115 protein-coding genes and 1 pseudogene (2 of these 116 running past the window's edge) are annotated in these 111,241 nt (G+C 75.3%); 66 read left to right on the plus strand and 50 right to left on the minus strand.

Going from position 1 to position 111,241, the window contains the following annotated elements; genetic code table 11:
* Window positions 1-51, minus strand: the 5' end (the start) of a protein-coding gene (lexA, locus tag ACQPX6_RS11155) for a transcriptional repressor LexA (RefSeq protein WP_433787362.1). The gene continues 729 nt to the left of window position 1, outside the view; the window shows 51 of its 780 coding nt (coding positions 1-51); its start codon is at window positions 49-51; its stop codon lies off the left edge, out of view.
* Between the two features lie 219 nt (window positions 52-270).
* Here lexA and ACQPX6_RS11160 point away from each other — a divergent pair, with 219 nt between their 5' ends.
* The 3 genes from ACQPX6_RS11160 to ACQPX6_RS11170 all read left to right on the plus strand — a co-directional run bounded on the left by ACQPX6_RS11160 (window position 271) and on the right by ACQPX6_RS11170 (window position 4,954).
* On the plus strand, window positions 271-870 hold the full coding sequence (locus ACQPX6_RS11160; RefSeq protein WP_433787363.1) for a LysM peptidoglycan-binding domain-containing protein: 600 nt from the start codon (window positions 271-273) through the stop codon (window positions 868-870).
* Window positions 871-1,504: 634 nt separating this feature from the next.
* Complete coding sequence (gene nrdR / locus ACQPX6_RS11165; RefSeq protein ID WP_433787364.1) at window positions 1,505-2,014, plus strand: transcriptional regulator NrdR; 510 nt, start codon at window positions 1,505-1,507, stop codon at window positions 2,012-2,014.
* 84 nt (window positions 2,015-2,098) lie between these two features.
* Window positions 2,099-4,954 carry a vitamin B12-dependent ribonucleotide reductase gene (locus ACQPX6_RS11170; RefSeq protein WP_433787365.1) on the plus strand — a complete coding sequence of 952 codons (2,856 nt, stop codon included), beginning with the start codon at window positions 2,099-2,101 and terminating at the stop codon, window positions 4,952-4,954.
* 85 nt (window positions 4,955-5,039) lie between these two features.
* Here ACQPX6_RS11170 and ACQPX6_RS11175 read toward each other — a convergent pair whose 3' ends face one another.
* Window positions 5,040-5,831, minus strand: a complete 792-nt coding sequence (locus tag ACQPX6_RS11175; RefSeq protein ID WP_433787366.1) for an endonuclease/exonuclease/phosphatase family protein — start codon at window positions 5,829-5,831, stop codon at window positions 5,040-5,042.
* A 53-nt stretch (window positions 5,832-5,884) separates the two neighbouring features.
* On the opposite strand from ACQPX6_RS11175, the gene ACQPX6_RS11180 reads away from it, so the two are divergent.
* The 7 genes from ACQPX6_RS11180 to ACQPX6_RS11210 all read left to right on the plus strand — a co-directional run bounded on the left by ACQPX6_RS11180 (window position 5,885) and on the right by ACQPX6_RS11210 (window position 13,332).
* Window positions 5,885-6,490 (plus strand): nucleotidyltransferase, encoded by a 606-nt coding sequence (locus ACQPX6_RS11180; protein WP_433787367.1) that lies wholly within the window; start codon window positions 5,885-5,887, stop codon window positions 6,488-6,490.
* 20 nt (window positions 6,491-6,510) lie between these two features.
* Window positions 6,511-7,242 (plus strand): HipA family kinase, encoded by a 732-nt coding sequence (locus ACQPX6_RS11185; protein ID WP_433787368.1) that lies wholly within the window; start codon window positions 6,511-6,513, stop codon window positions 7,240-7,242.
* Window positions 7,239-7,634 carry a DUF3037 domain-containing protein gene (locus ACQPX6_RS11190; protein ID WP_433787369.1) on the plus strand — a complete coding sequence of 132 codons (396 nt, stop codon included), beginning with the start codon at window positions 7,239-7,241 and terminating at the stop codon, window positions 7,632-7,634. The genes ACQPX6_RS11185 and ACQPX6_RS11190 overlap by 4 nt, the downstream gene beginning before the upstream one ends.
* 113 nt (window positions 7,635-7,747) lie before the next feature.
* Complete coding sequence (gene ppsA / locus ACQPX6_RS11195; RefSeq protein WP_433787370.1) at window positions 7,748-10,132, plus strand: phosphoenolpyruvate synthase; 2,385 nt, start codon at window positions 7,748-7,750, stop codon at window positions 10,130-10,132.
* 155 nt (window positions 10,133-10,287) lie between these two features.
* Window positions 10,288-11,184 (plus strand): esterase-like activity of phytase family protein, encoded by an 897-nt coding sequence (locus tag ACQPX6_RS11200; RefSeq protein WP_433787371.1) that lies wholly within the window; start codon window positions 10,288-10,290, stop codon window positions 11,182-11,184.
* A gap of 52 nt (window positions 11,185-11,236) precedes the next feature.
* Window positions 11,237-12,139, plus strand: coding sequence for a patatin-like phospholipase family protein (locus tag ACQPX6_RS11205; RefSeq protein WP_433787372.1), 903 nt, complete (start codon window positions 11,237-11,239; stop codon window positions 12,137-12,139).
* Window positions 12,136-13,332 carry a CynX/NimT family MFS transporter gene (locus ACQPX6_RS11210; RefSeq protein WP_433787373.1) on the plus strand — a complete coding sequence of 399 codons (1,197 nt, stop codon included), beginning with the start codon at window positions 12,136-12,138 and terminating at the stop codon, window positions 13,330-13,332. The genes ACQPX6_RS11205 and ACQPX6_RS11210 overlap by 4 nt, the downstream gene beginning before the upstream one ends.
* On the opposite strand, the gene ACQPX6_RS11215 is transcribed toward ACQPX6_RS11210, so the two are convergent.
* On the minus strand, window positions 13,289-14,059 hold the full coding sequence (locus tag ACQPX6_RS11215; protein WP_433787374.1) for a TetR/AcrR family transcriptional regulator C-terminal domain-containing protein: 771 nt from the start codon (window positions 14,057-14,059) through the stop codon (window positions 13,289-13,291). The genes ACQPX6_RS11210 and ACQPX6_RS11215 overlap by 44 nt on opposite strands.
* 66 nt (window positions 14,060-14,125) lie before the next feature.
* Here ACQPX6_RS11215 and ACQPX6_RS11220 point away from each other — a divergent pair, with 66 nt between their 5' ends.
* Window positions 14,126-14,503 carry a VOC family protein gene (locus ACQPX6_RS11220; protein WP_433787375.1) on the plus strand — a complete coding sequence of 126 codons (378 nt, stop codon included), beginning with the start codon at window positions 14,126-14,128 and terminating at the stop codon, window positions 14,501-14,503.
* Window positions 14,504-14,523: 20 nt separating this feature from the next.
* Entirely contained in the window at window positions 14,524-15,012 is a 489-nt protein-coding gene (locus ACQPX6_RS11225; RefSeq protein WP_433787376.1) for a GNAT family N-acetyltransferase, read from the plus strand.
* A gap of 27 nt (window positions 15,013-15,039) precedes the next feature.
* Here the strand turns inward: ACQPX6_RS11225 and ACQPX6_RS11230 are convergent, their stop codons facing one another.
* The 6 genes from ACQPX6_RS11230 to ACQPX6_RS11255 all read right to left on the minus strand — a co-directional run bounded on the left by ACQPX6_RS11230 (window position 15,040) and on the right by ACQPX6_RS11255 (window position 21,365).
* Window positions 15,040-16,215: a serine/threonine-protein kinase gene (locus ACQPX6_RS11230; protein ID WP_433787377.1), complete on the minus strand. Its 1,176-nt coding sequence runs from the start codon at window positions 16,213-16,215 to the stop codon at window positions 15,040-15,042.
* A gap of 87 nt (window positions 16,216-16,302) precedes the next feature.
* A complete protein-coding gene (locus ACQPX6_RS11235) occupies window positions 16,303-18,357 on the minus strand; it encodes a prolyl oligopeptidase family serine peptidase (protein ID WP_433787378.1) in 2,055 nt (684 codons plus the stop codon).
* 2 nt (window positions 18,358-18,359) lie between these two features.
* The gene (locus tag ACQPX6_RS11240; RefSeq protein WP_433788247.1) at window positions 18,360-19,238 is read right to left on the minus strand and encodes an alpha/beta fold hydrolase; all 879 of its coding nucleotides are present in this window, start codon (window positions 19,236-19,238) and stop codon (window positions 18,360-18,362) included.
* A gap of 241 nt (window positions 19,239-19,479) precedes the next feature.
* Window positions 19,480-20,259, minus strand: a complete 780-nt coding sequence (locus ACQPX6_RS11245; RefSeq protein WP_433787379.1) for a PadR family transcriptional regulator — start codon at window positions 20,257-20,259, stop codon at window positions 19,480-19,482.
* A gap of 90 nt (window positions 20,260-20,349) precedes the next feature.
* Entirely contained in the window at window positions 20,350-20,607 is a 258-nt protein-coding gene (locus ACQPX6_RS11250; protein ID WP_433787380.1) for a DUF6295 family protein, read from the minus strand.
* A 2-nt stretch (window positions 20,608-20,609) separates the two neighbouring features.
* A complete protein-coding gene (locus tag ACQPX6_RS11255) occupies window positions 20,610-21,365 on the minus strand; it encodes a dienelactone hydrolase family protein (protein ID WP_433787381.1) in 756 nt (251 codons plus the stop codon).
* Between the two features lie 206 nt (window positions 21,366-21,571).
* Here ACQPX6_RS11255 and ACQPX6_RS11260 point away from each other — a divergent pair, with 206 nt between their 5' ends.
* Complete coding sequence (locus tag ACQPX6_RS11260) at window positions 21,572-22,720, plus strand: hypothetical protein (RefSeq protein ID WP_433787382.1); 1,149 nt, start codon at window positions 21,572-21,574, stop codon at window positions 22,718-22,720.
* A gap of 87 nt (window positions 22,721-22,807) precedes the next feature.
* Here the strand turns inward: ACQPX6_RS11260 and ACQPX6_RS11265 are convergent, their stop codons facing one another.
* Window positions 22,808-23,962, minus strand: a complete 1,155-nt coding sequence (locus ACQPX6_RS11265; RefSeq protein ID WP_433787383.1) for an aminotransferase class V-fold PLP-dependent enzyme — start codon at window positions 23,960-23,962, stop codon at window positions 22,808-22,810.
* Window positions 23,940-25,400 (minus strand): Si-specific NAD(P)(+) transhydrogenase, encoded by a 1,461-nt coding sequence (gene sthA / locus ACQPX6_RS11270; RefSeq protein ID WP_433787384.1) that lies wholly within the window; start codon window positions 25,398-25,400, stop codon window positions 23,940-23,942. Before sthA ends, ACQPX6_RS11265 begins: the two co-directional genes overlap by 23 nt.
* A 126-nt stretch (window positions 25,401-25,526) precedes the next feature.
* Here sthA and ACQPX6_RS11275 point away from each other — a divergent pair, with 126 nt between their 5' ends.
* Complete coding sequence (locus tag ACQPX6_RS11275; protein ID WP_433787385.1) at window positions 25,527-26,600, plus strand: DUF4192 domain-containing protein; 1,074 nt, start codon at window positions 25,527-25,529, stop codon at window positions 26,598-26,600.
* Window positions 26,601-26,609: 9 nt separating this feature from the next.
* Here ACQPX6_RS11275 and galE read toward each other — a convergent pair whose 3' ends face one another.
* Together galE and ACQPX6_RS11285 are read right to left on the minus strand one after the other, a co-directional pair.
* Window positions 26,610-27,626 (minus strand): UDP-glucose 4-epimerase GalE, encoded by a 1,017-nt coding sequence (gene galE, locus ACQPX6_RS11280; RefSeq protein WP_433787386.1) that lies wholly within the window; start codon window positions 27,624-27,626, stop codon window positions 26,610-26,612.
* Window positions 27,627-27,654: 28 nt separating this feature from the next.
* On the minus strand, window positions 27,655-28,383 hold the full coding sequence (locus ACQPX6_RS11285; RefSeq protein ID WP_433788248.1) for a metal-dependent transcriptional regulator: 729 nt from the start codon (window positions 28,381-28,383) through the stop codon (window positions 27,655-27,657).
* Window positions 28,384-28,467: 84 nt separating this feature from the next.
* Here ACQPX6_RS11285 and ACQPX6_RS11290 point away from each other — a divergent pair, with 84 nt between their 5' ends.
* From ACQPX6_RS11290 to ACQPX6_RS11305, 4 genes are all read left to right on the plus strand, one after another.
* Complete coding sequence (locus ACQPX6_RS11290) at window positions 28,468-29,415, plus strand: sulfurtransferase (RefSeq protein WP_433787387.1); 948 nt, start codon at window positions 28,468-28,470, stop codon at window positions 29,413-29,415.
* Window positions 29,412-30,611, plus strand: coding sequence for an acetoin utilization protein AcuC (locus tag ACQPX6_RS11295; protein ID WP_433787388.1), 1,200 nt, complete (start codon window positions 29,412-29,414; stop codon window positions 30,609-30,611). The genes ACQPX6_RS11290 and ACQPX6_RS11295 overlap by 4 nt, the downstream gene beginning before the upstream one ends.
* A gap of 19 nt (window positions 30,612-30,630) precedes the next feature.
* Entirely contained in the window at window positions 30,631-33,324 is a 2,694-nt protein-coding gene (locus ACQPX6_RS11300) for a GNAT family N-acetyltransferase (protein ID WP_433787389.1), read from the plus strand.
* Window positions 33,325-33,462: 138 nt separating this feature from the next.
* Complete coding sequence (locus ACQPX6_RS11305; RefSeq protein WP_433787390.1) at window positions 33,463-33,999, plus strand: hypothetical protein; 537 nt, start codon at window positions 33,463-33,465, stop codon at window positions 33,997-33,999.
* A gap of 280 nt (window positions 34,000-34,279) precedes the next feature.
* Here the strand turns inward: ACQPX6_RS11305 and ACQPX6_RS11310 are convergent, their stop codons facing one another.
* The 3 genes from ACQPX6_RS11310 to ACQPX6_RS11320 all read right to left on the minus strand — a co-directional run bounded on the left by ACQPX6_RS11310 (window position 34,280) and on the right by ACQPX6_RS11320 (window position 37,365).
* Window positions 34,280-35,263, minus strand: coding sequence for a sigma-70 family RNA polymerase sigma factor (locus ACQPX6_RS11310; protein ID WP_433787391.1), 984 nt, complete (start codon window positions 35,261-35,263; stop codon window positions 34,280-34,282).
* A 157-nt stretch (window positions 35,264-35,420) separates the two neighbouring features.
* On the minus strand, window positions 35,421-35,846 hold the full coding sequence (gene dtd / locus ACQPX6_RS11315) for a D-aminoacyl-tRNA deacylase (RefSeq protein ID WP_433787392.1): 426 nt from the start codon (window positions 35,844-35,846) through the stop codon (window positions 35,421-35,423).
* Between the two features lie 46 nt (window positions 35,847-35,892).
* A complete protein-coding gene (locus ACQPX6_RS11320; protein ID WP_433787393.1) occupies window positions 35,893-37,365 on the minus strand; it encodes a DUF7059 domain-containing protein in 1,473 nt (490 codons plus the stop codon).
* 261 nt (window positions 37,366-37,626) lie between these two features.
* Between ACQPX6_RS11320 and acs the strand changes: the two genes are divergently transcribed.
* Window positions 37,627-39,573, plus strand: a complete 1,947-nt coding sequence (acs, locus tag ACQPX6_RS11325; protein WP_433787394.1) for an acetate--CoA ligase — start codon at window positions 37,627-37,629, stop codon at window positions 39,571-39,573.
* Between the two features lie 84 nt (window positions 39,574-39,657).
* Here the strand turns inward: acs and ACQPX6_RS11330 are convergent, their stop codons facing one another.
* On the minus strand, window positions 39,658-40,515 hold the full coding sequence (locus ACQPX6_RS11330) for a lysophospholipid acyltransferase family protein (protein ID WP_433787395.1): 858 nt from the start codon (window positions 40,513-40,515) through the stop codon (window positions 39,658-39,660).
* A gap of 12 nt (window positions 40,516-40,527) precedes the next feature.
* Window positions 40,528-41,199, minus strand: coding sequence for a M50 family metallopeptidase (locus ACQPX6_RS11335; RefSeq protein WP_433787396.1), 672 nt, complete (start codon window positions 41,197-41,199; stop codon window positions 40,528-40,530).
* A 161-nt stretch (window positions 41,200-41,360) separates the two neighbouring features.
* Here ACQPX6_RS11335 and ACQPX6_RS11340 point away from each other — a divergent pair, with 161 nt between their 5' ends.
* Together ACQPX6_RS11340 and ACQPX6_RS11345 are read left to right on the plus strand one after the other, a co-directional pair.
* Complete coding sequence (locus ACQPX6_RS11340) at window positions 41,361-42,698, plus strand: class I SAM-dependent methyltransferase (protein WP_433787397.1); 1,338 nt, start codon at window positions 41,361-41,363, stop codon at window positions 42,696-42,698.
* The gene (locus ACQPX6_RS11345) at window positions 42,695-43,525 is read left to right on the plus strand and encodes a DUF1295 domain-containing protein (RefSeq protein WP_433787398.1); all 831 of its coding nucleotides are present in this window, start codon (window positions 42,695-42,697) and stop codon (window positions 43,523-43,525) included. The genes ACQPX6_RS11340 and ACQPX6_RS11345 overlap by 4 nt, the downstream gene beginning before the upstream one ends.
* A 23-nt stretch (window positions 43,526-43,548) precedes the next feature.
* Here the strand turns inward: ACQPX6_RS11345 and ACQPX6_RS11350 are convergent, their stop codons facing one another.
* Complete coding sequence (locus ACQPX6_RS11350; RefSeq protein WP_433787399.1) at window positions 43,549-44,010, minus strand: peroxiredoxin; 462 nt, start codon at window positions 44,008-44,010, stop codon at window positions 43,549-43,551.
* Between the two features lie 107 nt (window positions 44,011-44,117).
* On the opposite strand from ACQPX6_RS11350, the gene ACQPX6_RS11355 reads away from it, so the two are divergent.
* The 9 genes from ACQPX6_RS11355 (at window position 44,118) to ACQPX6_RS11395 (ending at window position 50,036) form a co-directional block, all read left to right on the plus strand.
* Entirely contained in the window at window positions 44,118-44,561 is a 444-nt protein-coding gene (locus tag ACQPX6_RS11355; RefSeq protein ID WP_433787400.1) for a helix-turn-helix domain-containing protein, read from the plus strand.
* A gap of 10 nt (window positions 44,562-44,571) precedes the next feature.
* Complete coding sequence (locus ACQPX6_RS11360; protein ID WP_433787401.1) at window positions 44,572-45,003, plus strand: VOC family protein; 432 nt, start codon at window positions 44,572-44,574, stop codon at window positions 45,001-45,003.
* A complete protein-coding gene (locus ACQPX6_RS11365) occupies window positions 45,000-45,590 on the plus strand; it encodes a maleylpyruvate isomerase family mycothiol-dependent enzyme (RefSeq protein ID WP_433787402.1) in 591 nt (196 codons plus the stop codon). The genes ACQPX6_RS11360 and ACQPX6_RS11365 overlap by 4 nt, the downstream gene beginning before the upstream one ends.
* A 28-nt stretch (window positions 45,591-45,618) precedes the next feature.
* Complete coding sequence (locus ACQPX6_RS11370) at window positions 45,619-46,323, plus strand: alpha/beta fold hydrolase (RefSeq protein ID WP_433787403.1); 705 nt, start codon at window positions 45,619-45,621, stop codon at window positions 46,321-46,323.
* Between the two features lie 22 nt (window positions 46,324-46,345).
* On the plus strand, window positions 46,346-47,605 hold the full coding sequence (locus ACQPX6_RS11375) for an NAD(P)/FAD-dependent oxidoreductase (RefSeq protein ID WP_433787404.1): 1,260 nt from the start codon (window positions 46,346-46,348) through the stop codon (window positions 47,603-47,605).
* Window positions 47,599-48,306: a DUF1365 domain-containing protein gene (locus ACQPX6_RS11380; protein ID WP_433787405.1), complete on the plus strand. Its 708-nt coding sequence runs from the start codon at window positions 47,599-47,601 to the stop codon at window positions 48,304-48,306. The genes ACQPX6_RS11375 and ACQPX6_RS11380 overlap by 7 nt, the downstream gene beginning before the upstream one ends.
* 68 nt (window positions 48,307-48,374) lie before the next feature.
* A complete protein-coding gene (locus ACQPX6_RS11385; protein WP_433787406.1) occupies window positions 48,375-48,902 on the plus strand; it encodes a GNAT family N-acetyltransferase in 528 nt (175 codons plus the stop codon).
* Between the two features lie 5 nt (window positions 48,903-48,907).
* Window positions 48,908-49,486, plus strand: coding sequence for an HhH-GPD-type base excision DNA repair protein (locus ACQPX6_RS11390; protein WP_433787407.1), 579 nt, complete (start codon window positions 48,908-48,910; stop codon window positions 49,484-49,486).
* Window positions 49,487-49,577: 91 nt separating this feature from the next.
* Complete coding sequence (locus tag ACQPX6_RS11395; RefSeq protein ID WP_433787408.1) at window positions 49,578-50,036, plus strand: DUF3099 domain-containing protein; 459 nt, start codon at window positions 49,578-49,580, stop codon at window positions 50,034-50,036.
* Window positions 50,037-50,048: 12 nt separating this feature from the next.
* Here the strand turns inward: ACQPX6_RS11395 and ACQPX6_RS11400 are convergent, their stop codons facing one another.
* Both ACQPX6_RS11400 and ACQPX6_RS11405 read right to left on the minus strand, forming a co-directional pair.
* Complete coding sequence (locus ACQPX6_RS11400; protein ID WP_433787409.1) at window positions 50,049-51,575, minus strand: DUF1996 domain-containing protein; 1,527 nt, start codon at window positions 51,573-51,575, stop codon at window positions 50,049-50,051.
* Window positions 51,576-51,613: 38 nt separating this feature from the next.
* Window positions 51,614-53,014, minus strand: a complete 1,401-nt coding sequence (locus ACQPX6_RS11405; RefSeq protein ID WP_433787410.1) for a hypothetical protein — start codon at window positions 53,012-53,014, stop codon at window positions 51,614-51,616.
* Window positions 53,015-53,148: 134 nt separating this feature from the next.
* Between ACQPX6_RS11405 and ACQPX6_RS11410 the strand changes: the two genes are divergently transcribed.
* Window positions 53,149-53,400 carry a DUF3039 domain-containing protein gene (locus ACQPX6_RS11410; protein WP_433787411.1) on the plus strand — a complete coding sequence of 84 codons (252 nt, stop codon included), beginning with the start codon at window positions 53,149-53,151 and terminating at the stop codon, window positions 53,398-53,400.
* A 50-nt stretch (window positions 53,401-53,450) separates the two neighbouring features.
* Window positions 53,451-55,232, plus strand: a complete 1,782-nt coding sequence (locus ACQPX6_RS11415; protein ID WP_433787412.1) for a DEAD/DEAH box helicase — start codon at window positions 53,451-53,453, stop codon at window positions 55,230-55,232.
* 393 nt (window positions 55,233-55,625) lie between these two features.
* Here the strand turns inward: ACQPX6_RS11415 and ACQPX6_RS11420 are convergent, their stop codons facing one another.
* On the minus strand, window positions 55,626-55,820 hold the full coding sequence (locus tag ACQPX6_RS11420; protein ID WP_433787413.1) for a DUF7455 domain-containing protein: 195 nt from the start codon (window positions 55,818-55,820) through the stop codon (window positions 55,626-55,628).
* A 296-nt stretch (window positions 55,821-56,116) separates the two neighbouring features.
* On the opposite strand from ACQPX6_RS11420, the gene ACQPX6_RS11425 reads away from it, so the two are divergent.
* Window positions 56,117-57,481, plus strand: coding sequence for a glutamine synthetase (locus tag ACQPX6_RS11425; RefSeq protein WP_433787414.1), 1,365 nt, complete (start codon window positions 56,117-56,119; stop codon window positions 57,479-57,481).
* 1 nt (window position 57,482) lies between these two features.
* On the opposite strand, the gene ACQPX6_RS11430 is transcribed toward ACQPX6_RS11425, so the two are convergent.
* The 6 genes from ACQPX6_RS11430 to ACQPX6_RS11455 all read right to left on the minus strand — a co-directional run bounded on the left by ACQPX6_RS11430 (window position 57,483) and on the right by ACQPX6_RS11455 (window position 61,339).
* Entirely contained in the window at window positions 57,483-58,262 is a 780-nt protein-coding gene (locus ACQPX6_RS11430) for an inositol monophosphatase family protein (protein ID WP_433787415.1), read from the minus strand.
* A gap of 41 nt (window positions 58,263-58,303) precedes the next feature.
* Window positions 58,304-58,600: a hypothetical protein gene (locus tag ACQPX6_RS11435; protein ID WP_433787416.1), complete on the minus strand. Its 297-nt coding sequence runs from the start codon at window positions 58,598-58,600 to the stop codon at window positions 58,304-58,306.
* A 36-nt stretch (window positions 58,601-58,636) separates the two neighbouring features.
* Window positions 58,637-59,008: a gas vesicle protein GvpJ gene (gene gvpJ / locus ACQPX6_RS11440; RefSeq protein ID WP_433787417.1), complete on the minus strand. Its 372-nt coding sequence runs from the start codon at window positions 59,006-59,008 to the stop codon at window positions 58,637-58,639.
* Between the two features lie 9 nt (window positions 59,009-59,017).
* On the minus strand, window positions 59,018-59,431 hold the full coding sequence (locus ACQPX6_RS11445) for a hypothetical protein (protein WP_433787418.1): 414 nt from the start codon (window positions 59,429-59,431) through the stop codon (window positions 59,018-59,020).
* Window positions 59,401-59,742 (minus strand): hypothetical protein, encoded by a 342-nt coding sequence (locus tag ACQPX6_RS11450; RefSeq protein ID WP_433787419.1) that lies wholly within the window; start codon window positions 59,740-59,742, stop codon window positions 59,401-59,403. The genes ACQPX6_RS11445 and ACQPX6_RS11450 overlap by 31 nt, the downstream gene beginning before the upstream one ends.
* Before the next feature lie 199 nt (window positions 59,743-59,941).
* On the minus strand, window positions 59,942-61,339 hold the full coding sequence (locus tag ACQPX6_RS11455; RefSeq protein ID WP_433787420.1) for an RNA polymerase sigma factor: 1,398 nt from the start codon (window positions 61,337-61,339) through the stop codon (window positions 59,942-59,944).
* 238 nt (window positions 61,340-61,577) lie between these two features.
* Here ACQPX6_RS11455 and ACQPX6_RS11460 point away from each other — a divergent pair, with 238 nt between their 5' ends.
* Window positions 61,578-62,402 carry an inositol monophosphatase family protein gene (locus ACQPX6_RS11460; RefSeq protein WP_433787421.1) on the plus strand — a complete coding sequence of 275 codons (825 nt, stop codon included), beginning with the start codon at window positions 61,578-61,580 and terminating at the stop codon, window positions 62,400-62,402.
* On the opposite strand, the gene cei is transcribed toward ACQPX6_RS11460, so the two are convergent.
* Complete coding sequence (cei, locus tag ACQPX6_RS11465) at window positions 62,399-63,067, minus strand: envelope integrity protein Cei (RefSeq protein WP_433787422.1); 669 nt, start codon at window positions 63,065-63,067, stop codon at window positions 62,399-62,401. The two genes, ACQPX6_RS11460 and cei, sit on opposite strands and share 4 nt — an antisense overlap.
* Before the next feature lie 270 nt (window positions 63,068-63,337).
* Between cei and ACQPX6_RS11470 the strand changes: the two genes are divergently transcribed.
* The gene (locus ACQPX6_RS11470) at window positions 63,338-63,640 is read left to right on the plus strand and encodes a DUF4193 domain-containing protein (protein ID WP_116706156.1); all 303 of its coding nucleotides are present in this window, start codon (window positions 63,338-63,340) and stop codon (window positions 63,638-63,640) included.
* 87 nt (window positions 63,641-63,727) lie between these two features.
* Here ACQPX6_RS11470 and ACQPX6_RS11475 read toward each other — a convergent pair whose 3' ends face one another.
* Window positions 63,728-64,150 carry a DUF3093 domain-containing protein gene (locus tag ACQPX6_RS11475; RefSeq protein WP_433787423.1) on the minus strand — a complete coding sequence of 141 codons (423 nt, stop codon included), beginning with the start codon at window positions 64,148-64,150 and terminating at the stop codon, window positions 63,728-63,730.
* Between the two features lie 76 nt (window positions 64,151-64,226).
* On the opposite strand from ACQPX6_RS11475, the gene dut reads away from it, so the two are divergent.
* The 4 genes from dut to ACQPX6_RS11495 all read left to right on the plus strand — a co-directional run bounded on the left by dut (window position 64,227) and on the right by ACQPX6_RS11495 (window position 66,945).
* Window positions 64,227-64,763 (plus strand): dUTP diphosphatase, encoded by a 537-nt coding sequence (gene dut, locus ACQPX6_RS11480; RefSeq protein WP_433787424.1) that lies wholly within the window; start codon window positions 64,227-64,229, stop codon window positions 64,761-64,763.
* The gene (locus ACQPX6_RS11485; protein ID WP_433787425.1) at window positions 64,760-65,491 is read left to right on the plus strand and encodes a DUF3710 domain-containing protein; all 732 of its coding nucleotides are present in this window, start codon (window positions 64,760-64,762) and stop codon (window positions 65,489-65,491) included. The genes dut and ACQPX6_RS11485 overlap by 4 nt, the downstream gene beginning before the upstream one ends.
* Before the next feature lie 112 nt (window positions 65,492-65,603).
* Window positions 65,604-65,978, plus strand: a complete 375-nt coding sequence (locus tag ACQPX6_RS11490) for an OB-fold nucleic acid binding domain-containing protein (RefSeq protein ID WP_433787426.1) — start codon at window positions 65,604-65,606, stop codon at window positions 65,976-65,978.
* 49 nt (window positions 65,979-66,027) lie between these two features.
* A complete protein-coding gene (locus ACQPX6_RS11495) occupies window positions 66,028-66,945 on the plus strand; it encodes a DUF3159 domain-containing protein (RefSeq protein WP_433787427.1) in 918 nt (305 codons plus the stop codon).
* A gap of 3 nt (window positions 66,946-66,948) precedes the next feature.
* Here ACQPX6_RS11495 and ACQPX6_RS11500 read toward each other — a convergent pair whose 3' ends face one another.
* Together ACQPX6_RS11500 and ACQPX6_RS11505 are read right to left on the minus strand one after the other, a co-directional pair.
* The gene (locus ACQPX6_RS11500; RefSeq protein ID WP_433787428.1) at window positions 66,949-67,614 is read right to left on the minus strand and encodes a potassium channel family protein; all 666 of its coding nucleotides are present in this window, start codon (window positions 67,612-67,614) and stop codon (window positions 66,949-66,951) included.
* 5 nt (window positions 67,615-67,619) lie between these two features.
* On the minus strand, window positions 67,620-68,282 hold the full coding sequence (locus ACQPX6_RS11505; RefSeq protein ID WP_433787429.1) for a potassium channel family protein: 663 nt from the start codon (window positions 68,280-68,282) through the stop codon (window positions 67,620-67,622).
* A gap of 95 nt (window positions 68,283-68,377) precedes the next feature.
* Here ACQPX6_RS11505 and ACQPX6_RS11510 point away from each other — a divergent pair, with 95 nt between their 5' ends.
* The 8 genes from ACQPX6_RS11510 to ACQPX6_RS11545 all read left to right on the plus strand — a co-directional run bounded on the left by ACQPX6_RS11510 (window position 68,378) and on the right by ACQPX6_RS11545 (window position 78,822).
* Window positions 68,378-70,471 carry an APC family permease gene (locus tag ACQPX6_RS11510; protein WP_433787430.1) on the plus strand — a complete coding sequence of 698 codons (2,094 nt, stop codon included), beginning with the start codon at window positions 68,378-68,380 and terminating at the stop codon, window positions 70,469-70,471.
* On the plus strand, window positions 70,468-71,673 hold the full coding sequence (locus ACQPX6_RS11515; protein WP_433787431.1) for a class I SAM-dependent RNA methyltransferase: 1,206 nt from the start codon (window positions 70,468-70,470) through the stop codon (window positions 71,671-71,673). The genes ACQPX6_RS11510 and ACQPX6_RS11515 overlap by 4 nt, the downstream gene beginning before the upstream one ends.
* A gap of 44 nt (window positions 71,674-71,717) precedes the next feature.
* Window positions 71,718-72,899, plus strand: a complete 1,182-nt coding sequence (locus tag ACQPX6_RS11520) for an amidohydrolase family protein (RefSeq protein WP_433787432.1) — start codon at window positions 71,718-71,720, stop codon at window positions 72,897-72,899.
* A complete protein-coding gene (locus ACQPX6_RS11525; RefSeq protein ID WP_433787433.1) occupies window positions 72,896-74,209 on the plus strand; it encodes a M20 metallopeptidase family protein in 1,314 nt (437 codons plus the stop codon). The genes ACQPX6_RS11520 and ACQPX6_RS11525 overlap by 4 nt, the downstream gene beginning before the upstream one ends.
* Window positions 74,206-74,790 (plus strand): class I SAM-dependent methyltransferase, encoded by a 585-nt coding sequence (locus ACQPX6_RS11530; protein WP_433787434.1) that lies wholly within the window; start codon window positions 74,206-74,208, stop codon window positions 74,788-74,790. The genes ACQPX6_RS11525 and ACQPX6_RS11530 overlap by 4 nt, the downstream gene beginning before the upstream one ends.
* A 76-nt stretch (window positions 74,791-74,866) precedes the next feature.
* Window positions 74,867-76,864 carry a 1-deoxy-D-xylulose-5-phosphate synthase gene (dxs, locus tag ACQPX6_RS11535; RefSeq protein ID WP_433787435.1) on the plus strand — a complete coding sequence of 666 codons (1,998 nt, stop codon included), beginning with the start codon at window positions 74,867-74,869 and terminating at the stop codon, window positions 76,862-76,864.
* Window positions 76,865-76,919: 55 nt separating this feature from the next.
* Window positions 76,920-77,591: a response regulator transcription factor gene (locus ACQPX6_RS11540; RefSeq protein ID WP_433787436.1), complete on the plus strand. Its 672-nt coding sequence runs from the start codon at window positions 76,920-76,922 to the stop codon at window positions 77,589-77,591.
* 52 nt (window positions 77,592-77,643) lie between these two features.
* Complete coding sequence (locus tag ACQPX6_RS11545) at window positions 77,644-78,822, plus strand: sensor histidine kinase (RefSeq protein ID WP_433787437.1); 1,179 nt, start codon at window positions 77,644-77,646, stop codon at window positions 78,820-78,822.
* Here ACQPX6_RS11545 and ACQPX6_RS11550 read toward each other — a convergent pair.
* From ACQPX6_RS11550 to ACQPX6_RS11560, 3 genes are all read right to left on the minus strand, one after another.
* Window positions 78,795-80,093 (minus strand): HRDC domain-containing protein, encoded by a 1,299-nt coding sequence (locus ACQPX6_RS11550; RefSeq protein WP_433788249.1) that lies wholly within the window; start codon window positions 80,091-80,093, stop codon window positions 78,795-78,797. The two genes, ACQPX6_RS11545 and ACQPX6_RS11550, sit on opposite strands and share 28 nt — an antisense overlap.
* 178 nt (window positions 80,094-80,271) lie before the next feature.
* The gene (locus ACQPX6_RS11555; protein WP_433787438.1) at window positions 80,272-80,967 is read right to left on the minus strand and encodes a response regulator; all 696 of its coding nucleotides are present in this window, start codon (window positions 80,965-80,967) and stop codon (window positions 80,272-80,274) included.
* A 458-nt stretch (window positions 80,968-81,425) separates the two neighbouring features.
* On the minus strand, window positions 81,426-82,031 hold the full coding sequence (locus ACQPX6_RS11560; RefSeq protein ID WP_433787439.1) for a DUF3000 domain-containing protein: 606 nt from the start codon (window positions 82,029-82,031) through the stop codon (window positions 81,426-81,428).
* A gap of 144 nt (window positions 82,032-82,175) precedes the next feature.
* Here ACQPX6_RS11560 and hemE point away from each other — a divergent pair, with 144 nt between their 5' ends.
* Genes hemE through ACQPX6_RS11585 form a run of 5 tightly spaced genes read left to right on the plus strand, consistent with a single transcriptional unit; the run spans window position 82,176 to window position 87,164 of the window.
* On the plus strand, window positions 82,176-83,258 hold the full coding sequence (hemE, locus tag ACQPX6_RS11565) for a uroporphyrinogen decarboxylase (RefSeq protein ID WP_433787440.1): 1,083 nt from the start codon (window positions 82,176-82,178) through the stop codon (window positions 83,256-83,258).
* The gene (gene hemG / locus ACQPX6_RS11570; RefSeq protein WP_433787441.1) at window positions 83,255-84,709 is read left to right on the plus strand and encodes a protoporphyrinogen oxidase; all 1,455 of its coding nucleotides are present in this window, start codon (window positions 83,255-83,257) and stop codon (window positions 84,707-84,709) included. The genes hemE and hemG overlap by 4 nt, the downstream gene beginning before the upstream one ends.
* 22 nt (window positions 84,710-84,731) lie before the next feature.
* Window positions 84,732-86,084, plus strand: a complete 1,353-nt coding sequence (locus ACQPX6_RS11575) for a DUF2252 domain-containing protein (RefSeq protein ID WP_433787442.1) — start codon at window positions 84,732-84,734, stop codon at window positions 86,082-86,084.
* Between the two features lie 29 nt (window positions 86,085-86,113).
* On the plus strand, window positions 86,114-86,806 hold the full coding sequence (gene hemQ / locus ACQPX6_RS11580; RefSeq protein ID WP_433787443.1) for a hydrogen peroxide-dependent heme synthase: 693 nt from the start codon (window positions 86,114-86,116) through the stop codon (window positions 86,804-86,806).
* Window positions 86,807-86,849: 43 nt separating this feature from the next.
* A complete protein-coding gene (locus tag ACQPX6_RS11585; protein ID WP_433787444.1) occupies window positions 86,850-87,164 on the plus strand; it encodes a hypothetical protein in 315 nt (104 codons plus the stop codon).
* Here ACQPX6_RS11585 and ACQPX6_RS11590 read toward each other — a convergent pair.
* From ACQPX6_RS11590 to ACQPX6_RS11600, 3 genes are all read right to left on the minus strand, one after another.
* Window positions 87,154-87,570: a PH domain-containing protein gene (locus ACQPX6_RS11590; protein ID WP_433787445.1), complete on the minus strand. Its 417-nt coding sequence runs from the start codon at window positions 87,568-87,570 to the stop codon at window positions 87,154-87,156. The genes ACQPX6_RS11585 and ACQPX6_RS11590 overlap by 11 nt on opposite strands.
* Before the next feature lie 175 nt (window positions 87,571-87,745).
* Entirely contained in the window at window positions 87,746-88,171 is a 426-nt protein-coding gene (gene msrB / locus ACQPX6_RS11595) for a peptide-methionine (R)-S-oxide reductase MsrB (RefSeq protein ID WP_433787446.1), read from the minus strand.
* A gap of 53 nt (window positions 88,172-88,224) precedes the next feature.
* Window positions 88,225-88,551 (minus strand): hypothetical protein, encoded by a 327-nt coding sequence (locus ACQPX6_RS11600; RefSeq protein WP_433787447.1) that lies wholly within the window; start codon window positions 88,549-88,551, stop codon window positions 88,225-88,227.
* Between the two features lie 49 nt (window positions 88,552-88,600).
* On the opposite strand from ACQPX6_RS11600, the gene ACQPX6_RS11605 reads away from it, so the two are divergent.
* Together ACQPX6_RS11605 and ligD are read left to right on the plus strand one after the other, a co-directional pair.
* Window positions 88,601-89,086, plus strand: a complete 486-nt coding sequence (locus tag ACQPX6_RS11605) for a MarR family winged helix-turn-helix transcriptional regulator (RefSeq protein WP_433787448.1) — start codon at window positions 88,601-88,603, stop codon at window positions 89,084-89,086.
* Between the two features lie 13 nt (window positions 89,087-89,099).
* Window positions 89,100-90,134: a non-homologous end-joining DNA ligase gene (gene ligD / locus ACQPX6_RS11610; RefSeq protein WP_433787449.1), complete on the plus strand. Its 1,035-nt coding sequence runs from the start codon at window positions 89,100-89,102 to the stop codon at window positions 90,132-90,134.
* 21 nt (window positions 90,135-90,155) lie between these two features.
* Here ligD and ACQPX6_RS11615 read toward each other — a convergent pair whose 3' ends face one another.
* A complete protein-coding gene (locus ACQPX6_RS11615) occupies window positions 90,156-91,643 on the minus strand; it encodes an amidase (RefSeq protein ID WP_433787450.1) in 1,488 nt (495 codons plus the stop codon).
* Between the two features lie 118 nt (window positions 91,644-91,761).
* Here ACQPX6_RS11615 and ACQPX6_RS11620 point away from each other — a divergent pair, with 118 nt between their 5' ends.
* From ACQPX6_RS11620 to ACQPX6_RS11630, 3 genes are read left to right on the plus strand one after another with little or no spacing between them, the layout of a single operon-like run.
* A complete protein-coding gene (locus ACQPX6_RS11620) occupies window positions 91,762-92,751 on the plus strand; it encodes a zinc-binding dehydrogenase (protein ID WP_433787451.1) in 990 nt (329 codons plus the stop codon).
* Window positions 92,752-92,763: 12 nt separating this feature from the next.
* Complete coding sequence (locus ACQPX6_RS11625; protein WP_433787452.1) at window positions 92,764-93,729, plus strand: RNA polymerase subunit sigma-70; 966 nt, start codon at window positions 92,764-92,766, stop codon at window positions 93,727-93,729.
* A gap of 57 nt (window positions 93,730-93,786) precedes the next feature.
* The gene (locus ACQPX6_RS11630) at window positions 93,787-95,394 is read left to right on the plus strand and encodes a fatty acyl-CoA synthetase (RefSeq protein WP_433787453.1); all 1,608 of its coding nucleotides are present in this window, start codon (window positions 93,787-93,789) and stop codon (window positions 95,392-95,394) included.
* Here the strand turns inward: ACQPX6_RS11630 and ACQPX6_RS11635 are convergent.
* From ACQPX6_RS11635 to ACQPX6_RS11650, 4 genes are all read right to left on the minus strand, one after another.
* Window positions 95,369-96,100 (minus strand): hypothetical protein, encoded by a 732-nt coding sequence (locus ACQPX6_RS11635; protein ID WP_433787454.1) that lies wholly within the window; start codon window positions 96,098-96,100, stop codon window positions 95,369-95,371. The genes ACQPX6_RS11630 and ACQPX6_RS11635 overlap by 26 nt on opposite strands.
* Before the next feature lie 11 nt (window positions 96,101-96,111).
* Window positions 96,112-96,468 carry a Rieske (2Fe-2S) protein gene (locus ACQPX6_RS11640; RefSeq protein ID WP_433787455.1) on the minus strand — a complete coding sequence of 119 codons (357 nt, stop codon included), beginning with the start codon at window positions 96,466-96,468 and terminating at the stop codon, window positions 96,112-96,114.
* Window positions 96,469-96,481: 13 nt separating this feature from the next.
* Window positions 96,482-97,408, minus strand: a complete 927-nt coding sequence (locus tag ACQPX6_RS11645) for a Rieske 2Fe-2S domain-containing protein (RefSeq protein ID WP_433787456.1) — start codon at window positions 97,406-97,408, stop codon at window positions 96,482-96,484.
* A 94-nt stretch (window positions 97,409-97,502) separates the two neighbouring features.
* Window positions 97,503-98,210 (minus strand): AfsR/SARP family transcriptional regulator, encoded by a 708-nt coding sequence (locus tag ACQPX6_RS11650; protein WP_433787457.1) that lies wholly within the window; start codon window positions 98,208-98,210, stop codon window positions 97,503-97,505.
* Between the two features lie 369 nt (window positions 98,211-98,579).
* On the opposite strand from ACQPX6_RS11650, the gene ACQPX6_RS11655 reads away from it, so the two are divergent.
* The 5 genes from ACQPX6_RS11655 (at window position 98,580) to ACQPX6_RS11675 (ending at window position 102,770) form a co-directional block, all read left to right on the plus strand.
* Window positions 98,580-99,527 (plus strand): manganese catalase family protein, encoded by a 948-nt coding sequence (locus ACQPX6_RS11655; RefSeq protein WP_433787458.1) that lies wholly within the window; start codon window positions 98,580-98,582, stop codon window positions 99,525-99,527.
* Between the two features lie 106 nt (window positions 99,528-99,633).
* Window positions 99,634-100,914, plus strand: a complete 1,281-nt coding sequence (locus ACQPX6_RS11660; RefSeq protein WP_433787459.1) for an Nramp family divalent metal transporter — start codon at window positions 99,634-99,636, stop codon at window positions 100,912-100,914.
* Window positions 100,911-101,168, plus strand: a complete 258-nt coding sequence (locus ACQPX6_RS11665) for a hypothetical protein (protein ID WP_433787460.1) — start codon at window positions 100,911-100,913, stop codon at window positions 101,166-101,168. The genes ACQPX6_RS11660 and ACQPX6_RS11665 overlap by 4 nt, the downstream gene beginning before the upstream one ends.
* Window positions 101,169-101,215: 47 nt before the next feature.
* Entirely contained in the window at window positions 101,216-101,608 is a 393-nt protein-coding gene (locus ACQPX6_RS11670) for a PASTA domain-containing protein (protein WP_433787461.1), read from the plus strand.
* A 49-nt stretch (window positions 101,609-101,657) separates the two neighbouring features.
* Window positions 101,658-102,770, plus strand: coding sequence for a serine hydrolase domain-containing protein (locus ACQPX6_RS11675; RefSeq protein ID WP_433788250.1), 1,113 nt, complete (start codon window positions 101,658-101,660; stop codon window positions 102,768-102,770).
* Between the two features lie 9 nt (window positions 102,771-102,779).
* Here the strand turns inward: ACQPX6_RS11675 and ACQPX6_RS11680 are convergent, their stop codons facing one another.
* The 3 genes and pseudogenes from ACQPX6_RS11680 to ACQPX6_RS11690 form a co-directional block, all read right to left on the minus strand.
* On the minus strand, window positions 102,780-103,580 hold the full coding sequence (locus ACQPX6_RS11680) for a hypothetical protein (RefSeq protein WP_433787462.1): 801 nt from the start codon (window positions 103,578-103,580) through the stop codon (window positions 102,780-102,782).
* A 352-nt stretch (window positions 103,581-103,932) separates the two neighbouring features.
* Window positions 103,933-103,986, minus strand: a pseudogene (locus ACQPX6_RS11685) (hypothetical protein); the annotation flags it as partial.
* Window positions 103,987-104,166: 180 nt separating this feature from the next.
* Entirely contained in the window at window positions 104,167-104,931 is a 765-nt protein-coding gene (locus ACQPX6_RS11690; RefSeq protein ID WP_433787463.1) for a DUF427 domain-containing protein, read from the minus strand.
* A 247-nt stretch (window positions 104,932-105,178) separates the two neighbouring features.
* Between ACQPX6_RS11690 and ACQPX6_RS11695 the strand changes: the two genes are divergently transcribed.
* Complete coding sequence (locus ACQPX6_RS11695; RefSeq protein ID WP_433787464.1) at window positions 105,179-105,760, plus strand: RNA polymerase sigma factor; 582 nt, start codon at window positions 105,179-105,181, stop codon at window positions 105,758-105,760.
* A complete protein-coding gene (locus ACQPX6_RS11700) occupies window positions 105,757-106,371 on the plus strand; it encodes a hypothetical protein (protein ID WP_433787465.1) in 615 nt (204 codons plus the stop codon). Before ACQPX6_RS11695 ends, ACQPX6_RS11700 begins: the two co-directional genes overlap by 4 nt.
* A gap of 10 nt (window positions 106,372-106,381) precedes the next feature.
* Here the strand turns inward: ACQPX6_RS11700 and ACQPX6_RS11705 are convergent, their stop codons facing one another.
* Entirely contained in the window at window positions 106,382-108,259 is a 1,878-nt protein-coding gene (locus ACQPX6_RS11705; RefSeq protein ID WP_433787466.1) for a DUF222 domain-containing protein, read from the minus strand.
* A gap of 117 nt (window positions 108,260-108,376) precedes the next feature.
* Between ACQPX6_RS11705 and ACQPX6_RS11710 the strand changes: the two genes are divergently transcribed.
* Both ACQPX6_RS11710 and ACQPX6_RS11715 read left to right on the plus strand, forming a co-directional pair.
* The gene (locus ACQPX6_RS11710; protein ID WP_433787467.1) at window positions 108,377-108,685 is read left to right on the plus strand and encodes a hypothetical protein; all 309 of its coding nucleotides are present in this window, start codon (window positions 108,377-108,379) and stop codon (window positions 108,683-108,685) included.
* 39 nt (window positions 108,686-108,724) lie between these two features.
* A complete protein-coding gene (locus ACQPX6_RS11715; protein WP_433787468.1) occupies window positions 108,725-109,327 on the plus strand; it encodes a TetR/AcrR family transcriptional regulator in 603 nt (200 codons plus the stop codon).
* Window position 109,328: 1 nt separating this feature from the next.
* Here the strand turns inward: ACQPX6_RS11715 and ACQPX6_RS11720 are convergent, their stop codons facing one another.
* The 3 genes from ACQPX6_RS11720 to ACQPX6_RS11730 form a co-directional block, all read right to left on the minus strand.
* The gene (locus ACQPX6_RS11720) at window positions 109,329-109,751 is read right to left on the minus strand and encodes an ATP-binding protein (protein WP_433787469.1); all 423 of its coding nucleotides are present in this window, start codon (window positions 109,749-109,751) and stop codon (window positions 109,329-109,331) included.
* Window positions 109,752-109,991: 240 nt separating this feature from the next.
* A complete protein-coding gene (locus ACQPX6_RS11725; RefSeq protein ID WP_433787470.1) occupies window positions 109,992-111,221 on the minus strand; it encodes an acyl-CoA dehydrogenase family protein in 1,230 nt (409 codons plus the stop codon).
* Window positions 111,218-111,241: the final stretch of an SDR family NAD(P)-dependent oxidoreductase gene (locus tag ACQPX6_RS11730; protein ID WP_433787471.1), read on the minus strand. The gene runs 936 nt beyond the window's last position; the window shows 24 of its 960 coding nt (coding positions 937-960); its start codon lies beyond the right edge, outside the window; its stop codon occupies window positions 111,218-111,220. Before ACQPX6_RS11730 ends, ACQPX6_RS11725 begins: the two co-directional genes overlap by 4 nt.

A 111,241-nucleotide genomic window follows, 5' to 3' on the forward strand; every position in this document is an offset into this window, starting at 1 on the left:
CGGAGCCCCGGGATCCGCGGGGCCTCGGGGGCCCTGGGGCGTGCGTGCCATGACCGTGTCCTTCCGACGTCGTGTCCTCGGTGTCCCGGCGCGCGCCGGGACATGCCCGCCCGTGAGCGGGGGTCTTGCGGCGAAGCTAGCGCCGAGGACCGACGGGATCAAACACGTGTTCGAACGACACGCCGGTCGATTCGTCGACGTTGTCGGGGGTCGATGCTAGACATCGCACACGCGTTCGATCGAACGCGTGTGCGACGCGAGGAGGTCGACATGGGCGTGGGGACGACCGGTCAGGGTCACTGCGACGTCGAGGGCATCGGCGAGGTCGAGGACGTCGCGGTGCCGCGCGGGGGCGGGTCTGCCGGACGGGGCCTGCGGACGCGACCCGCGGGGACGCGGCCGACCCGGCCGGCCGACGTGTGGGGGCCGGTGCGCCCGGCCGGACGCCGTAGCCCGGCGGCCCTGCCCGCCGTGCGCCCGCGGGTGGCCGGCGGCGGTCTGGGCCGCGGTGCGGGTGGCGCTGCCGTGCGCCCGGTCGCGGTGCCCGCCGCCGTGCTGCGCCGGCGCCGGGTCGTCGCGGGCGCGGTGCTCGGCGTCCTGCTGGGGGTCCTGCTCGGGGTGCTCATCGCCCTCGCGTCCCCGGCGGGCGGCGCGGACGGAAGCTCCGCACCGGTCCCGGCCGGCACCAGCGTCGCGGTCGTGGGGGCGGGCGAGTCGCTCTCCGACGTCGCGGTCCGCGTCGCCCCGGGCGCCGACGCCGACGCGGTCGTCGTGCGCATCCGGGAGCTCAACGGCCTCGAGGGCGCGGGCGCCTCGGCCGTCGCGGCCGGTCGCCCCCTCGTCGTCCCGGCCCCGGCGGCGGCGGGGTGAGGCGGGTCGAGCCCGATCGGCCCGGGGCCGGGCGGTCGCCGGAGCTCGCCGACCCGGTGACGATCCGCCGCACCTCGCGGTCCTCGTCACCGGATCCGTGATCTCCGACGTCCGCCCGGCGTCGCCACGCGTCGCTGCGCCCTCTGGGAGCGAAGGACGCCTCGACTGCGTGCCACGCACCCCGGGGCGCCTTCGCCCCCCGCGCCTCGCCCGTCCGCCCGCCGCTCGCCCCGTCCGCGGGCCGTCCGCCCCGCCGTGCCACCCACTCGGGCACCGTCCGCCCCGCTGTCCCCGTCGCCCGGCCGCTGACCCGGACGCGGCGGCCGCTCGGCGCCCCGCCCCGCGACCCCCGGCTGTGGAGTTGCATCGCGTGTCGCCGCGTCGCTAGCGTCCACCCCAACATCTTGTGGTTACATGGATGTAGTTAGTCCACAGCTTGTGCACACGGTGGGCGGTTCCTCCACAGGTTCCTCCACCGGACGACGGCGGTGATCCACCGCCGGAGGCCTCCGATCCACGGATCCGGGCCCGCGATCCCCAGGTCCGTCCCCAGTGGGCGGCCCGGAAGCGGGCCGCGGGCCCGGGGGTGGGGACAACTCCGGCGGGGTCCACCGCGAGGGAGGAGGTGGTCGGCGTGCGGTGTCCGTTCTGCCGGTGCGCCGACTCCCGCGTCGTCGACTCGCGCGAGGCCGACGAGGGGCAGGCCATCCGGCGACGCCGGTCCTGCTCGTCGTGCGGGAAGCGCTTCACCACGGTCGAGGAGCCGGTGCTCGCCGTGGTCAAGCGCAGCGGGGTCACCGAGCCGTTCAGCCGCGACAAGGTCGTGCGCGGCGTGGCGCGGGCCTGCCAGGGACGTCCGGTCGACACCGACGCCCTGGCGCAGCTCGCCCACCGGGTCGAGGAGAGCGTCCGCTCCGGCGGCACCGCCGAGGTGCCCAGCCAGGAGGTCGGGATGGCGATCCTCGGTCCGCTGCGCGAGCTCGACGAGGTGGCGTACCTGCGGTTCGCCAGCGTCTACCGCAACTTCTCGTCGGTGGCCGACTTCGAGGCCGAGATCGCCGACCTGCGCACGACGCGGGCCGACGCTGTCGGGGGTCGGGGCGAGGATGCGGGAGGCACCACCGGAGCAGGGGCCGTGGACTAGCGGTCGGGGAAGCATCGTGGCGGGTCGGAGCGTGGGGAAGCGTCGCCGCACCGTCACGGAACGACGAACAGAGGGATGACACCGATGACGGAGACCGTCGGCACCACGTCCGAGGAGTCGGGCTCCGCCGCGTCGCGGCGAGGCCTGACCATCGAGCGTGTCCACACCACCGCGGGGGTCCACCCCTACGACGAGGTCGTGTGGGAACGCCGTGACGTGGTGATGACGAACTGGCGCGACGGCTCGGTCAACTTCGAGCAGCGTGGCGTCGAGTTCCCGCAGTCGTGGTCGCTCAACGCCGTCAACATCGTCACCAGCAAGTACTTCCGCGGCGCGCTGGGCACCGACGCCCGCGAGTCGAGCTTGCGCCAGCTGATCGACCGGGTGGTGGGCACCTACACCGAGGCGGGCAGCCGGCACGGCTACTTCGCCACCCCCGGCGACGCCGAGGTGTTCTCCCACGAGCTCACCTGGATGCTGTTGCACCAGTACTTCAGCTTCAACTCGCCGGTGTGGTTCAACGTCGGCACGAGCTCGCCGCAGCAGGTCAGCGCCTGCTTCATCCTGTCGGTCGACGACACGATGGAGTCGATCCTCAACTGGTACCGCGAGGAGGGGCTGATCTTCAAGGGCGGCTCCGGCGCCGGCCTCAACCTCTCGCGCATCCGCTCGTCGAAGGAGCTGCTCTCCTCGGGCGGCACGGCGTCGGGCCCGGTGTCGTTCATGCGCGGCGCCGACGCCTCCGCCGGCACCATCAAGTCCGGCGGCGCCACGCGCCGGGCGGCCAAGATGGTCGTCCTCGACGTCGACCACCCCGACGTCGCCGCCTTCGTCGCCACCAAGCGCGACGAGGAGCGCAAGATTCGCGTGCTGCGCGACGCCGGGTTCGACATGGACCTCGGCGGGTCGGACATCACGTCGGTGCAGTACCAGAACGCCAACAACTCGGTCCGGGTCTCCGACGAGTTCATGCGCGCGGTGCAGTCGGGCGCCGAGTTCGGGCTGCGCTCGCGCACCACCGGCGAGGTCATCGACACCGTCGACGCCAAGTCGCTGTTCCGCGAGATGGCCGAGGCCGCCTGGGAGTGCGCCGACCCGGGCCTGCAGTACGACGACACCATCAACGACTGGCACACCTCGCCCGAGTCGGGGCGCATCACCGCGTCCAACCCGTGCTCGGAGTACCTGCACCTGGACAACTCGAGCTGCAACCTCGCGTCGCTGAACCTCATGAAGTTCCTCGACGACGACGGCGGCTTCCGCGTCGACGACTTCGTGCGCTCGGTCGAGCTCGTCATCACGGCGATGGACATCTCGATCTGCTTCGCCGACTTCCCCACCGAGGCCATCGGCGACACCACGCGCGCCTTCCGCCAGCTGGGCATCGGCTACGCCAACCTCGGCGCGCTGCTCATGGCCACCGGCCACGCGTACGACTCCGAGGGCGGCCGGGCGCTCGCCGCGTCGATCACCTCGCTGATGACGGGCGCCGCCTACCGGCGCTCCGCGGAGCTCGCCGGCGCCGTCGGCCCGTACGAGGGCTACGCCCGCAACGCGGACGCGCACCGCCGGGTCATGCGCAAGCACGCGGCCGGCAACGACGCGATCCGCACGCTGCACCGGGAGGACGCCCGCATCCGCGACGCCGCCACCCAGGAGTGGCAGCGCGGGCTCGAGATCGGCGGGCGCGACGGCTGGCGCAACGCCCAGGCCAGCGTCCTCGCCCCCACCGGCACCATCGGCTTCATGATGGACTGCGACACCACGGGGGTGGAGCCGGACTTCTCGCTGGTCAAGTTCAAGAAGCTGGTCGGCGGCGGCTCGATGCAGATCGTCAACCAGACCGTCCCGCGGGCCCTCGACGCGCTCGGCTACCCGGCCGAGACCAACGAGGCCATCGTCGAGTACATCGCCGAGCACGGCCACGTCGTCGACGCGCCGGGTCTGCGCCCCGAGCACTACGAGGTGTTCGACTGCGCGATGGGCCAGCGCTCGATCGCGCCGATGGGCCACGTGCGGATGATGGCCGCGGTGCAGCCGTTCATCTCCGGCGCCATCTCCAAGACGGTCAACATGCCCGAGCAGGCGACGGTGGCCGACATCCAGGAGATCTACTTCGAGTCCTGGAAGCTGGGGCTCAAGGCGCTCGCGATCTACCGCGACAACTGCAAGGTCGGCCAGCCGCTCTCGAGCGGCAAGTCCGGGAGCAAGAGCTCCGAGTCGACCGCCACCAAGGAGGTCGCCGCGGCCGACCACCGCCCGGTGCGCCGGCGGCTGCCGAAGAAGCGCCCGAGCGAGACGGTGTCGTTCGCCGTGGCCGGTGCCGAGGGCTACATGACCGCGGGCTCGTACCCGGACGACGGCCTCGGCGAGATCTTCGTCAAGATGTCGAAGCAGGGCTCCACCCTGGCCGGCGTCATGGACGCGTTCTCGATGGCCATCTCGATCGCGCTGCAGTACGGCGTGCCGCTGGAGACCTACGTCTCCAAGTTCGTCAACATGCGCTTCGAGCCGGCCGGCATGACCGACGACCCGGACGTCCGCATGGCCACCAGCGTCGTCGACTACCTGTTCCGCCGCATCGCGCTCGACCACCTGCCCTACGAGAAGCGCGCCCAGCTGGGCATCTTCTCCGCGGACGAGCGCTCGGCGCAGGTCGCGGCCACCGACTACGCCACCGGGGCGGCCGCGCCGCCCGCGGCCGAGGCGGTCGACGTCGAGTCGCTGCGCACCTCGGTGGACGTGTCGCCGGCCGAGAAGACCGGGTCGCCGCGCGAGCGCCGGGCCGACGTGTCGGTCGGCAGCTCCACCGAGCTGCTGGAGCTGCAGCAGGGCAAGGCGGCCGACGCGCCGCTGTGCCTGACCTGCGGCACCAAGATGCGCCCCGCCGGCTCCTGCTACGTCTGCGAGGGCTGCGGCTCCACCAGCGGCTGCAGCTAGCCGGTCAAGACCCGCTCCCCGGCCCCCGCGAGGGGCGCCCCACCCCCCAGGGGTGCGGGCGCCCCTCGTGCCGGGGCGACGCCCCTCAGCCCTCGGGCACCACGGTCGCCGAGAGCGCGCGGTGGTCCGAGAGCGGCGGGTGGTGCACCCGCGGCGCCGACGCGACGACGCCCCGCCCGAGCAGGTGGTCGATCTGCCGGCGCGGGGCCTCGGCGGGGAAGGTCTGCCCGGTCACGAGACCGTGCAGCCCGCTGGCGACGCGTGCCCGGCGCGCCCCGAGGTTGAGGTCGCCGGTGACCACGACGGGACCGTCGCCCCGCACGGCGCGGGCGAGGTGGCGCAGCTGCACGAGGTTCCAGCCGGGGATGAACGAGAGGTGCGTGGTCACCACGGTGACCGGCCCGTGCGGTCCGGCGACGCGGGCGGCCACGGCCGTGCGGGGCTCGTCCTGCACCCACACGAGGTGGCGCGGGGCGCCGACCAGCAGCGGGACCCGGCGCGGCAGGCGCGGCAGCGGCAGCACCCGCCAGTCGATCACCGGCAGCCGCGACAGCAGCGCGATGCCGTAGGCGGGCGTGCTGCCCGGCGGCGGGTCCCCGGTCTCGCCGGTGGCCTCGCCGACCGGGTCCGGGGCCGGCACCCAGTCGCCGGGCATGCCGTGCAGCGTGGGCGCGAAGCGGTGCGCGACCGCGCCCATCGCTCGGGCGGCGACCGCCGCGAGGTCCGCGCCCTCCGAGCGCGGCTGGGCCCGGTCCACCTCCTGCAGGCCGAGCACGTCGACGTCGAGCCCGCCGACCGCGTCGGCGAAGCCCTCGACGTCGGCCGGGCCGGTGGCCGTCGCGGCGCCGTGCAGCACGTTCCAGGTCCCCAGTCGCACGGCGGGCAGGGTGCCCCGGTTCGCTCTCGATCAACGCGGGTAGTGCCCTCGGGGTGAGCGAGATCCCCGCTGCCGAGCACCCGCCCGACGGCGCGGGACGCCGCGAGGCGCTCAAGCGCGTCGCGGTCGCCCTGCGCACCGGCGGGGTCGGGTTCGCCCTGGCCGGGGGTTACGCGGGGTGGGCGCTGGGTGGGCCGGAGCCGGAGAACGACGTCGACTTCGTCGTCGCCGAGGCCGAGGCCGGGCGGGCCGAGGAGGTCCTGGCCGACGCCGGGCTCGACGTGCGGCAGCCGCCCGAGGACTGGCTGTTCAAGGTCTACAGCGACGGCGCGCAGGTCGACATCCTCTTCCGCCTCGCCGGCATCCCCGTCGACGAGGCGCTGCTCGCGCGGGCCGGCGAGCAGGAGGTCCTGTCGGTGAAGATGCCGGTGGTCGACGCCACCGACCTGATCATCGGCAAGCTCGCGGCGCTCAACGAGCACGCCTGCGACCTGTCCAAGGTGCTGCCCACGGCGCGGGCCCTGCGCGAGAAGATCGACTGGTCGCGCGCCGAGGACGAGACGGACTGGAACGACATCGCCGTGGCGTGCCTGTTCCTGCTGCGCCGCATCGGGGTCGCGCCCCGGGCCGAGCACGGGGTCGAGCCCGCCGGGCACTGAGCGCCCGGCAGGATGGGCGCGTGCCAGCACTGCGCCGGGTCACCGCCACCCGGTACGTGACCCCGCTGCGCGAGGGCGGCTCGCTGCCCGGACTCGTCGAGGCCGACGACCTGGGCACCTACGTCGCCAAGTTCACGGGCGCCGGGCAGGGCCCGAAGGCGCTCGTCGCGGAGATCGTCGCCGGCGAGATCGGCCGGCGCCTCGGTCTGCGGGTGCCCGAGCTGGTGGTGCTCGAGCTCGACCCCGTCATCGCCCGTTCGGAGCCCGACTGGGAGGTCCAGGAGCTCCTGGCCCGCAGTGGCGGGGACAACCTCGGGCTGGACTTCCTGCCCGGCGCCATCGGGTTCGACCCCGTCGCCCACGCCGTCGACCCGCTCGAGGCGTCGCGGGTGCTGTGGTTCGACGCGTTCGTCGAGAACGTCGATCGCTCCTGGCGCAACCCGAACCTGCTGCGCTGGCACCGCGACCTGTGGCTCATCGACCACGGGGCCTGCCTGTACTTCCACCACTCCTGGGCCCGCGCGCAGGCCGTCGTCGCCCGGCCCTACGACGCGGCCGGCCACGTGCTCGCCCCCGCCGCGACCGCCCGCGCGCAGGCCGACGCCGAGCTGGCCGGGCGGGTCGACCGGGCGATGCTCACCGAGGTCGCGGCGCTGGTGCCGGACGGGTGGCTCGACGACGCGCCCCGCGACGCCTACGTCGAGCACCTGCTGGCCCGGCTCGACGCCCGCGAGGCGTGGGTGCCGCGATGACCGGGGCCGCGGACAGGGACACCTTCGAGTACGCGCTGCTGCGCGTGGTGCCCGACATCGAGCGCGGCGAGCTGGTCAACGTCGGCGTCCTGCTGCACTGCCGCCACCGCGAGTACCTCGCCGTCCGCACGCACCTCGACCCCGAGCGCGTGCGCGCCCTCGACCCCGCCGCGGACCTCGAGGCCCTGGCCGGCGTCCTGGACGCGTGGGAGCGGGCCGTGCACGGCGAGGGACCGGCCGGCGTGCTCTCGCCCGGCGAGCGCTTCCGGTGGTTGACCGCCCCGCGCAGCACCGTCCTGCAGCCCGGCCCGGTGCACACGGGGCTCACCGGCGACCCCGAGGCCGAGATCGACCGGCTCGGCGCGCGCCTGGTCCATATGCCGTCCCCCTGAACCGCTCCGGCGTTTCCCCCGGTGGTCGCACGGGGGACTCCGCCGAGCGGTCGGCCGCGCGCCACCGTCGCGAGGGCGGCGGAGCGCCGGTGCCCCGATGGAGGAGGAACACGGTGGCGGACGAGGTCCGGTGGCTGGAGACGGTGGGGTCCGGCGACGTCGAGGAGGTGGGCGGCAAGAACGCCTCGCTCGGCGAGATGATCGCCAACCTCGCGGGTCAGGGCATCCGGGTGTCCGGCGGGTTCGCGACCACGGCCGCGGCGTTCCGCTCCTTCGTCGAGGCCAACGGGCTGGACGAGGAGATCCGGCGCATCCTCGGGGAGCTGGCCGACGGCAGCCGGGAGCTGGCGTCCGCGGGCAGCGAGGTCCGGGGCCTGTTCGACCGCGCCGAGTTCCCGGAGTCGACCGCCGAGGCGATCCGGTCGGCCTACGAGGAGCTCGGCAAGCGCTACGACACCACCGACGTCGACGTCGCGGTGCGCAGCAGCGCCACCGCCGAGGACCTCCCCGACGCCAGTTTCGCCGGCCAGCAGGACACCTACCTCAACGTCGTCGGCGCCGACGCGCTGCTCGCGGCGTGCAAGGACTGCTACGCCTCGCTGTTCACCGACCGCGCCATCAGCTACCGCGTCGAGCAGGGCTTCGACCACCACGACGTCGCGCTCTCGATCGGCGTGCAGAAGATGGTGCGCTCCGACCTGGCGTCCGCCGGCGTCATGTTCACCATCGACACCGACACCGGCTTCCCCGACACCGCGATCATCAACGGCGCTTGGGGCCTGGGCGAGAACGTCGTCGGCGGCGAGGTCACCCCCGACCAGTGGACGGTCTACAAGCCCTTCCTCGACGACGAGGACCTCGTCCCGATCCTCGCGCGCACGGTCGGCGCGAAGGAGAAGAAGCGGATCTACACCGATGAAGGCCCCGAGCCGACCATCAACGTCGACACCACCGACGAGGAACGGCGCGCGCTGGTCCTCGACGACGACGAGGTCCTCGCGCTCGCCCGCTGGGGCGCGGTGATCGAGCGCCACTACGACCGCCCGATGGACGTCGAGTGGGCCAAGGACGGTCGCACCGGCGAGCTGTTCGTCGTCCAGGCCCGCCCCGAGACCGTGCAGTCGCGCGCCGGCGCCGGCACGCTCTCGACGTTCAGTCTCGACGAGACCGGCGAGCTGCTGGTCTCCGGGCTCGCGATCGGGCAGGCGGTGGCCGCCGGCGAGGTCCAGGTGATCGAGTCCGCGGAGCAGGCCGACCAGTTCGTCGACGGCCGCGTGCTGGTCACGACCATGACCGACCCCGACTGGGTGCCGATCATGAAGCGGGCCGCCGGCATCGTCACCGACCGGGGCGGGCGCACCTCCCACGCCGCCATCGTCAGCCGCGAGCTCGGCGTCCCGGCCGTCGTGGGCACGCAGAACGCCACGGAGCTCCTCGCCGAGGGCCGCGAGGTGACGCTGTCCTGCGTCGAGGGCGACGAGGGCCACGTCTACGACGGCATCCTCGCGTTCTCCGAGCGCGAGCTGGACCTCGAGGCGGTCCCGCAGACGACGACGCGCGTGATGATGAACATCGGCAGCCCGGCCGCCGCGATGCAGTGGTGGCGCCTGCCCGCGCACGGCATCGGGCTCGCGCGCATGGAGTACCTGGTCAACAACGTGATCCAGGCCCACCCGCTGGCGCTGCTGCACCTCGACGACGTGCAGGACGCGGACGCGAAGGCCCAGATCGAGGAGCTGACCGCGGGCTGGGAGGACAAGGGCGAGTACTTCGTCGACCACCTCGCGCGCGGCATCGCGACGATCGCGGCGTCGCAGTACCCCGAGCCGGTCGTCGTGCGGCTCTCGGACTTCAAGACCAACGAGTACGCCGGGCTCATCGGCGGGACGCAGTTCGAGCCCGACGAGGAGAACCCGATGCTGGGCTGGCGCGGGGCGTCGCGCTACTACAGCGACGACTACCGCGAGGCCTTCGCGCTGGAGTGCCGCGCCCTCGAGCGGGTGCGGCTGCGGATGGGCTTCACCAACGTCATCGTCATGGTCCCCTTCTGCCGCACGCCGGAGGAGGCCGACCGCGTCCTGGAGGTCATGGCCGAGAACGGGCTGGAGCGCGGCCGCGACGACCTGCAGGTCTACGTGATGGCCGAGATCCCGTCGAACGTCCTGCAGGCCGACGAGTTCGCCGAGCGCTTCGACGGCTTCTCGATCGGGTCGAACGACCTGACCCAGCTGGTGCTGGGCATCGGGCGCGACGACGACCGCCTGACGCACCTGTTCGACGAGCGCAGCCCAGCGGTCAAGAAGATGATCACCATGCTGCTGGAGACGGCCCACGCGAAGGGGCGCTACGTCGGCATCTGTGGCCAGGGCCCGAGCGACCACCCGGACCTCGCGGAGTTCCTCGTCGAGCAGGGCATCGACTCGATGTCGCTCAACCCCGACAGCGTGCTCGAGGTCGTCGAACGCGTCGCCGCGGCGGAGTCGCGTCGGGACGGCTGAGTGTCAGCGAAGTGGCTTCGCAGACGTTGAGTGTCCGTATCGGTACTTCGATCACTGGCGGGCGCGCGGTCGTCCTCGCGGTCCTGCTGACCGTGCTCGTCGGGTGCGCCGGGGCCCCGGGCGCCACGTCGCCCCCGGTCCCGTGCTCGCCGGCCGTGGACATCACCGGCTTCTCCGACGTGCTCGACGGGGCCGGGATCGGGGCGCGGCGGGTGCGGCCGACCGCCGGGCTGTCCGGGCTGGCGGTCGACCGGGACGGGACGCTGCTCGCGCTGAGCGACCGCTCCGTGCTGTTCGGCCTCGACCCGCGCACCCGGGAGCCGACGGCCGCGGTGGACCTGGCCGACGAGGCCGGGGATCCCCTCGACGCCGAGGCGCTGGCCGTCGACGGCGACGGCACCCGCCTGGTCGCGTCGGGGACCGAGCCGGCGGTGCGCCGCTTCGCCGGGGGCCGGGTGGTCGAGCGCCTCGACGTCCCGCCCGGCCTGGCCCGGCGCGACGGCACGCTCGACGGTGTCGCCGTCCTCGGACCGCAGGTGATCGGCGCGATGGCGGGGCTGCTCGTCGGTGACGACCCCGGCCTGCGCCGCTTCCCGACCTGGATCGGGTCCGCGCCAGGTCCCCAGTACGCCTACCGGCCGGAGGCCGGGCTCGACGTCGCCGACCTCGCCGCGACCGGCGACGGCCGGCTGCTCGTGGTCGAGCGGACCCACACCCCCGGCGTCGGCGACACCGCCCACCTCGCCCTCGCCGACCCCCACGGCGCCGCCGACGTCACCGCGGTGCCGGCGCTGGGCGCCGACGGCGGCCCGGCACCCGTGGCGCGCACCCCGCTCGCCGACCTCGCCGCCTGCCCCTCCCTCGGCGCCACCGCGCAGCAGCCGCAGACCAACCCGCTGCTCGGCGACGTCGAGGGCATGACCGTGCTCGGCCGGGACCCCGACGGCGCCCTGCGCGTCCTGCTCGTCACCGACGACGACACCGACGACGACCGGGACGCTGCGCGGACGACCCGGCTGATCGACCTGCGCGTCCACCTGCCCTCGGCGTGATCTCGGAGGCACCGCCCGTGCGGAACGGGCGCCGCGGGGGCAGGGTGTCGCCGTGACCGCCGACGCTCCCGCCCCGCCCGTCCGCGCCCTCGTCCTCGGAGGAGGTGGGCTCGCCGGCATCGCCTGGGAGGTGGGCGTCCTCGTCGGGCTCGCCGAGGGCGGTGTCGACCTCGGGCTCGCCGACCGCATCGTCGGTACCTCCGCCGGCTCGGTCGTCGGGACACTCCTGGCCACGGGCGTCGACCTCGAGGCCGTGCACGCCGAGCACCGCTCCGGCGAGGCGGCCGGCACCACCGGGCCGCCGGCCACGCTGGACATGGAGGCCCTCGGCGCCGAGCTCGCCGCCGCGATGGACGGGGCGGCCGACGCGGGGGAGATGCGCGCCCGGCTGGGCGCCTGGGCCCTCGCCGCGGACACGCCGCCCGAGGCCGAGCGGCGCGCGATCATCGACGCCCGGCTGCCGGTGAAGGAGTGGCCCAAGACCGACCTGCGGATCACCGCGGTCGACGCCGGGACCGGCGAGCTCGCGGTCTTCACCCGCGACGCCCGGGTCGACCTCGTCGACGCGGTGGCCGCCAGCTGCGCCGTGCCCGGCGTGTGGCCGCCGATGACGGCCGGCAAGCGGCGCTACATCGACGGCGGCGTCGCGTCGATCGTGCACGTGGCGCGCGCCGACGACGACGGGTTCGAGATCCTGGGCCGGGCCGACCGCGTGCTCGTCGTCGCCCCGCTCGACCCCCCGGCCGGCGGGCCGTTCCGGTCGGTGGCCCAGGAGATCGAGCACCGGCAGGAGAGCCACCCGGACACGGACGCGGTCGCGGTCCTCGCCGACGAGACGTCGCTGGCCGCGTTCGGCACCAACGTCCTCGACCCCGCGACGATGCCGGAGTCCGCGCGCGCGGGCCGCGAGCAGGGCCGGGCCGCCGCGGACGAGGTCGCGCGGCGTTGGGCGTGAGCGCCCCGACCGCGACGACGGTGCGCCGCGGCGGCGCCCTCTCCGCGTTCGCGGTGCTGCTGCTGGCGGCGAACCTGCGCCCGCCGGTGGTCGGCGTCGCGCCGCTGGTCGACCAGGCGCGCGACGACCTGGGCGTCTCGAGCGGCGTGGCCGGTCTGCTGACCAGCCTCCCCGTGCTCTGCTTCGGCCTGCTCGCGCCGATCGCGCCGCGCCTGGCGCGCCGGTGGGGCCTCGAACGCCTCCTCGTGGCCGCGCTGGTGGTGCTCGCGGCGGGGATCGCGCTGCGCCTGGTGGACGCGCTGGCGGTCATCCTCGTCGGCAGCGTGCTCGTCGGGACGGCGATCGCGGTGGGCAACGTCAGCCTGCCGACGCTGGTCAAGCGCGACTTCCCGCACCGCACGGGCGCCATGACCGGCGCCTACTCGATGGTGCTGACCGGCGGCGGGGCGCTCGCCGCGGCGATCACCGTGCCCCTGCAGCGCGTCACCGGCCTCGACTGGCAGTACACGCTGGGGCTCTGGGGGCTGCTCGCGCTGGCGACGCTGCTGGTCTGGGCGCCCCGAGCGCGCCACCGCACGGTGCCGTCGCAGCCGGTAGGGGAGGCCGCGGCGATGCGCCGCGGTCTGCTGCGCGACCGGCTGGCCTGGCAGGTCACGCTGTTCATGGGCTTGCAGTCACTGCAGTTCTACGCGACGTCGGCGTGGATCCCGACGATCTACGTCGACGCCGGCCGCAGCCCCGCCGAGGCCGGGCTGCTGCTGTCGCTGGCCGGGATCGTGGGGCTCGTGTTCTCGGCGACGATGCCGTCGCTGGCGATGCGCCGGCCCAGCCAGAGCGCGCTGGTCACCGCGACCTGCGTGTTCTACGTCCTCGGCTACCTGGGGCTGATCGTCGCGCCCGGCACGCTGCCCGCGCTGTGGATGGTGCTGGTCGGCGTCGCCCAGGGCTCGAACATCGCGCTCGGGCTGCTGCTGATCACCCTGCGCTCGCCCGACACCGCGCACACCGCCGAGCTCTCGGCCATGGCGCAGGGCATCGGCTACACCCTCGCCGCGATCGGGCCGTTCGGCCTCGGCGCGCTGCACGACCTCACCGACGGCTGGACCGTGCCGCTGATCGTCATGACCGTGCTCGTCGTGCCCACCGCCCTCATGGGGATCGGCGCGGGGCGGGACCGGCACGTCCTGAGCTGACCAGCGCCCCGAGCCCGTCGAGCACCCGCGCGAGGCCGAAGCGCCACGCCCGGTCCGGGTCGCGGGCGGCGCCCGCGGCGGCCCCGGCCGCCGCGCCGACCCGCACGGCGCGGGGGAACCGCTCGGGGTCCAGCACCCGGGCGAGCACCGGCGCCCGCGCGGACCACCACGCCTGCGGGTCGTCCTCCGGCCCCGTGTCCTGCTCGGCGCGCGCGGCGGCCCGGCAGAAGTCGAGCAGGAAGGTCAGCGCGGCGTCGCGGTCGACGTCGTCGAGGCCCGCGAGCTCGGCGAGGTCGTCGCAGGCGGCCAGCTCGTGCTCGTACTTCGCCGTCTCGCCCGGTCCGAGCACGGGACGGGCGGGGTCGGCGCGCGCGGTCCAGGGGTGGGCGCGGTGCAGGGCGCGGTTCTCCTCGGCGACCGCGGTCAGCCGCTCGCGCCATGGCCGGCCCGCGGTGTCGGCGCGCGGCATGGCGGCGTAGGCGGCGTCGAGGGCGAGGTCGAGCAGGTCCTCGCGGCCCGGGACGTAGGTGTAGAGCGTCATCGGCGCGACGCCCAGCTCGGCGGCGAGCCGGCGCATGGTCAGCGCCTCGGCCCCGGCGGCGTCCAGCAGGGCCGTCGCGGCGGCGACCACCGCGTCGACGTCGAGCCCGCGGCGGGGTCCGCGAGGACGTGCCGGGGCGGGCTCGCGCCACAGGAGCGCCAGCGTGCGGGCGGGGTCGGTGGTCATCGCCGCCAGGGTCCCAGATGTTGGTGTACAACGTATGGTGTACGTCGTACGGAGAAAGAGGGTCTCGTGAAGGTCACCGCGTCCGCCGTCTCGATGAACGTCACCGACCCGGAGGCCTCCGCGGCCTTCCTGGTCGAGCACTTCGGCTTCTCCCACGCCATGGCCGCCGACGGCTTCGCCTCGCTCACGCGTCCCGACGCCGGCATGTCGGTGGTGTTCCTGCGCACCGGTCTGGCGACCCTGCCCGCCGACCAGCGCGACGAGCACGCGGCCGGGCTGATCCTCGCGTTCGAGGTCGACGACCTCGAGGGCGAGCTGGCCCGCCTCGAGGGTGAGGGCGTGGCGATCACGATGCCGTTGACGGCCGAGCCGTGGGGCGAGCGCGCGTTCCAGGTCCGCGACCCCAACCGCGTGATCGTGCAGCTGGTGGACTGGAAGGGGTAGCGGGTCGGCAGGATGGGGGCGTGGAGATCGCCCTGGCGTCCGTGCGCCCCGACTCGTCCGACGGCCTCGCCGCCCTGCGCGCCTACGCTGCGGAGCTCGCGCGACGCTGGCCCGACAAGGCGCCCGAGCCGCAGTGGACCGAGGAGTTCCTCGCCGACGACCCCCTCGCCCTCGTCCCGCCGTCGGGCATCTTCGTCATCGCCCGGCAGGGCGACCACGTCGTCGGGTGCGGCGGGCTGCGCTACGAGGGCGGCGACGTCCCGCCGGGCGCGGGGGAGATCAAGCGCATGTGGGTCGACCCGGAGGTGCGCGGACAGGGGCTGGGACGACAGCTGCTCGCGCACCTGACCGACCTGGCCCGCGAAGCGGGGCTGCGCCGGCTCGTGCTCGACACCGCCGACGACCTGCTCGAGGCGCGCTCGCTGTACACGAGCGAGGGGTTCGTCGAGACCGAGCCGTACAACGAGAACCCCTACGCCCACCACTGGTACAGCCGCGACCTGTGGTGAGCACGCTCGGGCTCGTCGACGACACCGTCAATTCGGGTGTGCGAGCCCGGGACCGGCACTCTCCGCGACGGCGGTGCGCGTGACCGCGAGTCCCTGCGATCTCTGTTGTTGGAGAGCGACGACGTAGGAGAACGCCGCCACGAGTGCCACGAGGATCAGGATGATGATCCCCACGGCGATCCAGGTCCCCAGGCGGGACGAGGGCGGCTCGCTCTCGGTGGGCGGGGGTGCCGCTGTGCCCCCGCCGATCACCGTCCTCGCGGCGGCGTCCTGCGAGCGATCCCATGAATCCGTCGAGGACTCCGTCGGGCGATGGGACTCCGCGACCCCCCGCGTCCCGAGCGACGGGCGCGGCTCAGCTCTTCCCGTCGGTCGGGGGACGAGGCCGCTCACGGCGTCTCGAGCGGCCGACGCGAGGGCTCCAGCGCTGGCGTACCGCTCCTCGGCGGCCTTGGCCAGGGCCGCCGCGATCACGTCGTCGACCGCTGGCGGGAGGCGTGGCACATAGTCGCTCGGCCGCGGCGGCGCCGTGTAGGTGTGCGCCCACATCATCTGCATGAGATCGCCACCGAACGGCGGGCGGCCGACGAGCAACTCGTAGAACATGCACCCGAGGGCGTAGACGTCGACGCGGTGATCGCCCTCCCCGGCGAAGCGTTCCGGGGCCATGTACGCGGTGGTCCCCGCCACCACGGAGGAGCTCAGACGGGAGGACTGGACGATGGCCGCGATGCCGAAGTCGATCAGGTAGACGAAATCGGTGCCCGCGCCCGGATCGTTGAGCACGACGTTCTGTGGCTTGACGTCGCGGTGGACCAGGCCCTCACGGTGCGCGGCGTCGAGCGCAGCGGCGACCTGGCCGATCAGGTCGGTGGCACGGGCGGGCTCCAAGCTCCCAGTGGTCCGCAGGTGGCTGGCGAGATCGACACCGTCGACCAGACGCATGTCGAGATACGGCTGTCCCTCGATCACCCCGTAGTTGTGGATCGGGATGACGTGAGGTTCACGCAGTTGCGCGGCGAGCTCCGCTTCACGCAGGAACCGACGGCGGGTGTCCGGGTCGTCGACCAATCCGGGAGGCAGTCGCTTGAGGGCGACGAGCGCCCGGTTCTTCCGAGTGTCGGCCGCCCGGTAGACCTCACCCATGCCGCCCCGGCCGACGAGCGACATCAGCTCGTACGGCCCGAAGCTCTCGCCCGCCACCGTCGCCCCCGCTTCCCGCAGACACGCTGATCGAGTCCGCGAAGAGACTAACGGCCGCTGGTGCGACGGATGTCCTTCGCTGCCGGGTCACCCCACCTGCCGCCAGCAGAACTCGAACACCAGCGCCCATTGGAACGCGCGCTGGGCGTTGTCGGCGGCGCCGCCGTGGCCGCCCTCGATGTTCTCGTAGTACTCGACGCGGTGGCCCTGCTCCCGCAGGCGCGCGACGGCCTTGCGGGCGTGGGCGGGGTGGACGCGGTCGTCGCGGGTCGAGGTCGTGACCAGCACCGGCGGGTAGGACGCGTCGGCCGACAGGTTCTGGTACGGCGAGTACTGCGCGATCCAGGCCCACTGCTCGGGCACGTCGGGGTCGCCGTACTCGGCCATCCACGACGCCCCGGCCAGCAGCAGGTGGAACCGGCGCATGTCGAACAGCGGCACCATCACCACGATCGCGCCGAACAGCTCGGGGTAGCGCGTGAGCATCACGCCCATGAGCAGCCCGCCGTTGCTGCCGCCGTGGATCGCGAGCTGCGGGGCCGTGGTGATCCCGCGCGTGACCAGGTCCCGAGCGACGGCCGCGAAGTCCTCGTAGGCGCGGTGGCGGTGCTCGCCGAGCGCGGCGGTGTGCCACGTCGGCCCGTACTCGCCGCCGCCGCGGATGTTGGCCACGACGTACGTGCCACCGCGGGCGAGCCAGCCGCGACCGACGATCCCGCTGTAGCCCGGCGTCAGGGCGATCTCGAAGCCGCCGTAGCCGGTCATCAGCGTCGGGCCCGGGGTGTCGGACGGCCGCCCGACGACGAAGTACGGAACGCGGGTGCCGTCGTCGGAGGTCGCGAAGAACTGGCGGACCTCGAGCCCCGCCGCGTCGAAGCGCGCGGGCGCGGTGCGCAGCACCTCGGGCTCCGGGTCCTCCGCGAGCCCCAGCTCGCCGCGCAGGAACGTCGAGGGCTGCGTGTAGCCGTCGGTGTCGAGGAAGTACTCGTCGCCGTTGTCGGGATCGACGCCGACCACGTCGACCGAGCCCAGGTCGGGGCCGGCCGGCAGCTCCCGGCGCGCCCAGTCGCGCCCGGGCGTGAGCACCTCGAGGCGCGTCACGACGTCGGTGAGCACCGCGAGGAGCAGGTGGTGGCGCGTCCAGGCGTGGTAGCTCAGCGAGCGGCTCGGGGTGGGGGCGAAGAGCACGCGCGCGGTGCGGTCGCCCGCGAGGTAGTCGTCGAGGTCGAAGCACAGCAGGGCGCCGGCCGGGTGCTCGGTCCCGCCGAGCGTCCACGGCGAGCGCGTCCGGACCAGGAGCCACTCGCGGTGCACGTCGGTGTCGGCGTCGGCGGGAACGTCGAGGAGCACCTGCGTCCCGTCCGGGCGCAGCAGGTACTCCTCGGTGGTGTGGAAGTCGGGGCTGCGGCCGACGAAGTCGCGCTCCCAGCCCTCGGTGTGGTCGTGGGCGGCGAAGGCCGACACGTCGGTCTCCGCGGCCTCGAACACGACCTCGGCCTCGGCGACGGGCTGCCCGCGCTTCCAGCGGCGCATGACCCGCGGGTAGCCGGACGTGGTGAGCGAGCCGGGCCCCAGGTCGGTGCCGACGAAGACGGTGTCGTCGTCGATCCAGCCGATCCGGCTCTTGGCCTCCGGCAGCGAGAAGCCGTCGGGCACCCACTCGAGACGGCCCAGGTCGTACTCACGCACGACCGTCGCGTCCGCCCCGCCGCGCGAGAGCTGCACGAGCGCGCGGTCGTGGTCGGGCCAGCGCACCCCCGCGCCGGACCACACCCAGTTCTCGTCCTCGTCGGTGGCCAGCGCGTCGACGTCGAGCAGCAGCTCCCAGTCGGGGTCGCCGGAGCGGTAGCTGTCCAGGGTCGTGCGCCGCCAGAGGCCCCGGGGGTGCTCGGCGTCCTGCCAGAAGTTGTAGAGCCGGTCGCCCCGGCGGCGCACGTAGGGGATGCGGTCGTCCGCGTCCAGCACGGCGCGCAGCTCGTCGCGCAGCTCCGCGAAGCGCTCGCCGCCGGTCAGCACGTCGAGGGACTCGGCGTTGCGCTCCCGGACCCAGGCCAGCGCCTCGTCGCCGGTGACGTCCTCGAGCCAGAGGTGGGGGTCGTCGGGGGAGGTCGTGTCGGCCGCGGGGGAGCTCACGCCCGCCATCCTCACCCATCGCCGGGGCGGGTCGCGCGGGGACCGGAATCCCGCCCGCGGCGCAGCAGGTCCCGCCACTCGGCCGCGCTCCAGTGCGCCGGCGCGGTGTCGGTGAGGAAGGTCCGCAGGGCCAGCAGGACCTCGCGCGGGTGGCTGTGGAACGGGAAGTGCCCGGCGCCCCCGAACACCTCGAGGCGGCTGCCGGGCATGGCCTCGTGCGCGAGCTGCGCGTGCCCGACGGGGACGATCATGTCGTCGGCGCCCCACAGGAGCAGGGTCGGCATGCCGGCCGTGAGGTAGCAGCGGTCGAGCATCGTGACGACCTGGCCGCGCCAGTCGACCACCGCGCGCAGCGTGCGCAGGAAGGCGCTGCGGCTGGTGGCGTCGGGCAGGGCGTCGACGACGCGGACGAGGTCCTCGGCGTCGCGGCCCAGGGGGTGGTCGAGGCGGGTCAGCGCCCACACGACCGCCTCGGTCTGCGCGCGCATGCCCGGCAGCCCGAGCATCCCGAGGACGAGCTGCGCGCCCGGCAGGGACGCCGCACGCAGGGCCGGGCTCACCGACTGCGAGACCCCGCCGGCGCCGATGAGCACGATCCGCTCGGTGCGCTCGGGGTACTGGTAGGCGAACTGCATCGCCACACCACCGCCCAGCGAGTGCCCGACGAGCGTCACGCGCTCGATGTCGAGCACGCCGAGCAGGTCGCGCATGCCGTTCGCGTAGGCGGCCACCGAGTAGTCGCCGCGCGGCTTGTCCGAGCCGCCGTGGCCGAGCAGGTCGGGGGCGAGCACGGTGTGGTCGCGGGCGAGGTCGTCGAGCAGCGGCCGCCACGTCGACGAGTCGTCGCCGATGCCGTGGATCAGCAGCAGGACCGGACCCGAGCCCGCCATGCGAAACGCCCGGCGGTACCCGTGCAGCGTGCGGTACTGCAGGGTCCACTCCTCGCCCGGCACGTCCCGCAGGACGGGTCCGGGCGAGGGTGGTCCCGACGGCGGGCGGCGCAGCAACACGGCCGGTCCGTGGCCTCCTCGGTCGTCGGCTCCGTCCCGCCGATCAGCGGGACGGGAAGCCTAGGGCCGTGGTGTGACGGACGATCACGACCGTGTTGCCGGCGCGTGACGCCGGGCCGGGTCACCCGGCCGTGGCGTCGTCGCCCGACGCGTCGGTCGGGTCCTGCGGACCCTGGGTGGGCTCGCCCGCCAGCAGCAGGTAGAGCTTGCGGCGGGTGTCGTCGAGCAGGCGGACCGCTTCGGCCACCTGCTCGTCGCGCCCGACCTGGGCGACCTGCGCCACCGCGCCCGCGAGCCCGCGGCCCGCCTCGCGCAGGGACGCGAAGCCGTCCTCGGCCGCCGCGGTGCTCCACACGGCGTCGAGCTCCTCGCGGCGCTCGTCGACGTGCGTGCGACCGGTGTCGGTCAGGTGGATCACCGAGCGGCCGTCGGCCTTCTCGGTGCGCACCAGGCCCTCGTCCTCCAGCTGCGAGATCGTCGGGTAGACCGACCCCGGGCTGGGGCGCCAGGAGCCGCCGGATCGCTCCGCGATCTCCTGGATGATCTGGTAGCCGTGCATCGGCTCCTGCGCGAGCAGCGCCAGCACCGCGGTGCGGACGTCGCCGCGCGAGCGCCGGCCGCGGTGTCCGCCGCGGGGCCCGCCCGGCCCGCCGGGGCCGAAGCCCCCGGGGCCGAAGCCGAACCCGCCCGGACCGCCGGGCCGCCCGAACGGGCCGCCGCGTCCTCCGCCGCCACCGCGCCGGAAGCGGCCGCGGGGACCGCCCACCATCTCGCCGAACGCGGCCCGGGCGAACCCACCGTGGCGGCGGGGGTCGTGCCCGTGCGGGCCGTGGCCGTGGGGCCGGTGGCCGCCCCGGTCGTCCTGTGTGTCCCAGCCTTCGCCGGGTGCATCATTCTTCATGTCGCTCCTCCTTCTTGGTTCGTTCGCGACACGTCAACGATATATCGTGACTGTCGCCGATGCAAGGTGCTGGGGGAGCGGGTGGTCGAGTCAGTGGTCGGCGGCGCGTTCCACGGTGACGGCGAGGGCGGCGAGCAGCTCGCGGGCGGCGTCGAGGCTCAGCTCCACGGCGACCCGGGCGCCGGGACCGCGCCCGGGGTTGAGGAAGTCGATGTTCACCGTGTGCTCGTCCGGAGCGTGGACGGGGTGGTCGTAGTAGACGGTCGCGGTCTCGAGCGGGAACCAGCCGTCGGGTCCCTTGCCGCTCGAGGCGGCGAGGGCGACCTTCTCGGTGCTGTAGGTGCACACGGTCAGGCCCCCTGGGTGGCGAGGTGGCGCGCGAGGAAGTCGCGGATGCGCTGCCAGCCGTCGACGGCGGCGGCGACGCGGTAGCTCGGGCGGTCGACGGAGAAGAAGGCGTGGCCGGCGTCGTCGTAGCGGTGGAACTCGTAGGTCTTGCCGTGCTCCTGGAGCAGCTTCTCCAGCTCGTCGACCTGCGCGGGGGAGGGGTAGGAGTCGTCGTTGCCGAACAGGCCCAGCAGCGGGGCCCGCAGCTCGCCGATCCGGTCGTCCAGCGGCCCGACCTTCAGCGGGAAGCCCTCGGGCGGGGTGCCGACGACGAAGGCGCCGTAGCAGTCGATCGCCGCCTGGACGTCGACCTCGATGCCCGCGAGCACGGACTGGCGCCCGCCGGAGCAGAAGCCGATGGTGGCGACGCGCCCGTTCGATGTCGGCAGGGAGCGCAGCCAGCGCGCGGCACCGGCGGCGTCGCCGACGAACCGCTCGTCGGGCACCCCGCCCTGCGCGCGGGCGGTGGCCGCCGCGTCGTCGGGGTCGGCGCCCGGGGCCTCGCGCGTGTAGAGGTTGGGGCAGATCGCGTGGTGACCCATCGTCGCGAACCGCCGGGTGATCTCCTTGGTGGCGGCGTCGTAGCCGGGCATGTGGTGGATGACGATCACGCCGCCACGGGGCGCGGCGTCCATCGGGCGCGCGGTGTACGCCTCGATCGCGTCGTCGCCGTGGCCACGGATGCCGATCGTCTCGGCCAGGACCGCGTCGTGCTGCACGGAGGACCTCCGGTGGTTCGGGGTGGGGGACCCGATCAGAGCACCCCGGGGGCCGGCGGGCAGGCCGGGTGCGAGGGTCGTCGGATTCGCCCGTGTCCCGCCCGCCGCCGCCGGGGGACCGCCCACCCGCCCGCCAGGCATCCCGGGCGGGGCGAGAGGGTATGCGCTGGACGCATCAGACGTTCCCCGCTGCAAACGATGGCGGGGTGGAGCAGGAGGAACACCGGATGGACCTGTCGCGCACCCGTGAGATCTTCGAGCGGCCGGGGCCGTTCGCGACGGTCTACCTGGAGGCCGTGCAGGCCGGCGAGAACTCCGCCAAGCAGGTCGCCCTGCGCTGGCGGGAGCTGCAGCACCAGCTGCAGCAGCAGGGCGCGGACGACAAGACGCTCGCCCCCCTCGACGAGGAGCTCGGTGGCGACCGCGCCGGCTCGATCACCGAGGTCGGGCGGGTGCTCGTGGCGTCCGCCGACGGCATCCTCTTCGACGACGAGGTCGAGGCCCTCGACGCGGCCGGCGACCTCGCGGTGTGGTCGCCGCTGCCCGAGCTCGGCCGCTACTACCGCAGCCAGACCGGCTCGGTGCGCGTGCTGCTCGCGGTGGTCGACCAGACCGGCGGCGACCTCTACCAGGTGATCGCCGACAACGCCGAGGGCGCGCGCGAGCTCTCCGAGGAGACGATCAAGGGCCAGGCGCTCGAGACCGTGCACAAGGCGCGCGGCGGCGGCCTCGGCAACCGCACGCGCCAGAACCGCCACGAGATGGCGTCGTACGAGAACGCCGACGCCGTGGTGGCGGGCATCCGCAGCGCGGTCAAGCAGTTCCGGCCCGAGGTGATCGCCCTGGCCGGCGAGATCCAGGGCCGCTCGGCCGTCCGCCAGGAGCTGCCGGGCGACCTCGCCGAGATCACCCGCGAGATCGAGGCCGGCAGCCGCGCCGCCGGTGCCTCGGAGGACGCGCTGGAGAGCGAGCTGCTCACCGTCGCCGGGACGCTCGCGACCGAGCGCGAGACCCGCGTGCGCGAGCGGTTCCAGGAGGGCAAGGGGCACGCCAACGCCGTCGAGGGTCTCGAGCCGGTGCTCGAGGCCGCCCGCACCGGCGCGGTGGACACGCTGCTGCTGGTCGACGGCCAGGAGGTGCCGGGCGAGCTCTACGTCGGCTCGTCGCCGGAGGCGATCTCCACCGACCCGGCGAACCTCACGCAGATCTCCGACACCGAGCCCGTCGCCCGCCCCGCCGAGCAGGTGCTGCTGCGCGCCGTCGGCGCACTCGGGGGCGACGTGCAGGTCCTGGGCGGCGGGACGTCGCTGCAGGACGGCGTCGGCGCGATCCTGCGCTTCCCGACCGGGAGCTGAACGGAGCAGTCGCTCTTGTCAGCGGAGTGGCGCTGCAGACACTCAACGTCTGCGGCGCCACTCCGCTGACATGTGGCCTGCGTCCGTTCAGCCCAGCAGGGCCGCGAGCTCGCGGGCCGCGGTGCGGGCGTCGCCCAGCGTGACGTAGGGCGCCGCGAAGCCGAAGCGCAGCAGGTCCGGAGGGCGGGCGTCGACCACCACGCCGCGCCGGGCCAGCGCCGCGCACAACCCCTGGGCGTCGCCGACCCGCACCGCCACGTGCCCGCCGCGACGCGCCTGCTCCCGGGGCGTCACCACCTCGACGCCCGCCGGCAGGTCGGCCAGGAACGCGTCGCCCAGGGCCAGCGACGCCGCGTGGACGCCGGCCAGGTCCACCCCGTCGAACACGTCGAGCGCCCCGTCGAGCGCGAGCAGCCCGAGCATCGGCGGCGTGCCCACCCGCAGGCGCCCGACACCCGGCGCCGGCGTCCACGCCTCGGTCATCGCGAACGGGTCGGCGTGCCCCGTCCAGCCCGTCAGCGGAGGGTCGAGGACGTCGTGGTGGCGCTCGGCGACGTAGGCGAACGCCGGCGCGCCCGGGCCGCCGTTGAGGTACTTGTACGTGCAGCCGACGGCGAGGTCCACGCCGAGCGCGTCGAGCTCCACCGGCACCACGCCGGCGGCGTGCGACAGGTCGGCCACCACCACCGCCCCGGCCTCGTGCGCCCGCGCCACGATCGCGCCGAGGTCCCAGCGCTCCCCGGTGCGGAAGTCCACCGCGGGCACGGCCACCACCGCGGTGCGCCCGTCGGGGGCCATGGCGGCCGGCGACGCGGTCTCCAGGGTCAGCCGCGTCAGCCGCGCCACCGAGATCGCGAGGTAGCGGTCGGTGGGGAAGTGGCCGGCGTCGGAGAGCAGCACCGTGCGGTCGGGGCGCAGGCGCGCGGCGGCGACGAGCAGGCCGAAGAGCTGCACCGACGTCGAGTCGCCGACGACGACCTGCCCGGCCGCCGCCCCGACCAGCGGGGCGATCCGGTCCCCGAGCCGCCGAGGCGCCTCCCACCACCCGCAGTCCTCCCAGCCGGCGACGCCGACCGCCGCCCACTGCTCGTCGACCGCCGAGAGCAGCGCCCGCCGGGCCGCGTGGGGCTGGGCGCCGAGGGAGTTGCCGGCGAGGTAGACCGCGTCGCCCTCGTCGGGCGCGCGGGGCAGCGCGAACTGCTCGCGCGCCCAGCCGGGCTCAGGCGAACTGTTCGAGAGCACGGATCTTGTTCGTCGCGTCGAGGGCCGCGACCTTGTAGGCCTCGGAGAGCGTCGGGTAGTTCAGGACGGCGTCGACGAGGTAGTCGACGGTGCCGCCGCAGCCCATGATCGCCTGCCCGATGTGCACGAGCTCGGTGGCCGACGTCCCGAAGACGTGCACCCCGAGCAGCGCGTGGGTGTCGGGCGAGACCAGCAGCTTGAGCATGCCGTAGTCGTCGCCGACGATCTGGCCGCGCGCGAGCTCGCGGTAGCGCGAGATGCCGACCTCGTAGGGCACCGCCGCCTCGGTGAGCTCGGCCTCCGTGGCGCCGCAGTAGCTGACCTCGGGGATCGTGTAGATCCCGAACGGCGCCACCTCGGCCATGGAGTGCACCGGCTCGCCGAACGCGTGGTACGCCGCCTGCCGGCCCTGCTCCATCGACGTCGCCGCCAGCGCGGGGAAGCCGATGACGTCGCCGACGGCGAAGATGTGGGGCACGGCGGTGCGGAACTGGTCGTCGACCTTGAGCCGGCCGCGCGCGTCGGTCTCGAGCCCCGCGCGTTCCACGGCCAGCTCCTCGGTGACGCCCTGGCGCCCCGCGGAGTACATGACGGTCTCGGCGGGGATCTTCTTGCCCGACGCCAGCGTCGTCACGGTGCCGCGCTCGGAGACCGAGACGCCGGCGACCTCCTCGCCGAAGCGGAAGGTGACCGCGAGGTCGCGCAGGTGGAACTTCAGCGACTCGACGACCTCGGCGTCGCAGAAGTCGAGCATCGTCGGGCGCCGCTCGACGACCGTCACGCGCGTGCCGAGAGCGGCGAACATCGAGGCGTACTCGATGCCGATCACCCCGGCGCCGACGACGACCATGCTCGCCGGGATGTTCTCCATCGCGAGGATGCCGTCGGAGTCGACGACGCGACGGTCGTCGAACTCCACCTCCGGCGGGCGCGCCGGCCGCGTGCCGGTGGCGACCACGATGTTCTCGGCGGTGACGTGCTGGTGCTCCCCGCGCCGGTCACCGCGCACCTCGAGGGTGTGCTCGTCGACGAAGCGGGCGGCGCCGGAGAGCAGGTCGACCCGGTTGCGCTGCAGCTGCGCGCGGATGACCTCCTCCTCGCGCCCGATGACGAAGTGGGTGCGCGCGAGCAGGTCCTGGACGGTGATGTCCTGCTTGACCCGGTAGCTCTCGCCGTAGAGCCCGCGCATGGCGTAGCCGGTGAGGTAGAGGACGGCCTCGCGCAGCGTCTTCGACGGGATCGTGCCGGTCTGCGTGCAGACGCCGCCGATCATGCCGCGGCGCTCGACGACGGCGACCCGGCGGCCGAGCTTCGCCGCGGCGATCGCCGCCTTCTGCCCGCCGGGGCCCGAGCCGATGACCAGCAGGTCGTAGTCGTGGCGTGGGGGCTCGGGGCGCGCGTCGTGCGGGGCCTCGCTCGGGGGATCCACCGGGTGCACGGGCCCACCCTCGCCGTCGCGCGGGACCCGGGGCAAGCCGATCTCCGGTGACGGGCTCGTGACGAGTTGTCCACAGGCCCGCGGACCCGCGGGATCCGCCGGGACCCCGCCCGCGTCGGAACCCGTGTGAGCACCGACCACCGCCCCCTCGCCCCCGTCCCCGAGCAGCCCCTGCGGCTGCGCCTGCACGAGCCCGGCGAGCTCGTCGCCGCCGTGCCCCACCTGCTCGGCTTCCGGCCCGCCGAGTCGCTCGTGCTGGTCGCGGTCCACGGCACGGGCCGGCGGCGCCGCCTGGGCGTCGTGGCGCGCGCGGACCTGCCGCCGCCCGACGACGTCGTCACCGTGGTGGCGGCGTGCGCCGACCGGTTGGTGCCCACCGGCCCCGAGGAGGTCACGGCGATCGTGGTCGCCGAGCCGGGGGAGCCGGACCCCGTCGCGCCCCCGCGCCCCGACGTCGCCGACGCCGTGCGCGACGTCTTCACCGCCGACGGCGTGGCGGTGCCCAGCCGGCTGTGGGTGCCGCGCGTCGCTGCCGGCGCGACGTGGCGGTGCTACCCGCCGTGCGACTGCCGCGGCGAGGTCGCGGCCACCGACGACTCCCCGGTGGCCGCCGCCTCGGCCTGGCTCGGGCACGTCACCTACGGCTCCCGCGACGAGCTGGAGGCCTCGCTCGCGCCCGCCGCCCCCGACCCGCGGCTGCGGGCGCGCATCGACGCCGAGGGACGGGCCGCCGTGCTCGACCGCGAGCTGGGCGGTCCCGCGGCGGCCCGCCGCGACCTCGACGCCGTGGTCGCGGCGCGCCGCGAGGTGGCGGCGGGCCGGGTGCTCGGCGACGCGGAGCTGGCGCAGGTCGCGGTGGCGCTGTGCGACCCGCTGGTGCGCGACACCGTGCTCGGCTGGTCGGTCGACGACGACGAGGCGCTGGCGTCTTCCGCGGAGCGGCTGTGGACGCTGCTGGTGCGCGCGCTGCCCGCCCCCGAGGTCGCCGAGCCCGCGGTGCTGCTCGCGTGCGCGCTGCTCGTGCGCGGCGGGTCCGCGCTCGTCGGCGTCGCCCTCGAGCGCGCCCGCGACGCCGACCCCGCCCACCGGCTGTCCGGGCTGGTCAGCGCCCTGCTCACCACCGGTGCGGGCCCGGCGGCGGTGCGGGAGGTCGTGCGCGACGCGGCCGCTGAGTCGGCGGCACGTCTGGGTGCCGGGTGAGGGGGTGCCTCAGGCGCGCGACCGGGCGAACGCCCAGGCGTCGGCCACGATGCCGTCGAGGTCGGTGTGGGTCGGCTTCCAGCCCAGGAGGTCCCGGGCGCGGGCGGAGGAGGCCACGAGCACGCCCGGGTCGCCGGCGCGGCGGGGCGCGGTGCGCGCCGGGATCGGGTGCCCGGTGACGCGGCGGCACGCCTCGATCACCTCGAGCACCGAGAAGCCGTGGCCGTTGCCGAGGTTGCACACGAGGTGCCCGACGGCGGATGCCTCGCCGCGGGCCAGCAGGTCGAGGGCGAGCAGGTGGGCCTCGGCGAGGTCGTCGATGTGGATGTAGTCGCGGACGCACGTGCCGTCCGGGGTCGGCCAGTCGTCGCCGTAGACCGCGATCTCCTCGCGCTGCCCGAGGGCCACCTGGAGCACCAGCGGGATGAGGTGGGTCTCGACGGTGTGCCGCTCGCCCAGGGCCGGGACACCGGTCGCGTCGTCACTGCCGGAGAGGGTGCCGTGCGCGCCCGCGACGTTGAAGTAGCGCAGGCTCACCGCCCCGAACGCACCGCCCGAGGCGGCCGCGTAGTTGGCGATCGCCAGGTCGACGGCCAGCTTGGTGGCGCCGTAGGTGTTGGTCGGCCGGGTCGGGGCGTCCTCGGAGATCGGCGACGACTCCGGCTCGCCGTAGGTGGCGGCGCTGGACGAGAACACCAGGCGCGGCACGCCGTGGCGGCGCAGGGCGTCGAGCAGCGCGACCGTGGTGACGACGTTGCCGTGCCAGTACTTCGCCGGCTGCTCGGTCGACTCGCCGACCAGCGAGCGGGCCGCGCAGTGCACCACCCCGTCGACGTCCCCGGAGCCCAGCACCTCGTCGGCGACCTCGGCGACGTCGCCCACCACGAGCCGGGCGCCCTCGGGCACGGCGTCGCGGTGCCCGGTGGTGAGGTCGTCGATCGCCACCACGTCGTGCCCGGCGTCGAGCAGGTGCCGCGCGCACACACTGCCGACGTACCCTGCCCCGCCCGTGACCACCAGCGTCATGGCGGCCAGTGTGCCAAGGGCGGATCCGCTACTGCGCGCGCACCAGCACCGCGTGGGCCACGAGCGGGTCGACCTCGGCCTGGTTGCCCTGGTGCCCCACGCCGACGGCGTCGCCGAAGCGCGGGATGGCGACGACGTCGACGTCGCTGCCGGGCAGCACGCCGGCGCTCTTGAGGTGCGCCATGAGCGGCTCGTTGAGCTGGATGTGCTCGGCGATGCGGCGCACCTCGACCTTGCCGCCGCCGCTGCGGGCGAACTCGTCGAGACGCACGAGCCCGGCGTCGTCGGGCGTGGGCGTGCGCATCGGGGCGGTGATCTCGCCGTCGATCTCGGTGCCGCTGCGCAGCGCGTCGAGACCGGGGATCGGGTTGCCGTAGGGGGACACCGAGGGCTCGCCGAGCAGGGTGAACAGCTTGCGCTCGACCGCGTCGCTCATCACGTGCTCCCAGCGGCACGCCTCGACGTGGACGTGCTCCCACTCGAGCCCGATGACGTTGACCAGCAGCAGCTCGGCGAGGCGGTGCTTGCGCATCACGGCCACCGCCTTGGCGCGTCCGCCGGGCGTGAGTTCGAGGTGGCGGTCGCCCGCCACGTGCACGAGGCCGTCGCGCTCCATCCGGGCGACGGTCTGGCTCACGGTGGGGCCGCTCTGCTCCAGACGCTCGGCGATGCGGGCTCGCAGGGGGACGACCCCTTCCTCCTCGAGCTCGTAGATCGTCCGGAGGTACATCTCGGTGGTGTCGATGAGGTCGTTCATGTCCACCCCTTTCCGCTGCTCCATGCTACCGAGCCCGTCGACACCGGGCGGCGGTGACGCCCTGTGGCAGGGCACGATCGCGGAATGACCACCACACCGACGTCACCGGGTCCCCTGCCCACTCCGGTCGTGGGGGTCGACTGGCTCCGCGAGGCCCTCACCCGGGACGAGGGACGCCCCGTGGTCCTCGACGTGCGGTGGACGCTGCGCCCGCCGCCGAAGACGGCCAAGGAGCGCAAGGCCGCGGCGCGCGAGGACCCGCCCGGTCTGGTCGAGCACGACGCGGGGCACGTGCCGGGGGCGGTGTACGTCGACCTCGACACCGAGCTCGCCGGGCCGCCCGGACCGGCCGGCCGCCACCCGCTGCCCGACCCCGACGTCGTCGAGGAGACGCTGCAGCGCGCGGGCGCCGGGCCGGACTCCGAGATCGTCGTCTACGACGGCGGCGACGGCATGGCCGCCGCGCGCGCCTGGTGGGTGCTGCGCTGGGCCGGGGTGCGCGCCGACCGGGTCGCGGTGCTCGACGGCGGGTGGCCCGCCTGGACCGCGGCGGGCGGCGAGGTCGTCGCGGGCGGCGAGGGCGTGCGCCGCCCCGGCCGGCTGCGGGTCGACGCGGGGCGGATGCCCGTCCTCACCGCGGAGGCGGCCGCCGGCGTCGCGGACGCGTCCGAGGGCGTCCTGCTCGACGGGCGGGCGGCCGCGCGCTTCCGTGGCGAGACCGAGCCGATCGACCCGGTCGCGGGCCACGTGCCGGGGGCGGCGAACCTGCCGGCCGCGTCGCTGCTCGGCGACGACGGCCGCTGGCGGGCGCCCGAGGACGCCGCCGCGGCGCTGGGCCCGCTGGTCGAGGGTGCCGGGGCGGTCGGGGCCTACTGCGGCTCCGGGGTGAGCGCGGCGATGCTCGTGCTCGGGCTCGAGCACGCGGGCCTGCGCCCGTCCGACGACCCCGCCGCGCTCTACGTCGGGAGCTGGTCGCACTGGTGCGGCACAGGACGAGCCGTCGAGACCGGTCCCGGTACCGTCGCCCCGTGACCAGCTCCGGGGCGCCGACGATCGATCCGGCCCGCGTGGCCGTGGTGTGGGACGAGAGCCTGCTCGGCTACAAGCTCTCCGAGTCCCACCCCCTGCACCCGGTGCGCCTCGACCTCACGATGCGCCTCGCGCGCTCGCTCGGGGTGCTCGAGGGCGTCGACCTGCTGACCCCGACGATGGCCCCCGACGAGGAGCTGCGCAGGGTCCACGTCGCCAGCTACCTCGACGCGGTGCGCGCCGCCCCGGAGCACGGCGACGACATCGCCCACCAGCTCGGGACGTCGGACAACCCGATCTTCCCGGGCATGCACGAGGCCAGCGCCCTGGCCACCGGGGCGTCGATCGTCGCGGCCCGCGAGATCGCCGAGGGCCGCGCCGACCGGGCCGTGAACATCGCCGGCGGGCTGCACCACGCGATGGCCGACCACGCCTGGGGCTTCTGCGTCTACAACGACTGCGCCGTGGCGATCTCGTGGCTGCTCGACCACGGCTACGAGCGCATCGCCTACCTCGACACCGACGTCCACCACGGCGACGGGGTGCAGGCCGCGTTCTACGACGACGACCGCGTGCTGACGATCTCGATGCACCAGCACCCGCGCACGCTGTGGCCGGGCACCGGCTTCCCCTCCGAGCTCGGTGGCGGCACGGCCTCGGGCACGGCGGTGAACCTGGCGCTGCCGCCGGGCACCCGCGACGCCGGCTGGCAGCGCGCCTTCCACGCCGTGGTCCCGTCGCTGTTGGGCGCCTTCCGGCCGCAGATCCTCGTCACCCAGTGCGGCGTCGACACCCACCACGAGGACCCGCTGGCCGACCTGTCGCTCTCGGTCGACGGGCACCGCGCGATCTACCGGCACCTGCGCCGGCTCGCGGCCGAGTACAGCGACGGCAAGTGGCTCGCCCTCGGCGGGGGCGGTTACGGGCTCTACCGCGCGGTACCCCGGTCCTGGACCCACCTGCTCGCCACCGTGCTCGACCGTGACGTCGACCCGGCCCGCCCGCTCCCCGCGGACTGGACGTCGTACGCGTCGACCAAGTCCCGCCGCCCGCTGCCCACGTCGATGACCGAGGAGGCCCCGACCGACTTCGAGCGGTGGGGCGGCTTCACCGAGGTCGAGGTCGACCCCTTCCTGCTCGAGACCCGCCGCGCGGTCTTCCCGCTGCACGGCCTCGACCCCGCGGACACCCGCGACTGACCCCCACCGAGGGCGAGGAATGACCGACACGGCGGACCCCGACGCCACGACCGCTGAGGTCCGGGCGATCCCCGGCGCTCCCTACCCGGCCCACTGGGAGGCCGACGTCGTCGCCTCCGACGGGGCGACCGCGCACCTGCGCCCCATCTCGGCCGACGACGCCGACGACGTGGTGGCCTTCCACGCGCGGCTCTCGGACCGGACGCGCTACTTCCGCTACTTCAGCCCCTACCCGCGCATCCCCGAGCGCGACCTCAAGAACTTCGTCGAGGTCGACCACCACGACCGCGTCGCCCTCGTGCTCTGGCTCGGCCGGGAGATCATCGCGATCGGCCGCTACGTGCGGCTCGCGCAGACCGGGGCCGCCGAGGTGGCGTTCGTCGTGCGCGACGACCACCAGGGCCGCGGGCTGGGCTCCATCCTGCTCGAGCACCTCGCGGCCGCCGCCCGCGAGTGCGGGCTGACGCGCTTCGTCGCCGAGGTGCTCACCGAGAACCACCAGATGGTGCGCGTGTTCCGCGACGCGGGCTTCGAGGTCAGCCGGGCGCTCGAGGGCTCGACGCTGCACCTGGAGTTCGACGTCGCCTCGACGTCGAAGTCCCGCGAGGTGCAGCTCGCCCGCGAGCAGCGCTCCGAGGCCCGCAGCGTCGCAGGAGTCCTCGCCCCGCGGTCGGTGGCCGTCGTGGGCGCCTCGCCGGACGAGAACAAGATCGGCCAGGTCGTGCTCGCGAACCTGCTGCGCGGCGGGTTCACCGGCCCCGTCTACCCGGTGCACCCCGAGGCCCGGTCGGTGCGCGGCGTGCGCGCCTACCCGACGGTCACCGACATCCCCGACGACGTCGACCTCGCGGTGCTGGCGGTGCCGCCCGACGAGGTGCCCGGGGTGTTCGACGCCTGCCTCGAGAAGGGGGTGCGCGGGCTCGTCGTCATCACCTCCGGGTTCGGCGAGACCGGGCCGACGGGGCTGGCGGCGCAGCGCGAGCTCGTCACCACGGCCCGGGCCAACGGGATGCGCGTGGTGGGGCCCAGCGCGCTCGGCGTCGTCAACCGGGCCGCCGCGGTGTCGCTCAACGCCTCGCTGGCCCCGACCCTGCCCCCGCCCGGCCGCGTGGGGTTCTTCAGCCAGTCCGGGGCGCTGGGCATCCAGATCCTCGCGGCGGCCGCCGAGCGCCGCCTCGGGCTGTCGACGTTCGTCTCGGCCGGCAACCGCGCCGACCTGTCGGGCAACGACCTGCTCCAGTACTGGGACACCGATCCCGACACCGACGTCGTGCTGCTCTACCTCGAGTCGTTCGGCAACCCACGCAAGTTCGCCCGGCTCGCCCGGCGCCTGGCGCGGCGCAAGCCGGTGGTGGCGGTCAAGAGCGGCCGCCACGTCGCCGCCGCGCCGGGACTGGCGGCCGCCGCCCAGCCGATCGACGACGCCGCGGTCGGGGCGGTGTTCGACCAGTCCGGGGTCATCCGGGTCGACTCGGTCGACGAGCTGTTCGACGCCGCCCAGCTGCTGGCCCACCAGCCGCTGCCGCCGGGCCCGCGCGTGGGCATCGTCGGCAACTCGACGGCCCTGGGCGTGCTCGCCGCGGACGTCGTGCTCGCGCAGGGGCTCTTCCTGGCCCGCGACCCCGTCGACCTCGGTACGTCCGCCGGGGCCGACGTTCTGCACGCCGCCGTGGCCGACCTGCTCGCCGACGACCAGTGCGACGCGCTCGTCGTCGTGTTCGTCCCGGCGATCACGACCGACCCGACGGACCACGCGCGCGCGCTCGCCGCCGCCGTGCGCGGCGCCGAGAAGCCGGTGGTGTCGACGTTCCTGGCCTCGGAGGGCGTGCCCGAGGTGCTCGAGGTCTCCGACGGCGACGGCGGCGGGCCCCAGCGGGGCAGCATCCCGTCCTACCCGAGCCCGGAGCGCGCGGTCCTCGCGCTGGCCCGGGCCGTGCGCTACACGCAGTGGCGCTCGCGGCCCGTCGGCGCGTTCGTCGTGCCCGAGGGCGTCGACGTCGAGGCCGCCCGCGCGCTCGTCGCCGAGATCGCGCCGAGCCCGCGCACGCTGCTCACCGACGAGCAGGCCGACGCGCTGCTGCGCTGCGTCGGGGTGGTGGTGGCGCCGTTCCGCCGGGTGCGCTCGGCCGAGGACGCCAACGCCGTGGCCCGCGAGCTGGGCGGCGCGGTGGTGCTCAAGACCGCCGACCGGCGCTGGCGGCACCGCTCCGACCTGCGCGGGGTGCACGTCGGGCTCACCGAGGCCCAGGCCATCGCCACGGCCTACCACCAGCTCGTCGAGCTGTCGGGCTCCGACGAGGTGTACGTGCAGGTCCAGGCGCCGCCCGGCATCCCGTGCGTCGTCGAGGTCCGCGATGACCCGTCGTTCGGCTCGCTGATCTCGTTCGGCCTGGCCGGTGTGGTGGGGGAGCTGCTCGGCGACCGCGCCTACCGCGCCACACCGCTGTCGACGATGGACGCCGCGACGCTGGTCCGCGCGCCCCGCGCGGCGCCGCTGCTCGACGGCTACCGCGGCGCCCGCCGGGCGGACCTGCCCGCGCTCGAGGACCTGGTGCTGCGCATCGGCGTGCTCGCCGACGCGGTGCCGGAGATCCGCTCGCTCGTGCTCGACCCGGTGCTCGCCGCCGAGCGGGGCGCGCACGCCACCGGCGTGACCGTGGTGCTCGGCCCGCCGCCGGGCCCCCGCGACGGCGGTCCGCGCCGTCTGCGCTGACCGGGTGCGCTGCCGCGCAGGTGAGCACTTCTCGGTGCCGGAGCACCGAGAGGTGCTCACGTGCACGCAGTGCACCTCGAAGGAGTGACCGCGCCGGGGCGGCGTGACGCCCCGGCGCGCCCTACCGTTTCCCGGACCATGAGCACCCCCTCGGCGTCGGCCCGCGCGGCGCTCGCGCTCGTCCGCGGCGCCCTGCGCCCGGTCCTGCTCGCGGCCGCGCTGACCGGTGGGGTCCTGCTGGCCGCGGGCTGCGGCGGGCCGGGGGAGGAGGCGCCGCTGCCCGAGTCCTCCACCCTGCCGACGGCGGCACCGCCGGACTCGGGGGGTACGCGACCGGTGCCCACGACGCCCGACCCGCTGGTGGCGACCCCGCCCGCCGGGGCCACGGCCCTGCCGGCCGCGCGGGTGGACGCGTCGGCGCTGCCCGCGGGGCTGGCGCCGCTGGTGTGGACGCGCGACGACCGGACGGTCGGGGCCTACGGGCGCGGCGGGGGGTGCACGGACGCACGGCTGGAGGTCGTCGAGCAGGGACCCGAGCGGGTCGTGCTGCGCGTGGTGCAGTTCAGCACCGGCCCGGGACCGTGCACGCGGGAGCTGATCTATCCGCCGCTGGAGGCGGCGCTCGAGGCGCCGCTGGGGGAGCGCCCGGTGGTGCTCACGGGCGTCGTGGCCTGAGGCCCGATCAGCCGAGGGGGAGAAAATGCCGGAAGACCGGGCCGGCCCCCGACCGTCCCGGTCTCCCGTCGCCGACGGGCACCCGGATCGCGGGTCCGTCACGTGGTCTGTGGCCGGGCCGGAGGACTCCACGTGAGTGGAGTCACACCCGGCCCGTGCTGGTCGGCCTGCCGTTACCGGCGAGTCACCGTCAATGCGGAGTTCGGGCGGAACGCACCGGACCGATCCCGTCACGGTGCGTCCCCGAACGCCCGGTCGGCCCCTCGCGGGGCCGGCCGGGTCAGCTGGCCGCGTAGTCCTTCAGCCGGCGGGCGCGGTCGCCGTCGCGGAGCTTGACCATGACCTCGCGCTCGATCTGGCGCACCCGCTCGCGGGAGAGCCCGAACTGCCGGCCGATCTGGTCGAGCGTGCGCGGCTGGCCGTCGTCGAGGCCGTAGCGCAGCCGGATGACGTTCTGCTCGCGCTCGTCCAGCGTCGCGATGACGCGGCGCATGTCGTCGTGGAGCAGGCCCGAGATGACCGTCGACTCGGCGTCGGTGGCCTCGGCGTCCTCGATGAAGTCCCCGAGCGGGGCCTCCTCCTCGGACCCGACCGGCATGTCCAGGCTCACCGGGTCGCGGCTGTGGTCGAGCAGGTCGGCGACCTTCTCGACCGCGATGCCCGACTCCTCGGCCAGCTCCTCGTGCGTGGCCTCGCGGCCGAGGGTCTGGTGCAGGTCACGCTTGATGCGGGCCAGCTTGTTGACCTGCTCGACCAGGTGGACGGGCAGGCGGATGGTGCGGGCCTGGTCGGCCATGCCGCGGGTGATCGCCTGGCGGATCCACCACGTGGCGTAGGTCGAGAACTTGAAGCCCTTCGCGTAGTCGAACTTCTCGACCGCGCGGATCAGGCCGAGGTTGCCCTCCTGGATCAGGTCCAGCAGCGGCATGCCGCGGCCGGTGTAGCGCTTGGCCAGCGAGACGACCAGGCGCAGGTTGGCCTCGAGCAGGTGTGCGCGCGCCCGCCGGCCGTCGCGGACCACGGCCCGCAGGTCGGTGGCGCGCTGGCCGTCGACGTCCTCGGACTCGAGCAGGTGCGCCGCGTACACGCCCGCCTCGATGCGCTTGGCGAGCTCCACCTCGTCGGCGGCCGTCAGCAGCGCGGTCTTTCCGATACCGTTGAGGTAGACGCGGACGAGGTCCGCTGCAGGGCCCTGGGCGTCGAGGTCGCTCTCCGAGGGAACGGCCGCGTCGGGGCCGGTCTGCGGTGCGAGTGTCGCCGTCATTGCTTCCTCCCTGCGCGGCGCTGAGATGCTGGGGCGCCGCGTCATCTGGTCGAACGCGTCGAGGGCGGCGTTCGTTCCCGGCCTGGGATACAACAGGGGGATGCCCGGTGTGGCGCGCACGACGCATGGCGCGCGCCACCGTCCGACAACCGTTCGGCTACACCTCGACAAGCACCGTGAACGGTCCGTCGTTCGCTGACTCGACCCGCATGTCGGCCCCGAACTCGCCCTCCGCGACGCTCGCCCCGCGGCCCCGCAGCGCGGCCACGACGGCGTCCACGGCGTCGCGGGCCGCCGCGGGCGGCGCGGCCGCCGACCACGACGGCCGCCGGCCCTTGCGGGTGTCGCCGTAGAGCGTGAACTGGCTGACCACCAGCAGGCCCGCGCCCGTCTCGGCGCACGAGCGCTCGTCGCGCAGCAGCCGCAGCTCGTGCAGCTTGCGCGCCATCGCCGCGGGCGCCTCGGGCCCGTCGTCGCGGTGCACGCCGAGCAGGACGAGCAGCCCGGGCTCGGTGAGCTCGCCGACCACCGCGTCGTCGACCACCACCCGCGCCCACGACACGCGGCTCACGACGGCTCTCACCGGGCCGCCCCCCTCACCGGGCCGCCCCCCTCACCGCGCCGCCCCCTCACCGGGCCGTCAGCATCCCGTGGCGCACGAGGTCCCGGACGACGGGCAGCGCGGCGCGGGCGAGCTCGGCGGCGTCGCGCCCGTGGGCCAGCGCGAGCAGGTCGAGGAGGTCGCGCAGGGGCAGGTGGCCTCGGCAGCCCGCGAGCAGGGCGACGCCCAGCTCGTCGACGTCGTGGCGCCACGGCGGGCCGTCGAGGCGCACCAGCGTCGCCGCGACCGGGGACCACCCCTCGTCGGTGGACACCAGCCCGCGCTCGAGGGCGACCGTCTCGGGCACGAGCAGCCGCTCGTCGAGCAGGGCGTCGCCGGGCCGGTCGGCCAGCCAGGCGGTGCGGTCGAGCCACGCCTCGATCTCGGGGCCGAGCGGGTCGTCGTGGGACTGGCGCAGGTCCTCGCAGACCACCGTCCCCGCGACGTCCGGGGCCGTGCGCCGCAGCGTGACGAAGCCGAAGCCGATCGCGCCCACCCCGGCCCCCGCGAGCCAGTCCAGCCACCGCTCCGAGAGCTCCGTGCCCTGCGGCGAGGCGGGGTCGACGCCCGCGTCGCGCAACCACGTGCCGACGTGCAGGGCCGGATCGGCGACGTCGCGCTGCACCACCCAGGCGTCCAGCCCGCCCGGGGTGGCCGCCGCCGCGGCCTGCGCGAGCCAGGTGCGGGGGCGCTCGGTCCAGTCCTCCGAGGCGATCAACCACGACGCGAGCAGCTGGGCCACGCCGCCCTCGGCCAGGTACCCGGGCAGCCGGCCGACGAGCAGCGCGCTCGCGCCGTCGCCGCCCAGCCCGGCGTCGCGGTAGACGTGCTCGACCTGCGGCGGGCCCGGCACGAACGGCGGGTTGCTGACGATCTGGTCGAACCGGCGGCCCGCGACCGGCTCGAGCCACGATCCGGCGAGGCACGCGACCTCCGCCCCGGAGAGCGCGAACGTCACCCGCGCCATCGCCAGCGCGCGCTCCGAGACGTCGGTGGCGGTCAGCGACCGTGCGTGGCCCGAGGCGTGCAGGACCTGCACCCCGCACCCGGTGCCCACGTCGAGCAGGGTGTCCACGGGCCGGCGCACCATCGCCCGGGCCAGCGACATCGACGCCGCCCCGGTGCCCAGCACGTGCTCCCGGTCAGCGGTCCGGCCCCCGGGCGCCACCTCCAGGTCCGACAGCACCCACCACGGCGGCGCGTCGGGGAGGCCGGCGTCGGCGTGGGGACGCAGGTCCAGGGCGGCGGCGACCTGCCCGTCCTCGGTCCGCAGCAGCCCCGCAGTCACCGCCTCGTCGAGGTCGACGGGGTCGAGCGCGGCGGCCACCTCGGCGCGGGGCAGCGCGTCACCGAGCAGGAACAGGCGCACCAGCGTGCCCGCGTCCCCGGCGGCGCGGACCGCGCGGCGCGCCGGTGTCGTCTCCCCGCGGTCCAGCGCCGCGCGGGCGCCGGGACCCAGCAGCGCCGCGACCCCGTCGACGGTGAAGCCCCCGCGGATCATGGCGAGGCGTAAGCCACGCCACATTCGGGCACTACGCACGTCGACCCCGTCGACGTGGACACGGTCCGGGTCGGTGAGGTCGGGCACAGGGGAGATCGTCACACCCGCAGGTGGCGACGATCTCCGCCACCCGGTCCCGGCCCCTCCGATCGCACCGTTGCCGCAGACGGGGATGTGCGTGACGCTGCGCACAACAGCAGTGGCACCGGCGGTCCTGTGGCGCCCGCCGGTGTGCGGACGACGACCGGGAGGCACACGCGGATGTCGGAGCAGTCGACGACCACCAGCCAGGAGGGGAAGACGTACTCGCCGGACCCCGAGCTGTCGAAGACGGCGAACGCCCGGCCGGAGATGAAGGACCAGGACCTCGAGACGTTCTGGGACGAGCAGGCCAAGGACAAGATCAGCTGGTTCGAGCCGTACGACACCGTCCTCGAGTGGAACCTGCCCTACGCGAAGTGGTTCGGGGGCGGCAAGCTCAACGCCTGTTACAACTGCGTCGACCGCCACGTCGAGAACGGCAAGGGCGACAAGGTCGCGCTGCACGTCGTCCCCGACGACGGCCCCGACTCCTCCGAGGCCCGCGACATCACGTTCGCGCAGCTCCAGGAGCAGGTCGTCAAGCTGGCCAACGGGCTCAAGAAGCTCGGGGTCGGCAAGGGCGTACCGGTCGGCATCTACATGCAGATGATCCCCGAGGCCGTGGTGGCCATGCTGGCCTGCGCGCGTCTCGGCGCCCCGCACACCGTGGTCTTCGGCGGCTTCAGCGGCAAGGCCGTGGCCGAGCGCTGCAACGACCTCGAGTGCAAGGTCCTCATCACCCAGGACGAGGCGATGCGCGGCGGCAAGGCCGGCGCGCAGAAGACCAACGCCGACGAGGGGCTCGACGCCGGGCCCACCACGGTCGAGAAGGTCGTCGTGGTCAAGCGCTCCGGCGCCGACATCCCGATGGGCGACCGCGACGTCTACCTGGACGACCTCGTCAGCGACGAGTCCGGGGACGCCGAGAGCTGCCCGTGCGAGCCGATGGAGTCCGAGGACCTGCTGTTCCTCCTCTACACCTCGGGCTCGACGGGCAAGCCCAAGGGCGTCGTGCACACCACCGGCGGCTACCTCGTCGGCACGGCGACCACCCACAACCTGGTGTTCGACGTCAAGGACGACTCGGTCTACTGGTGCGCCGCCGACATCGGCTGGATCACCGGGCACAGCTACATCACGTACGGCCCCTTGGCCAACGGCTGCACCTCGATCCTGTTCGAGGGCGTCCCCGGCTACCCGGACAAGGACGTCTGGTGGCGGATCATCGACAAGTACGGGGTGACGATCCTCTACACCTCGCCGACGGCGATCAAGTCGCACATGAAGGCGGGCGAGTCGTACCTCGAGGGCCACGACCTGTCGTCGATCAAGATCCTCGGCAGCGTCGGTGAGCCCATCAATCCCGACGTGTGGGAGTGGTACCGCGACCACGTCGGCGGCGGCAAGGCGCCGATCATGGACACGTGGTGGCAGACCGAGACCGGGCACATCCTCATCACGCCGCTGCCCGGCATCACCACCCTGAAGCCGGGGTCGGCCCAGCAGCCGTTCCCGGGCGTGCGCCCGGAGGTGCGCGACGACGAGGGCAACGTCCTCGAGGTCGAGCAGACCGGCAACCTCGTCCTCAAGGCGCCGTGGCCCGGCATGATGCGGACGCTGTACAACGACGACGAGCGGTTCCGCGAGACGTACTGGTCCAAGTACTCCGACGCGTACTTCGCCGGTGACGGGGCCAAGTACGACAAGGACGGCGACATCCAGCTGATGGGTCGCATCGACGACGTCGTCAACGTCTCCGGCCACCGGCTCTCGACCTTCGAGGTGGAGAGCGCGCTGCTGGAGCACGCCGACGTCGCCGAGGCCGCCGTCGCCGCCCGCAAGGACGACGACACGGGCCAGGCGATCATCGCGTTCGTCTCGCTCCGGGGCGACAAGCAGGGCACCGAGGAGCTGGAGCAGGCCCTGCGCGAGCAGGTGGCCCAGTCGATCGGCAAGCTGGCCCGGCCCGCGACGGTGATCTTCGCGCACGACCTGCCGAAGACCCGGTCGGGCAAGATCATGCGCCGGCTGCTCAAGAACATCGCCGAGGGCGAGGAGCTGGGCGACACCAGCACCCTCGTGGACCCGACGGTGGTCGACGAGATGCAGAAGCAGGTCAACGGGTAGGCACGTCACGCCCGTTTCGAGCGAAGGGCACCATCGGTCGGTTCTCCCGAGCGGTGGTGCCCTTCGCTCGTTCTCGGGGGCGGCTCAGCCGACGGCGGGCTGCTCGGCGCCGTCGCGGGGCTCGGGACGCGCTGGGGGTTCCTCGCCGCGCAGCACGGCGAGCTGCTCGGTGATCCGGCCCATGATGCGGTCGGTGGCCTCCTGCAGCGCCCGGCGCCCGATGCGGCCCGCGCGCAGGTCGTCCAGGGCGACCGGCGGGCCGGCGAGCACCCGCAGCGTCGCGCGCGGGACGAGGGTGGGCCGTGACGCCGACGGGGGCAGCAGGTGGTTCGAGCCCCACTGGGCGACGGGGATGACGGGCGCCCCGGTCTCGAGCGCGATGCGCGCGACGCCGCTGCGGGCGGCGCGGGGCCAGCCGTCGGAGTGCTCGGCGAACCCGCCCTCGGGGTACAGGACGACGACCTCGCCGCGGCGCACCGCCTCCACCGCGGCCCGGTAGGCCTCGACGCCGGAGGCGCGCCGGTCGACGGGGATGTGCCGGCCGCCGCGCAGGGGCGCGCCGACCACCGTCATGCCCCACAGCTCCTTCATGGCCAGGAAGCGGGGCACGCGACCCTGGGCCACCACGTAGGACACGAGCACGATCGGGTCGACGTGCGAGAGGTGGTTGACCGCGAGCAGCGCCCCGCCCGTCGTCGGCACCTGGCGCCCGCCGCGGAAGTCCCAGCGCGCGACGGCCATGAGCACCGGCCACAGGACGTCGATGGCGAAGCCGTACCAGAAGCCCCGGTCGCGGCGGGGGTAGAGCACCCAGATCGCGAGCTTGCGCCACAGCCGGATGCCGCGGCCCGACCGTCGCCGGTCGTGGGCCTGGGAGATCCGCCGGAGCAGGTCCTGACGCGCCATGCCCCGGATCATGTCGGCCGCGGCGGTCGCCCGCATGCGTGGAGTCCCCTAGCCGATCGTGTAGCCGGGGCGCAGGAGCAGCTGACCGCCGACGATGAGGGTGGTGACGGCGAGGAAGACCCACGCGAGCGACCAGACGACGTTCGGGATCAGCGTCCGCCTGGCCAGCTGGGCTCCGTCCGACGACGGCGCCTGGAGCAGACGCACGGCATCGACCAGGCCGCCGAGCAGGAGCAGCCAGGCGAGCCCGACGGCCAACGCCGCCTGCACGGCGACCGACCCCCCGATGAGCGCCCACCCGAAGCCGACGACGATCAGCGCCGGGACGAGGAACGCGAGACCGTTCCGCGAGCGGGCCACCGCCAGGACGGACAGGACGATCGCGATCATCAGGACGGCGAAGGGGTTGCCGACGGCGATCAGCGCCGCGGCGGCCAGGCCCAGCAACGGCGGGGCCGCGTATCCCACGAAGAAGACCGCGAGGGTGAAGAGCCACAGGCCACCCCGGCGTGGCCTGGTCGCCCCGTCGGCGTTGTCGTCCATGGTCCAGCCGAGGTTGCCGCGCAGCGTGACGAAGAGCGCCAGCATGTGGCCGCCCTCGTGGGCCAGGGTGATCGGGTAATTGCTGAGGTAGCGCGAGAGCAGCACCAGCAGCAGCGCGATGAACCCCGTCCCGTAGGCCACGGGTTCCCCCACGATCAGGACGTCGTTGACCCCCACCCCCACCACATCGGGGATCCGAGCACGTTCCGTACACGGATCGCTCGCACCACCGCGAGCCAGCACCCGGACGTACCAGCGCTACACCCCGTTTGCACGGGTGGTGAACCGCAACGCGTCCTCGATCGATCACCGAGCGAGACGGCGACGAGGGAGTGCACATGGGCGCAGGAGCGGCGGCACGGGTGGCGGGCGCGGTGGGGGCGTTCCTCGACGGCCCGCTGCCGGTGCGGATCCGGGCGTGGGACGGCAGCGAGGCCGGGGCGGCGCCGGGTCCGGGGGTGCCGACGGTCGTCCTGCGCTCGCGCCGCGCGCTGCGGCGGCTGCTGTGGCAGCCGGGCGAGATGGGCCTGGCGCACGCCTACGTGTCCGGGGACCTCGACGTCGACGGCGACCTCGCCGAGGGGCTCGGGGCCATGTGGGCGCTGGTGCGCAGCGGGACGATCGCGCCGCGCCGCCCCCGCGCGGGCGAGGTGCCCGGCCTCGCGGTCCAGGCGCTGCGCCTCGGGCTGGTCGGGCCGAAGCCGGCGGCGCCCCCCGAGACGATCAAGGTCCGGGGCCGGCGGCACAGCCGTCGCCGCGACCGCGACGTCATCGCCCACCACTACGACGCCGGCAACGCGTTCTACGCGCTGCTGCTCGACGACTCGATGGCCTACTCCTCGGGCTACTGGACCTCCGAACAGAGCACGCTCGCGCAGGCCCAGCACGACAAGCTCGAGCTGATCTGCCGCAAGCTCGAGCTCGCGCCCGGCCGGCGCCTGCTCGACATCGGTTGCGGCTGGGGCTCGCTCGCCGTGCACGCCGCCCGCGAGCACGGCGCCCGGGTGCGCGCCGTGACGATCTCCCGCGAGCAGCGCGACCACGTCAACGCCCGCATCCGTGCCGAGGGTCTCGCCGGGCAGGTGCAGGTCGACCTGCTCGACTACCGCGACGTCGCCGAGCGCATCACCGCCGCCGACGGCCCGTTCGACGCCGTCAGTGCGGTCGAGATGGGCGAGCACGTCGGCGAGGAGCACTACCCGGTGTTCGCCGCGACGCTGCACGGCGCCCTGCGTCCGGGCGGGCGGGCGCTGGTCCAGCAGATGTCGCGCGGGGCGACCGCGCCCGGGGGCGGGGCGTTCATCGAGACCTACGTGACCCCGGACATGGTCATGCGCCCGGTCGGCGACACCCTGAACCACCTGGGGCGCACGGGCCTCGAGATCCGCGACGTGCACGTGATGCGCGAGCACTACGTGCCGACCATCCGCGCCTGGCTCGCCGCCCTCGAGGAGCGCTTCGACGAGGCCGCCGGACTGGTCGGCGAGCGCGGGGCGCGGATGTGGCGGCTCTACCTCGCCGGCGCCGCGCTCGCGTTCGAGGAGAACCGCATGGGCGTCGACCAGATCCTCCTCGCCCGCCCCACCGACCGCGGCCGCAGCGGCATGCCCGTCACCCGGGACGCCTGGTCGGTGCCGTCGCGCGCGACCACCGCCGTGGCCACCCCGGCCCCGTGACCCCGGCGTTCGACCTCGCGACCCTCGGCGTCCTGGTCGGCGCCGCGGTCGTCACGGTCGTGGCGGTCTTCGGCGTCACCCTCGCGGTGGCGCGGGCCGTCGGGCAGCACAGCGTCGTCGACGTCGCCTGGGGGCTGGGGTTCGTCGCGGTCGCCGGGGTGGCCTTCGTCGTGACGGGCGTGCTCGGCGTCGGCGACGACGTGGTCCGCGTGACCGTGCTCGCCCTCGTCGCCGTGTGGGGGCTGCGCCTGGCGATCTACATCGGGCGACGCAACCGCGGGAAGGGCGAGGACCCGCGCTACGCCGCGATGCTCGGCGACGACCACCCGCCGGGCGCGGTGACGGCGTACGTCGTGCGCAGGGTCTACCTGCCGCAGGCCGGCGTCATGCTCGTCGTGTCGCTGCCGGTGCTCGCCGCGATGGTGCGGGACGCGACGGTGCTGCCGCTCGTGGTCGCCGGCGCCGTGCTCTGGCTCGTCGGGTTCGCGTTCGAGGCCGTCGGCGACGCGCAGCTCGCCGCGTTCAAGGCGGACCCCGCGAACAAGGGGACGGTCCTGGACTCGGGGCTCTGGCGGTACACGCGGCACCCGAACTACTTCGGCGACGCCTGCGTCTGGTGGGGCGTCTTCGTCGTGTCCGCGGGCCACCCGCTGGCGCTGGTGGGCGCCGTCGGGCCGCTGCTGATGACCTACCTGCTGGTGTCGGTGACGGGCAAGGAGCTCACCGAGCGCGCGATGTCGGGGCGTCCCGGCTACGACGAGTACGTCCGCCGCACCTCCGGGTTCCTGCCGCTGCCCCCGGGCAGCCGCCCGGCCCGCGCCACCTGACCCGGCGCGGCCCGGACGGGTGCTCAGGCGCCCTGGCGGGCGCGCAGCAGGGCGAGCGCGTCGTCGGCGTGCTGGTCGAACTTCATCTCGCTGCCGATCACCCCGAGCACCGTGCGGTCGGTGTCGATGACGAACGTCTTGCGCTTGACCGGCAGCGCCGGCAGCCACGAGCGCTTCGCGCCGAACTGCTTGGCCACGACGCCGCCCGGGTCGGACAGCAGCGGGTAGTCGAACCCGTTCGCCGAGGAGAAGGTGTGCTGCTTGTCGACCGAGTCCGCGCTGATGCCGACGCGCTGGGCGCCGACCGCGGCGAACTCGCCGGCGAGGTCGCGGAAGTGGCAGCTCTCCTGGGTGCAGCCGCCCGAGGAGGCCAGCGGGTAGAAGAACAGCACCACCGGGCCGTCGGCGAGCAGGCCCGCCAGCGAGCGCGGGCCGCCGGTGTCGTCGGCGAGCTCGAAGTCGGGGGCGGTGTCTCCGGCCTTCATCAGGGTCGTCCTTCCGGCGGGCGGTGGGGCGCGACGGCGTTCGCCGGGAGGCGGCGAACGGTTCGGCGGCGGTGACGCCGGACGGCCCGTCGGGCCAGGATGGCGGGGTGCCCGCGCCGACCTCCCACCCGGTCGAGCGCCACCTGCTGCGCGCGCGGGACCTCGCCGACCGGTCCTACGCCGAGCCCTTGACGGTCGCCGACCTCGCGCGGGCCGCCGGGCTGAGCCCCGCGCACTTCAGCGACCGGTTCGCCACGGTGTTCGGGGTGACCCCCCACGCCTACCTGCTGACGCGCCGGCTGGAGCGCGCCGCGGCCCTGCTGCGCCACACCGACCACTCGGTGGCCCGGATCTGCGCCGAGGTGGGCCTGAGCAGCGTCGGCAGCTTCACCGCGAGCTTCCACCGGGTCCTGGGCCGCACGCCGACGGCGTACCGCGCGGCCTTCCCGCCGGCCCACGCCCACGCCGTGGTGCCGGGGTGCGTCGTGCGGGCCCACGGCCGGCCGCAGCACCGGAGTTCTGGAGAAGACCCGGCGCCGGCCGCTTCCTAGTCTCGGGGGCGTGATCGCCGTCCACCGCGTCAACGTCTGGGTCCACGACCAGCAGACCGCCTGCGACTTCTGGACCGGCCAGGTCGGGTTCGAGCTGCGCGCCGACGCGACGTTCCCCGAGCTGGGGGGCTTCCGCTGGCTGACCGTGGGGCCTCCGGGCGGAGCGGGGCCCGAGCTCGTCCTCATGGCCATCCCGGAGCCGCCGGCGGTGACCCGCGAGCAGGCGGACCTCATCCGCGCCGTCACGGCCCAGGGTCTCGGTGGGGCGATCTTCCTGGCGACCGACGACGTGTGGCGCGACCACGCGGCGCTGCGCGCCCGGGGCGTCGAGTTCACCGAGCACCCCGAGCCGCGGCCCTACGGGCTCGACGCCGGGTTCCGCGACCCGTCGGGCAACCAGGTCCGGCTCACCCAGATGCTGCAGGACGGAGACCGATCATGAGCACGCTCGAGACCCTGGTCGCGGGGGAGTTCGCGGCCCTGGCCGACGCGCTGGCCCCGCTCGACGCCGACCGGTGGGCGGCCGACTCGTTGTGCGCCGGCTGGACGGTCGCCCACGTCGTCGCGCACCTCACGATGGCCGCGCGGTACCCGGCCGACCGCTTCGGCGCCGAGCTGGCCGCGGACGGGTACGACTTCACGCGGACCTCCGACCGTCTCGCGGACGTGGACGCGGCGCTCCCGCCGGAGGCCCTGCTCGCCGACCTGCGCAGCGACACCATGGCGACCTTCGCGCAGCCGGGTGGCGGCATGGCCGGCTCGCTGTCCCACGTCGTCGTCCACGGGCTGGACGTGACGGTGCCGCTGGGGCTCGGCCGGGTCGGCGCGGACGCGGCGGTGCGGACGGTGCTCGACCAGGTCGTCGGCACCGACGGCCACTCCCTCTTCGGGGTCGACACCACGGGTCTCGCGCTGCGCGCGAGCGACGTGGACTGGGCCCACGGCCGCGGGGAGCCGGTCGAGGCCGGGGCCGGCGAGTTGGTCCTCGCCCTGGCCGGCCGCGGCGGCGTCCCGGCGCTCGCGCGCTGATCAGGGCCGGTGGCCGCAGGATGGCCCCGTGACCCTGCCGCGTCTCGACCGTGTCCGCCCCGCCGCACGACGGCCCGTCAGCGGCGCCGTCGTCGTGCTGCACGGCGGGCGCCCCGACGGGCACGAGGCCGCGGACGGCCTGCGCCTGCCGTACCTGCGCATGGTGCCGTTCGCCCGCGCGGTGGCGGCGGCCGGCGCGCGCCGCGGGGTCGACACCGCCCTGCTGCGCTACCGCTACCGCGGCTGGAACGCGCCCGACCTCGACCCGGTGCAGGACGCGCGCTGGGCCCTGGCGGACCTGCGTCGCCGCCACGGCGACGTCCCCGTCGTGCTCGTCGGGCACTCGATGGGCGGGCGCGCGGCCCTGCGCGTCGGCGGCGACGAGGGCGTGGTGGGCGTGGCCGGGCTGGCGCCGTGGCTCGAGCGCGGCGAGCCGTGGGCCCACCTCGCCGGGCAGACCGTGCTCATCGCGCACGGCGACCGCGAGCGGATGACCAGCCCGGCGGCCTCGCGGTGGTTCGCGGGGCAGGTGGCGACGGTGTCCGACCGCGTCGCGCGCTTCGAGGTGCTCGGCGACGGCCACACGATGCTGCGCCGAGCCGCCGCGTGGCACGACCTGGTCACACGCTTCGCCCTCGGGGCCCTCGGCCTCGAACCGTTCCCGGAGTCCGTGGCGAAGGCCATGGCAGCAGGGGACCCCGACGGACTGGCGGTCCCCCTGGAGGACCCGTAGCGGTCCGGGCAGGAGTCGGGGCGTGCGGGAACGGGTCGCGGTCGTCGGTGCGGGGGTCTCGGGGCTGACGGCGGCGTACCTGCTGCAGCGCCGCTACGACGTGACGCTGTTCGAGGCCGAGGACCGCCTCGGCGGGCACGCCCACACCCACGAGCTCGACACCGTCGCCGTGGACTCCGGCTTCATCGTCCACAACGACGTCACCTACCCGAACCTGCTGCGGCTCTTCGCCGAGCTCGGGGTCGCGACGCAGGACTCCGAGATGAGCATGAGCGTCCGCGACGAGGCGTCGGGGCTGGAGTACGCCGGCGCGCGCGGGGTGCGGGGGCTGTTCGCGCAACCGCGCAACCTCGCGAACCCGCGCTACCTGCGGATGCTCGGCGAGGTCCTGCGCTTCCACCGCGAGGCGCGCGCCGTGGTCGACGGGACCTCGACGCTGGACGACGACGTCACCTTCGGCGCGTTCCTCGACGCCGGCGGCTACTCGCGGTTCTTCGTCGACACCTTCGCCGTGCCCGTGGTCTCGGCCGTCTGGTCATCGGGCCCGGAGCTCTCGCGGCGCTATCCGGCGCGCTACCTGTTCACGTTCCTGGCCAACCACGGGCTGCTCGCGGTCGGCGGGTCGCACCGCTGGCGCACGGTGGTCGGGGGCTCGCGCACCTACGTCGAGCGTGCGGCCAAGGGCCTGACGGCCGTCGAGGTGTCGACGCCGGTGCGGGCGGTGGCGCGCGACGGCGACGAGGTGGTCGTCCGCGACGACGCCGACGTCGAGCGCCGCTTCGACCGCGCGGTGGTCGCCACCCACGCCCCCGAGGCGCTGCGCCTGCTGGCCGCGCCGACCCGCGAGCAGGTCGACGTGCTCGGCGCGTTCCGCTATTCGCAGAACGAGACCTGGCTGCACACCGACACCTCGGTGCTGCCCCGCGCGGCGGGCGCGCGGGCGTCGTGGAACCTGCTGCGCGTGCCGGGGGAGTCCCGGGTGCTGGTCAGCTACGACATGACGCGGTTGATGCGGCTTCCCCGAGATCCTTCTGGGCGGGGGCCGGAGACGTACGTCGTGACCCTCAACGCCACCGACCGCGTGGACCCGGCGACGGTCATCGCGCGCATGGACTACGAGCACCCCGAGTACACGCCGGAGTCGGTGGCCGCGCAGCAGCGGCTGCCGGGGCTCGGCGACGACCGGCTGGCGTTCGCCGGCGCGTACCACGGCTGGGGCTTCCACGAGGACGGCTGCGCCTCGGGGGTCCGGGCCGCGGCCGCGCTGGGCGTGACGTGGTGACGGCCTGGCTCTACGAGGCCGAGGTCGGCCACCGCCGCCTCGAACGGATCGACCACGCCTTCGCCCACCGGCTCTACCTGTGGCTGGTGGACCTCGACGACCTGCCGCGCCTGCCCGCGCCGCTGCGCCCGTTCGCCCGTTTCCGCGCCGCGGACCACCTCGGCGACCCCGCGCTCTCGCTGCGCGAGAACCTCGACGTGTTCCTGGCGTCGCGGGGCGTGGCCCGCCCGGCCCGGGTGCTGATGCTCGCGCACGCCCGCGTGCTCGGGTACGTGTTCAACCCGCTGACGCTCTACTGGTGCCGCGACGCCGCCGGGACGCTCGTCGCGGTCGTCGCCGAGGTCCACAACACCTACGGCGGGCGGCACCACTACCTGCTCGACGTGTCCGAGGACCCCGAAGCGGGCCGGGCGCGGGTGGACAAGGACTTCTACGTCTCGCCGTTCTTCGCGGTCGACGGCGAGTACCGCATGCGCGTGCCGGAGCCGGGCGAGACGCTCGCCGCGACGGTGGTGCTGCGCCGCGAGGGCGCGACGGCGTTCGTCGCGACCCTGCGCGGACGGCGCCGCCCGGCCACCTCGCGCCACGTCCTGCGCGCGCTGCTGCGCCACCCCGCGGTGACCGTGCACGTGGCGGCCGCGATACGCCGGCGCGGCATCGGCCTGTGGGCGCGCGGGGTGCCCGTCGTCGCCCGCGCCTGAGCGGTTACTGGCTCGTATCCCTCGCTCAGCGAGCGATACGGGCCAGTAACCGGGCAGACTCGCGCGCGATGACCGCTCCGCTGACGATCCGCGTCGCCGAGGCCGCCGACGTGGACTCCCTGCTCGCCCTCGTCCACTCCGCCTACCGCGGCCCGTCCGGCCGCGAGGGCTGGACCTCGGAGGCCGACCTCATCGACGGTCCGCGCACCACGCGCGCCCTGCTCGCCGCGGACGTCGCCGACCCGTCGATCACGATCCTCGTCGCGGGCGACCTGCTCGGCTGCGCCGCGGTGACGCTGCCCGCGGGCGGCGACACCGCCTCGTTCGGCCTGTTCGCCGTCCGGCCCGGGGTGCAGCAGGGCGGCGTGGGGACGGCGCTGCTGCGCGCCGCGGAGGACCACGCCCGCGACCGGGGCGCGCGGGTCATGGAGATGTGCGTGATCGACCGGCGCCCCGAGCTGATCGCCTGGTACGAGCGCCGCGGCTACACGCGCACCGGCGAGACCCGGCCGTTCCCGTACGGCGAGGAGGGTGTCGGCGAGCCCCGCGGCGACGACTTCAGGTTCGCCGTGCTGACGCACGATCTGCCAGGCTGACCGGCGTGCCCGACCTGACCCTGGCGCAGGACGCCGACGCCGACGCGGTGCTGAGCGCCAACCCGCTGGCGCTGCTCATCGGCATGCTGCTCGACCAGCAGTTCCCGATGGAGCGCGCCTTCGCCTCGCCCGCGCTGCTCGCCGAGCGCGTCGGGCCCCTGACCGCGTCGAAGCTCGCGGAGTACGACACCGAGGCGCTCGTGGCCGCGTTCACCGGCCCGCCCGCCCTGCACCGCTACCCGCGCTCGATGGCGGAGCGGGTGCAGGCGATGTGCCGGCTGCTCGTCGCCGAGTGGGGCGGCGAGGCCGAGCGGCTGTGGGTCGACGCGGCGAGCGGGCGCGAGGTGCTGGCGAACCTGCAGTCGCTGCCCGGCTTCGGCAAGCAGAAGGCGCAGATCTTCACCGCGCTGCTGGGCAAGCAGTGCGGGGTGCGCCCCGAGGGCTGGCGCGAGGCGGCCGGCGCCTACGGCGACGACGGCTCGCGGCGCTCGATCGCCGACGTCGTCGACCCGGTGACCCTCGGCGAGGTGCGCGAGTTCAAGCAGGCCCAGAAGAAGGCGGCCAAGCAGGCGGCGAGCTCCTGACCCCTCCGGTGGCGCTCCGGGCGTCCAGGGTTGAGTCTGGAGGCCGAGGGCACCCGTGGACGGAACGGCGGGTGCCGAGGAGGCGACGAGCGTGAACCGACGTCACGACGACGACGGGCCCATCCTGATCACCGAGGCCCAGGTCTCGTACGACGAGGAGTTCGCGGCCCGGAAGAAGCGCTACTCGCTGATCATGGCGTGCCGCATCCCGTGCCTCCTGCTCGCCGGCGTGTTCGGCATCGGCTTCCAGTGGCCGCTGGTGGCGGTGGCGTTCATCGTGCTGTCGGTGCCGCTGCCGTGGGTCGCGGTGCTCATCGCCAACGACCGCCCGGCGAAGAAGGCCGAGAAGAAGAACCGCCACCGCCAGGGCAGCACCCAGCTCGGCGCCGTGTCGGAGGCCCGGATCATCGAGGCCGCCGAGGTGCTCGAGGGCCGCAGCCCCCACGTCGGTCCCACCGAGCGGCCGCGTCAGGCGCAGCAGGACTCGTCCGACCACGAGCCGCCGCGGACCGTGGACGCCGACGTGCCCCGCACCGGCAGCGAGGGCTGACGCCCCGCCCGCTCAGCAGCAGCAGACCAGGGCCGGGGCGCCACTGGTCATCGCGTGCTCGCGCCGTGCCGGCGGCGGCGCCCAGCCCGGCGCGGTGAGCAGCGCCGGCGGCGTGCCGGCGCAGGGCGCCGTGGGCGCGGGCGCGGCCGGGTGCGACGTGGCGCGGTCTCCGTGGGCGGCACCGTGCTTGCCGCCGCGGGCGCCGTGCTTGCCGTGCGTGGCCAGGACGTGGGCGAAACTCTGGGAGCGCGGCACCCGATCGGCGTCGTCGGTGGACCCCGAGGCGGCGGCGTCGTCCGCGCGGCCCTGCACGCAGCGGCGCGCGGCGTTGATGCACTCGACGCCCTCCTGCGCCCGGCGCTCCGACGACAGGTACTCGAGCAGCGTGTGGTCGGTGATCGGGTCGTGCTGCTGCTCGGGGAAGCTGTCGATGGCGAACAGCCGGCCCGGCGGCGGGTCCTGGTAGCCCACGGTGATCCGCAGCGCGGGCACCGGGACGGCGTCGTCGTCGCACTCGCCGTCCTCGTCGGGGTAGACGATGTGCGTGGTGTGGTCCTCGGAGTCGAGGTCCTCGCCGTTCCAGCAGCTGGGGAAGTCGAACACCCGCATCAGCGACGAGCCCTCGGGGCAGATCGGGTACTGGTCGGTGAGGCGGCCCGAGCCGGAGCAGCTGTACTTCGCGTTGGCGCCCTCGCCGTCGTCGGTGCCGGCCTTGGCCGACCCCGTGACCAGCACCATGTTCGGCGGCATCGCCTGCGTCCGCCGGCTGCCGTGCCCGTGGAACGTGATGTCGATGGTGTCCGGCGCGACGAACGAGCCCACGTTGCCGTCGAGGCTGCCGCCGTCGACGCCCACGTCGGGGCCGACGCCGCGCAGGTCGCGCAGGACCGGCCAGAAGATGGGGGAGCGGTCGCCGTTCGTGCAGGTGGTGGACGACTCCTCGAGCGTCTCCTCCTCGGAGGCGAAGTTGGTGCTCTCGTTGCCGGCGTAGTCGTGGGTGTGCTGGGCGCCGTTGCGCACGCCGGGCGCGATGATCGGGTTGTCGGAGTTCTTGTGGTCGCTCAGGGCGCACCGGACGCTGTAGCTGCCCCCGGAGAAGTCGCCGCCCTCGCCGCGGCTGCTGATGCGGTCGACGTCGGTGATGTCCACGTACTCGTCGGCGCCCGCCCGCCCGATCTCGTCGCGGCCGGGGAACTCGTCCTCGCCGCCGTCCTGCTGGTCGTCCTGCCCGCCGCCGGAATCTCCGTCGTCCGACCCGGAGTCGTCGGGATCATCGGATCCGGAGTCGGCGTCGTCGCCGTCCGCGACCGACACCAGCCCGCCGTGGGAGATCAGCGGCGTGCCCCCGCCCACGGCCACCCCGACGAGCAGGACCGCCGCGGCGACGACCGCGAGCACGAGCAGCGGGAAGCGACGGGGGCCGGTGTCACGCCGCCGGTCGAGCGCCGCCCAGGGGCTCTCCGGGGTCGCGGGCGCCGGCCCACGCGCCCCCGCGCGACCCCGTGACCAGGGAGAACGCCCCCGATCCCACCCGTCCATCGTCCTCCGTCCCGTGACCACCACCCGCAGCGCGGACGCTAGCTCCGCGCCGGTCCGCCCGGGTGCGCTTTGGCGGAACTCGTGGGCCGGCGACGGTCCGGGCCGAGCCAGGGGTCGGCCGCACCGGGCGGGACGCGGCGCGCCCAGGCCCCGGAGACCGGCACGGGGCCCGAGACCGGCACGGCCACCGGCCCCGACGCCGGCCCGGTGACCCGCACGCCCACGGGCCCGGGCGCCCGAGCCGGCGCCGCCACGGGCACGGGTCCGGAGCGGGGGTCGCGCACGGGGAGCGGCCCCGACCGCGGGCCGGTGACCGGCAGGAGACCGGACGGGGTGCCGGTGACGGGCAGCGGGCCCGACCGGGCGTCGACGACCCGGACCGGGCCGGACAGGGGTCCGGACGGGCCCGCACCGCGCCGGAGCGGCCGCGCCCGGACCGGCCGCTCGACGCGGATCTCGGTGATCTCCGGGTCGTCCCCGCCCGCGGTGACGAGCGCGGGCGGGCCCCAGGCCTCGTCGACCACCGGGCGCGCGGCCGGGGCCCCCGACACCGCCACGTCGGTCACGCGGGGACCGCGCCGCAGGTCGAGCAGCGGCGTCCAGGGCCAGTACTCCTCGAGACGCCCGCAGCGGGCGCACCCCAGCCCCAGCACGAGGCCGAACACGAGGTGGCCGAGCAGCGAGAGGCTGACCGTGGTGACCGTGAGGGGGAACATCTGCTGCTCGCCGCGCGGGGCGATGGCCACGGTGGCGACGAGGCCCGTCCAGATCGGGAAGACCGCGAACACCACCGCGGCGGCGACCGTCGCCCGCTGCCCCCACCGCCGCAGCCCGGTGGCCGCGACCAGCACGAAGAAGGCGACGCCGATGCCGCCGCCGTCGCCGACGTAGCGCCAGAGGTAGCCGACGATCGCGCCGACGGCCGAGGAGCCCGCGTCGACGTCGACGATCCACGTGCCGACGGTGGGGATGAAGTCGCCCCACAGGCCGAGGAGGTAGACGGTGTCGAGGCGCACCGCGTCGTACACCAGCGTCGCGAGCACGCCCCAGACCACGCCCGCGACCACCAGCCGGTCCTCGGGCACGGGCGCGAACAGGCCCAGGAGCAGCACGACCAGCGTCAGCGGGACCACGACCACGCCGGCGGTGAGGTGCATCGGGGCGACCCCGAACACGTGCGCCGAGATCGCGAGCAGCGGCAGCGCGGCGACCACGAGGTGCAGGCCGAGGCGCAGCAGGCGCGTGCGGTGCTCGCCGACGAAGACCCGCACGGCCTCCGACCACGGCGCCGGGACGTCGGGCAGCTCGTCGGCCGGAACGGGCCGGACCGGCACCCGCCCGGCCCGGACCGGCGCCAGCGTCGTCGTGACCTCGCCCGCGTGCTCGGGCACGAGCGCCCGCCAGGGGGCTGGGCGCAGGGCGCGGGCCGGGTACGTCACTGCGCGCTCCTCTCGACGGGGGTCAGGTGGGGACACCGTGACAGCCGCCCCGAGGGCGTGGGTGCCGTTTCGGAGGATTCGCGGGGGTGCCCGGTGTGGGTCCACCGTCGGGGGCGTGGGGCATCATGGGAGCCATGAGCCAGACGACCGTGCTCCCCGACACCCGCCCCGAGGGGACCGACCGCACGGGCGACGACGACCCGAAGATGTTCCACTACGTCCGGAAGAACAAGGTCGCCGAATCGGCGGTCACCGGGACGATGGTGGTGGCGCTGTGCGGCGAGACGTTCCCGGTCACCCGCTCGCCCAAGCCGGGCTCCCCGGTGTGCCCGAAGTGCAAGGAGATCTTCAACAAGATCCCCCGTGGCGGTGACGACGGGGAGTAGCGGCCGACCGCTGGTCTACCCCCGAGATCACGTCCCGCCCCGGAGGGCCCTTGACCACCCGAGCGACCGACGGCCCGACCCGCACGGGCACCAGCACGGGAGCCGAGACGCGGCCGCTGCGCCAGTGGCAGCGCCGCGCGCTCACCCGCTACCTCGCCGAACGGCCCCGCGACTTCCTGGCCGTCGCCACGCCCGGCGCGGGGAAGACGACGTTCGCGCTGCGGGTCGCGGCCGAGCTGCTGGGTGACCGCAGCGTCGACACGGTGACGATCGTCTGTCCCACCGAGCACCTCAAGCACCAGTGGGCCGAGGCCGCCCGGGCGGCGGGCATCGCGCTCGACCCCGAGTTCTCCAACGCGGTCGGCCGCACGTCCACCGACTTCCGCGGCGTGGCCGTGACGTACGCGCAGGTCGCGGCGCACCCGGTGCTGCACATGAACCGCACCGAGGGCCGGCGCACCCTCGTGGTCTTCGACGAGATCCACCACGCCGGCGACGCCAAGTCGTGGGGCGAGGCGACCCGCGAAGCGTTCGCCGGCGCCACCCGTCGGCTCGCCCTCACCGGCACGCCGTTCCGCTCGGACGACAGCCCGATCCCGTTCATCACCTACGAGCCCGACGCCGCGGGCGTGCTGCGCTCGCGCGCCGACCACTCCTACGGCTACGCCGACGCGCTGGCCGACGGTGTCGTGCGGCCCGTGGTGTTCCTGGCGTACTCGGGCCAGGCCAGCTGGCGCACCAGCGCGGGCGAGGAGATGACCGCCCGGCTCGGTGAGCCCCTGACCGCCGAGCACAACGCCCGCGCCTGGAAGACCGCGCTCGACCCCAAGGGCGAGTGGATGCCCGCGGTGCTCCAGGCCGCCGACACCCGCCTGACGCAGCTCCGCGCGGGTGGCGTGCCCGACGCCGGCGGGCTGGTCATCGCCACCGACCACACCACCGCGAAGGCCTACGCCACGCTGCTGCGGCGCATCTCCGGCGAGGAGCCCGTGGTCGTGCTCTCCGACGACCCGAAGGCGTCCGGGCGCATCGCGGAGTTCTCCCGCACCGGCGACCGCTGGCTGGTCGCCGTGCGCATGGTCTCCGAGGGCGTCGACGTCCCGCGCCTGGCCGTCGGCGTCTACGCCACCAGCGCGTCGACCCCGCTGTTCTTCGCCCAGGCCGTCGGCCGCTTCGTGCGCTCGCGGCGCCCCGGCGAGACCGCGAGCGTGTTCCTGCCCAGCGTGCCGTCGCTGCTCACGCTGGCCAGCGAGCTCGAGGTGCAGCGCGACCACGTCCTCGGCGAGCCGCACCGGCCGAAGGAGGGCTGGGAGGACGACCTCCTCGCGCAGGCCAACCGCACCGAGGACGAGCCGGGCGAGCAGGAGAAGGCGTTCGAGGCGCTCTCGGCGGAGGCCGAGCTCGACCAGCTGATCTACGACGGGTCCTCGTTCGGCACCGCCGCGGGCGCGGGCTCGGCCGACGAGCAGGACTACCTGGGCCTGCCCGGGCTCCTCGAGCCCGACCAGGTGCGGGCGCTGCTGCGGCGCCGCCAGAGCGAGCAGCTCGACCAGGCGGCCACCCGCCCGGAGGCGGGCGCGGCGGCGACGGCCGTCTCGGAGGGGCTGCCCGCGCCGGCGCGGGAGTTCCGGCGCGACGTCGGGGTCGCCGAGCGCCTCAAGGACCTGCGCCGCGAGCTCAACGCGCTCGTGGCCGCCCACCACCACCGCACCGGCAAGCCCCACGGCGCGATCCACGGCGACCTCCGCAAGCACTGCGGGGGGCCGGCGACGCCGATGGCGAGCCTGGAACAGATCGAGGAGCGGATCGCGACGCTGCGGTCCTGGCGGTGATCGTCCTACGCTGCGTGTCCGCGCGATGACGGGGTGGTGCACATCACACACGGTGGTGATCGGGCGCTGTCGCGATCGTCGCGGTCCGACACATCGCCGACACGTGGTTCACCGCGGCGTCACCGACGCGGGTGACGGCCGCCGCGGGTCGGGGGGTCGGCGCCGGGCCCGCGGAGCGCACGCCCGGCCGGGTCGACAGGGCGCGCGACGATCACCGGGTGATCACCGCCGCGGCCCGGCCGACGACCGTCGCGGGGAGCGGCGACCGGGTCCGGCGTCGCCGGCGCCGACCCCGGGAACGCCGACGGGCGAGGACCGTGGTGGTCCTCGCCCGCTGGGGTCTCGATCTGTGTGGTCTGTGGTCCTGCTGTGTTGCCGCTGGTCAGTCGGCCGTCATGCGCTCTCACCGGGCTGGACGTCCACCGACAGCTCCTTCAGCTTGGCCTCGTGGGCCCGGGCGTGGTGCCCGCAGAAGAGGAGTTCTCCACCGGAGGGCAGTACGGCACGGACCTTGGCCGCTGCGCCGCAGCGGTCGCATCGGTCCGAGGCGGTGAGTTCTGGCCGGGTCAGGGTGCCGGGCATCGTCATCTCCCTCCGTCGAGGCCTCGGACTCGAGGAGTCCGGGCCCGCGAGCTCCGGTCGAACGACCGTCGCTTCTCCACAATGGCAGAACGCGTCGGCGACCGCTCGTGTTCACGCGCCGCTTTGTCGTCCGTCACGAACCGCTCATCGGTGGTGGACGACCGCTCGTTTCTGGGTACCGGCCCCTGCCACCCGATCGAGAGTCGATCTCGAGCGACGAGTGGTCGGCGGTTCCGGCGGCGTCGTCGGGGGCCCGCACTAGCCTGTGGCCCTCGGAGCACGGCGGTGGACGGGAGAGCGCAGTGGGCGACACGGGGGAGCGGGCCGCCGAGCTCGTCGAGCGGCTGCGGGGCGAGGGCGTCGCCGGCGTCACCGTGGCGTGGGCGGACAACAACGGCATCCCGCGCTCGCGCACGGTCCCCGTCGCGACGTTGCCGCAGGTGGCCGAGACCGGGATCGGCGTCAGCACCGTCTTCGCCGTCTTCGACACCAACGACGGCATCCAGTACGGGGCGCCGGGGCGGGAGACGCCCTCGGGCGACGTGCGCCTCGTGCCCGACCTCGACCGCCTCACGCCGCTGGCCGGTCAGCCGGGCCTCGCGTGGGCGCCGGGCACCCAGGTCGCCGTCGACGGGTCGCCCTGGCCGTGGGACCAGCGCTCGCTGCTGGCCGGCACCGTCGCGTCGCTCGCCGACCGCGGCTACACGGCGCTGGTGGGCTACGAGATGGAGTTCGCCGTCTGCGCCGCGACGCCCGACGGGTCGATCGTGCCCGCCTACCGCGGCCCCGCGTACAGCCCGCACGCGCTGCTCGAGATCGACGGCTTCGTCACCGATGTCCTGCGCGACGCGGAGGCCAACGGGCTGCGCATCGGCCAGCTGCACGCCGAGTACGGGCCCGGGCAGGTCGAGCTCTCCCTCGGCGCGTCCGACCCCGTGCGGGCCGCCGACGAGCAGCTGCTGGCCCGCCAGACCGTGCTCGCGGCCGCCGCGCGCCACGGGCTGCGGGTGAGCTTCGCCCCGCTGCCCTCGCTGGCGCTCGCGGGCAACGGCTGGCACGCGCACACCTCGCTGTGGCGCGACGGCCGCAACCTGCTCGCCGGCGGCCTCGACGGCCCGGACGACCCCGCGGGCGCCGCGTACATCGCGGGTCTGCTGCGCGATCTGCCGGCGCTCGCGGCGGTCACCGCCCCGTCGATCGGGTCGCTCGCCCGGCTGCGCCCCGGCTTCTTCGCCGGCGCCTACGGGTTCTGGGGCGTCGAGAACCGCGAGGCCCCGCTGCGCTACGTGGCGGGCTCCGCGCTGCTGGGCGCCGACCACGCCAACGTCGAGCTCAAGGTCTCCGACGCGTCGGCCAACCCCTACCTCGCGCTCACCGCCCTGCTCACCGCCGGCGTCGCGGGCGTCGAGGAGGGGCTCGAGCCGCCCGCGCCCCACGCCGAGGACCCGGGCACCTGGACCCAGGAGCAGCGTGCGGCTGCGGGCATCGCGCCCCTGCCGTCCACCGCGGCCGAGCAGGAGGCCGCGCTGGTGGGGTGCCCGCGGCTCACCGACGCGCTCGGCGCCGAGCGCCTCGGCGCCTTCCTCGCGGTGCGCCGGGCCGACTCCGCCTGGGCCGCCGAGCGCGAGACCGAGGACGTGCTCGCCGCCTGGCGCTGGCGGTACTGAGCTACGCGGGCACCAGCACGTCGAGGATCGCCTGGTGCACGGCGGGCCGGGCGATGAGCAGGTCGGGCGAGTACGGGTCGTCCGCGCCGAAGGGCAGGGGGCGCCCGTCCAGGCGCGTCACCCGCAGGCCCGCGCCGACGGCGACGGCCGCGGGGGCGGCGTTGTCCCACTCGTACTGGCCCCCCGAGTGCAGGTAGGCGTCGACGGTGCCGTCGACCACGGCCAGGGTCTTCACGCCCGCGGCGGACATCGCGCGGGTGCGCACCGGGAAGGCGGCCGCGAGCCGGCGCAGCTCCACGGGCGGCCGCGAGCGGCTCACCGTCACCGTCAGCCCGCGCTCGGGGTCGACGGGGGTGTCGGGCAGCGGGGTGACGGTCTCGGAGTCGGCCAGCTCGCCGCGGGCCGGCAGCGCCACCGCGCCGGCGACGAGCGCCCCGTCGACGACGAGGGCGACGTGCACGCCCCACTCGTCGCCGCCCCGGCCGTAGCCGCTGGAGCCGTCGAGCGGGTCGACGATCCAGAGCCGGTGCGCCCCGCGCCGCGGCACCGGGTCCTGGATGCCCTCCTCGGAGAGCACGACGTCGGTGGGCCGGTGGCGGTGCAGCGCGCGGACGAGGAAGTCGTGCGCCTCGGCGTCTCCGCGGTACTCCCGATCGCGGCCCGGGCCGGTGCCGTCGCGGAGCTCGAGCAGCAGCGCGCCGGTGGCGTCGGCCAGCTCGCGGGCCAGCGCGGCGTCCTCGGCGGCGGTCGGCTCGGCGGTCGGCTCCCTCGCGGCACTCACCCCCCGATCCTGCCCGACGCGTTCCGCGCCCACCGCCCGGGTCAGCCTCCCTCGGCCGCCGTGAGCACCCCGGCGAGCTCGTGCAGCACCGCGGCCCGCGCCTCGTCCGCGCCCGGCGCGGTGTCCTCGCGCTCGTCGAGCAGCAGGCGCGCGAGGCTCGCCAGGCTCACCACCTGGGCGGCGAACTCCTCCGGCCCCGCCAGCTCGCCCAGCAGCGCGCCGACCGCGTCGAGGTCGCCCGCGTCCATCCCCAGGACGATCGCCGTCGACCGCCGGTGGACCTCGGCGGGGTCCGGGCCGGGCAGGTCGTCGGGGAGACCGTCGGGATCGGGCTGCACGCCGCCAGCATCCCAGGCCGGCCGCCGGCGCGACGGTCAGCCCCGGCGCTGCTGCTTGCGCTCTCGCCGCTCCTCCCGCACCTCGCGCCACATCTCGTGGCCCGCGTCGAGGACGCCCTTGGTGATGCCCTTGGCGCCGCCCTCCATGACCTGCTCAGTCATGTGCCCGGGCAGCTCGGAGAGGCCCTTGCCGCCCTTCTCGTGCAGGTCCAGACGGTTGGTGGCCTCGGCGAAGCGCAGGTAGGTGTCGACGCTGGCCACGACGATGCGGGCGTCGATGGTGATCAGCTCGACGCCGACCACCGACACCTTCACGAAGGCGTCGATGACGAGGCCCTTGTCGAGGATCAGGTCCAGGACCTCGGCGAGCCCGCCCTGCGGGGAGCGGTTGACACCGGCGGTGGTCACCGCCGGAGTCTAGGAACCGCGCACCCGCTCGGCCATCGTCCGGACGGTCCCATGATCGCGGCCGGACGCGGAGGAGCCCGGGGCGTCGAGCAGGGCGCGCAGCTCCTCGGCGAGCACCGTTGGACGGTCCAGGCCCGGGACGTGGGCGCCCGACACCGCGCGGAGCTCCACGCCCAGCTGGTCGGCGAGCCACACGGCGCCCCGGACCAGGTAGCGCTCCGGGTGGTCCCGTCCGACGGCCACGGTCACCTCGACGCCAGTCGCGCGCAGGCGCCCCGGATCGGGCTCGTAGCCGGCCACGAGGGCCAGCTCGCCGCCGAAGAAGACCTCCCCGTTGGTCAGGAGCCGTGCGAGGAGCCCGGGCGCGATGCCGTCGCGCTCGGCATCGGTCATCACGGAGCGGAAGAAGAGATCCATGGCCACCGGGGGTCCGCCCCGACCATCCCGTCGGCGACCAGGGCCGTGATCCCGGTGCCGATCTGCTCGCCGTCGGGCAGGACCCCGAGCAGCGGCGGTTCGTGCAGCACCGCCCGCTCCACCGCCGACTGCGCGGTGGAGCAGCACGGGGTCGGCGGCGGCTTCGAGCAGCGCGGCGAGCCGGGTGCCCGGTTCCGCGAGGTCGGCCAGCGGGGCCAGCGGCCGGGCGTGGAGAGCGGTTCGCAGGCACCGCGCAGCACGCGGCCGCGCGCCGGGCGGGCGGCCAGGAACGCCTCGACGAGGCTGGTCTTGCCCACAACCGCGGCGCCGCTGACGAGGACGTCGTCATCGCACCCCCCGCCTCGCGTGGCGACATGCTGGAGGACGCCGCGAGCAGGGGCAATCGGCCGGGAGGGCGGACCTCGGAGACCCTCGAACACGTGTCCCGAGGACACGGGTCCCGAGACGACGAAGGCCCCCGAGCCGCAGCTCGGGGGCTTCTCGTCTTGCCGGGCTCTAGTCCAGGTAGTCGCGCAGGACCTGGGAGCGCGAGGGGTGGCGCAGCTTCGACATCGTCTTCGACTCGATCTGGCGGATGCGCTCGCGCGTCACGCCGTAGACCTGGCCGATCTCGTCGAGGGTGCGCGGCTGGCCGTCGGTGAGGCCGAAGCGCAGGCGGACCACGCCGGCCTCGCGCTCGGACAGCGTCGCCAGCACCGACTGCAGCTGGTCCTGCAGCAGCGTGAACGAGACGGCGTCGACGGCCACGACCGCCTCGGAGTCCTCGATGAAGTCACCGAGCTGGGAGTCGCCCTCGTCGCCGATCGTCTGGTCGAGGCTGATGGGCTCCCGGGCGTACTGCTGGATCTCCAGCACCTTGTCCGGGGTGATGTCCATCTCCTTGGCGAGCTCCTCGGGCGTGGGCTCGCGGCCCAGGTCCTGGAGCAGCTCGCGCTGGATGCGGCCGAGCTTGTTGATGACCTCGACCATGTGCACCGGGATGCGGATGGTGCGCGCCTGGTCGGCCATCGCGCGGGTGATGGCCTGGCGGATCCACCACGTCGCGTAGGTCGAGAACTTGTAGCCCTTGGTGTAGTCGAACTTCTCGACCGCACGGATCAGGCCGAGGTTGCCCTCCTGGATGAGGTCCAGGAACGCCATGCCGCGGCCGGTGTAGCGCTTGGCCAGCGAGACGACGAGGCGGAGGTTCGCCTCGAGCAGGTGGGACTTGGCGCGCTCGCCGTCGCGGACGATCCAGCGGAGGTCGCGCCGCATCTGCGTCGCGAGGTCCTGCCCGGCCTCGGCGACCTTGCGCAGCCGCTCGGAGGCGTAGAGCCCGGCCTCGATGCGCTTGGCGAGCTCGACCTCCTCCTCGGCGTTGAGCAGCGCCACCTTGCCGATCTGCTTGAGGTAGGCGCGGACCGAGTCGGCCGAGGCGGTGAGCTCGGCGTCCTTGCGCGCCTGGCGCAGCGCCTCGGACTCCTCCTCGTCCCAGACGAAGTCGCCCGACTTCTTGTCCTCCTCGGTGGGCTCCTCGGTCTCGACCTCGGTGGCCTCGACCACCTCGGCGCCGAGGACCACGACCTCCTCGGAGAGCTCCTCGGTGCCCGCGGCCTCGAGCTCGGGGCCGTCGAGGCCCTCGAGGTCGGCGCCCTCGGGACCGTCGGCGGCCTCGACCTCCTCGCCACCCTCGGGGGCCTCACCCTTGGTGGCGGCCTTGCCCTTGGCGCCCTTCGCGGGGGCGGCCTTCTTCGTGCCCTTGGCCGAGCGGGTGGCGGCCTTCTTCGCAGGGGCCGGCGCCTCGGTCGCCTCGGGCGAGGCGGTCACCACACCGACCGGGCCGCCGGCGGCGGTCGCGTCGGTGTCGGCGGCGTCGGTGACGCGGCGCTGGGTTGCGGACTTTGCGGCTGCCACAGACGACCTTTCGTGACGTACGGCTGCACGGTTGCCGGGGACGACAGGGCCGGACCGCCGCGGAGCCACCCCGGAAAGTGGCACGCGAAGGTCCCGGTCATCCCGGGTGTACCGCCTCGGCTCCCGTCCATTGTAACGAGCGCGAGCACGGTCCGTCGCACCTCACGGCCGCGGGCAGGTGAGGGAGGGGCCGCAAGGGGGTAACGGGATCGATTCCGAGCTGTGGTCGGATGCCGGGATGGACCGCACGACGGACCGCCCACGCGACCTCGCTGACCTCGCCGAGGCGGTCGCCCGCGAGACCGCCGCCCTCGCCCTGGAGGTGCGCGAGCGGGCCGTGCACGCCGAGCGGCTGGACACCAAGAGTTCGGCGACCGACGTCGTCACCGAGGGCGACCACGCCTGCGAGGCCCTCGTGCGCGAGCGCCTCGCCGCGGCCCGGCCCGACGACCTCGTGCTCGGCGAGGAGGGCGGCACCCGGGGCACGCCGGCGCCCGGGCAGGTCCGCTGGGTGGTCGACCCCATCGACGGCACCGTCAACTACCTGCACGGACTGCCCTGGTTCTCGGTCTCGGTGGCCGCCGAGGTGGACGGCCGGACCGTCGCCGGCGCGGTCGTCGAGCCCGTGTCGGGCCGGGTGTGGCGCGCCGCGCGGGGCCACGGGGCGCACCGCGACGGGGTGCCGCTGCGGGTCTCGGCGCTCGACGACCTCGCCCTGGCCGTGGTCGGCACCGGCCTGAACTACGACCCCGCGCGCCGGGGCCGCCAGGCCGCCGTGCTGGCGCGGATCGCGGCGCGCGTCGGGGACGTGCGGCGCCTCGGGTGCGCGTCGCTCGACCTCTGCGCGGTCGCCGCGGGCTGGCTCGACGGGTTCTGGGAGCACGGCCTGCAGGCGTGGGACGTCGCCGCGGGCGGGCTCATCGCCGAGGAGGCCGGCGCCGTGGTCCGCCTGCCCGGCGCCGACCCCGACGGTCTGGGTGCCACCGCGACCCTCGTCGCCCCGCCCGCCCTGGCGCCGGCGCTGACGGCGCTGCTGGTGGGTGAGGGCGCGGGCGAGATCTAGGTGCTGCAGTCGACGGCGCGCAGCTGGGTCAGCGTCTGGGCGTCGGGCACCGGGGCCGGCGTGCCCGAGCCGTCGGTGGCCGTCTGGCGGGCCAGGGCGCGCAGGGCGTCCGTGACGGGCTGGGGCGGGGCGATGTCGCGGAAGTCGTCGCCGAGTGCCAGGTCGACCTCGGCGCCGGCGCGCTGGTCGGCCACCAGTTCGGCGCACGGCAGCACGAGGCTCACCGTCCGGGCCGCCGCGGCGCCCGTCGGGCCGTAGCGGATCTGGCCGACGCAGGAGAGGTCCTGCGCGGGGTAGAGCGGGTCGTTGTCGGGCGGCGCCGCCTCGGCGATGCCCAGCTCGCCCAGCTCGGCCGCCGCCAGCTGCGCCTGGCCGCGCTGGCCCGCGCCGTTGAGGACGTGCACCCGCACCTCGCCGGGCGCGGCGGCGGCCTGGTCGTCGAGCGCGTCGGTCGACTGCGCGGTCCCGGCGCCGGCGACGGGGGAGGCGTTGCAGGACGTGACCGAGTCGGCGGTGGAGTTGGTGAACACCACGGTCCACGTGACGATGCTGGCCACGGCGAGCACGGCGATCAGCACCGTGGCGGGCACGAGGTTGCGCCGGCGGTAGACCTCCCTGACCCGCGACGTACCCGTCCTGCCGGTGCCGCCCGACGTGCCGACCACAGACGCCCCTCCCGCCACGGACCCGCCGCCGCGGGTCCGGACACAGGGTAGTGGGCGTGGGGTGGCTGTCCCGCGCCCCTGGAGTGGGTTACCCTCCCGCCGCTCCGCAGCCGCGCGGACGTCTGCATCGTCCGTGCCGGGGGAGACCCCCTTGTGAGATCCGGGTCACTTTCCCGGTCAGGCACAAACGGTCGCCGTCCCGCGTTGTGCTGCCGCACGACAGAGATGGGAACCGGCAGGAACCGGGCAAGACCGAGGGTGGGAAACCGCATGGCGACCGACTACGACGCCCCGCGCCGCAACGAGACCGACGAGATGGGCGAGGACTCCCTCGAGGAGCTCAAGGCCCGGCGCAACGAAGCGCAGTCCGCCGCCGTCGACGTCGACGAGACCGACACCGCCGAGAGCTTCGAGCTCCCCGGGGCCGACCTCTCCGGCGAGGAACTGACGGTCCGCGTACTGCCGAAGCAGGCTGACGAGTTCACGTGCGGCAGCTGCTTCCTGGTGCACCACCGGAGCCGCTTGGCGGACCAGCGCGGCGGGATGTTCATCTGCCGCGACTGCGCCGCTTAACGGTCGCTCCAAGGCTTGGGTAGGTCAGCGCTCCTTCGTCGCACTGACCTACCCGGCGCCGTCGCGCTCCGATGGTCACCCAGGTGACTATCGGAGTGAGGCGACCAGGTCCTCCGGACGACGGGTGGAGACGACCCAGTAGGGAGTGGGGTCGTCCGGGTCGACGACCTCGATCCGGACGACCGGCCCCACCCAGGGCCGGTGCAGGACGAACGCCTCGGGGTCGAGCTGCGGGCCCAGCGCCTGGCGCTTGGCCTCGCCGCGCACGACGTCGATGCGCCCGATGCACGACACCGGGAGGTGCGCCTCACCGGCGCGCAGCTCCCGCGCGCCGTCGGCACCCGGCGCGACACCGACGCGCACCCGGCCCAGCCACAGCAGCACGGCCGCGGCCAGCGGCAGCAGCAGCACGTACGGCAGCCACGAGCGCACACCCGGGTACCCCATGTGCAGCTCGGCGGCGAGCAGTACGGCCACCAGCGCGGCCGGCGGCCACCACCACCACGGCACCGCGAGACGCTCCGCGTGCGCCGATGCCGGAGCCCCCGGAACAGGGCCCGCGTCGGATCCCGGTGAGGGTGGCGAGGTGCTCACGACACCCAGAGTAGTCTCGCCCGCCGTGCTGCAGGTCGACCTCGTCCGCCTCGACCCCGGGCTGCCGGTGCCCGCCCGGGCGCGTCCCGGCGACGCCGGCGCCGACCTCGCGGCCGCCCGTGACGTCACCCTCGCCCCCGGCGAGCGGGCCCTGGTGGGCACCGGCGTGGCGCTGGTCCTCCCCGAGGGCTACGCGGCCTTCGTCGTCCCGCGCTCGGGCCTCGCGGCCCGCGAGGGCCTCGGCCTGCTCAACGCGCCCGGCACCGTCGACGCCGGCTACCGCGGCGAGGTCATGGTCTGCCTGATCAACCACGACCCGGTCCGGCCGGTGACGGTCCGCCGGGGCGACCGCGTCGCCCAGCTCGTGGTGCAGCGGGTCGAGGAGACCGTGTTCCACGTCCTCGACGGCGTCGCCGACCTCGAGGCCCTCGCCGCCCACGCCCCCTCGGCCCGGGGTGCGGGCGGCTTCGGCTCGACGGGGGTCGCGCCGACCGTGTCCCCCGACCCCAGCGAAGGAGGACCCCGGTGAGCCCGGAGCCCAATGGCGGACGACACCGCCGCACCGGTCGCGTCACGCAGGTGTCGGTGGCCGCCGACCCCGCGGGGCGCCGGCACCACCAGCGCCAGGGCCCGTGGGACGCCGACGACGCGCCCCGCGACGGCCGGCTGCGCCTCGACCTCGGGTCGGTGCAGCTGCCGGTCCCGCGCGGCGCCCGCCTCAAGGCCGAGCCGGACCCGTCGGGCCCGCTGCGCGCGGTGCACGCGCTGGTCCCCGAGGGCCGGCTGACCGTCAGCGCCTTCGCCGCGCCCCGCACCGGCGGGCTCTGGACCGAGCTGGTCGAGGAGCTCGCCGCCCAGCTCGCCTCCGAGGGCGCCACGATCCGGCGCGACCGCGGCGAGTGGGGCCGCGAGCTGGTGGCGCGCAACGGCAACACCGTCGCCCGCGTCATCGGCGTCGAGGGACCCCGCTGGATGCTGCGCGGGGTCGGCACCGGCCAGGTCCAGCACGCGCTCAAGCTGCACGGGCTGCTGCGCGAGATGATCCGCGGCACGGTCGTGTCGCGCTCCTCGGACCCGCTGCCGGTGCGCTCGCTGCTGCCCCTGGTGGTGCCCGACGACGTGCCCGACGAGTTCGCCGACTCGCTGGTCGAGTCGATGCCGACCAAGCCCCGCCAGATCACCAAGCCCGAGGGTCCCGTGATCCCGATGATGCTGCCCCAGCGCGCCGGGGCCGGGACGTCGCCGGGACGCAGCTGACGGACTCGCGACGGGGCATACCGGCGGGGCGCAACTCGTTTACCCTTCAGGTGTCCGCGGCCGAGGGTGCCCGTTCGGGGTGCCCTCCGCGGAGTGGGTACGGGAGCGAACGATGAGTGCCGAGACCGGGTTCCTGCGTCGCATGGTCCGTCGCCTCACCTCCGACGTCGGCGACCTCGACGCCGACGACCTGTCCGCCGAGGCCGCCCGCTCGGGCTGCGACCGGGCGTGCGACTCCGCCACCGGCGAGGCCGTCACGGTCAAGGGCCGCCTGCGGTCGGTGGAGATCTGTCCGCGGGGCTCGGTGGCCACGCTCGAGGCCGAGCTCTTCGACGGCACCGACGGCGTCACCCTCGTGTGGCTCGGCCGGCGCCGGATCCCGGGCATCGAGCCGGGACGCACCGTGCGGGCCAGCGGGCGCGTCGCCGTCCGCGACGGCCGCAAGGTGATCTACAACCCGTACTACGAGCTGCAGCGGGCGCACTGACCCCGCGGCCCGGTCACCGGCGGATCCCCGCCGCGGGCCGGGTCGTACCGTGGCGGGCACCGGCCGCCGGCCGTCGCGGCCCCGCCCGCCGTCCCGTCAGGAGTCCGCCATCCGACCCGAGACGCGCTCCGCAACACCGCCGCCCGCGGGCCGCCGCGCCCGGCACGGCGAGCCGGACGACCCCCCGACCGGCCCGGTCGAGATCGCCCGCGCCGACCCGCCCACCGAGCGGTTCGCCCCGCACCGGCGCGGGGCAGAGCCCGCGGACGAGGTCGACGACGAGGACGAGCTCGACGACGTCGACGAGGCCGAGGACGGGACCGAGGACGAGCCCGAGGAGCCCCGCACCCCCACGCTGCTGGAGCAGATGGGCGGCGTGTCGGGGATCATCGCGTCGGGCGTGCCGGTGATCGTGTTCGTGGTCGCCCAGGCCATCGCCGGCAACCTGGTGATCTCGATCATCGCGGCGGTCGCCTCCGCCCTGGCCGTGGCGGGCTGGCGGCTCGTGCGCGGCGAGGCGGTGCAGCCGGCGCTCTCTGGGCTGCTGGGCGTCGCGGTCTGCGCCTTCGTGGCCTGGCGCACGGGCGAGGCCAAGGGCTTCTTCCTGCTCGGGATCTGGACGAGCCTCGTCTACGGAGGGGTCTTCCTGCTCTCGGTGCTCGTCCGGCGCCCGCTGGTCGGGGTGATCTGGCACCTGGTCAACGGCGAGGGCCAGGACTGGCGCCGCGACCGGCGCGTGGTGCGCGCCTACGACCTGGCGTCCCTGGCCTGGGTGCTCGTGTTCGGCGCGCGGTTCGTGGTGCAGCGCTGGCTCTACGACTCCCAGTACGCCGACACCTGGCTGGGCTGGGTCCGCATCGCGATGGGCGTGCCGCTGGCCGCCCTCGCCGCCGCGGTCACCGTGTGGGCCATCCGGCGCAGCCGCCAGGAGGCGGCCCCGGTGCCCCGCCGGCGGCGCGCGGCGTGACGGTCAGTCCGGGTCGCCCTTGAGGACGCGCTGGATCTCCTCCTCGACGTCCTCGCCCGCGACGAACATCAGCTCGTCGCCGGGCTCGAGGGGGTCGTCGGCCTGCGGGACGATGACCCGCCCGCCGCGCAGGATCGCCACCAGCGCCGCCTCGCGCGGCAGGGGCACGTCGCGCACGGCCCGGCCCGCGAGCGGGGTGTTGGCGGGCAGCGTGACCTCGACGAGGTTCGCGGTGCCCTGGCGCAGCGTCAGCAGGCGCACGAGGTCGCCGACGGTGACGGCCTCCTCGACCATCGCGGCGAGCATGCGCGGGGTGGACACGGCCACGTCGACGCCCCACGCGTCGGTGAAGAGCCACTCGTTGCGCGGGTCGTTGACGCGGGCGACGACGCGGCGCACGGCGAACTCGGTCTTGGCCAGCAGCGAGACCACGAGGTTGACCTTGTCGTCGCCGGTGGCGGCGATGACCACGTCACAGCCCTGCACGCGCGCCTCCTCGAGCGAGGCGAGCTCGCAGGCGTCGGCGTGCACCCACTCGGCCTGCGGCACGGCCTCGGGCTCGACCTGGGCGAGGTCGCGCTCGATGAGCATCACCTCGTGGTCGGCCTCGACGAGCTCGGCGGCGATCGAGCGGCCCACCGCCCCGGCCCCGGCCACGGTCACGCGCATCGGGGCTACTCCTTCTCCGGCGAGGCGGCCGCGGCGGCCGTGACCGCGGCGACCGTGCCGCTCACGGCGGCCGTGTACACGACGTCCTCGGCCTGCAGCACCGTGTCGGGCGTGGTCAGCAGGCCCGTGCCGAACCGCACGATGAACGCCACCCGGCTGCCGGTGGCCTCCTCGAGCTCGGTGACGGGGCGGCCCGCCCAGTCCTCGTGGAAGTGCACCTGCATGATCGCGACCGTGCCCGAGGGGTCGCGCCAGGCGGTGGCCACGCCGTCGGGCAGCAGCATCCGCAGGAAGCGGTCGGTGGTCCACGGCACCGTGGCCACGGTGGGGATGCCGAGCCGCTCGTAGACCGCGGCGCGCTTGGCGTCGTAGATGCGGGCGACGACGTGGGAGACGCCGAAGGTCTCGCGGGCGACGCGCGCGGCGATGATGTTGGAGTTGTCACCGGAGGACACGGCGGCGAACGCCTCGGCGCGGTGGATGCCCGCGGCGGTGAGCACCTCGCGGTCGAACCCGGTGCCCACGACCTCCTGGCCGTGGAAGTCGCTGCCGAGGCGGCGGAACGCCTGCGGGTCGCGGTCGACCACGGCCACGTCGTGGCCGAGCCGCTCGAGGGCCAGGGCGAGGGAGGACCCCACGCGCCCGCAGCCCATCACGACGATGTGCACCACGCCTCCTCGGCTCTCGGCAAGCGGTGGGCACCGTAGCGCCCGCGGGACCTGACCGCGCTCCGCTCCGGCGTGCAGGGCCTACGCTTCGTGTCGTGCCCAAGCTCGCCACGGCGACCAAGCGCCTCGTGCTCGGTCTGCCGTTCCGCAGTGACGAGCTGCAAGGCACCCTGATGCGCAAGCGCATCGCCCTGCCCGTGTTCGCCTCGGACGCCCTGTCGTCGGTGGCGTACGCCCCGCAGGAGGTGCTGATCACCCTGTCGCTGGCGGGGCTCGGCGCCTACGCGCTGTCCCCGTGGGTGGGCGTCGCCGTCATCGTCGTGCTGGGCACGGTGATCGTCAGCTACCGCCAGAACGTGCACGCCTATCCCTCGGGCGGCGGCGACTACGAGATCGCGACCGTCAACCTCGGCAAGTACGCCGGCCTCACGGTGGCCAGCGCGCTGCTCGTCGACTACACGCTCACCGTCGCCGTGTCGGTCTCCTCGGCGGCGGACAACCTCGGTGCGCTCGTGCCGCTGGTCGGCGACCACAAGGTGCTCTTCGCCGTCGCGGCGATCCTGCTGCTCACGGCGATCAACCTCCGCGGGGTGCGCGAGTCGGGCATCACCTTCGCCGTCCCCGTCTACTGCTTCATCGTCTGCGCGGTCGGCATGATCGTCGTGGGCCTGATCCGGCTGGCCACCGGCGACGCCCTCGTCGCCCCCAGCGCCGGGTTCGGGCTCCTGCCCGAGGGCGGCGGCGACTCCACCGACGACCTGTCGCAGTTCGCGCTGATCTTCCTCGTGCTCCGCTCGTTCACCCAGGGCTGCGCGGCGCTCACCGGCGTCGAGGCCATCAGCAACGGGGTGCCGGCGTTCCGCAAGCCGAAGTCCCGCAACGCGGCCTCGACGCTGGCGCTGCTCGGGCTCATCGCCGTGTTCCTGTTCTCCGGGATGATCGCGCTGGCCCGCGCGTCGGGCGTCGTGATGGCCGAGCGGCCCGCCGAGCAGCTCGTCGGCGCCCCGCCCGGGTACCGGCAGGAGACGCTGATCGCGCAGCTCGCCCGCACGGTGTTCGACGGCTTCCCGCCCGGCTTCTGGGCGCTGACGATCTCGACCGCCCTGATCCTCGTGCTCGCCGCCAACACGGCCTTCAACGGCTTCCCGGTGCTCGGCTCGATCCTGGCCCAGGACCGCTACCTGCCCCGCCAGCTGCACACCCGCGGCGACCGGCTCGCGTTCTCCAACGGGATCGTGTTCCTGTCGTTCTTCGCGATCGTGCTGGTCATCGGCTTCGGGGCCGAGGTCACCGCGCTGATCCCGCTCTACACCGTCGGCGTGTTCGTCTCGTTCACGCTGAGCCAGACCGGGATGGTGCGGCACTGGTCACGCCTGTTGCGCACCGAGCCCGACGCCGGCGAGCAGGCCCGCCTGCGGCGCTCGCGGTGGATCAGCGGCTTCGGCACGGCCATGACCGGCACGGTGCTGCTCGTGGTGCTGGTCACCAAGTTCCTGGTGGGCGCCTGGATCGCGATCCTCGCCGGGGGCCTGGCGTTCCTCATGATGCTGTCGATCCGGCGCCACTACGACCGGATCAGCGCCGAGATCGCGGCCCCGGAGGTCATGAGCAGCACGCTGCCCAGCCGCAACCACGCGGTCGTGCTCGTCTCCCGGCTGCACATGCCCACGCTGCGTGCCGTGGCCTACGCCCGCGCGACCCGTCCGGACGTCCTCGAGGCGCTGACGGTCAACGTCGACGACGGCGACACCCGCGCGCTGGTGGCCGAGTGGGAGAAGCGCGACCTCCCGGTGCCGCTCAAGGTCGTCGAGTCGCCCTACCGTGAGATCACCAAGCCGATCCTGCAGTACGTCAAGCGGATCCGGACCGACAACCCCCGGGACGTGGTCACCGTCTTCATCCCCGAGTACGTGCTCGGCCGCTGGTGGGAGCAGCTCCTGCACAACCAGAGCGCCCTGCGCCTCAAGGGCCGGCTGCTGTTCCAGCCGGGGGTGATGGTGGTCAGCGTGCCGTGGCAGCTGGAGTCCTCGAAGCGGGCCGCCATGCGCCGCCCGCCCGGCGCCCCGGGCTCGGCGCGCCGTGGCTACGAGGCGCCGCCCGGTGCCCCGAGCTCGGCCGCCCCGGCCCCGCCGCCCAACCCCGCCGCGGCGCCCGCGCCGACGTCGCGCACCCCGGCGCGGCCGCGATGACGGCCCCGCACGAGACCCTCGACTGGACGGACCGGCTCCTCGAGGTCGACGTCGGCCCCGTCGCCCACGGCGGGCACTGCGTGGCCCGCTCCGAGGGCCGGGTCGTGTTCGTGCGCCACGCCCTGCCCGGCGAGCGGGTGCGGGCGGTGGTCACCGAGGACGGCGGCGGGTCCTTCTGCCGCGCCGACGCCGTCGGCGTGCTCACCGCCTCGCCCGACCGCGTCGCGCCGCCCTGCCCGTGGGCGGGGCCCGGCGGCTGCGGGGGCTGCGACTGGCAGCACGCCACGCCGGCCGCACAGCGGGCGCTCAAGGCCGCGGTGATCACCGAGCAGCTCGCCCGCCTGGCCGGGATCGAGCGCGACGTCACCGTCGAGGAGCTGCCCGGCGGCTACGTGGGCTGGCGCACCCGGATGCGGATGGCGGTCACCGACGACGGGCGCCCGGGCCTGCGGGCGCACCGCAGCCACGAGGTCCTGCCGGTGGGCGACTGCCCGATCGCCGTGCCCGGCGCGCTGCTGCCCGTCCTGGAGCGCACGTGGACCCCCACCGCCGAGGTCGAGGTCGTCCGCGACGACCACGGCGAGGTGCACGCCGCCGAGCTGTTCGAGGGCGTCCGGCACCCCGAGATCGGCAGCGGGACCGCCCACGAGCGCGCCGCCGGCCGCTCCTTCGACCTCCCCGCCGAGGCGTTCTGGCAGGTCCACCCGCACGCCGCGGACGCCGTGGTCGACGCCGTGCTGGAGGGCGCGGGCGAGCTGGCCGAGGGCGCCTGCGCCTGGGACCTCTACGGCGGCGCCGGGCTCATCGCCGCCCCACTGGCCGAGCGCGTCGGACCCACCGGCCGCGTGGTGCTCGTCGAGAGCGACCCGGCGGCCACCCGGGCGGCGGGGGAGTGCCTCGCCGACCTGCCCGCCGTCCAGGTCGTGCGGGGTCGCGTCGAGAAGGTCATGGGCGGCCTCCCCGGCCCGCCCGCGGTGATCGTCGCCGACCCGCCGCGCAAGGGCCTGGGACGCCACCTCGCCGGCGAGCTGGGCGAGCAGGGCGCGGCGCGGATCGTGCTCGTGGCCTGCGACCCGGCCGCCCTGGCCCGCGACGTCGCGGCGTTGGGGGAGCACGGCTACGCCCTCGCGGGTCTGCGCGCGTTCGACGCGTTCCCGATGACCCACCACGTCGAGTGCGTCGCAACCCTGCTCAGGGGGTGAGGCGCTCCGGTAGACAGAACCCGGCGGCGTCGAAGGGGTCACCGGTGAGCGGGAGCCTGGTCAGTGCGGGACTGGTGCCGGCGGGCCCCGTGAGCTTCCTCGACGGCGTCCGGCTCGTCGACCACCACTGCCACAGCGTCGTCGACGGTCCGCTGGACCGGGCGGGGTTCGAGGCGCTGCTCACCGAGGGGTCCGGGCCGGCGAAGGGCACGAGCTGCTTCGACTCCGCGCTCGGCTTCTCGGTGCGCCGCTGGTGCGCGCCCGCGCTGGACCTGCCCGCCCACGTCCCCGCCGACGACTACCTCGCCCGGCGCGCCGAGCTCGGGCCCGACGAGGTCACCCGGCGCTTCCTGGGCGGGGCCGGGGTGGGTGCCCTGTTCGTCGACCACGGGTTCGCCACGGACGGCCTGCTCAGCCCCTCCGCGCTCGGGACGGCGGCCGGGGCGCCGGTGGGCGAGGTCGTGCGCCTGGAGGCGGTGGCCGAGGCCGTCGCCGACGCCGGGGTCGACGCCGCGGGCTACGGCGAGGCGCTGCGCGCGGCCGTCGCCCGACGCACCGACCCCGACGGGGACCCCCTGCCCGTGGCCTGCAAGAGCGTCCTGGCCTACCGCGCGGGCCTCGACGTCGACCCGACCCGCCCGGAGCCCGCGGAGGTGGCCCGCGCCGCCGACGGGTGGCTGCGCCGCCGCGCCGCGACCGGCGAGCCGCTGCGCGACACGGTGCTGCTGCGCCACGGGCTCTGGACGGGCCTGGACACCGGCCTGCCGCTGCAGCTGCACACCGGCTTCGGCGACCCCGACGAGGACCTGCACCGCGCCAACCCCGCGCTGCTCGTCGGCCTCGCGCGCCTCGTCGAGCCCCTGGGCGTGCCCCTGATGCTGCTGCACTGCTACCCGTACCACCGCGAGGCCGCCTGGCTCGCCCAGGCGTTCGCGGTGGTGCACGTCGACGTGGGCCTCGCGGTGCCCTACATCGGGGCGCGGGCGGCCACGATCGTCGCCGAGCTGCTCGAGCTGGCGCCCTACGGCAAGGTGCTCTACTCCTCGGACGCCTTCGGGCTGCCGGAGCTGCACCTGCTGGGGGCCCTGCGCTTCCGGTCGGCGCTGGGTGGTCTATTGGAGCACCTCTGCGCGACCGACGAGCTCGCGCCCGCCGACGCCGAACGGGTGGCCACCATGATCGGTACCGACAACGCACGCCGGGTGTACGGGCGGATGCCGGCGTGAGCCGGCCGGACCCCGCGCTCCTCGACGGGCTGTCCGCCGCGCTGGAGGCCGAGCTCGACGCGGCGGTCGCGGTGCGGCACGCGCTGCACCGCGACCCGCGTCTCTCCGGCGACGAGGGCGACAGCCGCGACCTCGTCCTGGCGGCCCTGGCCGACGTCCTGCCCGCGGGCGCGGCGCCCGAGCCGGTGGCCGGCACGGGCGCGCTGCTGCGCCTCGGCCCGCCGGCGGCCGACGGTGTGCCCGCCGTCGCGGTGCGCGCGGAGCTCGACGCGCTGCCGGTGGTGGAGCGCACCGGGCTGCCGTTCAGCGCCACGGGGCCGGCCGCGCACGTCTGCGGGCACGACGTGCACGTCGCGGCCCTGGTCGCCGTGGTGCGCGCGGTGGCCCGCGCCGGCGCCGACGGCCTGCCCGCGCCGGTGCTCGCGGTGCTCCAGCCCCGCGAGGAGAAGGCCCCGTCGGGCGCCGCCGACGTCGTCGCCGACCCCGCGTTCAAGGCCCACCACGTCGGTGCGGTGCTCGGCGTGCACGTCCAGCCCGAGCTGCCGCGCGGCACGGTCTCGGTGCGCGGCGGGCCGGTCAACGCCTCGGCCGACGAGATCGAGATCGAGGTGCACGGGCGCGGGGGCCACGGCGGCTACCCCCACCGCACCCGCGACCCGGTGCTCGCGATCGCGCAGATCGTCGCCGCGGTGCACCACATCGTCTCCCGCCGGGTCGACCCGATGACCGCGGGCGTCATCACCATCGGGCAGGTGCAGGCGGGCTCGGCGCCCAACATCGTCCCGGAGACGGCCTCGGCGCGCGGCACCGTGCGCGCCCTGGACGCCGACCGCGACGCGCTGCTCGCCGCCGTGCGCGACGTCGTGGAGGGCACCGCTGCCGCCTACGGGTGCACCGCGACGCTCGAGGTCGTCCCCAACGAGCCGGCGGTGGTCAACGACGAGGCGCTGGCGCGCACGGTGGCGACGGCCCTCGGGGGACGGCGCCGGGAGGACCGGCCGACCGGATTGGTGCTCGACACCACGTTCCGATCCTGTGGCGCCGACGACTTCTCCCACTACGGTGACGTGCTGCCGTCGTTGATGCTGTTCGTGGGCACGGCCGCGACCGGGACCACCCCGGGCGCGGGTCCGGGCCTGCACCACCCCGAGTTCTCGCCCGACGACGCGATGGTCGGCGAGGTGGCGCGTGCGCTCCTCGCCTCCGTCGTGGCCGCGGGCGCAGCGCTCGTCCCCGCGCCGGCGACCGGGTCGAGACCGCAGCCCGTGCCGGAGACCACCTCTCTCACCGGAGCCGACGAGTCACCGTGACCGAGATCCAGGCTTTCACCCGCGAGTTCCTCCGAGACCCCATGACGGTCGCGTCGCTGGTCCCCAGCGCCGCGCCCCTGTGCCGCCAGGCGGCGGCGCCGCTGCCCGAGACCGGTGACCCGGTGGTGCTCGACCTCGGCGCCGGCACGGGCCAGGTGACCGACGTCATCCAGGAGCGCCTGGGGGGCCGCGGCCGCCACATCGCGGTCGAGTTCAACCCGCGCATGGCCGCCGTCCTCGCCGAGCGCCAGCCCAAGGTCGAGGTGATCTGCGACGACGCGAACGCCGTGGTCGATCGCCTGCTCGAGGAGGGCGTGCGCGCCGACCTCACCGTGTCGGGGCTCCCGTGGCTGCTCACGGCGCCGAGCCGGGGCCGCTCGATCTACGAGAAGCTGGCCCGCCTCGCGGCGCCGGGCGGGGCGGTGACGCAGCTCGCGCACGCGTGGGTCCGCGTCTTCCCGACCGCGCGGCAGGTGCAGCGCAACCTCGAGGCCTCGTTCGAGGAGGTCGTGGTCAGCCGCACCGTGTGGGCGAACATCCCGCCGGCCGTCGTCTACGTGGCCCGCCGCCCCCGGCTCTGACGCGCGCTGCGGACGAACCGGACGTCCGTAGACTGGCGGAGCCGTTCTGTTCGTCGGCGGAACCGAGGTGACCGAGGTGACGTTGCTCGACCGTGTCCGCACCCCCGCGGACCTGCGCGGTCTCGACGCGGACGAGGTCGTCGCCCTCGCCACGGAGATCCGCGCGTTCCTCGTCGACCGGGTCTGCCGCACCGGCGGGCACCTGGGGCCGAACCTCGGTGTGGTGGAGCTGACGCTCGCGCTGCACCGGGTGTTCGACTCGCCCCGGGACGCGCTGCTGTTCGACACCGGGCACCAGAGCTACGTCCACAAGATCCTCACCGGCCGGGCCGGGGAGTTCGGCGGGCTCCGCCAGGCCGGCGGGCTGTCGGGCTACCCGAGCCGGGCCGAGAGCGAGCACGACCTGGTGGAGAACTCCCACGCCTCCACCGCCCTGTCGTGGGCCGACGGGCTGGCCAAGGCCGACGCGCTGACCGGGCGCGACCGCTCGGTCGTGGCGGTCGTCGGCGACGGCGCCCTCACCGGCGGCATGAGTTGGGAGGCGCTGAACAACATCGCGGCCGCGCCCGACCGGCCGGTGGTGATCGTCGTCAACGACAACGGGCGCTCGTACTCGCCGACCATCGGCGGGCTGTCGCGCAAGCTCACCTCGCTGCGCCTGCTGCCCCGCTACGAGCAGGCGCTCGAGCACGGCAAGCGGGCGCTGCAGGGCCTGCCGGTCATCGGGCCGACGCTCTACTCGGCGATGCACGCGGCCAAGGCCGGCGTGAAGGACGCGCTGAGCCCGCAGCCGCTGTTCGCCGACCTCGGGCTGAAGTACCTCGGGCCGGTCGACGGCCACGACGTCGCGGAGATGGAGCACGCCCTGCGGCGCGCCCGCGACTTCGGCGGGCCCGTCGTGGTGCACGCGGTGACCGCCAAGGGCCGGGGCTTCGCGCCGGCCGAGGCCGACGAGGCCGACCTCATGCACTCCACCGGCGTGCTCGACCCCGAGACCGGCGTGCCCGTCGGCCCCACGGCGCGCGACTGGACCGCCGTGTTCACCGAGACGATGCTCGAACTGGGCCGCGAGCGCTCCGACATCGTCGCGATCACCGCCGCCATGCAGGGCCCGACGGGGCTGACGCCGTTCGGCCTCGCCTACCCGGAGCGCCTGTTCGACGTCGGCATCGCCGAGCAGCACGCGATGACCTCGGCCGCCGGGCTCGCCCAGGGCGGCCTGCACCCGGTCGTCGCGATCTACTCGACGTTCCTCAACCGCGCGTTCGACCAGCTGCTCATGGACGTGGCGCTGCACCGGGCCCCGGTCACCGTGGTGCTCGACCGCGCCGGGGTCACCGGCAGCGACGGCGCCAGCCACAACGGCATGTGGGACCTCTCGGTGCTCGGCATCGTCCCCGGCCTGCGCGTCGCCGCGCCCCGCGACGCGGTGACCCTGCGCGACGAGCTGCGCGAGGCCGTCGGCATCGAGGACGGCCCGACCGCGCTGCGCTGGTCGAAGGGCGCGGTGCCCGCCTCGGTGCCCGCGCTGCGCACGCTCGGGCCCGCCGAGGGCCCCGGGCGCGTCGACGTGCTCGCCGAGCCCGGCCGCCCCTCACTCGCGGCGCCGCGGCCCACCGCCGTCGACCGCCTGCCCGAGCCCGGGATGCCCGACGTGCTGCTCGTGACCGTCGGCGCGTTCGGCGAGCTCGGGGTCCAGGCCGCCGAGCGGCTCGCCGCCCAGGGCATCGGCGTCACCGTCGTCGACCCGCGCTGGGTGCAGCCCGTGCCCGACGCGCTGCTCGACCTCGCGGGCGGGCACCACCTCGTCGTCACCGTCGAGGACGGCGGGCGCCACGGCGGCGTCGGCTCCGCGGTGGCCGAGGCGCTCTCCGTGGCCGGCATCGACGTGCCGGTGCGGCGCCTCGGGCTCGACCAGGAGTTCCTCGCCCACGCCTCGCGCGGCCAGGTGCTGGCCGCCGCGGGCCTCACCGACGCCGACGTCGCCCGCCGGATCACCGAGTGGGTCTCCGGGCGGGACGCCACCGAGGTGCCCGTGGCGGGCGCCGACACCGCCGACACCCTCGCGCGCTGAGGTCCCACCGGATCTTCTCAGCGGCTGCTCAGGTGCGCTGTGGCACCGTGGAGGCGTGCGAGTACTGATCGTGGAGGACGAGCAGCCGCTGGCCGACGCCCTGGCCCGCGGCCTGCGCCGTGAGGGCATGGCCGTCGACGTGGCGTACGACGGCGACGAGGGCAGCGAGAAGGTCGGCGTGACGCGCTACGACGTCGTCGTGCTCGACCGCGACCTGCCGGGACGCCACGGGGACGACCTGTGCGCCGAGATCGTCGGCGACGTCACCCGCGTGATCATGCTGACCGCCAGCGGGACGCTGCGCGACAAGGTGGAGGGCCTGGCGCTCGGCGCGGACGACTACCTGCCCAAGCCGTTCGACTTCCCCGAGCTCGTCGCCCGCGTCCGGGCCCTGGGCCGGCGCGCGACCCCGGCGGTGCCGCCGGTGCTGCGCGCGGGCGACATCGTGCTCGACCCGGCGAAGCGCACGGTCACCCGCGCCGGCGCGCCGCTCGAGCTCACCCGCAAGGAGTTCGGGGTGCTCGAGGTGCTCATGGCCGCCGGCGGCGCCGTGGTCAGCTCGGAGGAGCTGCTCGAGCGCGTGTGGGACGAGAACGCCGACCCGTTCACCACCACGGTGCGGGTCACGGTCATGACCCTGCGGAAGAAGCTCGGCGACCCCGGGATCATCGACACCGTCGTGGGCTCGGGCTACCGCGTCCCCGCCGAGGCGCCCGCCCGGGTCTGAGGGGTCCGGGGGCTTCACCCGGCGGTCGCCGGGCGCCCCGTAGCGTCGGCGCGTGCCCCCCGCCGACCCCGTCAGCGCGCCCGCCCAGCGCCGGGGCCCCGGCCTGCGCGTCCGCCTGACGCTGCTGGCCACGGGCCTCGTCGCGGTGGTGGCCGTGACGCTGGTGTGGCTGGGCTGGATGCTCGTCGGCGAGGTCGCCGCGTCGGTGCCGCAGTTGCCGCCGGACACCCCCGTGCTCGTCGACGGCGTGCGCGTGCCGGCCGGCGAGCTGGCCGACGCGCTGGGCAAGTCGGCGCGGGTCGAGGTGCTGCGGGTCGGTTCGGTCGCGTTCGCGATGGTCGTGGTGGCGGCCGCGCTGGTGTCGTGGGTGCTGGTGCGCCGCGTCCTGCGCCCGCTGCACGAGGTGACGGCCACCGCCCGGCGCCTGTCGGCCGAGTCGCTCGACGCCCGCATCGGCGTCACCGGGCCGCGTGACGAGGTCGCCGAGCTCGCGGCCACGTTCGACGCGATGCTCGACCGCCTGCAGTCGGCGTTCGACGCGCAGACCCGCTTCGTCGCCAACGCGAGCCACGAGCTGCGCACCCCGCTGGCGGTGATGCGCACCGAGGTGGACGTGACCCTCGCCGACCCGGACGCGGACCCCGCCGAGCTGCGGCGCATGGCCGAGGTCGTCCGCGAGGCGACGCGGCGCGCCGAGCACCTCGTCGCGGGCCTGCTGCTCCTCGCGCGCACCGAGGCCACCGAGGTCGTGCCCCGCGAGCCCGTCGATCTCGCCGAGACCGTGCCCGGCGCGCTGGACGCCGTGCGGGCCGAGGCCCGCGACCGCGGCCTGCGGGTGACCACCGACCTCGCGCCCGCCCCGGTCGCGGGCGACGCGGCGCTGCTCGGGCGCGTGGCGGGCAACCTCGTCGAGAACGCCGTGCGGCACAACGTCGAGGGCGGGTGGCTCGTGGTGCGCACCGCGACCGACGACGGCCACGCGGTGCTGCACGTGGCGTCGTCCGGGCCGGTCGTCGCGCCCGCGATGGTCGCCGAGCTCTTCGAGCCCTTCCGCCGCGGCGCCGGGCGCACGGGCAGCGGGACGGGGCTGGGCCTGTCGATCGTGCGCGCCGTCGCCCGGGCGCACGCGGGCCGGGTGGCCGCCGAGCCCGTCGAGGGCGGGGGACTGGCCGTGACCGTCACCCTGCCGGTGCGGGTCGGGGCTCAGGACCCGGCGGCGTCGGGGGTCTGAGCGCCTTCGGCCGGAGCGGGCGCCGCGGGCTGCGCGTCGAGCGCGTCGGCCAGCAGCGGTGCGGCGAGCTCGGCCTGCCACGGGCGGGCGCCGAGCGCGGCGAGCGCCGCGGCCACGCCTTCGGGGCTGCGGTCCTCGGGCGGCGTCCAGCACACGCGGCGCACGAGGTCGGGCGTCACGAGGTTCTCGACCGGGGTCCCCGTACGCTCGGAGAGCTCCGCCAGCCCGGCACGGGCCGCGGCGAGGCGCGCGGCGGCGGCCGGGTCCTTGTCGCTCCAGCGGTGCGCGGGCGGCGGGCCGTCGGGCGCCGCGGCCGTCGCGGGCCAGCGCTCCCGGGTCAGCCCGCGCGCGCGCTCGATCGCCGACCACCACCGGTCGGCCAGGCGCCGCTGCGCGCGCCCGCGGAAGACGGGCATGGCGACGAGGTCGTCGCGGTGCGCCGGTTCGCGCAGGGCGGCGTCGACGATGGCCGCGTCGGGCAGCAGGCGACCCGGGGCGATGTCGCGGGAGGACGCGAGCGCGTCGCGGGACTCCCACAGCTCGCGGACGACCGCCAGCGCGCCGGGCCGGCGCACCTTGTGCAGCCCGGAGGTGCGGCGCCACGGCTCGACACGCGGCGGCGGGGGCGGGGCGAGGCGCACGGCCTCGAACTCCTGCAGCGCCCAGCCGGTCTTGCCCTGGCGCTCGAGGTCGGCGGCGACCTCGTCGCGCAGCTCCACGAGGAGCTCGACGTCGAGGGCGGCGTAGGTGAGCCACTCGGCGGGCAACGGGCGCCGTGACCAGTCGGCGGCGCCGTGGCCCTTCTGCAGCCGCACGCCCAGGAGGTGCTCGGTGAGCGGGCCGAGCCCGACGCGCGGGTAGCCGACGAGGCGCCCGGCGAGCTCGGTGTCGAAGAGGGAGTCGGGACGCATGCCCACCTCGGCGAGGCACGCGAGGTCCTGCGACGCGGCGTGCAGCACCCACTCGACCCCGCGCAGGGCGTGGTCGAGCACGGTGAGGTCGCCGCCGCAGGCGATGGGGTCGACGAGGACGGTGCCCGCGCCCTCGCGGCGCAGCTGCACCAGGTAGGCCCGGGCCGAGTAGCGGTAGCCAGACGCGCGCTCGGCGTCGACGGCGACCGGTCCGGTGCCCGCGGCCAGCCGCGTGGCGGCCTCCTGCAGGGCGTCGCCGTCGGTGACCAGGGGCGGGACCCCGTCGGCGGGCACCAGGAGATCGACGACCGTCGGGTCGTCCTCGGGGTGCTCGTGCTCGTCGGGGTGCTGGGCGTCCACTGCCGCGACAGTCTGCCCGTTCGCGCCCGTCACGGCGCGCTCCCCACCGGGTGGGTCACGTGGCAGGCCACGGGGCAGGTCATGGGGCGACGCCCGCGGGCCCCGCCGGCGATGCCGGCGGGGCCCACGGGTCGACCGGCCGGGGCCGACCGTCGGGTCGTCCCCTGCGCCGTCGCGCTCAGCGGATGACGCCGGCCCGCATGGCCAGCGCGACCATCTGTGCCCGGTCGCCCGTCCCGAGCTTGCGCCCGATGCGGGAGAGGTGGCTCTTGACCGTCAGCGCCGAGAGGCTCAGGGCCTCGCCGATCTCCTTGTTGGAGCGGCCGTCGGCGACCAACTGCAGCACCTCGACCTCGCGGGCGGAGAGCTCGCGTGGCGTGTTGTCCGTGGCGGGCACGCGAGTGCCCGCCGCGAGCAGCGGTGCGACCGAGGGGTCGGCGTAGAGGCCGCCCTCGAGCACACGGCGCACGCCGTCGGTGACGATGCCCGGCGAGGCCGACTTGAGCAGGTAGGCCTGCGCACCGGCCTGGAAGGCCGCACGCACCGCCGACGGGTCGTCGGACGCCGCCAGCACCACCACCCTGTTCCAGCCCTGCGCGCGGAGCTCCGCGATCAGGTCCAGACCGCTGCCGTCCGGCAGCCCCAGGTCGAGGATCGCGAGGTCACACGGCCCGCTGGCCAGTGCCCGGGTCCGGGCCTCCGAGATCGAGGCCGCCTCGTGGACGGTGCCCGCGCCCATCGAGGAGAGCCGCTGCGCGATCGCTTCGCGCAACAGCGGGTGGTCGTCGACCACCAGCACACTGAACATCTCTTCCCGCGGATGCGGGACCATGGCCGGCGGCAGCAGGCCGCTCGCGACGCCGCGAAGGGCCATGCCTGGGCCCACGGTTGCCACGTCGAGTACCTCCCAGTAGTCGGTCTTGCCCCCCGACAATGCGCACCCTGACCCTCGACCGTTCGACCGCGCCGCCGATCGGACGAGGAAGTGCGTGCGAGAGAACATATCCCCCCGGGCGAGTTAACGAGAGCAGCAGGGCCAACTTCGTTCGGTGGAGTTTCGCCTGTTACGCGATCACGGTCACCCTTTGGAGTGGACAGACCGCGCGGTTTCGTCTCGCGGTGACACTCGGTGTAACCGGAGCTACGGATCGTGTCCAGGTGGAGCCGACCGTCCCAAGCGCGCTGCAACCAACGACCCAACGGCACCCCGTGACGGACGCAGCCCGATCGGGCTGATCGGACGTCAGCCTCTGCATCCGATCGACGCGCGGGAACGAGGGCGAATGACCTGCGGAAATTGTATCGGGCGATACCGGTGGTACCGGGAGAATGTCAGCCGGAACGGCCGGCGCGACGAGCACCGAGCGTCGTCACGCCCTCGGGCGGAAGGCCCGCCGCGATCGCGAGGACACCCGCGAACGCCACGCCGTGCGTCGTGAGGACGTCCTCGGTGGGCGTCCACGACGCGCGCAGCTCGAGATCCGTGGCGTGGGTCGGGCCGCTGATGTCGCCGAAGCGCACGGAGGCGGTCTGGGTCACGGTGCCGCCCAGTGCGGTCCAGGACGCCCCGGAGTCCTCCAGGGCGCCGGTCAGCCACGACCAGGCCACCTCGGGGAGCATCGGGTCGCCGGCGTGCTCGGGGTCGAGCTCGGCGCGGACGAAGGTGACCACCCGCAGCGTGCCGTCCCAGGCGTCCTGGCCCTCGGGGTCGTGCAGCAGCACGAGGCGCCCGGTGACCACGACCTCGGCGTCGTCCACCTCGGCGGTGCCGGGGGCCGGGGCCCCCGCGAGCACCTCGGCGCTCCAGGCCGCGGAGTACGGCGCCAGCCGTTGCGGCGGGCGCATCGTGCGCAGCTCGATCTCCGGACGGGTGCGCAGTTCGCTCAGGGAGTCCACCGCGCGCCGGAACGTCTCGGGGTGGGTGGTGGGCGCCGTCACCTCGACGACAGTAGGCCGAACGGGTTCTTTCCGGCACCTCCCACGCCGAGGGGTCCCGCGCGTCCCCCGGTTCCCTCGTGTCCCACCCGCCACGGGCCGCCGGCGCGGCGGACGACCTCGGGACCGTGGGACGATGGAGCCACTATGAGCAGCGGGATCGCGGGCACGGCCACCGACACCGGCGTGCGCCGCCACCTCCCCGACGCCCCGTTCCTCGCCGCGACGCGGCGGGAGCGCCCGTCGCGCCGTCCGGTGTGGTTCATGCGCCAGGCCGGGCGCTCGCTGCCCGAGTACCGCGAGCTCCGCAAGGGCACCGGGATGCTCGAGGCCTGCCTGACCCCCGAGCTCGCGTGCGAGATCACGCTGCAGCCGGTCCGCCGCTACGGCGTCGACGCGGCCATCCTCTTCTCCGACATCGTCGTGCCGCTCAAGGCCGCCGGCGTCGGCGTCGACATCGTCGCGGGCACGGGCCCCGTGGTGGAGCACCCGGTGCGCAGCGCCGCCGACGTCGCCGCCCTGCCCGCGCTGGACGCCGAGGGCGTGGCGCCGGTCGCCGAGGCGGTGCGCCTGCTGGTGCGCGAGCTGGGCGACACCCCGCTCATCGGCTTCGCCGGCGCACCCTTCACGCTCGCCTCCTACCTCGTCGAGGGCGGGCCGAGCCGCAACCACGAGCGCACCAAGGCGCTCATGCACGCCGAGCCCGACACCTGGCACGCGCTGTGCTCGACGCTCGCCGACACCACGCTGACCTTCCTGCGCGCCCAGGTCGACGCCGGCGTCGACGCGGTGCAGCTGTTCGACTCCTGGGCCGGCGCGCTGTCCGAGCGCGACTACCGCGACCTGGTCCTGCCCCACTCGACGCGGGTGCTCCAGGGGCTCGCCGACACCGGGCTGCCCCGCATCCACTTCGGCGTGGGCACCGGCGAGCTCCTCGGCGCCATGGGCGAGGCGGGCGCCGACGTGGTGGGCGTCGACTGGCGGGTGCCGCTCGACGTCGCCGCCGCGCGCGTCGGGCCCGGCAAGGCCCTGCAGGGCAACCTCGACCCGGCGCTGCTCTTCGCCGGGCGCGACGTCGTCGAGCGCGAGGTCCGGCGCATCCTGGCCGAGGGTGAGGCCGCCGAGGGCCACGTGTTCAACCTCGGCCACGGCGTGCTGCCCGAGACCGACCCCGACGTGCTCGCCCGGGTCGTCGAGCTGGTGCACGCCGCGGACGTCCCCGCCCCGTGACCCGCGTCCTCGTCGTCGGCGGCGGGGTGTCCGGGCTCGCCGCGGCCCACCGCCTGCGCACACTGCTCGGACCCGACGCCGACATCGTCGTCGTCGAGGCCGCGCGGTCGCTCGGCGGCAAGATCGCCGCGATCGAGCTGGGTGGGCGGCGCGTCGACACCGGCGCCGAGGCCTTCCTCGCCCGCCGGCCCGAGGCCGCCGCCCGCATCGCCGAGCTGGGGCTGGGCGACCAGCTCGTGCACCCCGGCGCCGCGGCGTCCGCGCTGCGCGTCGGGGGGCGCACGGTGCCGCTGCCCCCGCGCACGGTCATGGGCGTGCCCGGCGACCCGGACGCCGCCGCCGGCGCGCTCTCGCCCGCCGGGCTGGCCGCGCTGCGCGAGGACCGGCCCGGCCCGTGGGAGCCCGGCGGCGACGTCGCGGTGGGCGCGCTGGTGCGCGCGCGCCTGGGCGACGAGGTCGCCGACCGCCTCGTCGACCCCCTGCTCGGCGGCGTCTACGCGGGCCGCGCCGACGCGCTCGGGGTGCGCGCCACCGTCCCGGCCCTCGCCGCGGCCCTCGACGCCGACCCCCGCTCGCTGCTCGCCGCCGCGCGCTCGTGCCTGCCGGCCCCGCCCGCGGAGGCGGCGCCGCCCGTCACCGCCCCCGTCTTCGGCACCCTCCGCGGCGGCCTCGCCGACCTCCCGTCCACCCTCGCCCTCGCCGCGCGCGCCGAGCTGCGCCTCGGTCGCACGGTCACCGCGCTCACCCGCACCGCCACCGGCTGGCGGGCCGACGTCACCGACGCGGGGTCCGACGTCGCGGGCCACGTCGAGGCCGACGCCGTCGTGCTCGCCGTGCCTCCGCCCGCCGTGCGCCGCCTGCTCGCCGGCCACGCGCCCGCGGCGGCGTCGGCGGCGGGCGAGATCGAGCTCGCCTCCTCGGCGCTCGTGCTGCTCGCGCTGCCCGCCGAGGCCGCGGCGCCGCTGGCCGGGCGCTCGGGCGTGCTCGTCGGAGCGGGGGAGCGGCGCCCCGACGGCCTGCCCTGGACGATCAAGGCCGCCACCTTCAGCTCCGAGAAGTGGCCGCACCTGGCGCCGTCCGGCGACGACCCCGACGACACCGCCGTCCTGCGCCTCTCGGTCGGCCGGCACGGCGACCCCGCCTCGATCGCCGCCCTGCGCCGCGACGACGACGACCTCGTCAGCGCCGCCCGCGACGACCTCGCCGCGCTCACCGGCATCGACGTCGTGCCCGCCGAGACCGCGGTCGTGCGCTGGCCCGGCGGGCTGCCGCAGTACGGCGTCGGGCACGTCGAGCGCGTCGCGGCGATCGAGGACGGCGTCGCCGGCCTGCCCGGGCTCGCGGTCGCCGGCGCGGCGCTGCACGGCGTCGGCGTACCGGCCTGCCTCGCCACCGCCGACGCGGCGGCCCAACGGATCGCCGCCCACCTCGCCGCATCGACGCCCCGCTGATCAGCAGGCCAGGATGGGCGCCATGGACGATCTGGCCGGCGCCCTCGGGGCCCGGGACGACGAGGCGCGCACCGGGTTCATCGTGGACGTGCTCGTGGACGCCTTCGCCGACCTCGTGGCCGCCGCCCCCGCGGCGTTCCGCGCCAAGTTCCGCAAGATGGCCGCCGAGCCCTTCGCGTTCTACCGGGGCAGCGCGCCGCTGTTCTACGCGGACGTCGCCCGGCTCGACGACCCGTGGGTCGACGCGCCCACGCGCCGCGTGTGGATCCAGGGCGACCTGCACGCCGAGAACTTCGGCACCTACCTCGACGGCGACGGCGTGCTGGTGTTCGACGTCAACGACTTCGACGAGGCCTACGTCGCACCCTGGACCTGGGACCTGCGCCGGCTCGTGGCCAGCGTGGCGCTGCTGGGGTGGTCCAAGGCGTTCTCCGACGCCGACATCGACGCGCTCAACACCGCCTTCCTGCGCGCCTACCTCGAGGCCGTGCGGTCGTTCTCCGGCGGCACCGCCGAGCGGGACGTCGCGCTGACCCGACGCACCGTCGACGGCCCCATCCGCCAGGCCCTCCAGCGCTCGCGCGAGAGCAGCCGCCGCGCCCTGCTCGACGCCCTCACCGAGATCGAGGGGGAGGACCGCGTCTTCCGTGGCGGGCCGGGCGTGCGCCGCCTCGACGACGACGAGCGCGACGAGGTCCTCGCCGCCTACGCCGCCTACCTCGACACGATCCCGCCCGGCAAGCGCTGGGCGGACGTCGCCTACACCGTGCACGACGTCGTGGGCCGCAGCGGCTTCGGCATCGGCAGCGCCGGGCTGCCCGCCTACAACGTGCTCATCGAGGGCCCGACCGAGGCGCTCGACAACGACATCGTCCTGTCGATGAAGCAGGCGGTGCGTGCGGCGCCGAGCCGCGCGGTGGACGACGCCGAGGTCGCGTCGTGGTTCCTCCACCACGGCCACCGCACCGCCCTGTCGCGCCGGGCACTGCAGGCGCACGCCGACCGGCTGCTCGGCTGGACGGAGTTCCGCGGCGTCGGCTTCGTGGTCAACGAGCTCTCGCCCTACGAGAACGACCTCGACTGGGACGACCTCACCGAGCCCCGCGAGCTGCGCGACGTCCTGCACCACCTGGGCCGGGCCACCGCCCGCGCGCACTGCGTGTCCGACGCCGACGCCGAGCAGGGGCTGGTCGAGCGGCAGGTCGAGGACGGGATCCTCGCCGTGGTGGGCGACCGGGAGGACGCGTTCGTCGCCGACCTCGTCGACTTCGGCCGCTCCTACGCCGCGGTCGTGCGCGACGACCACCGCCGCTTCGTCGAGGCGTTCCGCGCCGACCGCATCCCCGGGGTGTCGAGCACCGCGGAGAGTCTGTAGTCCCCCGGATCGCCTGGCACCATGGGGACGTGGCCAGGCTGAACTACGACGAGCTGAACTCGACCGTCCGCTACGCGATGTGGTCGGTGTTCCGCACCGACCCCGCGCGTCTGCCCGACGACCGCGCCGCGCTCGGCGAGGAGTTCGCCGGCGTCCTGGAGCAGGCGGAGGGCAAGGGCGTCGTCGTGCGCGGCGTCTACGACCTCGCCGGCCTGCGCGCCGACGCCGACTGGATGGTCTGGACCCACGCGCCGGACATCGAGTCGCTGCAGGCCACCTACTCGGCGCTGCGGCGCACGGCGCTGGGTCGCGCGTCGACGCCGGTGTGGTCGGCCTCGGCGCTGCACCGGCCCGCCGAGTTCAACAAGAGCCACGTGCCGGCGTTCATCGCGGGGGAGGAGCCCAAGGGCTACCTCTGCCTCTACCCGTTCGTCCGCTCCTACGAGTGGTACCTGCTGCCCGACGAGGAGCGCCGCGGGATGCTCGCCGAGCACGGCAAGGCCGCCCGCGGCTACGCCGACGTGCGCGCCAACACCGTCCCGGCGTTCGCGCTGGGCGACTACGAGTGGATCCTCGCCTTCGAGGCCGACGAGCTCGACCGCATCGTCGACCTGATGCGCGACCTGCGCGCCACCGACGCCCGGCGCCACGTCCGCGAGGAGGTCCCGTTCTTCACCGGACCGCGCGTCTCGCCGGGACAGCTGGCCACCGCGCTGCCCTGATCAGGGTCTTGCCTCACACCGCGTGATGGGGCACATTCCGGGCGTGGCGACCGTCGGCTTCCTGCACGTCGCGGCCGCCCACGTCCAGGCGGCGCGCCGGCTGCTCGCCGAGCACGCGCCGGGCGTCGTCGACATCCACGTCGTGGACCGCACGCTGCTCGGCGCCACCGGTGACGTCAGCACCCGGATCGCGGCGCGCATCGGCGAGCTGATGGGCCGCGAGGTCGACGCCGTCGTCTGCACCTGGCCCGCGCTGGTCGCCGACGTCGTCCGTGTCGCGAGCGAGCGCGGCATCGCCGCCGCGGGCGTCGACGAGCTCGCCGCCGCCGCGGGCGGGGTGCGCGCCCTCAGTCGATGAGGTGCCAGGTGATGAGGTCGTGGATCTCCGCGGCCTGCTCCTCACCGCGGCACGTCACCTCGTAGAACGTGCGGCCGATCTGGATGGCCACCGTGCGGGAGAAGATCGGGTCGTCCTCGGTCGACACGTAGGCGACCGTGGTGATCCGGCTGTACGGCGCGGTGATCAGCGCTGCGCGGCCGCCCGGGAACGCGGTGTCCAGCAGGATGACGCGGCGGTTGGTGATCCCGCACAGCGCGATCGCGCTGTCGCTGGCGTACACCCCGTCGATCTGCTCCTCGGGCATGAGGCTGTCGCGGACGACGTCGTACTGGACCGTCTCGTCGAAGCGCGGCAGGCGTGCCGCGAGCGGGTGCGGGCGGCCCGGGTGGTCGTTGGTGGACCCGTGGCGGATGGGGTGGGCCATCGACGGCATCGTCCTCTCTCCTCGCGGTCTCCTGGCGCGGAGGCGGCTGGCCGTCTCCCGACGCTAACGGCCGTGCCGCCGCGTGCCCGCCAGGGGTGGTGACGGACACCGGCGTCGCGGCCGATTGCGGCGGGCCGGGGGTCCGCGCTGGTCCGGACGGACCAGCGCGGTCCGGTCAGGAGGTGGGCTCGAGGCGCAGGCTGACCGAGTTCATGCAGTACCGCTGGTCGGTCGGGGTGCCGTAGCCCTCGCCGCTGAAGACGTGGCCCAGGTGCGAGTGGCAGGTGGCGCACAGCACCTCGACGCGGGTCATGCCCATCGCGCGGTCCTCGCGCAGGATGACGTTGTCGTCCGCCGACGGCGCGTAGAACGACGGCCAGCCGCAGTGCGACGCGAACTTGGTGTCGGAGCGGAAGAGCTCGGCCCCGCAGGCGCGGCACGAGTAGACGCCCTCGGTGAAGACCTCGTCGTACTCGCCGGTGAAGGGCCGCTCGGTGCCCGCCTGGCGCAGCACCGCGTACTCCTCGGGGCTCAGCTGCTCGCGCCACTCGGCGTCCGACTTGCTGACCTTGGGGGTGCCGATCGAGGCGTCACTGCTCATGCACCCAGGCTAATACGTCCCGCGGGGTGCGGTCGGAGCGTCAGGACAGGGCCTCAGAACAGGGTGGCGAGCACGACCTCGAGGGCCTCGAAGATCACGTACCCGGTGCCCAGCAGCACGAGGGCGACCAGCAGGACGGCGGCCACCCGACGGGTGCCGTCCGCCCGGTTGGCCGACTCGGCGAAGTCGCGGACACCCGCGAGCTGGCCCTCGACGGTGAACGACGAGGGGCTGACGCGCTCCATGCGGTCGAGGTGCGCGGCGAAGGCGCGGGCCTCGGGGTCGTCGGGGTCGAGGCCCACCAGGTCGTCGCCGAAGCGCCCCGGCGGCCCGGGAACATCCCCCGGGTGGCGGTCGCGAGGGCCGTCGAACATGGTCATCGCCCCACGGTAACCCGCGAACGGACAGGTCGGGCCTACCCTGTAGGGCATGACGACGGACACCTCGGCGTGCACGACGCTCGACGCGCAGTTGTGCTTCGCGCTGCACGACGCCTCGCGTGCCATCGCGGCGTCCTACCGGCGCGGGCTCGCGCCCCTCGGACTGACGTACAGCCAGTACGTGGCGCTGCTGGTGCTCTGGGAGCACGGACCCGTGACGATGGGGCGGCTGTGCCGCGAGCTGCACCTGGACAGCGGCACCCTCTCGCCGCTGCTGCAGCGCCTCGAGGAGCGCGGGCGGGTCGTGCGTCGCCGCCGCCCCGAGGACGAGCGCACCGTCGAGGTGGCCTGCACCGCCGAGGGCGAGGCGCTGCGGGAGCCGGCCATGGCCGTCCAGCGCCGCGTCCAGGCCGAGACGGGCCTCGAGCCCTCCGACCTCGCCCGCATGCGCGGCGAGCTGCAGGCGCTGGCCGACCGTCTGCGCACCGCCGACGAGAGCGTGGTCATCGACGGGGAGGTAGTCGCCCGGGAGTGACTAGGCTGCGCGCGTGGCGAAGACCCCGGCCGAGGAGATCGACGTCGACGGCCTCGCCGTGCGGGTCAGCAATCCGGACAAGATCTACTTCCCCGACCGCGGCATCACCAAGCGCCAGGTCGTGGAGCACTACGTCGCGGTGCGCGAGCCGCTGCTCGGCGTGCTCTTCGAGCGCCCGACGCACCTCAAGCGCTTCGTCGACGGGGTGACGGGCGAGTTCTTCTACCAGAAGCGCGTGCCCAAGGGCGCTCCCGAGTGGCTCGAGACCGTCGAGGTGCGCTTCCCCAGCGGCCGGGCCGCCGAGGAGATCTGCCCGACGCGCACGGCCGTGCCGGTCTGGGCGGCGAACCTCGGCACCTTCGACTTCCACCCCTGGCCCGTGCGCCGCGGGCAGGTCGACCAGCCCGACGAGCTGCGCATCGACCTCGACCCCCAGCCGGGCACCGATTTCGCCGACGCCGTCCGCGTCGCGGGCGTGCTGCGCGAGGTGCTCGGCGACGCCGGCCTGCAGGGGTGGCCCAAGACCTCGGGCGGGCGCGGGATCCACGTGATGGTGCCGGTGCGCCCCGACTGGGACTTCGTGGGCGTCCGGCGCGCGGTGATCGCACTGGCCCGCGAGGTCTGCCGGCGCATCCCCAGCGAGGCCACCGTGGACTGGTGGAAGGAGGAGCGCGGCGAGCGCGTCTTCCTCGACTACAACCAGGCCGCCCGCGACCGCACGATCGCCTCGGCGTGGTCGGTGCGCGGCACCCCGCGCGCGACGGTGTCGATGCCGTTGCGCTGGGAGGACCTGCCCGCCGTCGACCCCGACGACTTCGACGTGCTCACCGCCGCGGGCGTGCTCGCCGAGCGCGGCGACGCCCACGCCGGGCTGCACGACGACCCCGGGGGCCTCGAGACGGCGCTGGAGTGGGTCGAGCGCGACCAGCGCGACCACGACCTCGGCGACCTGCCCTACCCGCCCGAGTACCCCAAGATGCCGGGCGAGCCGAAGCGGGTGCAGCCGTCGAAGTCCCGGCCGGACACCCTCGGCAAGTCGGCCGACTGACGCGTCAACCGCCGCCCGTCCCTACACCGCGGACGGGACCTGCCAGCACCGATCCCAGGGGGCGGCGTCCTCGAGCTGGCGGGCCAGGCGCAGCAGCAGGCCCTCGCTGCGCAGACGCCCGACGAACTGCACCCCCATCGGCAGGCCCTCGGCGGTCCGGTGCAGCGGCAGGTTGATGGCGGGCCGGCCCGTGATGTTCGCCAGCTGGGTGTAGGGCACCCACGCCAGGTTGCGCTCCACGACCTGGTCCACGATCCCCGTGCGCCGGAGCAGCCCGGCGGTCCGCGTGCGCAGCAGGGCCGCGGTGACCGCCCGCAACGCCGGCGGCGTGTCGAGCGCACCGATGCGGATCGGTGGCTCCCCGAGGGTCGGCGTCAGCAACAGGTCGTACTCGGCGTGGAGGGCGCCGAGCGCCGCGACGTAGTCGCGCCGGCGCTCCTGGGCCTCCTGGAGCTCGATCGCCGAGAACGACCGCCCCAGGGCGGCCATCATGCGGGTGTCCAGCTCGAAGCCGTCGTCGCCCGCTCCGGTCTCCCGCGCGACCTGGTCGACCTCGATCGCCTGGTGGACGAACCAGATGGTCAGGAAGTCCCGCCCCAGCTGCCGGTCGTCGTGGGGCGGCGCCACCTCCTCCACACGGTGTCCGAGCTCGGTGAGCAGCTGCGCGGCGCGCTCGACGGCGAGGACGGCTTCGGGGTGCGGCTGGTCCCGCAGGGCGCAGTGCGTCGTGTAGCCGATGCGCAACGGCCCGGGGGCCTCGTCGAGCTGCCCGAGCAGCGACCGGTCGGGAGCGGCCGACGCGTACGCACTCATGGCGTCGGCGCCGATCACCGCGTCCAGCATCGCCGCGGTGTCGCGGACGCTGCGGGACACGACGCCGTGGGTCGCCAGGCCGTCCAGCGGCTCGCTGTCCTGCGGCCCGAACGGCACCAGTCCGCGGCCGGGCTTCAGCCCGACGAGACCGGTGCACGCGGCCGGGATGCGGATGGAGCCTCCGCCGTCGCTGGCCGCCGCCACCGGCACGATCCCGGCGGCGACCGCCGCCGCGGACCCGCCCGACGAGCCTCCCGGTGTCCGGTCGCGGTCCCAGGGGTTGCGGGTGGGCCCGAAGGCCGCCGGCTCGGTGATGCCCTTGGCCCCGAACTCCGGCGTGTTCGTCTTGCCGAAGACCACCAGCCCGGCGTCCAGCCAGCGTTGCACCACGGTGCTCGTGGCGTCGGCCCTCCGGCCGACGAGCGCACGGCACCCGTCGGCGGTGGGTTGTCCCGCCAGGTGCTGGTGCAGGTCCTTGAGCAGGAACGGCACGCCGGCGAACGGGCCGGTCAGCGTCCCCCCGGCCCGCTCGTCGGCGTGGTCGTCCAGCCAGGTGCAGATCGCGTTGATGCCGGGGTCGACGGCCCGCGCCCGGTGGCGTGCGGCGTCGAGGAGCTCGCCGGCGGTCACCTCGCCCGCGGCCACCAGGCGGGCCAGGCCGAGCCCGTCGTGCTCGAGGTAGTCGCTCTCGTCCACACGTCGCTCCTCGAGGTGGTCCGGGGGACCGATTCCTTTCGCGGTCGACGCGAGTCTGCACGGGAGAGGCGCGGCCCGCGACGGGCCGGCTCACGCCGATCCCGAGAGGCCACCGCCGATGAGTCCCGCGACCATGCGCGCGCTGCAGCAGACGTCCCTCGACGGACCGCAGGACATGCGGCTGATCACCGATGCCCCGGTGCCGGGCCCCGGGCCGGGGGAGGTCCTGGTCCGCGTCGCCGCGGCCGGCGTCAACTTCGCCGACCTCTCGAGGGCCCACGGCACGTTCGGGGACGGCCCGCGCCCGCCGTACCTGGCGGGGTTCGAGGCCGCGGGCGAGGTCGTGGCGGTCGGTGACGGGGTGACCGGCCCGGAGCCGGGCGCCCGCGTCGTCGGCGTCGGGGACGGGGCCTTCGCCGAGTACGTGGTGCTGCCCGCGGCCGCGGCGATGCCGGTGCCGCCCGGTTGGACGGAGCAGGAGGCGCTGGGCCTCGTCGTGAACTGGCCGACCGCGCTGGCCGCGCTCGGGCCGCTGGGCGCCCTCACGGCGGGGCAGACCGTCCTCGTGCACGCCGCCGCGGGCGCCACCGGCCAGGCCGCGGTCACGGCGGCGAAGCACCTCGGGGCGACGGTGATCGCCACCGCGGCGCCGGCCAAGCACCCCACCGTGCGGGCCCTGGGCGCCGACCACGTCCTGGACTCGCACGCCGGCGACGTCGCGGCCGAGGTGCTCGCGCTGACCGCCGGCGCCGGCGTCGACGTCGTGCTCGAGTCGGCGGGCGGCGCCACGTTCGGCGCGAGCCTGGCCGCAGCGAAGCGGGTCACCGGCCGGGTCGTGGTCTACGGTGTGGCGGGCGGCGACGCCGCGGTCACCAACCGGGAACTGGTGTACCGGCACCAGGTCCAGGTCGTCGGCTTCAACCTCGGGGTGCTGATCCAGGCCGCGCCGCAGATCTTCGGCATGGTCATGGGGGAGCTCGCCCGGCTCGTCGCCGCCGGTGTGGTGGCCCCCGGCCGGCCCACCACGTACGACCTCGCCGACGGGGCGAAGGCGCTCGGGGAGCTGGCCGCCCGGGCCACCACCGGCAAGCTCGCCCTCCTGCCCTGAGAGCCTCGTCCCGTGACAGCCCACCGGCCGGCCGCGCCGGACGAGGAGCGGTTCACCGCCGAGACCGGGCGGTTCCGCCGGGAGCTGCTGGCGCACTGCTACCGCATGGTCGGCTCGGCGCACGACGCCGAGGACCTGGTGCAGGAGACCTACCTGCGGGCGTGGCGCGCGTACGCCGGGTTCGAGGGCCGGGCCTCGACCCGGTCCTGGCTCCACCGCATCGCCACCAACGTCTGCCTGACGGCGCTGGCGCGGCGGCCGGTCCGGGTGCTGCCCTCGGGTCTGGCGGGCCCCGACACGCCGGACGAGGTCGCGTGGCTGGAGCCGCTGCCGGACACGTGGGTCACCCCGCCCGCCGACGACCCGGCCGCGGTGGTGGTCGAGCGCGAGTCGCTGCGGCTCGCGCTCGTCGCCGGGCTGCAGCACCTGCCCGCCCGCCAGCGCGCGATCCTCCTCCTGCGCGACGTGCTGGCGTTCTCCGCCACCGAGACCGCGGAGTTCCTCGACACCACCACCGCGGCGGTCAAGAGCGGGCTGCAGCGCGCCCGCGCCCGGCTGGGGGAGCGGGAGCCGACGTCCGGGGACCTCCTCGCGCCGACCGATCCCCGGGCGCGGGCGCTGCTCGACGGCTACATCGCGGCCTTCGAGCGCTCCGACGCCCGCCTGCTCGAAGAGGTGCTGCGCGCCGACGCCACGCTGGAGGCGACGCCGTTCCGCGACTGGACCTCGGGCCGGGCGCGGTGCCTCCACGCGCTCGAGGTGTACGTTCTCGGCACGGCGGGCGACTGGCGGATGCTCCCGACCACGGCCAACGGCCAGCCGGCGGCGGTGGTGTACCACCGGGACGCCGGGGGGGTGCTCCGCGCCGACGGCGTCGTCGTCCTGGCCGCCACCGCCACCGGCGTCTCCCGGGTGGTCAAGTTCCACGAGCCCGCGCTGGCCGCGGCCTTCGGCTTCCCGGACGTGCTCGAGCGTTGACCTTGCCCCCGCGACGCGTCGGCGGTCTGATGATCGCCCGACCCGGAGGAGCAGCGGATGGACGACCTCGACCGGTACCTGCCGCCGTACTCCGCGGACGTCGCGCGGGCGCGGCGGCAGACGATCGGCTCGCTGCTGGCGCGGACCGCGATCAAGTACCCCGGCAAGCTCGCGGTGGTCCACCGCGACACCCGCCGGACGTTCGCCGAGCTCGACGCGGATGCCAACCGGGTCGCGAGCGCGCTGGCCGAGCGCGGGGTCGCCCGGAACCAGCGGGTGGCGATCCACGCGCACAACTCCTACGCGTTCGTCGTCGCCTACTTCGCCCTCGCGCGGCTCGGGGCCATCTCGGTGCCGGTCAACCACAACTTCGTCGCGTCCGAGGTCCGCTACGTCCTCGAGGACAGCGGGGCGAGCGCGGCGATCGTCGAGGACGCGCTGGTCGAGACGTTCGGGGCCGCCGAGTGGCCGGTCGCGCTGGGGGTGGTCATCGGCCGGAGCCCGGGCTGGACGTCGTTCGACCGGCTCCTGGAGCACGAGGACGCCACCCCGCCGGACGTCGAGATCGGCGACGACGACCCCGTCCAGCTGCTCTACACCAGCGGCACCACGTCGGCGCCCAAGGGCGCGATCATGACCAACCGCAACCTCATCGCGCAGTACGTCAGCGACATCGTCGACGGCGAGTACCACCGCGACGACGTCGAGCTGCACGCCCTGCCGCTCTACCACTGCGCGGCGCTGCACGACTTCCTGACGCCCGACGTCTACCTCGGCGCGACCAGCGTGGTCGTGGAGGCCGCGGACCCGGAGACGATCCTGCGCACCGTCGAGGCCGAGCGGATCACGAAGATGTTCTGCCCGCCGACGGTGTGGATCCGCCTGCTGCGCTCGCCGGCGTTCGACCGCCACGACCTGTCGTCGCTGCGCAAGGGCTACTACGGCGCGGCGATCATGCCGGTCCCGGTCCTCGAGGAGCTGGGCCGGCGCCTGCCCGACGTCCGCCTGTTCAACTACTACGGCCAGACCGAGCTCGCCCCCAACGCCACCGTGCTGTTCCCCGAGGAGCAGATCGCGAAGGCGGGCACGGCCGGGCGCGCGAGCCTCAACGTCGAGACCCGCCTGCACGACGAGGACGACCGCCCGGTGCCGGTGGGCCAGGTCGGCGAGATCGTGCACCGGACGCCCCACGCCATGCGGGGGTACTGGGGCAAGCCGGAGGCGACCGCCGAGGTGTTCCGGAACGGCTGGTTCCACAGCGGCGACCTCGGGGTGATGGACGCCGAGGGCTACCTCACGATCGTGGACCGCAAGAAGGACATCATCATCACCGGCGGCGAGAACGTCGCGAGCCGCGAGGTGGAGGACGCGCTCTACTCCCACCCCGCGGTCAGCGAGGTCGCCGTGTTCGGGGTGGCGCACCCGGAGTGGATCGAGGCGGTCGCCGCCGCGGTGGTCCTGCGCGGCGGCGCCGAGGTCGACGCCGCGGAGCTGGTGGCCCACGCCCGGGAGCGGCTGGCGGGGTTCAAGAGCCCGAAGTACGTCCTGCTCGTGGACGAGCTGCCGAAGAACCCGTCGGGCAAGATCCTCAAGCGCGAGCTGCGGGAGACCTACGCCGGCCTGGCGCAGGCCGGGTCCGTCAGTCCGGGTCCGCCGCCTCTCTGAGCCGCCGGCCCGCCGCGGTCGCGTGGTCCAGCCGCAGGGTCGTCGACAGCCACAACAGGACGTCGTGCAGCCGCAGCCGGGTCGGGCGCAGGCCGGTCGCCGCGGCCACCGCTTCCTCGAGCTCGGCGAACGCGTCCGCGTTGGCCCGCAGCTCCCGGCGGACCACGGCCTCGACGCCGCTGTCGCCCTCCTCGAGGTGGGGCAGCAGCGCGCGCCGGGTGGTGCGGGTGAGGTGCGGGACGAGGCCGGGGTGGCGGTGGTGCAGGGCGGCGAGGACGTGGGCGGGGCGCGGCCCGGCCTCCTGGCCGAGGCGGCGCAGGTGCGCGCCCACCGTCCCGGGCTCGTCGAGCACCGAGAGCTCGCCGTCGGGCAGGTCCCACAGCGCGCGGCCCCCGGCGCGGGCCACCAGCGCGTCCGCCAGCGGTGCGAGCCCGGCGAGGGTGTCGTGCACGGCGTGCCACGAGTCGTGGTCGAGGCGTCCGTGCAGGCCCTCGGCGAGCAGGACGTCGGCGTCGAGGCCGGTGCCCGCGGGCCGGGCGTCGAACCGCGCCCACCCGAACGCGGGCACCTGGACCCACCGGCCCTCGGCATCGCCGGGGGAGCGCATGCGCACCCAGCGCCGCGCCCGGGCGTACCCCACGACGGCGTCCAGGGCGTGGTCGGGCGGGAGGGGCTCGGGACCCGTGGAGGGCAGGCGGAGGACCACCCCGGGGAAGGTTAGTAGTAGGGCTTGTGCGGGATGGCGGCGTCGTTGGTCTGCTGCTCGAAGTCGACCCAGATCGCGCCGTCCTCGATCTTGCAGGCGTAGGTCGGGATCGGGTCGACGGCCGGGACGCCCGTGGGGACCCCGGTGTGCAGGTCGAAGCGGGAGTTGTGCGCCGGGCAGATGAGGGAGTCGTCCTCCTGGAGGTAGCCCTCGTTGAGCGGCTGCTGCTGGTGGGTGCAGGTGTTGTGCACGGCCACCGCCTCGTCCTCGTAGAGGCGGACGACGCAGATGGGCTGGCCGCCCAGGTGGCAGAGCATCATGTCGCCCTCGTCGAGCTGGTCGGTGTCGGCGACCGCTTCCCAGGCCATTGGTGGGTTCCTCTCAGTTCGACGAGCGTCGCGATCGGGGTGCGGAGCCGCGGACCTCGATGAATCCGTTGCGCACCCGGGCCGGGAGCACGGGCTGCGGGTGGTGCGCCGGCCCGCGCACGATGCGGCCGTCGCGCAGGTCGAACACCGAGAAGTGCAGCGGGCAGACCACGGTGCAGTCGCGCACCTCGCCGCGGTGCAGCAGCGCGCCCGCGTGGCTGCACACGTCGTCGAGGGCGAGCACCTCGCCGTCGGTGCGGTGCAGCAGCACCCGCCGGCCCTCGACCTCGACGCCCGTCGTGGCGCCGACGGGCAGGTCGTCCTCGGCCACCGCGCGGACCCAGCGCTGCGGCCCGGTGTGCGTCGCCACGCGGTTGACCATCACCGCGCGGCCCTGCACGAGGTGCCCGCCGAGGTAGGCGGCGGCGACCGTGACGGTGAGGCTCGCCGCGCCGAGCGCCCGGCCGGTGGGCCGGTGGCCGGAGAGGCGGGCGGCCAGGGAGGCGCCCTGCAGGAGGGTGCCCGCGCCGTTGAGCAGGCCGTGGAAGAGCCCGGCGCGGCGGTCCTCCGCGTCGCTGACGCTCCAGTCGGCGACGCCGGTGGCCGCGGTCGCGGCGGCGGCCGCGAGCCCCGCGGCGCTCAGCGTCGAGGACGGGTCGAGGCGCGAGCCGGCCTGCGGCACGTCCTGCCCGGCCGCGTCGAGCAGCAGCGTCGCCGACCACAGGCCGATGGGGAGGTCGGACAGCGCGGGGTGCAGGGAGTGCCCGAGCCAGCGCCCGCCGTGCATCAGCTCGAGGACCGGGTTGCTGCGGAAGCGGTCGTAGACGGGGTCGACGACGGCGGTGGTGCGGTCGGTGAGGTCCTTCAGCCACGACCACCGGACGATCTCGGCAAGCGCGCGCTGGTGCCACGCCGAGGAGCCCGCGTCCGTGTCCGCCATGCACCGCTCCCCGCCGTCGTGTCGACCCGACGGAGATCGTCGCACCTCGCTGTGATCCACACCATAGCCGCGGTGCCGGGGCCGGTGCGGCGCGTCAGTCGGCCGGGCGTCCCAGCAACGGGCGGACCAGCGCGCGCATCGTGTCCGACGGCGCGAGGCCGAGCTCGGCGCGCAGGAGCCGGCGGAACGTCTCGTACTGGCCGAGGGCCTCGGCCGCGTTGCCCTCGGCGAGGTGCACCTCGATGACGCGGCGGTGCGCGCTCTCGCGCAGCGGCTCCTGGGCCACCGCCTCGAGGCCTGCCTCCAGCGCCTCGAGGTGGTGGCCGAGCGCGCAGGCCCGGGCGCTGCGGGCCTCGAGGGCGTGCAGGCGCAGCTGCCGGTGGCGCTCGCGCTCGACGAGCACCCACTCCTCGCACCACCCGGGCAGCAGCTCCCCGCGCGGGATCGGCGCTCCGGCCCCGTCGTCGTCGGGGCCGGTGGTGTCGAGGTCGTAGAGGTCGACGGTGGCGGTGGCGTGCAGCGCGACGGTGGTGGTGTCGGCCTCGACGAGCGAGGCCCGGTGCGCGGCGGGCACCTTCCACAGCGCGGACCGCAGCCGGGCGAGCGCCTGCCGGTCGGTGACGTCGGGCCAGAGCGTGCCCGCGAGCTGGTGGCGCCGCACGGGGCGCCGCGCCAGGGCGAGGAAGGCGAGCACGCGCTCGGCGGTGGGCGTCAGCCGCAGGTCGGCGTCGCCGACCCGGCAGGCGAACCGTCCCACGAGGTAGAGCTGCGCCGCGGTGGGTGCCGGCAGGTCGAGCGTCATCGTCGCCGTTCCCGCACGGTCGCTCCCGGGGTGGACGACCGGCGTGGGTCTCTGGAGAGGTCGAGACGGACGGCGCGCTCGTGGGCTCGACGCGCGACCGCGGTGAGGGGCCACGGACAGGACGGGGTGCCCGACGGAGATCGTCGGAAACGCCTGGCGTCGCCGGGTCGGGGACGCCGCGGTGACGCGGAGGTGACGCGGCCGTGACGCGGACGGCGACGCATCCGGGACGCCGCCGGGGACGCCGCGACGAACGGCCGGGGGACGGACGGGTCCGACGCTGGGTCGCACACCGGTCACGGGTGCCGGCGATGCGTCGCCCCATCCCCACGCGATCGGCCGTCACCGACCCAGGAGGGGACCGCCCCCGTGTTCTTCCACGTGCAGCGCCTGCAGAACGAGATCGTCCCGGACGAGCCGGACCCGGCCGCCGCCAACGCCCTGCAGGAGGGGCTGGGCGGTCAGTTCGGCGAGATGCGCACGATGATGCAGTACCTGTTCCAGAGCTTCAACTTCCGCGGCGCGACCGCCAAGCCCTTCCGCGACCTGCTCTACGGCGTGGGCACCGAGGAGATCGGCCACGTCGAGCTCATCGCCACGACGATCGCCCGCCTCGTCGACGGGTCGCCGCGCTACCAGGGCAACCCCACGCACCTCGACGAGCCCGCCGAGGGCGGCGCGACGCCGCTGTCGATCGCGCTCTCGGGCGGCAACATCCACCACTGGCTCGTCGGCGCCCAGGGCGCGCTGCCGGTGGACGCGCAGGGTGACCCGTGGAGCGGCAAGTACGTCTACGACAGCGGCAACCTGCCGCTGAACCTGCTCTACAACCTCATGCTCGAGTCGACCGGCCGCCTGCAGAAGTGCCGGCTCTACGAGATGACCGCCAACAAGACGGCCCGCTCGACGATCGCCTACCTGATCGTCCGCGACCAGGCCCACGAGAACGCGTACGCGAAGGCGCTCGAGGCCCTGGGCGTGGAGTGGAACAAGCTCCTGCCGATCCCGAAGACCAACGCGGAGCGCTACCCCGAGGTCGCGACGCTGCTGGAGCAGGGGCTGCAGAGCAAGCAGTACACCTACAGCCTCGACCAGCTCAACGAGGCCGCCAAGGTGTTCAACGGCCCGTCGCCGTCGAAGGACGGCACGGAGCTCTCCACCGAGCAGTCCCCCGAGGGCGTGCCGCTGGAGATCGCCGTCGAGCGCCCGGAGGAGTTCGGCCCCGGCCTGGACGCCGAGCTCATGGAGCTCGTCCAGGCGACCGCCGAGATGGAGCTCGAGACCCCGCCCGGGCAGTGGGGCCCGACCGGCAACTGAGACGGCTCCCCGCCCTCGAGCGGTCCGGACCCCGACCGGGGTCCGGGCCGCTCGTCGCGGGCCCGCTCCGCCCTCCGCGATCCGCCCCGCCCCGACCGGAGACCCGATGACCGTCGCACCACCGTCCGTCGCGTCCGGACCGCGCGTGCAGGCCGCGCCGGCTCCGTCGACGCCGGCGCGCGCGCCGGGTCGCCTGCGGCGCCTGCTGCCCCTGCTCGGCCCCGCGGTCGTGGCGGCCACCGCCTACGTGGACCCGGGCAACTTCGCCACCAACACCGTCGCCGGCGCGTCCCACGGGATGCTGCTGCTCTGGGTGATCGTGGCCGCGAACCTCATGGCCGTGCTCGTCCAGTTCCTCTCCGCGAAGCTCGGGGTGGCGACGGGCCGCAACCTCCCGCAGCTGTGCCGCGAGCACTACCCGCGCCCGGTGTCCCGGCTGCTGTGGGTGCAGGCGGAGGCGGTCGCCGTCGCCACCGACCTCGCCGAGGTGGTGGGCGGGGCGATCGCGCTGAACCTGCTGTTCGGGGTGCCCCTGCTGCCCGGCGGGCTCGTCGTCGGCGGCGTCGCGTGCGCCCTGCTCGCCGTGCACCAGCGCCACCCGCGGCGCTTCGAGCTGCTCGTCGTCGCCCTGTTCGGCGGCATCCTCGTCTGCCTGCTGACGACGCTGGGGCAGACCGACCCCGATCCCGCGCTCGTCGCCGGCGGGCTCGTGCCGGGCCTTGCCGGCGTCGACAGCGTCGTGCTGGCCACCGGCATCCTCGGCGCGACGGTCATGCCGCACGTCATCTACCTGCACTCCGACCTCACCCGCGACGTCCGCCGCCGCGCGGGCGGGGTCCGGGCCGCGCTGCGGGCGCAGCGCTGCGACCTCGGGCTGGGCATGGGCGCCGCCGGGGTGCTCAACGCGGTGATGCTGGTGGTCGCCGCGACGGTGTTCTTCCGGCCCGGCGTCGTCGCCCCCGACAGCCTCGAGGGCGTGCACGCCGGGCTCGCGGACCTCGCCGGGCCGCTGGCCGCCGGGGCGTTCGCCGTCGCGCTGCTGCTCTCGGGGCTCGTCTCGTCCGGGGTCGGCACGTACGCGGGCCAGGTCATCATGGACGGCTTCCTGCGCCGCCGGGTGCCGCTGTGGGTGCGCCGCGCCGTCACCCTCGCCCCGGCGGTGCTGCTGCTCGGCCTGGGGGCCTCCCCGACCTCGGTCCTGCTCGTCTCGCAGGTCGTGCTCTCGTTCGGCATCCCGTTCGCCCTGGTCCCGGTGCTGCTGCTCGGGCGCCGCCGCGACGTGGTGGGCGAGCTGGTCACCCGGCCCGCCGTCACCGCCGTCGCGGGGGTGCTGGCCGGGGTCGTCATCGCGATCAACGGCTACCTCGTCGTCTCGGTGCTCGCGTGACCGCCGGGCGCCCGGGGGCGGTCATGCTCCTGACCGTCTGGGCCGACGAGGGCGCGCTGCGGGTCCGGCTGACCGCCGCCGACGACCTCGCGGGCCCCACCCGCGCGGTCGGGGTGGCCGCCGACGTCGACGGGGCGTGTGACCTGGTGCGGAGCTGGCTGGAAGGCGTGGAGGCGGGGCTGGTGTCGGGGCCCGAGTCGGGGCTGGGGACCGGGCTCGGGTCGGACCTCGAGCCCGGGTCGGCCCCGGGGTGATGCCCGACGCAGCATCGGGGGCCCGGCAGGATGGGTACGCAGAGTGCATGACCGGCATGCCGGAGGAGGCGACGATGCAGACCGACGACACGCGCACGCCCGACGCCGAGGAGGGGTCCGGCGACGTGGCCACCGTCCCCGAGCTGGTGGGGCTGCCCGCCGCGGAGGCGCACGACAAGGCCCTGGACGCCGGGATGCTGGCGGTGGGCCGCAACGCGGTGCACACGGGCGCCGGGCGCGGCCACGTGGACGACCAGGAGCCGCCCGCCGGCGAGCAGCGCGAGCGGGGGACCGAGGTCGGCATCTGGATCGCCGGCGGCGCAGCCCGCACGCCCACCGGCCCCGACCCCGACGACGGCCCCGACGGCTCGGGCGGGGGCGGCGGCGTCCGCCCCGAGCCCAGCCCCGTGGGGCCCGCGGGCGGCGGACTCCACGGCTGACGGGGAGATCGCGCTGGACGCCGAGGAGGTCCTCGACGGGATCGCCGGCCTGGTCGGGGAGGGTCCCGACGAACAGGTGCCCGGCGCGGTGGTCGGCGTCCGGTACCGCGGCAGGACGTCGCTGGCGGCCCGCGGCGCCACCACCCCCGACGCTGGTGATCCGCTGCGCCCGGACGCCGTGGTGCGGCTCAGCTCGAACACGAAACCGCTGGTCGCGGCGTGCGCGCTGCGGCTGGTCGCCGACGGGGCGCTCGCCCTCGACGAGCCCGTCGACCGCCTGCTGCCCGAGCTCGCCGACCGCCGCGTGCTGCGCCGGCTCGACGCGGATCCCGACGACCCCGGCGCGACCGTCGCCGCGGAGCGGCCCGTCACCGTCGAGGACCTGCTGACGATGCGGCTGGGGTTCGGCTTCGTCGTCGAGGGCCCGTGCCCGACGCTCGAGCGGGCGGCCGCGCTCGGTCTCGGGTTCGGTCCACCCGACCCGCACGGCCCGCCCCCGCCCGACGAGTGGCTCGTGGGGCTGGGGAGCCTGCCGCTCCTCGACCAGCCCGGCCGCGCCTGGCGCTACGAGCTGTCGTTCGCCGTGCTCGGGGTGCTGGTCGCGCGCGCCGCGGGACGACCGCTGGGCGACGTCCTCGCCGAGCTGGTGCTTGCCCCGCTCGGGATGCGCGACACCGGCTTCGTCGTCGGCGCCCCCGACCGCCTCGTGCCGTCGTTCGTGCGCGGCGAAGACGGGCCCCTCGCGCTGTTCGACGGCGTCGCCGACAGCCGGTGGCTGACGCCGCCGGCGTTCCCCGACGGCCGCAGCGGCCTGGTCGGGACCGCCGAGGACATGCTGCGCTTCGCCGGCGCGTTGCTCGACGGCGGCGGCGGGGTCCTCACCGCCGACGCGGTCGCCGCGATGACCACCGACAGGCTCACCCCGACCCAGCGGGCCGCCCCGGCGGCCGCCGCGTTCCTCGACGGCGGCGGCTGGGGCCACGGGGTCGGCGTCGTCGAGACCGCGGTCGGCCGCCGCTACGGCTGGGCCGGCGGGCTGGGCACGCTCTGGTACTCGTGGCCCGACCACGACCTGGCGGCCGTGCTCGTCACCCAGGTGCTGCCGCCGTCAGGGCCGGTGTTCGCGGCCTTCACCAGCACGATCGAGGACGCCCTGGCGTGAGCCTGGTCGTCAGCTCGCCCCGGCCATGGCCGGCAGCGGGTTGCGCCACGGCACCGGGTCGGGGCGCGCGGGGCGCCAGCCCCACGGCCCCGTGCCGCGGCGGGTCGCCGGGATCGGCGCGCCGTCGCCGCCGTCGCGGGGGACGGGCGAGGGACGCCGGGGCGACGGGGCGCGGGTCGGCTCGGCGGGTGCGGGCTGCTCGGGCGCGGGCTCCGGGGTCCGCTGCTCCGGGACGGGGGGCTCGGGGTCGGGGCGGCGGTCGGGCTCCGGCGCGCGCGGGGACGGGATGACCGCGTAGGTCGTCCCCAGCGCCGGGCGACCGGGCGCGCTGCGGCGGGCGGGGACGTCGACGACGGCGGGACCGTCCGAGGCGGCCGGGGCCGCGGCGGGCGTGGCGACGGTGCGCGCGACCTCGCGCCGCCCGCCGGGCACGGCGCCGCGGGCCGAGCGGGCGCGCAGCCGCCGGCGGGTCTCGGCGGCCGACGGCCCGCGCACCCCGTCCAGCCCGGCCGCGCCCGCGAACACGAGGCCGTTGAGCAGGCCCAGCGTCAGGAGGCCGAGCCCCATGAGGCCGCCCGGCTCGATGACGTCGCCGGGGTCGGGACGGTCGAGCTGGCCGCCGTAGGGCAGGTCGACGACCCCGGGCGCGCTGCCCGACCCGCCGCGGCGCGTCTCCGGCTCGGTGACCGCGGTCTCCAGGAGCACGAGCATCACGCCCACGCACAGCCCCGTGGTGACCACCGAGGCGGCCGCGCGCAGGGAGGACCGACGGCGCGCGGTCTCGCGCGCGGTCGGCGCGGCGTACGACATCGATCCCCCCGTCGGCGTCGGTCCGACCGGTCTACCCCGCGGGCCGGTGCACCGCGACACCTCCGCCGCACGATCACCCCGTTGGGGTCGTCGTCCCCGGCGTGTCGCGTGGACAGCGCTGGGCCGGCGGGACGCGGCGCGGCTGATCAGGCGCCGAGGAGCTCGCGGCACAGCGCGAGGCCGTGCACCTCGAGCGTCCACGGAGGCCGGCGCCAGGCGTGCGGGTCCAGGCGGAACCGGTGCACCACGGCCGGGCGGCCACGCGCGCGTGGTGCTCGACGCCGTCGGGGAGGTACCCGAGCCGCTCCGAGATCCGCAGCGACGCCCGGTTGTCGGTGAAGGCCGAGCTCCGCGCGGCGCGGGCGCCGAGGTGGTCGAACGCGAGGGCGATCACCGCGTGGCGCATCTCGGTGCCCAGGCCCCGTCCCTGGGCCGCGGGTGAGCCAGGAGCCGGTGCGCACCTCGCGGACGACGGCGAAGTCGTCCGCCGCGAGCGTCTGCGTCCCCCGGACCCGGCCGTCCTCGCGCACGAGGAAGTTCAGCGACCACCGTCGAGCCGGGGCGTCCGGAGCACGTGGTGCCGCGCTCAGGCCAGGTGCGTGCGCGGGCGGGGCCGGGCCACCCCGTCGACGACGACGTCCACCCGCTCGTCGTAGAAGGCCACCAGCCCGGCGATGCGGGCCACGGCCGGGGCGGGTTGGTCGTAGGTCCAGGCGAGGTCGTCGTACCGGCCCGCGGGCGTGCGCACCGACCAGTACCGGCTGGTCACGCCCTTGTAGGGGCAGGCGGTGACGGTGTCCGAGGGCTCCAGGACGGTGGGGTCGACCGCCGTCGGGTCGAGGTAGGCGCGGGTCGGGAGCCCGGTCTCGAACAGCAGCACGGGGGCGTCGGACTCGGCGAGCACGATCCCGTCCAGCTCCACCCGCACCCGGCGCCGCGAGCGCAGCGCGTCGACCCGCACGTAGGGGCTGCGGGGATGCCCGTGGACCTGCTCGTCCTCCTCGAACCAGGCGTCGAGCGCGGTCCAGGTGAACGCGACGGTGCCGCCCAGCGGGCCGTCGACGTAGCGCCGCCCGGCGGGGCGGTCACCGTCCGCGGTGCGCAGGGCGACGTCGCGCACGGTGCCGTGCGGGTCGGGTCGGGTCGCGGGGTCCTCGACGAGGACCGCGGGGTCGACGTCGGCCGCGGGGATCGTCCAGCGCGGGTACCAGGGGTGCTCCCAGAGGTAGCGCGCCTCGGTCGTGTCGAGGACGACCCGCCCGTCGAGGCGCGCCCGCACCCGCCGCGGGCAGGGCTCGACGTGGCCGGCGGGGACGGCCGGTCCGGGGACGCCGGGCACCGGGTCAGTCACCGGGACGCGACGAGGAGGTGCGGCATCCACGGGCGCCGACGCTAGGCGCGCCCGTCCCGCGCCGCGCGCTCGCCCGTCGGTGGTGTCACGGACGGGTGTCCGTCCGGTCCTCGGCCCGGGTCGGGGGGATCGTCGGCGTTAGGGTGTGGCGACGGTCACCTCGATGGGGTGACAGCGCCGTGCGACGTCCCCCACCTGCACCGATGCCGAAACGGTCGTGCACGACCGAACGTGGGAGGCTGCGGCGGTGAACAGCACGGGTCGAGGACACGGCCCGGACCCGAGCCCCGCGGGGACGGACGACGAGGCCGATCGCTGGCTGGTCGGCCGGGCCCGCGACGGCGACCGGCGTGCCTACGAGGAGCTGGTCCGCCGCCACCGCGACCGGATCTACCGCATCGCCCTGCGCCTGCTCGGCAGCCCCGCCGACGCCGACGACGTCGCGCAGGAGGTCGTCATCCAGCTCTGGACGGCGCTCGCGGGCTTCGGGGGCACGTCGGCGTTCACGACCTGGCTGTACCGGGTGGTGGTCAACCGATGCCTCAACCACCGGCGGGCGCAGCGGCCGTACCGGCAGATCGAGGACGCGGACCACCCGCGGGTCCCCGGCCCGGAACGGCGGGTGCTGGCGGGGGAGGAGCTGCAGGCCGGGCTGGCGGCGATCAGCGCCCTGCCCGAGGAGCAGCGGGTGCCGCTGGTGCTGGTGCAGCTCGAGGGCCTGTCGTACCGGCAGGCTGCGGCGGTCACGAAGACGACGGAGGCGACGGTCCGGGGCCGCCTGGCCCGGGCCCGTGCCACGCTGATGGCGGAGATGAAGGACTGGACATGACCCAGGAGCGCACTCCCGACGCGGTGGCCCAGGGCCGGCTGCCCTGCGGACGGGACACCGCCGCCCTCGTCGACCAGGTCGCCGGCGGGGCCACCGACCGCCTCGACGAGCACCAACGCGACTGCCCGTACTGCCAGGCGGCCCTCGCCGAGTTCGACCGGCTGTGGGCGCCGGTGCGCGCCGTGTCGTCGCACCGGCCACAGGCCCCGGCCGGGCTGCTGGACGAGGCCATGCGCAGCATCCGCGGCATCGCCGCCGACCCCGAGTACGGCCGCATCGAGGGGCCCCGGGGCCGGACGCGCATCAGCGGGCGGGTGGTCGTGGCGCTCGCGCGGCACCTCGCGTCCCGCGTGCCGGGCGTGCGGGTGGCGCTGACCCACGTGATCGCGGCGGGCGACGGCCCGGAGACGAGTCTCGAGGACAGCCCCGAGGTCACCGCCGGCGTCGTCGGGGGGTCGACCGTCGTCGCGATCACCCTCGCCGCCGACTTCGGCCACGACCTCGTGGCGCTGGGCGCTCGGATCCGGGCGACGGTGGAGGAAGGCATCCGCGCCCAGACCGGGCTGGAGCCGGTCGCGGTGCTCGTGCACGTGGACGACGTGCTGCTGTAGCGGTCGCCCCTCAGAAGGGCGGGTCCGGGAAGAGGCCGGGCGTGGCTGCCTCACTGGGCGGGGTGCTGCGGTCGCGGCGCATCGAGGCGAGCTGGGCGGAGGCGCGGGCGCGTCCGGGGTGCGCTCGGCCGGCTCCTCCCGGCGCGCGTCCGCGGAGTCCGCGGGCCGGGTCGTCGAGGGGATCGGTGTACGCGTCCGGGCCGTCGCGCTCGTGCGCCGGCAGGGGCCGCGGCGTCGGGGCCGGGCGCGGCGCGGGCAGCGGCTCGAGGATGCGGGCGGGCCGGACCTCGTAGACGGCGCCGGCCCGCGTGGTGACGAGGAAGTGGCCCGGCGCGGGCTGCTCGACCCGCCAACCGCCGTGGTGCTTCGCGCGGTGGTGGTGCCGGCACCAGGCCCCGAGGTTGCCGGTGAGCGTCGGTCCGCCGAGGGCGTGGTCGACGGTGTGGTCGAGGTCCGCGGCGTGGGCGGGGCGCCGACAGGAGGGCGCGACGCAGCGCCGGTCGCGGACGCGGACCCAGCGGTCGACCTCGGCCGAGGGTCTCCGGTGCCGCGCGGCGTCGGGGTCGACGCCGTGGTCGGGCGCGTCGGGCGCCGCGTGGCCGAGGTCGCCGAGGCGCGCCTGCAACTCGTGCAGCAGCGGACCCCAGAAGCCGTGGTCGTCGGGCACCAGGGCGGCCGGCAGCGTCGTCGGGACCTGGAGCTCGACGATCGCGGGACCTCGCCGCCCCCGCCGCTCGCGCCGGCGGGGGCCGGGTGGTCGGGGGCGGCGGCGGGCGAGCAGGAGGTGCTGGAGCCGACCCTGGTCGTCGGTGAGGACGACGCGCCACTCGCCGTCGCGGTGCTGGTCGAGCAGCGAGCGGGCGGTGCCGGCGAGCACGGTGCCCCAGCCGGGGATGGTCGCGGGCAGGTCGTCGAGCCCGAGCGCGGTGGTGAGCCGCACCCGGACCTCCACCGTCCCCGTCCGCACCCCGGCCGACCGGGGCGGCTCGGTGGGCGGCTCGTCGTCGGGGTCGTCCGGAGGCTCGTGCGGGGTCGGTTCGGTGTCCGGGCCGGAGTCGTCGGGGCCGGAGTCGTCGGGCCCCGGCTCGTCCGACGGCCCGGGCTCCTCGCCGGGGCCCAGCGCCTCGACCAGGAGGTCGAGCAGGGCGTCGTCGTCGAGCCCGGCGGCGGAGCCGTCGAGCAGGGTCATGAGGACCTCGGCGCGCAGGTTCTCGATGCGCACCCGCACGCCCCGGCGGCGCAGGGTCGCGGCCAGGGCCTCGAGCCGCGCCATGCCGAGCACCGTGCGGTCGACCGGCAGGTCGTAGCCACCGAGGTTGGCCGTGCCCGACGGGTTGCGCGAGGCCACCACCCGCGCCCGGCGCTGTGCGGCCTGCTCGCGGCGCGCGGCCCAGTCGGGGTCGATGGCCGCGGCGACCTGCTGGACGCGCTCGATCAGCGCCCCCAAGGGCAGCCGCGGCGCCTCGGGCAGCACCTCGGTGCAGACGTGGTGGGCGTGGTCGTCGCACAGGTCGCGCGTCCAGTCGCTGAACACCCGCGCCTTGGTGTCGTCCAGGTCGCCCCCGCGCATCGCGGCGTGGACCTCGGGGAGGCGCAGGAGCAGGTCGTCGGCCAGGTCGAGCCAGCGCGAGGCCATGGCCCGCGACCAGCCCAGCGCCGCGGCGGCCTCGTCGCCCGAGAACTCGTCGAGCACCGACCGCCGCGCCCGCCGGCCCTCCTCGGCCCGGCCGGCCTCGTGCAGCGCGGTGAGGAACCGGGCGGTGGCCTGGTTGCGCTCGCGGGCGCACCGCCGCGCGAACTCGACCACCTCCGCGCCCGCCAGCGCGGCCGGGTCGACCGCGTCCAGGAGCGCGGCCGACGGCCCCGGCGCGTCCTCGGCGATGGTCACGTCACGGACGCTATCCCCGACCCCCGACAGTCCCGGACGATCAAGGACGACCCTCTCTCAACGAAACGCCAGACGGAAACGGGAACCCCACGGCCCTCCCGCACCGTCCGAGAGGGCATGCAGCACATGCCCGCCGCGCACCCCGCCGCCCCGCGTCTCCAGGCCCCCGCCGGGCTGGGCGACCTCGCCGAGCTGGACGGCTACTGGGCCCACGCCGCCCACCACGCGGCCGTCGCGGTCCTGCGCGGCGCGGTCGGCGACGCCTACACCTGGACCCCGTGGGGCTACCCGCCCCCGGGCGCCTACCGCGGGTACGCCCCGCCCTGGGCGCACCCCGCGGCGGCGGTGCCCGCGCCGCGCATCCCGGCCCCCAGCCCCGCCGCGGTCACCGCCGCCTTCCCCGCCTTCCTCCCCAGCGGCGCCTGACCCGGGCGCCCGGTCACCTACCCTGCGCAGGTGCCCCGAGTGACGTCCCCCCGCGCCGAGGCCACGGCCGCGACGCGGTCCGGGCTGGTCGAGGCGGCCACGGCGCTCTTCGCCGAGCGGGGCTTCGCCGGCACGTCCATCGACGACGTCGCCGCCGTCGCGGGCATGACCAAGGGCGCCGTCTACCACCACTTCACCGGCAAGGCGGCGCTGTTCGAGGCCGTGTTCTCCGCGCGGGAGGCCGAGGTCCACGCGCGCCTCGGCGCGGCGCTGGACACCGCGCCCGACCACCTCGCCGGCGCCCGCGCGGCCCTGACCACGTTCCTCGACGCCTGCACCGAGCCCGCCTACGGACGCATCGTGTTCCGCGATGGCCCGCTGGCGCTGGGCTGGGAACGCTGGCGGGAGTGCGAGGCCGACTACGGCTACGCGTTCATCGCCCGCATCCTCGACGGCCTGGCGCGCGAGGGCTACCTCGCCCGCTCACCGGGGGTGTCGCACCCGACGGTCGTGCTCGGCATGCTCTCCAGCGCCGGCCAGCTGCTCGGCGGGGCGCCGCCGGAGCAGCACGCCGCCCTGCGCACCGAGCTGCTCGGCTTCTTCGACCAGGTCCTCGCCGGCCTGGCGGTCGCGCCGGGTTGAGTCAGCTCTCCGGCACCCGCAGCTGCCGCAGCGCCACGGTCGTCCCGGCCTGGGTGTGCCGGATGGCGACGCTGTCCACGCTGCGCTGCATCAGCACGATGCCCCGCCCCCGGGGCGCGTGCGAGCCGTACGCGGCGGGCTCCGAGCCCTCTTCCGCCCAGGTCCCGTTGTCGGTGACCCGCACGTTGACGGCGTCCGCCTCGCACCACAGCGTCAGCTCGACCGTGCCCTCGACGTGGCCCTCCGGGTAGGCGTGCTCGACCGCGTTCTCCACGGCTTCGGACACCGCGATCAGCACGCGCTCGCGCGCGTCCTGGTCCAGCTCCAGCCCGGCCAGCCATTCGCGGGCCTCGTCGCGCATCCGCTTGGCCTCGCCCGCCCGCGCCGGGTGCACCGCCCGCGCGAACTCCACCGCATCCGTCATGTCCGTCCCCCGCCCCGGCTCGTTCCCCGCGCCCTTCGTACCCATAGAGACCGTGCGGTCACCTCGGGTCGCGTTCGGCGGGCATGCCCACGGTGGTCGCCCGGTACCGCGAGGTCGACGCCCGACGGCGCGAACGGTGGGTCCGGCGCGACGTGCGGGTGAACGGCCGGGGTCGGCGCCGTCGGGGCGCGGCCACGTGGGTGAACGGCGGGGTGGGCGTCCGGGGGACGGATCTCCACCTCAACGCAGGAGATCGTCCGAGATGATCTTGCGCTGGATCTCCGAGGTGCCCTCGAAGATCGTCGTCAGGCGGGCGTCGCGCCAGTAGCGCTCCACCGAGTGCTCGGTGGTGTAGCCGTTGCCGCCGAACACCTGCAGGGCGTCGCTCGTGACCCGCTCGGCGGTCTCCGACGCGAAGAGCTTGGCCGACGAGGCGGCGACGTCCCCGCCGGGCAGGCCCTCGTCGAGCAGCCAGGCCGCGTGCCACCACAGCGTGCGCGCGGCGTCGACGGATGCGGCCATGTCGGCGAGCTTGTGCCGCAGCGCCTGCTGGTCGGCGATCGGGTGCCCGAACTGCTCGCGCCGCCGGCTGTAGGCCACCGCGTCCTCGAGCGCGCCCCGGGCCAGGCCGACGGCCCGCGCCGCCGTCTGGACCCGGGCGGTGCCGAGCCACCGAAGGCTGTCCTTGAAGCCCTGCCCCTCGTCCTGGCCGGTGTCCTGCAGCGCGTCGGCGGGCAGGCGCAGCCCCTCGAGCTGCAGCTCCCAGGTCGTCAGCCCGAAGTAGCCGATCTTGTCGATGGGCGCGCCCGTGACGCCGTCGGGGAAGCTCCCGCGCTCCTTGGGGACTCCGAACAGCTCGAGCCCGTCGGAGCGGCTCTCGCCCTCGCGTGGCGGGCGGGTGCGCGCGAGCAGGTGCAGGAAGTCGGCGGCCAGCGCGTGGCCGACCCAGCGCTTCGTGCCGTCGACGACCCAGCCGTCCCCCTCGCGCCGCGCGGTGCACTCGACGCCGGCCAGGTCCGAACCGGCGTGGGGCTCGGAGAACGCGATCGCGCCGATCCAGCGGCCCGCGGCGCTGGCGCGCAGCAGCTCGGCGCGCCGGTCGGGGTCCGGCGTGGCGCACCCGGTGCCGTTGCCGCGGGCGATGATGCTGCCGACGCTCATCCAGGCGCGGGCGAGCTCCTCGGACACCAGGCAGTACTCGAACACCCCGAGGCCCTGCCCGCCGTGGTCGGTGTCGACGAGCAGCCCGAAGTACCCGAGCTCGGCCATGCGCGCGAGCAGGTCGGCGGGGATGTCCTCGCGCCGCGGATCGAGCTCGTCGGCGACGGGCAGGACCTCCTCCATCGCGAACGCCCGCGCCGTCGCCTGCAGCTCGCGGCGCGCAGGGGTGAGCACGGCCGCGGCCACCGGGGCCTCGGTGCGCACCTCGTCGAGGCCACGGCGCTTCCAGGTGGGTCGGGAGTCGCTCATGACGCCACAGCGTCCACGCA

Origin of the sequence: Actinomycetospora sp. CA-101289, from assembly GCF_050955895.1 — a bacterium.
Taxonomy (GTDB): Bacteria; Actinomycetota; Actinomycetes; order Mycobacteriales; family Pseudonocardiaceae; genus Actinomycetospora.

What these genes read in the sequence shown, in the direction of transcription:
- ACQPX6_RS11160 (WP_433787363.1), top strand. Translation starts at nt 271, where the DNA reads ATGGGCGTGGGGACGACCGGTCAGGGTCACTGCGACGTCGAGGGCATC.
- ACQPX6_RS11170 (WP_433787365.1), top strand. Translation starts at nt 2,099, where the DNA reads ATGACGGAGACCGTCGGCACCACGTCCGAGGAGTCGGGCTCCGCCGCG.
- ACQPX6_RS11190 (WP_433787369.1), top strand. Translation starts at nt 7,239, where the DNA reads ATGACCGGGGCCGCGGACAGGGACACCTTCGAGTACGCGCTGCTGCGC.
- ACQPX6_RS11215 (WP_433787374.1), bottom strand. Translation starts at nt 14,059, where the DNA reads ATGACCACCGACCCCGCCCGCACGCTGGCGCTCCTGTGGCGCGAGCCC.
- ACQPX6_RS11235 (WP_433787378.1), bottom strand. Translation starts at nt 18,357, where the DNA reads ATGGCGGGCGTGAGCTCCCCCGCGGCCGACACGACCTCCCCCGACGAC.
- ACQPX6_RS11240 (WP_433788247.1), bottom strand. Translation starts at nt 19,238, where the DNA reads ATGGCGGGCTCGGGTCCGGTCCTGCTGCTGATCCACGGCATCGGCGAC.
- ACQPX6_RS11245 (WP_433787379.1), bottom strand. Translation starts at nt 20,259, where the DNA reads ATGAAGAATGATGCACCCGGCGAAGGCTGGGACACACAGGACGACCGG.
- galE (WP_433787386.1), bottom strand. Translation starts at nt 27,626, where the DNA reads ATGACGCTGGTGGTCACGGGCGGGGCAGGGTACGTCGGCAGTGTGTGC.
- ACQPX6_RS11285 (WP_433788248.1), bottom strand. Translation starts at nt 28,383, where the DNA reads ATGAACGACCTCATCGACACCACCGAGATGTACCTCCGGACGATCTAC.
- ACQPX6_RS11290 (WP_433787387.1), top strand. Translation starts at nt 28,468, where the DNA reads ATGACCACCACACCGACGTCACCGGGTCCCCTGCCCACTCCGGTCGTG.
- ACQPX6_RS11300 (WP_433787389.1), top strand. Translation starts at nt 30,631, where the DNA reads ATGACCGACACGGCGGACCCCGACGCCACGACCGCTGAGGTCCGGGCG.
- ACQPX6_RS11305 (WP_433787390.1), top strand. Translation starts at nt 33,463, where the DNA reads ATGAGCACCCCCTCGGCGTCGGCCCGCGCGGCGCTCGCGCTCGTCCGC.
- ACQPX6_RS11310 (WP_433787391.1), bottom strand. Translation starts at nt 35,263, where the DNA reads ATGACGGCGACACTCGCACCGCAGACCGGCCCCGACGCGGCCGTTCCC.
- ACQPX6_RS11320 (WP_433787393.1), bottom strand. Translation starts at nt 37,365, where the DNA reads ATGATCCGCGGGGGCTTCACCGTCGACGGGGTCGCGGCGCTGCTGGGT.
- acs (WP_433787394.1), top strand. Translation starts at nt 37,627, where the DNA reads ATGTCGGAGCAGTCGACGACCACCAGCCAGGAGGGGAAGACGTACTCG.
- ACQPX6_RS11330 (WP_433787395.1), bottom strand. Translation starts at nt 40,515, where the DNA reads ATGCGGGCGACCGCCGCGGCCGACATGATCCGGGGCATGGCGCGTCAG.
- ACQPX6_RS11340 (WP_433787397.1), top strand. Translation starts at nt 41,361, where the DNA reads ATGGGCGCAGGAGCGGCGGCACGGGTGGCGGGCGCGGTGGGGGCGTTC.
- ACQPX6_RS11350 (WP_433787399.1), bottom strand. Translation starts at nt 44,010, where the DNA reads ATGAAGGCCGGAGACACCGCCCCCGACTTCGAGCTCGCCGACGACACC.
- ACQPX6_RS11365 (WP_433787402.1), top strand. Translation starts at nt 45,000, where the DNA reads ATGAGCACGCTCGAGACCCTGGTCGCGGGGGAGTTCGCGGCCCTGGCC.
- ACQPX6_RS11385 (WP_433787406.1), top strand. Translation starts at nt 48,375, where the DNA reads ATGACCGCTCCGCTGACGATCCGCGTCGCCGAGGCCGCCGACGTGGAC.
- ACQPX6_RS11400 (WP_433787409.1), bottom strand. Translation starts at nt 51,575, where the DNA reads ATGGACGGGTGGGATCGGGGGCGTTCTCCCTGGTCACGGGGTCGCGCG.
- ACQPX6_RS11410 (WP_433787411.1), top strand. Translation starts at nt 53,149, where the DNA reads ATGAGCCAGACGACCGTGCTCCCCGACACCCGCCCCGAGGGGACCGAC.
- ACQPX6_RS11420 (WP_433787413.1), bottom strand. Translation starts at nt 55,820, where the DNA reads ATGACGATGCCCGGCACCCTGACCCGGCCAGAACTCACCGCCTCGGAC.
- ACQPX6_RS11460 (WP_433787421.1), top strand. Translation starts at nt 61,578, where the DNA reads ATGGACCGCACGACGGACCGCCCACGCGACCTCGCTGACCTCGCCGAG.
- ACQPX6_RS11470 (WP_116706156.1), top strand. Translation starts at nt 63,338, where the DNA reads ATGGCGACCGACTACGACGCCCCGCGCCGCAACGAGACCGACGAGATG.
- ACQPX6_RS11490 (WP_433787426.1), top strand. Translation starts at nt 65,604, where the DNA reads ATGAGTGCCGAGACCGGGTTCCTGCGTCGCATGGTCCGTCGCCTCACC.
- ACQPX6_RS11500 (WP_433787428.1), bottom strand. Translation starts at nt 67,614, where the DNA reads ATGCGCGTGACCGTGGCCGGGGCCGGGGCGGTGGGCCGCTCGATCGCC.
- ACQPX6_RS11515 (WP_433787431.1), top strand. Translation starts at nt 70,468, where the DNA reads ATGACGGCCCCGCACGAGACCCTCGACTGGACGGACCGGCTCCTCGAG.
- ACQPX6_RS11555 (WP_433787438.1), bottom strand. Translation starts at nt 80,967, where the DNA reads ATGGCCCTTCGCGGCGTCGCGAGCGGCCTGCTGCCGCCGGCCATGGTC.
- hemE (WP_433787440.1), top strand. Translation starts at nt 82,176, where the DNA reads ATGAGCAGCGGGATCGCGGGCACGGCCACCGACACCGGCGTGCGCCGC.
- ACQPX6_RS11575 (WP_433787442.1), top strand. Translation starts at nt 84,732, where the DNA reads ATGGACGATCTGGCCGGCGCCCTCGGGGCCCGGGACGACGAGGCGCGC.
- ACQPX6_RS11590 (WP_433787445.1), bottom strand. Translation starts at nt 87,570, where the DNA reads ATGGCCCACCCCATCCGCCACGGGTCCACCAACGACCACCCGGGCCGC.
- msrB (WP_433787446.1), bottom strand. Translation starts at nt 88,171, where the DNA reads ATGAGCAGTGACGCCTCGATCGGCACCCCCAAGGTCAGCAAGTCGGAC.
- ACQPX6_RS11600 (WP_433787447.1), bottom strand. Translation starts at nt 88,551, where the DNA reads ATGACCATGTTCGACGGCCCTCGCGACCGCCACCCGGGGGATGTTCCC.
- ACQPX6_RS11605 (WP_433787448.1), top strand. Translation starts at nt 88,601, where the DNA reads ATGACGACGGACACCTCGGCGTGCACGACGCTCGACGCGCAGTTGTGC.
- ACQPX6_RS11620 (WP_433787451.1), top strand. Translation starts at nt 91,762, where the DNA reads ATGAGTCCCGCGACCATGCGCGCGCTGCAGCAGACGTCCCTCGACGGA.
- ACQPX6_RS11630 (WP_433787453.1), top strand. Translation starts at nt 93,787, where the DNA reads ATGGACGACCTCGACCGGTACCTGCCGCCGTACTCCGCGGACGTCGCG.
- ACQPX6_RS11640 (WP_433787455.1), bottom strand. Translation starts at nt 96,468, where the DNA reads ATGGCCTGGGAAGCGGTCGCCGACACCGACCAGCTCGACGAGGGCGAC.
- ACQPX6_RS11645 (WP_433787456.1), bottom strand. Translation starts at nt 97,408, where the DNA reads ATGGCGGACACGGACGCGGGCTCCTCGGCGTGGCACCAGCGCGCGCTT.
- ACQPX6_RS11650 (WP_433787457.1), bottom strand. Translation starts at nt 98,210, where the DNA reads ATGACGCTCGACCTGCCGGCACCCACCGCGGCGCAGCTCTACCTCGTG.
- ACQPX6_RS11660 (WP_433787459.1), top strand. Translation starts at nt 99,634, where the DNA reads ATGACCGTCGCACCACCGTCCGTCGCGTCCGGACCGCGCGTGCAGGCC.
- ACQPX6_RS11670 (WP_433787461.1), top strand. Translation starts at nt 101,216, where the DNA reads ATGACCGGCATGCCGGAGGAGGCGACGATGCAGACCGACGACACGCGC.
- ACQPX6_RS11680 (WP_433787462.1), bottom strand. Translation starts at nt 103,580, where the DNA reads ATGTCGTACGCCGCGCCGACCGCGCGCGAGACCGCGCGCCGTCGGTCC.
- ACQPX6_RS11700 (WP_433787465.1), top strand. Translation starts at nt 105,757, where the DNA reads ATGACCCAGGAGCGCACTCCCGACGCGGTGGCCCAGGGCCGGCTGCCC.
- ACQPX6_RS11710 (WP_433787467.1), top strand. Translation starts at nt 108,377, where the DNA reads ATGCAGCACATGCCCGCCGCGCACCCCGCCGCCCCGCGTCTCCAGGCC.
- ACQPX6_RS11720 (WP_433787469.1), bottom strand. Translation starts at nt 109,751, where the DNA reads ATGACGGATGCGGTGGAGTTCGCGCGGGCGGTGCACCCGGCGCGGGCG.
- ACQPX6_RS11725 (WP_433787470.1), bottom strand. Translation starts at nt 111,221, where the DNA reads ATGAGCGACTCCCGACCCACCTGGAAGCGCCGTGGCCTCGACGAGGTG.